Below are 115,343 nucleotides of genomic sequence, written 5' to 3'. Positions count from 1 at the left end.
AACAGAGGATCTCGGAGTAGACTTGGAAGCCTGTCCGCCTGTGTTGGAGTAAACTTCGGTATCCAGAACGAGGACGTTTACGTTTACGTTGTTCGCCAGAACGTGGTCAAGTCCGCCGTATCCGATATCGTAAGCCCATCCGTCGCCGCCGACGATCCAGTTGGACTTGTCAACCAGGTCATATCCAGCGAGGGACTTAACGTCTTCATCGTAGTCAGCTTCTGCGACGAGTTTCTTGATTTCTGGTTCAAGAGCTCTCTGTTTGTCGCGATCGTTGCCTGCAGCGATGTACGCTTCCATTTTTCCTTCAGTTCCGGAGCAACCTTATCCAGGTTGTCTTCCATGATCTTCAGGATCTTCGCCTTGTTCAGGTTGTTGGCAAGAGCCATACCGTAACCGAATTCAGCGTTGTCTTCGAACAGGAGTTTGCCCATGCAGTTCCGTTGCCGTCTTTGTCTTTTACGAACGGAGTAGACGGGTTGGCACCGCAGTAGATGGACGAGCATCCTGTAGCGTTGGCAATCTGCATGTCTTTACCGAAGAGCTGGGAAGCCAGACGGTAGTAAGGCGTTTCACCGCATCCTGGGCAGGATCCAGGTACTTCGAAGTAAGGCATCTGGAACTGGGAACCCTTGATTGTGGATTTCGGGAACAGATCGGATTTGTATTCGGTGTGCTTGAAGAGGTAGTCAGCCAGCGGATCGTACTCGAGCTGGGAGTTGACATCAACCATCTTGAGGGCTTTGTTGCCTTTTTGCCCGGGCACTCAGAAACGCACAGACCGCAGCCTACGCAGTTGCTTGGAGATACCTGAACGCGGAAACGCAGGTCGGTATCTTTCTTGCCCATCAGAGGCAGCGTAGCGAATTCCATCGGAGCGTCTTTTACTTCTTCCGGTGTCAGCGCGAAGATACGGATTGTAGCATGCGGGCAGACGAAGGAGCAGAATCCGCACTGAATGCAGTTTTCAGGATCCCATTCCGGAACTTTAACGGCGATGGCACGTTTTTCGTTGAATGCAGCGTTGTTCTGCATGGTTCCGTCAAGAACACCGTGTTTGGTGAAGGAGGAAACAGGCATGTTGTAGCCTTCGAGGCCGTTGATGCGAGCTGCATATTCATCCCAGTAAGCGTTGCCGGTCGGCTGACGGAGTTCGCTTACAGGCAGGTCAGACCAGGCTTTGTCTACTGCAACTTCAACAAGTCCGTCTTTACCCATGTCGATGGCTTTGTAGTTGAGCTGAACGATATCGTCGCCCTTCTTGCCATAGGATTTCTTCGCTGCTTTCTTCATCAGATCAACAGCTGTGTCGTATGGCAGAATCTGAGGGTTCAGCGCGAAGAATGCAGACTGCAGAATGGTGTTGGTACGACGACCCATTCCGATTTCGCCGGCAATCTTGTTGGCATCGATGATGTAGAACTTAGCATCCTTGTCAGCGAGTTCCTTTTTCAGACGGTTAGGCATGTGCTTAACGATTTCGTCCTTGTCAAAGGAAGTGTTGAGCAGGAAGGTTCCGCCTTTCTTCAGGTTGTTGGCCAGATCGTATTTGAACATGTAGGAGTCCAGAGATACGGAAATGAAGTCGGCGTTGTTGATGTAGTACGTTTTATGGATTGGTTCGCTTCCGAAACGCAGGTGGGAACGCGTTACGCCGCCGGCCTTCTTGGAGTCGTAAGCGTAGTAGCCCTGAGCGTACATGTCGGTGTTGTCACCGATGATTTTGATGGAAGACTTGTTGGCGGATACAGTACCGTCAGATCCAAGACCCCAGAAGAGGCACTCGGTTGTCTTGCCGTCATCAATTACGAAGGAATCATCGAACGGGAGGGATGTGTTGGTAACATCGTCCACGATACCGAGGGTGAATCCGTTTTTGAGTTCGTCGCCTTTGAGGTGATCGAATACAGCCTTGATGTGTTTTGGAGCTGTATCGTGGCTTCCAAGACCATAGCGTCCGCCGATGATCTGGATGTCTTTGTCCTTGAGAGCAGCTACAACATCGAGGTACAGAGGTTCGCCGAGGGCGCCGCCTTCTTTGGAACGGTCAAGAACAGCAATTTTCTTAACGGTGGAAGGAAGAACGTCAACCAGGTATTCTGTGGAGAACGGACGGAACAGATGAACTTTGATCATGCCGACTTTTTCACCGGCTTTGTTCAGTTCATCGATGGTTTCCTTAGCGGTCTCGGTTACAGAACCCATAGCGATGATGATGTTTTCTGCTTCTGGATCACCATAGTAAGTGAAAGGAGCATATTCACGGCCTGTGATCTCGCTGATTTTCTTCATGTAGTCAGCTACGATTGCAGGTACGTTTGCATAGTGTGCGTTGCGAGCTTCTACGCCCTGGAAGAAGATGTCATCGTTTTCGTTGGCACCGCGTGTAACAGGGTTCGTATGCGGCTGCATAGCGTTTTTCTTGAATTCAGCAAGAGCTTCGTAGTCGATCAGATCTTTGTATTTGTCTGTATCGAAAACTTCGATCTTGTCTACTTCGTGAGAAGTTCTGAAACCGTCGAAGAAGTGAAGGAACGGTGTATGGGCCTTGATGGCGGCAAGGTGAGCAACACCGGCAAGGTCCATGACTTCCTGTACGGAATGGCTGGCCAGCATTGGGATACCGGTCTGACGAACAGCATATACGTCAGAGTGGTCACCGAAAATGTTCAGAGAACGGCTTGCAAGGGAACGAGCCGCAACGTGAAGTACAACTGGAAGGTTTTCACCAACCCATTTGTAAATATTCGGGATCATCAGAAGAAGACCCTGAGATGCGGTAAATGTTGTTGGGAGAACACCGGCCTGTGCAGCACCGTGAACGGCACCGGATGCACCGGCTTCAGACTGCAGTTCCGCAATTTTAACGACTTCACCGAAAGTGTTCTTGCGGCCCTGGCTAGCCCAGGCATCCATGGATTCAGCCATCGGGGAAGATGGTGTGATCGGGTAAATGCAGCTCATGTCCGTCAGCGCATAGGCGTTATGGGCAGCAGCTGTGTTACCATCCATGGACTGGAAAATTTTTCTACTTTTTCTGCCATGTAGAGTATTTCCTCCTTTTGAATGTATCTACATACGTGTTTATTATGACGCAACGCAATTCTTTTGAAAGTGAATTCAATTGGCCGGCCCGTTCACGCGGTTAGTCCAACTTAACACAGGGTGTCTTTATGCGCTTTCTTCGGACTGCACAAAAGTGTAAATATCTGTAAGCCTTTACATACAGTTGTTTTTACATTTACTGTAATCTTTTCGAACAATGGTAAATCTTTATACGTTCCGGCCATTCTTCTTTACAGGATTCGAAATTCTCACGCCAGACATTGAAAAAATTGAAAGCCCATGCCCTTTTGCCCCTTCCTCAGCCGGGCTATCCATTGTACGAATCGGATGATTTACGTGCTCGATTCGGCTTAGAACCTGTCCGCAAAAATCGTCTTCCAGACCATAAAAATAAAACTCAGAAAGAAGAACGCATGCCCACTTCTGCGGAAGCAGTTTGATAAGCTCCCCGGCGAACAGACACGTGAATTATACAAACGTGTTCTTCTAGAAAGGGAGCTTTTCTTATGGGACGAAAATCCAAATTTTCTCCTGAAACCAAGCTGGAATGTGTTCAACAATATATCTCCGGTGTGGGGTCTGGTGAACTCTGCAAACAGTACGGCATTCTTGATCCGCACACGATCACCAAATGGGTTGGGATCTATATGCGTGATGCTGCCACGGGATTGATCACACCTAGCGTAAATAAAGAATATTCTTCTGAGCTGAAACAGAAAGTGATTGCGGAATATCGTTCAGGGCAAGCATCTTTGAGTCAACTCTGTCTGAAATATCATATTTCTGCTGTCTCAGTAATCCGAGACTGGATGAAAGCCGATACTATTTCTCCAAATAAAGGAGGAACTAAAGTGGCAAATCGTAAGAAGAAGCAATCCGCAAAATCATTCACCAAAGAGCAGAAAATCGAAGCGGTAAAGTGGTGTCTTGAAAATGATAAGGATTATCAGAAAACCGCTCATCATTTTGGCTGCACGTATACACAGATTTATAACTGGGTCCGGAAGGCTGCCAGCCAGGGCAACGAAGCGCTGGAAGACCATCGAGGAAAGCGAAAGCAGGAAGCGGATCTGACAAATGAGGAAATGGCTTCACGACGAATCAAACAGCTGGAGTCAGAAAATGAACTTCTGCGAAGGGAGAATCTTCTGTTAAAAAACTCGAACAAGCAGAAAGGAAGTGGTATGAGAAGTGGTATGAAGGGTACCCCAAGTCAAGGACAATTTAAAAGAGAGTAAAACTATCTGTATCTTTACCTCTGGTCAATGACTGGTCTTTTGGTTAAGCGAACTGCACTGGGTCTTCCGGGAGGGGCACCGCCGATTTTTCCCCTCAGAACTCCTTAGGAATCCAGGTGTTCTGAGGGAACGGTAACTCCGGAAATCGGATATACACCTGTTACCTGGTACTGGTAAAACTCGTTGGGAGCCAGCCTGGCCAGCTGCCACTGATAACGTCTGTTGTTGTAGTAATCGAGCCATTCTGTGATTGCGGCCTTTACCTCATCGAATGAAGACATCGCCTTGATTCTGATTTTAAGGTCATCCTTCATGTGGCCGTGAAAACTCTCGATTGGTGCGTTATCCCAGCAGTTTCCACGGCGGCTCATCGATTGGCGCAGCTTGTGGCTCCTTACCAGATCAATAAAGCTGTAGCTGGTATAGTGGCAGCCTTGATCGGAGTGAATGATGGAGTCTGTATTAAGTTCAGATCCGTGGTTCTTCATCAGATCTTTGACCGTTTCCATGACGAAATCCACTTCCAGTGAAGGGCTGAGACGCCATGCCAGAATCTGCTTGGTATACGCATCCAGAATTGTTGAGAGATAGCAGGCGGATCCGGAATACTGGATATAAGTAATGTCTGTCAGAAGGATTGAGTGGGGACCATGCAGCTCAAATTCCCGCTTTACCAGGTCAGGTGCGACATTACTGGTTTTCAGTGCTTTGGCCATACGGCGGTACGGATTTGCCTTACGTATCGGGCAGACAAGATGGAATTTCTTCATAAGACGTCTGATTTTCTTGAGGTTCATCGTAATCCCCTGGTGCTGCAAACCCATGTAAATGCCCTGTGCTCCTCTTGGATATCGGTTTGAGGTAAACACTCCAAGAATTAGCTCAAAGTCTTTGCGATCCTGCTCTTCACGGGCTCTCCGGGCTTCTTCCTGTTTCAGCCAGTTGTAATAACCAGAGCGGCTGACATTGTTCAGGGCGCAGAGCTCAGAGACAGACATATGGTTATCCGGATCACTGCAGATTGACTGAATCAGCCGAAATCTACTGCTGGGTACATTCATGACAAGTGCCTCTACTTCCTGGAATTGGCCAGTAAGATAATTTTTTTAGAGCATTCAGCTCTGCTTTTAGACTTCTGATCTCAGCAGAAAGGCTTTCAACATCCTTTGACTGGTCTGGAGAAACGGTCTGCTTAGCTTTCTTACGGGCTAACCTGTCTGCAGCGTTATAGATTCTGGAATCTCCAAGAATTTTGGGATCATACCCCTTATTCCTGAAGAAGGCTTTAGGGCTGGATCCATTTTGAAGAGCCTGCCAGAGTTCGTCTTTGAATTCCTGGGTGAAACGGATCATGGAATCGGAAACGAACTGAGTATTGGGATTGGCTTCGAGGAGTCTGATCTCCTCATCAGTAAAACGGCGACTTGTCATGTTGATTACCTCCTGCAGCGGATAGTTGATACAGGTAGTGTCTCATTTACACGGATCAGACACGAGAGCGTTTTAGAAAAGAAGAACTGTACTGTAATCGGGAACACTCTGTTTTGTCTGTCCATAGGACAGGGTTACTCTCTATTTTGTGTCCAGATTACGAGGTACAGTTTAATTGGAATTGTGCCCGAGGATAATGACGTTTTTCTGCTCAATCCAGTAATCGGGATTGAGTTTAGCCGTGACATGGCATTTCCGGGCCGGTTCGGTGACTTTCATGTACTTCTCATCCGAAGCCGAATAGAAGAAATAATGACGGCCGCCGGAGTCCATCGAACTGAGCGGAATCGCGCAGGGATGGGACGGCAGATATTCGCTGATATAGGCTGGATCATCAAACACCGTTCGCTCCTCGACCTGAAACGTAGTTCCCTGGTTGGAGAACAGTTCGGTATAGACCTTATTGAGTTCAGGCATCAGGCAGAACTGGGAGAGAATGCGGCCGAGCACTTCGTGGACGCGAATCGGTACGATATTGCATTTGCCCCGCACCTGTTTGTAATGAATGATTTTTCTACGAGCTTTTCCGTCCAGGGATCGGAAATTTCGACAATAATTTTCTGATCGTCATCCGATTCCTGACTGGATGTGATGTCCGCTACCTGCATAAGCGTCTTGATGATCTGCGGATTGCCTTTCTGCTTTTCCTGTTCCAGATCTCTCTGTTCAAACTTGCATACGCGCCCTGCTGTGTCATTGACGAGAATGACGACCGCACGGGAGTGCTTTAAGGCAATATCGTTGAGCTGCTTGGAAGAAAAGACATCGCCCTGCCGAACGATCACCGTCAGATTGTCATAAATCCGGTTGCGCCGGTAATACATATTCCCTTCCAGCCATCCCATTTTCTGGCATTTTCTGTGCAGCCTGGTATTTTCCCGGTGAATCGTATCCTGTATGCGTTCGCTGATTTCCTTTTGATCTCTTCCACCTGACCGTCGGTCAGAACGACAACTTTTGCGGAGTCGGGCAGAACAGCAGGTCGTTGATAATTTCCGAAGCCCGGTTATTCCAGTTCAGAATGACGAGATGACCGGAAATGTTCAGTGCATGATTTCCCGTACACGAGTTGTCCACAAAGTCGGAAATGTAGTTGGTAATGTAACCGATCACGGCGCCGGTAAAAATCACCATGCCGATGATGACAATCACAATGCATACGACCGCCAGAACTTTCTTGGATCCGGTCGCCATATCCACAACGGTATCCGCGTTGCCCGCATCGAGTACCATCATGACGGAATAGTAGAGCGACTCCCAGAAGCCAAGCGTTTCCGTTCCCGGCAGCGCCAGGTTGTCGATGATCAGAGCGGCGACCAGAAAGAAAATCACGTTGAACAGCAAAATGATCGCCAGTACGACCTGCGACGGATTTTTCGCCACTTTAATCGACAGCCATTCGGCAAGCGGCATTTTCCTTTTCTTCATCCTTTCTTCTCCTTTTCCTCTCTGTATTCCCGGACTGTCATTCGTGATCCTGCAGTTCACAAAAGGGCATATTCTTCGAAGTCCTCGAAGACGCCTGTTCTGCCTTACCCAAAGGAAAAATCTGCACATTTTCCGGATTGTCAAATCCATAGCCGGGCAATACGTATCCAACATATACCCGGTAAAGGAGGAAAATGGGCAGATTGTTTATTTTTCATGTCACGTTGTATTTTATGTCAAACGTATTCCATACTTTTGACGTTTTCCATTCGCTGAACCCGCGCTTAGGCCGGCTTTTTGAAAGCAGCCCTGCCGGATTTCCATTTTGCGCTTTTCTGCGTCCGGATCGAACGCATCCTTCCTGGATCCGGCTGTCTTTTAAGAAAGCGCAAAAAAATGAGCGAACTGAAGACAGTCTGCTCATCTCTGGGGAATCAAAACGGGTTTTCGAAATGGAAACGCGCTTGCCTGAACTCTCGACTATTCTTTGCCGAGCAGTTTGAACATGTTCTTCTTGTAGACTTCAACGCCTGGCTGGTTGAACGGGTTGGATCCGTTGAGCAGCGTAGTCATAGCGATGGCCTTGAAGAAGAAGGCGCACATGTTGCCGAAATCGTAAGCGGTCATGCCTGGCATAGTCATGAGAATGTTTGGAACATTTCCGGTCACTTCATGGGCCTGCAGGGTGCCTTTGGCAGCCATCTTGTTGACCCAGTCAATGCTCTTGCCGGCGAGATAGTTCATGTTGTCCAGGTTTTCGTCATCGTGCGGGAAGGTGATGTCGAGGGCTGGCTGATCGACGTACAGGTTCGTTTCAAACAGAACTTTCTTGCCGTCCTGAACGAACTGGCCAAGGGAGTGCAGATCGGTCGAGAAGACAGCGGAATCCGGGAGAATACCCAGACCGTCCTTGCCTTCGGATTCGCCGAAGAGCTGTTTCCACCATTCAGCGACTTTCTGCATCTGCGGTTCGTATTCTACGAAAAGTTCTACATCGTAGCCCATGTTCTGCAGAATGCGGCGGGCAACGGCATACTGGTAAGCCGGGTTCTTGTCGACATCGGCGTCGCCGTATTCTTTCATGCCGTCAGCGAGACCTTTCATCAGATCATCGATGCTGATGCCAGCAACGGCGATTGGAAGCAGACCGACTGGAGTAATTACAGAGAAGCGTCCGCCGATATTATCTGGGATGACAAAGGTTTCGTAGCCTTTTTGTCGGCAAGCGTTTTGAGGGTGCCGCGGGCACGGTCGGTCGTTGCGACAATGCGGTTTTTCGCTTCATCTCCGTATTTTTCGTGCATGAACTGTTCAAGAATACGGAACGCGATGGATGTTTCGGTCGTAGTTCCGGACTTGGAAATAACGTTTACCGTTACGCGTTTGTCCTTGATGTAGTTCATCACCTGAGCAATGTAGGTAGAAGAGAAAGTGTTTCCGGTGTAGATGACTTCTACTTTCTGGTCTTCGGGGTAAAGACCGTTGATCATTTCAATTGCAGCACGCGGGCCGAGATAGCTTCCGCCGATGCCGCAGACAACGAGAACGTCGCTGTTTTTCTGAATGCGCTTTGCGCAGTCTTTGATGCGGGCGAATTCATCGCGGTCATAGTCTTCGAACCAGGTCATCCAGCCGATGAAGTCGTTGCCTTTGCAGGTGCCTTCGACGAGCTGTTTGTCGTACATGGCAACCTGGTCTTTCCAGGCTGAGCAGGCCTCGTTCAGTTTTGCGTGAGACAGATCAAGTTTAATCAAAATTTTTTCCTCCTGACTGACACGGGTAGTATACCATTTTCAAAACAAAGGAAAGCGCCCTCAGCCTGTCGAAGAGCACCTGCGCAAAAAACGTCCGCATTTTTTCAGAGCGGGTACAATAAAAGCGGTTCATGATGAGCCGTGAGGAGAAATTATGCTTCCTTCATCTCTTTTCCCGCTGCTGACCGCGCTGTTTTCCGCCTTTCTCGCGCAGATTCTCAAAATTCCGGTACATTATTTCCGTACTGGTCAATGGGACTGGAGTCAGGCGATTGCGTCCGGCGGATTTCCCTCCTCGCATTCTTCAACCGTGACCGCTCTGTCGATTGCGATTGGCATGCAGGAAGGCTTCAACTCCGCGCTCTTTGCGGTTACCGCAGTATTTTCCCTGATCGTCATGTACGACGCGTGCCATGTTCGCTATTACACGGGCAAGAATATTGAACTGACTCAGGAGCTGATCAAGGATCTTCGCTCTTCAGGCACGCTCTCTTTAAACAGCCCGCTCTATACGCAGAAACTCAAGACGGTTCTTGGTCACAAAATTGTCGAAGTCGTCGGCGGCTTTATTCTCGGTCTGCTCATTCCCTTTCTTATGGCCCCAGTCTTTCTCTGGTCCATGTAGACCCGGCAATTCAGTCACACCGCCCCTTTCGCCCAAATCCATTCAAAGAGTTTTTTGAACCGGAATCCAGTTTGGGATTAAAATCTTTTTATGATCCAATGATTCAGTCTTTTAAGGAAAGGAAGGAACTGTCATGTCCGAAACAAAAGATCTTCAATCCGATGAAAAAGAAGTAAAAACGGAAGCTGCTCCCAAAGCAGCCGAATCCGTTGAAGAAAATACAGAAAACGCGAAGGCAGAAGCCAGTGAAAACGCCAGCGCAGAAGACGCTGCCGCATCGGCTGAGCATAAAGTCGTCAGCGAAGACGACGGCACCTATACAATTCATCCGCTTGCGGAAGGCGAAAAGCTGACCCGCAAACAGCGCAACGTCTGGGAAGAACGCGCCGAAGGCATTGTCGAAAAGATTCGTCCGTACATTCAGATGGACGGCGGCGACGTGCAGCTGCTGGGCATTGACGAAGACGGCATCGCCTACGTCACCTTCCTGGGTGCGTGCGCCGGATGCATGATGGCCGGTGAAGATTTCTCGACGGGAATCCGTCTGCTTCTGCTGGATGAATTCCCGGAACTTAAGGAAGTCGTACTCGTCGGCGCTTAATCGATAAACCCTTTTTCCTTGTGTTCTGCTCGATTTCCCAGTCCCTTTAAAAGTCTGGCCGGTCCATGTGACCGGCTTTTCTTTATCCTTTCCTGCTTCCCGGTTTCAAATTCAAGCGTCCTCCTCGCCAGGATCTGCTCATCGAAACTTGGCAAAACAAAAACCAGACGGTCAGTCTTCCGTCTGGTCTTGTAGTTTCGTATCCCATTGGGCAATGGTTTCGAGCAGGACGTTTGAAGCCAGCGAAGCATCCAGCAGGGCCAGCTGTTCCATCCTCTGCAGAGCACTCGATTCAGGAAAGAAGGCAGCGCGTTTATCGAGCATCTGCCCGGCCAGAACGGAATCCAGAACGATCCATTTCGAAGAAGCGGAAGGATATTCTTCCCCTTCATTTTCGGGATCCTTTCCCGTTTGGATTTCTTCGACTTTTTGCGCGGCATCGATCCAGCCTCTGGGCAGGCGATTTCCGGGATAGCCCTTGACGATCCGCTCAATTTTCGCTGCACTCATATTCGAATGCAGATTCTCGTTCATCCACTTTCCAGAAAGTCCGCCGTGGACCAGCGAAATGATTTCCTGCCTTGCAGAAGGCTTCAGCGATTTGGAAAGGAAGATCTGTGCGATTTCCGGGTTACGAATTTCTTCAACCCATTTTCGTTTTGGATACGGCAGGAGCACACGATCGGCCAGACGAAGCAGACTTCCTTGCTGCTGCAGCGTATCCTGCATTTCCAAAAGGAAACGCCCGCAAGCAGAAGTCTGGCGGTCAGTCGAAGTTCATCGAGTTCAAGCGGCAGATCGAGCAGCCGCTTTTTCTCTTTCCGACTCAGGCGATCAAAGGTTTCCGGATCCAGAAACGACACAGCAGGCCCTTCGGTCTGCATGCCTTTATCCGATAAGAACAGAAGGTTTTGCGGATCAGCTGTCCCGGCGGCGCGATCGCTGTCGTTTCCATCTTTGGTAATTGTCTGGATCTGACGAAGCTGTTTTTCCTGTTCATCCGTCAGGACCGAAAGCGGAAGGTAGGCATTTTCCAGAAGAAGATGACGGCGAATGCCTTTTAATACGGAAGGACAGGCGTAAATCCGACAGAGCGGACGTATTTTACTGATCTTTGAAATCCAGTCGCCAAGCTGATCGTATTCCATATGGATCGAACGCTCGTTTTCGATCTCTCTGAAAACATCTGGATCGCCCAGACGCATAGAAAAATTCAATGCGTCATAAAGCCAGTACCCGTACAGACCGTTTTCTTCTTCAATCAGAAGCAGACTTTTCCGCGGCGGGTTTGAAAGCGAAGCCGCGCTCCATTCGGTTAGGACCGTTCGGACACGGGTTTTCAGATCGTTTTGAAACGCGTCCTGTTCAAAATAGGAAGCCAGACATTCAGCCCGTTTGGGAAGAGCACCATCGAGAATCGTTTTCTCCAGTTTTTGAATACCTGTCAGTACCCGGCTTTCGGTTTTTCAGAGCCTGTTCATCCAGAGACTGATTTTTCCGGTCCTGCTCTTCCATCAGCTTTCCGTACTGGGCTTCGATTTTGGCGGGATTCAGCGTCGACAGACTTTCATAGGGCATCTGCTTGCCGGCAAGTTCAACGAGCGCTTCAAGTGTTCCAGGCTGCAGGCCCTTTTTCATCCAGCGCTCGAGAAGTGACCCTTTTTCCATTGCGGCTGCAACGCAAAAGCACCGCGAATTGAGCCCGAAGCGTTTTTCGTCAGCGGAATCGCTCGAAAGCGTACCTGCAGCAAGGGATTCTCCCGATCTGTCGCTTTCCTTTTGGGAGTCGCTTTCTTTTTCCCCGCCTTTTGACGGGGCGGGCTTTGGATGACTTATCCTGTGCCATATGGGAGCCGTTATTTTGTGCGAGCAGCTTCGCATACACATCTTCAACATCCAGAAGATGCCAGGACGGATCGATCTGTACGTGCAGGCGAAGCTTTTCGTTTTGCGCCTGCAAGGACTTCAGGCTCTCCTCACTCCAGCGCGAAGCAGGCTCATTCGATTCAAGTAAAGCGTCTGGATCCTCTTTCTGGACATTCGGTCTGGTTTCGAGAAAAAGGACAGAGCCGAGCAGCGCAGCCGTTTTGAGCGCTCTCGAATTTTCCTCATCCATCGAGACGGCCTGGCCATCGAGCTGGTATTTGCGCATCCACGACTGAACGTGGCTAGAGCGAATCTGCTTTTCGTCGCTGAACACTTCAAACTGCGCCTGCGGCCAGTGCGTTTTCAGTGCCTGCGCGGCTTCTTTTAACGCCTCATCCATGGCCAGCGCACCTTTTCGTCCGCACTTCGCTGCGAAGACAAACAGGGAGGGAAGGTTTCGAACCGCCTGCACATATTCCATTAAATACGGAATAGAGGCATCGTCTGCTTCCTGCAAGGAAAGCGAGTCCAGACGCTGACCGCGCACTTTTTCGCCGCAGCAGTCTGCAGACGGGCATACAGATCCTTTTTCTTCCTGCCGGCCAGGCCATCAGACAGATCGTCTGCATCTGCTCGTCTTTAACGGCGGACATCCAGACCAGAATCTTCTCTTTTGTCAGTGCCATTTTGCTCTCCCCTTTCGGCAGTCGAAAAATATACGGACTGCACGTTTTTCATTGTAAGATTTTCCTGCGCGTACAAACAAGGCCAATTGTCCGGTCGACAGTCTGATCTGTATGCATTTTTCATCCTCTATCGGGCATCGTCTTTGGCAAATCTTCCGAAATTCGCCTTTAAAAAGGGCTATACTTATGTTGTCCGGGTAACTGGACTACCTCCTTTCTTTTAATATTTATCCGCTCCTTTTATCATATCTGGCGGAGGAAAATCATCAGATTTTCCAAGTAAAAAGGCACTGAGACGTCCAGTGCCTTTTTTTCGTATCGATGTTCAGACAAGCTGCGGCAGATATTCGAGAATCTGCTTTTCCCAGCTTGGCCAGTCGTGCGGCGTATCCGTACCCCAGAAATAGCAGGACGTGCAGATGCCTTTCTGATACAGAACATCTGCCAGACGGCGCAGATCGTTGGCGGTCTGGCTTTCCCAGTCGCCCTGTCCCACGACCAGGAAGCCTTTGTTCTGGTTGTACAGATCAATATACGGATGCGAAGCTTCCATATTGGGCATATAGGCTAACGGGCTGTTCTGATAAAAGTTGCCGTCAAAGTTATTATCGTGAATATAGCAGGAAAGATCGTAGACACCGCTCATGGCGAGAAGCTTATTGAACTTCTGCGGGAAGCGGAAGAAGAGGTTGGCTGCATGCGTTCCGCCCAGCGAGCAGCCCATGACCATCATCGGCTCATCCGGATCCTTGCCGGCTTTTTCATGAACGGAAGGCAGCAGTTCGTTCACGATGTAGTTGATCCAGCTTTCCTGCATATACATGCGGTGATCGCTGGGACCGTAGTCCGACCAGGTTTCTTTATCGATCGTATCGATCGTCACAAACTGGACTCTTCCCTCGTCCATGAACGGTTTCATCAGCTCAAACATCTTGCGGTCTTCCCATTCATAGAAGCGGCCGTCCTGACACGGAATGATCAGGCAGAGAATGCCCGAATCTCCGTACATCTTAAATTCCATATCCCGATCGAGATAACGGGAGTAATCCTTAAAGTATCTTATCTCCATAAAACACCATCCTGTTTCCAGAAGCCGTCCTTCTTCCCTTTCTATCGACATTTCTCTTTTCTGTCGATATCTCTTTTATCGACCTGCCTGTCATTTTTTATTGGCGTATCCGACTTTTCCATCGACTGGTAAATCGCCCGAACCGAGCGAAAAAGACGAAGAGGCAAAATAAGCGTTATACAGACGGCTAAAATGTTATTGAACTTTTTCATTATCTCATTTTTGGCTAAGACTGCACCCTTCCCTTTTAAAAAGTGGATCCCCTTACAAAATGGAGTGAAAAAGGCTTCCGGGAGTGCGAATTGAAATCCTCTATGGCCCGGACTATAATTCTTTTGATTTTTACGGCCAATCTGACTGATCGCCGCATGAAATCATACGTTTATCCTGAAAATGGAAAGAGGACCGAATGTCAGATCAAGAAAAAATTATTAATATTGCGGTCATTGCCCACGTCGACGCCGGCAAGAGCACCCTGGTGGATGCCTTCCTTCGTCAGAGCGATGTCTTCCGCGATAATGAAGAAGTTGTAGATTGTGTCATGGATTCCAACGCTCTGGAACGGGAGCGCGGAATCACCATTTATTCAAAAACTGTTCCGTTATTCACAACGGCGTCAAAATCAATATTGTCGATACACCGGGTCACGCGGATTTCTCCAGTGAAGTGGAGCGCATCATGGGAACGGTCGATACCGTTATTCTGCTGGTTGACGCTTCGGAAGGCCCGATGCCACAGACACGGTTTGTCCTTTCCAAAGCGCTTGAAGTCGGCCTGAAGCCGATTCTTCTGATCAATAAAATTGATAAGAAAGACCAGCGCGCCGAAGAAGTTGTGGATGAAGTGTACGACCTGTTTATCGATCTCAACGCGACTGACGAACAGCTTGACTTCCCGATTCTTTACGGCGTCGCCCGTGAAGGACGCGTTTCCCGCTCTTTAACGGAGCCTTCGGAAAATATCGAACCGCTGTTTGAAACCATTCTCGAACATACGCCGGTTTATCCGGACCGCGACGAGGAACCGGCTCAGATGCAGATTTCCGCTCTGGCCTATGATGACTATATCGGCCGTCTGGGCATCGGACGCATTACCCGCGGTACCCTCAAAAAGGCGGCAGCTATATTCGCACCAACCAGAACGGTCTGGAAGAAAAGGAAACGATTTCCAATCTCTTTGTTTACAAGGGACTTTCCCGTACTCCGGTCAACGAAGCCCATTCCGGCGATATCGTCGTTGTTTCCGGCATGCCGGACGTTTCCATCGGCGATACGCTCTGCGATCCCGAATGCATCGAAGCTCTCCCCACATTCCAATCGAAGAACCGACGCTTTCGATGAACTTCCACGTTAACAAGTCCCCGTTTGCGGGCCGTTCCGGAAAATACGTAACCAGCCGTAACATTAAGGAACGTCTGGAAAAGGAACTCGAAGTCAACGTCGGTCTGGAAGTAGAACCGACCGAAAGTGCCGACTGCTTCAAAGTCAGCGGACGAGGCGAACTTCACATTTCCATCCTGATTGAAAACATGCGCCGTGAAGGCTATGAACTTGCGGTTTCCAAGCCGGAAGTCATTCTCCACCGCGATGAAAACGGCCAGAAGGTGGAACCGGTCGAAGAAGTTGTCTGCATCGCGCCGTCGGAATATTCCGGCACCATCATCTCCAAGCTCAACCTGCGCAAGGGCACGATGGTAAACATGGACGAAGAAAACGGCTATGTGCGCCTGACGTACAATGCGCCGACCCGCGGTCTGCTTGGTTTCCGCACCGAGTTCATCAACGATACGCATGGCGAAGGTACCCTGCTTCGCCGCATTTCGGGCTATATCCCGTATGCGGGCGAAATTCCGCAGCGCATGCTTGGCGCCATGATTTCTACCGATACCGGTACAGCCATGACGTATGCCCTCTGGAACCTGCAGGAACGCGGTTCCCTGTTCATCTCCCCGCAGACCGAAGTATACGAAGGCATGATCATCGGTGAATCGTCCAGAAACATCGATATGGACGTCAACCCGCTCAAAAACAAGAAGCTGACCGCCATCCGTTCTTCCGGACGCGATGAAGCCATGCTTCTGACTCCGCCCAGAGTGTTCTCCCTTGAAGAAGCGCTCGAGTGGATCAACGATGACGAGCTCGTCGAAGTGACTCCAGATGCGATCCGTCTGCGCAAAAAGGACTGACCGCACAGGATCGCCGGAACCTGTATCGCGAAAAGATGTCCGCACAGGCCAAAGAAAACGACTGATCGCAAACCGTTTTTCAATTTTGAATGATTCGCACAATCTTCACGCAGAATCCAGATTCGTCTGAATTCTGCGTTTTTCTTTGGGCGAAAGTTCCGGTATTCGATTTGGATCGAGCAGACAGGCCAAAAGAAAACGCACAGTTTCGAGACTGTGCGCTTTATTCTTTCGTATTGGGCTTACGTATTGGACTGTGCTTATTCGGGGCTGGCTTATTCAGGAACTTTGCATTCCGCAGTCATCTTGGAAAAATCCGCCGTCTTTGGGTCTGCAGGTTCGGTCAGTTCAGCTTTGGAATCTTCTTCTTCTCTGGTAAGAAGATAGTCTCTGGCATTGATCGTCTCCGGTCCCCAGATCACGTAAAAATCTGGGGAGTGCTGCTGAATGGATTCCAGAACGAGACTGATTTCCTTCCAGGCCGGATGATCGACGGGCCAGTTGAAGACTTCTGTAATCATTGTCTCTTCCATCTCAAACAGCGTGCGCTTGATCGAGGCGATCGTTTCGTCTTTCAAATGATAAAACTGCTGAAAAAACTGAACGGCGTTCAGGCCGGGTTCGATTTTGGCGGCATCAAGAACAAAAGATTTCATATCGATATTTTAACATTGCCTGGGCCGACAAAGGCGGACGATGATATTTCCTTTTGAGAGCCTGACGTTCAAATGGATCCAGCTGGATGTTCGATTGGTGAAGATCTGTCGATTTTCTCTTTCCCAGTCCGCAGAAAAACCTCCCTTTGCAGCATGAAGCAAGCGAAGAGGAGGTTTGCGTTCGTTAAACCGAACATCCAATTCACGTATGTCTCGATTTCCCCTTTTACTCAGGAAAACAGATCGAGAGAGCGTTCTGGTTTGTCGGATCAGGAAATTTTTACGAAGTCCGATTTGGCCGCGCCGCAGTACGGGCAGGACCAGTCTTCTGGAATATCTTCAAAGGCTGTGCCAGGGGCAATCCCGCTTTCCGGATCGCCGACGGTCGGATCGTAAACGTATCCGCAAAGGGTGCACTGGTAAACGTCGAGCTTCTTTTCCGGCTTTTCTTCTTCGCCCAGCTCTTTTTCGAGCAGCGGAAGAATGACGTTCATATCGCCTACGATGCCGTAATCCGCGTTTTTGAAAATCGGCGCGTTTGGATCGGTGTTGATCGCGACAACCATACCGGCTTTTTCGATGCCTTTCAAATGCTGCTTGGCACCGGAGATGCCCGCTGCGATATACAGTTTTGCCTGATTGGCCTTCTGACCGGACAGTCCAACAAAGCGATCCATGCTGGTGAAGTGATGGACTTCAGCTGCCGGGCGGCTGGAGGCAATCGCCAGGCCGAGATTTCTGGCCACATCGATGGCCGCATCCGCGTGTTCTTTCGTTTTCGCGCCCTGACCGATGGCGAGAATTTTCTGTGCATGATCGATCGGCGTATTGAGATCTTCCCGGTTTTTGAAATCGAAGGAAGATTTCAGAATGGTCGCCAGTTTGCGGGCGTTGGCGGCATCGCTCAGTTCATCGATGATGACGCCTTTACGGCCTTCCGGCTGTTTTGGCGCATCCGCTTTCGGTTTTCCAGCGTCTTTTTCTTCAGACGGCCGAGAATGCCGGAGGCAATAACAACACGCTGAATTTCGTTGGTACCTTCGTAAATCTGAGTGATCTTGGCGTCGCGATAGCGGCGTTCGACACCCATGCCTTTCATGTAGCCGCTGCCGCCGAAAATCTGCAGCGCATCATCGCACACTTTAACCGCCATATCCGAGGCGAAAAGTTTCGCCATGGCAGCTGCTGTGGAATACGGTTCGTGTTTCTGTTTCAGTTCAGCGGCCCTATAGACGAGCAGGCGGGCGGCTTCGATCTGGGTCGCCATATCCGCAAGTTTGAAGGAAATGCCCTGGTTTACCGCGATTGGCGCGCCAAACTGTTCGCGCTCTTTGGCATACGTGAGCGCGTCTTCATAGGCGCCCTGCGCAATGCCGAGAGCCTGCGCGGCGATGCCGATGCGGCCGCCATCGAGGGTAGCCATCGCAATTTTGAAGCCCTGGCCTTCAAGACCAAGCAGGTTTTCTTCCGGCACTTTGACATCCCTGAAGTTCAGTTCCGCAGTGCAGGAAGAGCGGATGCCCATCTTGTTATAGTGCGGGGAGCAGGTGAAGCCTTCCATTCCCTTTTCGACGATAAAGGCGCTGATGCCGCGCGTTCCTTTGGACGGATCGGTCGAGGCGAATACGACGTACGTATCGGCTTCCGGAGCGTTCGTGATGAAAATCTTATGTCCGTTTAACAAATAATATCCGTCTTTTTGACAGCGGTCGTTTCGGTTCCGCCGGCATCCGATCCGGCGTTTTCTTCGGTCAGACCAAACGCGCCGAGCTTCTCGCCCGAAGCCAGCGGCTTGAGGTATTTTTCTTTCTGTTCAGGCGTACCGAATTCCGCGATCGGCCAGGTGCCCAGAGACGTATGAGCGGACAGAATAACGCCGATTCCGCCATCGAGGCGGGAGAGTTCTTCCACCGCGATCGCATAGGACAGCGCGTCCAGTCCGGCGCCGCCCATTTCCTTTTCGTATGGAATGCCCATCAGGCCGGCGTCTTTCATCTGGCCGACAAAGGCTTTTGGAAATTCATTATTTTCGTCGAGCTGCATGGCGATCGACGGAATGGATTTTTCGCCAAGCGCACGAACTTTCTGGCGCATCGCTTCATGTTCTGCATCAAGCGTGTACATAGCAGTTTCCTCCTTATAGATGTGGGGACTTTCCCCAATTCGAAAGTCCCATTAAAAATGCTGAATACGCTTTCAGTATAAATTGAAAACGGCGCAGAGGAACACCCACTTTTTGGACAGGACAAGAATATATACGATTTGCGCACTTTATCATCTTCTTCAATAGATTCAGCGAAAAAAGATCTTCCCGTTCGGCCGCACCTGGGCTGGGGAAGATCTTTGATTTTTGATTTTATTTTGCGGTGCTGAAAATGAGAACCGGCAGACTACGCCGCTTTTTTGGCCTGCAGATCAGCAAGTGTTTTGCGGGCCTGTTCGAGGGAGGAGCGGTTCTTTTCGAGTTTTTCCTTTTCCTGGTCAATCTTGGCCTGCGGTGCCTTGTTGACAAATCCTGGATTGGAAAGCATCTTTTCGCCGCGCGCTACTTCTTTTCAAGACGGGCGACTTCTTTTTCCGCTTTGGCCATTTCGGCTTCGACATCGATCAGACCGGCCATCGGCGTACGGAGCAGAGCGCCGTCCACTTCGCGGACGAGCGTATCGTCGCCGGCTTCTACCGGGGTGAGGGTGACTTTCGCCATGCCTTCGAGCAGAGCCGTTCCTTCGTTGCTGAGCGGATAGCGGTCTCCATCGCTCGTTACGACATCGATAGCAATGACTTCGCGCGGTTTCATTCCGTACTGCGTCTTGATTTCACGAACGGCTTCAATCGACGACAGGATCAGATTCATGTCGCGAACCGTTTTCTCATCGGAGTAGAATTCGACTTTTTGGGCCAGGATTCTTCGTTGATGCTGTCCTTGCCAAGTTCGAGTGCCTGATAAATGTGATCGGTCACAAACGGCATCATCGGAGAAAGCAGAATCAGAATGGCGCGCAGAACGTAAACGAGAATGGCGACGGTGTTTTCACGCGTCTGCGGATTTTCGGAGTTGAGCGCTGCCTTGGAGAGTTCGATGTACCAGGAGCAGAAATCGTTCCAGACAAAGTTATAGAGCGCATTGCCGGCCAGACCCATTTCGTAGCGGTCGAGATTGCGTTCGACATTGTCGATCGTTTCGTTCAGGCGGGCCAGAATCCACTGATCGGCTTCGGAAAGCTTTTGAAATCCGGATCGGCTGCCGGTTTTCCGTCCATCTGCATCTGTACGTAGCGGGACGCGTTCCAGATTTTGTTAATGAAGTTCCAGGCCTTGTCGATCTTGGCTTCATCGAAACGGGTATCGAGACCGGGAGCGGAGTTGGTGGACAAAAAGAAGCGAAGGGCGTCGGCGCCTTTGGCGTCGATGACATCGATCGGGTCGATGCCGTTGCCTAAGGACTTGGACATCTTGCGGCCCTGCGCATCGCGGATCAGACCGTGAATGAGAACGTCCTTGAACGGACGGTTGTTCGTCATATGACGCGCCTGGAAGGCCATGCGTGCGACCCAGAAGAAGATGATGTCATAGCCGGTAACGAGCAGATCGGTCGGATAGTAGCGCTTGAAATCTTCGGTAATATCCGGCCAGCCCAGCGTGGAGAACGGCCAGAGGGCGGAAGAGAACCAGGTATCGAGAACGTCTTCGTCCTGCGTCCAGTTTTCCGGATCCGCCGGCGCTTCTTCGCCGACATAAATTTCACCGGTTTCCTTATTAAACCAGGCCGGGATGCGGTGACCCCACCAGAGCTGACGGGAAATGCACCAGTCTTCAATGTTTTCAAGCCACTGCGTAAAGGTGTGTTCAAAACGCGATGGGATGAAGCTGATTTTTCATCCGTTTTCTGTGCGTCAAGAACCGCCTGCGCCAGCGGCTTCATCTTTACGAACCACTGTTTTGACAGATACGGTTCGGCGATGACGCCAGTACGTTCGGAATGGCCGACCTGATGCGGATGGTCTTCGATATGATCGACAACACCGGCGGCTTCGAAATCCCTGAGCAGCGCTTCGCGGCATTCGAAACGGTCCATGCCTTCGTATTTATGCGCCAGTTCGTTCATCGTGCCGTCCGGATTCATGCAGATCGGCATTTTCAGACCGTATTTCTTCGCAAGAGCAAAGTCGTTGGGGTCGTGAGCCGGCGTACATTTCATGACGGCTGTACCGAAATCCATATCGATATAGTCGTCGGCCATGATCGGCAGCGCTTCGCCGTTGGCCGGGTTGATCGCGTGCAGACCTACGAGATCGGAATAGCGCTTGTCATCCGGGTGAACGAAAATCGCCTGGTCGGCAAACATCGTTTCCGGACGGGTCGTCGCGATAATGAGTTCTTTTCCGGTTTCCTGCACGGTGTACTTGAAGTAGTACATCTTGCCTGGAATTTCCTTATGGATAACTTCAATATTGGAGAGCGCGGTCATCGCCTGCGGGTCCCAGTTGATGATGCGTTCGCCCTGATAAATCAGGCCTTCGTTGTACAGCTGTACAAACACTTTGTTTACGGCTTTGTTCAGACCTTCATCGAGGGTAAAGCGTTCGCGGCTGTAGTCGAGGGAAAGACCCATCTGCGCCCACTGCTGACGAATAAAGGAAGCGTATTCTTCTTTCCACTCCCATGCGCGCTCTAAAAAGCCTTCCCGACCGAGATCATAGCGGCTGATGCCTTCGCTCTGCAGGCGGGCGTCGATTTTCGCCTGCGTGGCGATACCGGCATGGTCCATACCCGGCAGATACAGTACATCGTAGCCTTTCAGACGTTTATAGCGCGCCGCGGTATCCTGCAGCGTGTTGTCCCACGCGTGACCGAGATGCAGCTTGCCGGTTACGTTTGGGGGCGGAATCACAATCGTATACGGGATTTTGGATGCGTCACCCGCTGTGAAATACCCTTTTTCGATCCATTTCGAATAGGTTTCGGGCGTTTCTACCAGCTTGTGATCGTATTTCTTGGAAAGTTCTTTCATCGCTCAAGCTCCTTTTCTATTCCTTGCTGAATTTTTTATTTTACGGATCTCTCCAGGCGGATCACACGATCCGGCCGCGGGTTTGCGGCACTGTCTCCTGCACCGCAAATGAATCCGGAGTAAAACCGAATGCAAAAACAAAAAACGCGGGGCTTTCTTCCTGTTCAGGACGAGAAAACCCCGCGGTACCACCTTCATTGTCTTTTCGTATCGAAAGACCGCTCAGCCTAACGCGGCGAAAACGTCAGCTCCTACTGTACAGTTCAGAGCCGCTGCTCCCAGACTACCTTCCCTGCTGCTTCTGGCTTTCTTTCACCAACCGAAAGCTCTCTGCATGTCCCGCGAGCAGGTACTCCTTCTGTTCTTTGCATTTAATAAGTAGTGTAAACATTTCAATCGGAAACACAAGCCGAAATCCCCAGAGCTATACAAATCTTCTTTCAATTTTCGTCGGGTTTCGAATGCTTTCGATCCGCAGTCATTTAAAACGGACAGCCATCCAGAAAGGAGAGGCTGTCCGTTTAAGAACAAATATACTGCAGATCGTACCCGTACAAGATGGAAAAATGAACCCAGGCGAAGCCTTAAATATCGTAAAGGTGAATCAGATCTTCGAGGGTCAGGCGCGCCTTTTCTTCTCCGGAAAAGTCATGCTTAATTTTGCCGTCCTGGAAAATCAGCAGACGGTTTCCGTTTTCAAGCGCGTCGCGCAGGTTATGGGTGATCATCAGCGCGGTAATGTGATCGCGTTCGATAATGTCGTTGGTAATCTTGAGAATCTTTTTGGCGCTGACGGGGTCCAGCGCGGCGGTGTGTTCGTCGAGCAGAAGCAGCTTTGGCGGATGGGCAACGGCCATCATCAGAGAAACCGCCTGGCGCTGACCGCCGGAAAGCAGGCCGATCGGTGTTTTCAGACGATCTTCAAGACCCATGTCGAGCTGGCCGAGAAGAGACTTGAACTCGGCTTCCTGCTTTTTGCCGACCGCGATCGCAAACGGATTACGGCCTGAGGAAATGGCCAGACCCATGTTTTCTTCCACCGTCAGATGCGGTGCCGTTCCCTGCTTCGGATCCTGAAAGAGACGGCCGATGCTGCGGGAGCGAACGTATTCCGGTTCGTTCGTCAGATCTTTTCCGTCGAGCAGAATTTTTCCGGTTTTCGCCGGCGCATTGCCGCTGATCACATTGAAGAATGTCGACTTTCCGGCCCCGTTGCTGCCCAGAATCGTGACGAATTCGCCGGGATGAATGGTGACGCTCACGTGATCGAGCGCTTTCTTTTCCAGTGTAGTTCCTTCGTTAAACAGAACCGAAACGTCCTGAAGTTCAAGCATTTTTCTTCCGTCCTTTCATGTATTTCTGGATCGCTGGAATCGAGATCGTCAGAGCAACCAGAATCGAGGAAACGAGGTTCATGTCGCTGGCCGCAAAGCCAAGACGCAGCGCAATCGTGTAAAGAATTCGGTACAGAATGGCGCCGATCGCCGAAGCGATCAGACCCATAGTGACGTTTTTCGGACGGAAAATGGCTTCGCCGATGATGATGCCGGCCAGACCGAGAACGAGCATGCCGGTACCGCCGGAAATGTCTGCGAAGTTCTGGAACTGCGCGAGCACGGCGCCGGAAAGACCGACGAGTGCGTTGGACAGCCCGAGACCGAGAAATTTCATACGGGAGGTGTTGATCGAGGACGAGCGGACCATCTGTTCGTTGTCGCCGCTGGCGCGAAGCATAAGACCCAGGTTGGTTTTAAAGAAAAAGCCAGAAGGACGATGATCAGAACGACAACCGCAAGCAGAACATAAAGTCTTGTCGACGGGTTGGAAAGAGCGTCTGCGCCGGTTTGCCGCCGGAAAACAGGTTGACGGTCGGCGAGCCGTTCATAATGCGCAGGTTGATCGAATACAGCCCGGTCATTGTCAGAATGCCGGCCAGAAGGGGCTGGATTTTCATTTTGGTCATCAGAAATGCGGTGACGCATCCGCAGAGGGCGCCGGCGATCAGGGCGCCAAATAGACCGAGGACTGGATGGCCCGCGAGCGTCATCATGGCGCAGACGGCAGCTCCGGTTACAAACGAACCGTCTACCGTAAGGTCCGGGTTGTCCATGATGTTGACGGTGATGTATTCACCAAGCGAGAGAATGGCGAAGATCAGACCGAGCTGGACGGCATTGAGAATAAGATCTGCAGTCATAGGTTCCTTTCTTTACAGACTGAACCGCCCGGATTCGGGCGGTCAGCAGATTTCCTGAATTTCTATGTATTTCTATTTCTGTGTACTTCTATTAGACGTGCCTTTTGAGACAAATGATTTTCCTGTTCGAGACAGCTTACGAGCGTGTCGTCTGGAATGTTAAGACGCTTTGCCGCGAGTATGACTTCTTTTTATTCGAAGGAAGTGACCATTTTCAGATTTTCCTTGCCGGAAAGATCTTCGGGGAGGGCTACTTTGGTTTTCCGTTTTCGGAAAGCTTATTGAGGAGTTCTTCGTTAACGTAAATGTTCAGATTGTCCTTGAACACTTTGACCGGCATGTCGGCTGGAGATTTTCCGTTGAGAACATCGATCGTCATACGCGCGGTTTCTCTTCCAAGTTCTTCATAGTCGATCCCGACCGTCGCAAAGCCGCCGGTCTGTACCATGGAATCCGCGCCGACATAGTAAGGAATGCCGGCATCGGCAGCAACCTGTCCAAGAGACGCCATTCCGGTTGCAACCGTGTTGTCGTTGGGCGAGAACATGGCGTCGACAGAAGAAGCGAGTTCGACGGCTGCCTGCTGCATCGTCGTATTGTCGGTTCCAGTACGTTCAACCACTTCGAGTCCTTTTTCCTGGCGTAATCCTTGAAGCGCTTCACATTGGATACGGAGTTGGCTTCGCCGGTATTGTAGAGAACGCCGACTTTATGAATCTCCGGGGAAAGCTCAAGTATCAGATCGACGATCTGTTCAACCTGTACTTCGTCGCTTGTACCAGTAATGTTTCCGCCTGGTTTTTCGAGGGATTCGACAAGGCCTGCGCCGACGGGATCGGAGACCGCGGAGAAGACGACTGGAATTTCGGTGGAGTAGTTCTGGGCACTCATGGCCGTCGGTGTAGCGATGGCTACGATGACTTCGGAACCGTCGGCTTTGTAGCTCGACATGATGGAATCCAGACTGGATGTCTTTCCGGCCGCGTTCTGGTAGTTGATGGAGACATTTTCGCCATCGGTGTAGCCTTCGTCTTCAAGCTCATCGAGGAAGGCCTCCCGAATCGTATTGAGAGAGGGGTGATCGACCAGCTGCGCCAGTCCGATCTGATAGCTTTCGTTTGAAGCAGCGGCTGTACTGGAGCCTTTGGCACTGCTGGACGCGCTGTTTGGGGAAGAGGAGCAGCCTGCAAAAGCAGGGACGCCGCGAGGGCAGCACTCGCAAATTTCGCTGTTGTTGTTCGTTTCATCTGTATTTCCTCCTGATTGACTGGATTCGACAATCGGACTTCCCGTATTAAACAAAAGTCCTGTTCCAAAAGAGTTTTCCTCTTTCGAACCAGGACAGAATAATTTTCTGCGGTACCACCTGTATTGGCTGACGCCCTCTCATCGAATGCGAACACATTCTACTTTCTGTAACGGGAAAGGCCCGGCTTTGCTACTGAATTCACATCGCCCTTGGAAGTCCATTTGCAGAACGGTAATTCTCCGGCTTGCACCCTCCCGGATTCGCTTTAATCCCTTTTTCTGTTTGATCTCTTCCGCATCGGTTTGCTGGTTTCTTTATGGTTTGCATGGTACTCCGCCATCTTTCGCTTGTAAAGAAGATTGAGCACTTTTTATGGGAATCGCTCATTTTCGGATGCTTCGTTACATTTTTGTTACAGGATTTACATTCGTTTACATAGACCATCTTGCCTGGATTTGAAATTCCCTTTTCCTTCGCTTTTTCTTCGGCTGTTCATTGCGGTTTCATTTTTGAACATGCATGAATCCGGCGAGTATTTACTTTATATAAAGCCGATGATTATCACTGGCGCGATTCAGCGCTGTTCAGATTCCGGCTTGTAAAAGCCAGACGCCTTCCCTTTCGGCTGACGTCTGGCTTTCGATGGTCTTTAAAACGTTTTCGCAGATTCAAAACGAAATGCAGAAACTTCTCTGTCTTCGGTTTTGACCGCGTCTGTTCTTATTCCGGAAGTTTTGGCAGGGACTGGATTTTCGGATCGGTTTCGAGACCTTCGCGATACGATTTCGCGGTTTCAATGCGGTCCATGCGTCTTGCGCCTTCGTCGGCGAGTTCACGGAAGGCATCGATCTGCGTTTTGAGCTGCGGGAGTGCCTTTTCACGATAGCTTTCCACCGCATCGAGCGCTTCGTACGTATTGCGGAACGCTTCCTTGAGCGTTTCTACGGATACGTTGGCTTCCATCGCCTGCTGCTGGATATCAGCGCCCTGCTGCTTGAGCATGACAGAAGTCGAGCGGATCAGATCGTTGGTGGTCTGGTTGATCAGTTTGACTTTATCGAGAACAATTTTCTGGTTGTACAGAGCGGAAGCTACGGTTACGGCGGTACGCAGCGCGGATACCGTTACGTGCTTGGCGCGGTCGACTGCACGGATGAGTTCCTTGTTGTTGCGGCGAACGATTTCCATGGCGAAATAACCCTGCTGGTTTACCGCCTGCATCTGCTGCAGATCCATGACTTTCTGGCGCAGCGGGAACAGCACTTCGTCCTGAATGTATTTGATTTTTCCGGATCTTCGTTGTTGACCTGGGCCTGTTCAAGTTCGCGGGTAATCGCTTCATCCATCTGCATGCCCAGTTCGATCTGCTTGCCGAGTTTGACGGTCAGATCGCGCAGGGAAACCTGCTCGATTTCCAGAGTCGTATTATCGGCGACGAGCGCTTTGCGGCCTTCATCGAGCGACTTCAGGATTTCTTCGATCTGCGCGTCCGCTTTTTCATAGCGCTGGAAATAGTTGCGGACCGGGTTGAACATGCGGCCGAAAATGCCGTTGTTATTGAAATTGATGCCGGACGGATCGAGTTCCTTCATTTCCCGGTTGAGCATGGCCAGCGATTCCATGACCTTGCTGCCTTCGCTGCCGGTTTTGGCCAGATCGCCGAGCGTCGTTTCCAGAATCTTGTTTTTCTGGGCGGATTTTTCGACGACGTCTTCGCCAAACGATTCGATCGTCTGCGCGATGCTGCGGCGTTCGTCCAGAGAATCGAGGTTAATCTGCATTACTTCGCTCGCATTGGCCGCAGCCATGCTGCCAAGTGCGGTTTTCTGCTCGGGAGTCGGATCCAGCTGTTCGGTGACTTTTTCCTTATCCAGCTCATCTACATTCATGCTGAAAGCCATTCTTCATATCTCCTTTGTCCCATACGGGTGTGTCTCATCAATTATTGTGACATAAATCCAAACGGATCGGTATTGCCTGCCGATCCATACCGCCTGCGGATGCCGATTTTGACAACCGCCTGACCTGTGCATACAGCCGCTCAGTTCTGCTGGCGGTAAAGCGGCGTCTGCGCAATCAGATCGCTGAGCTCTTCCATTTCCGGAAGGGTCTTTAAGGAAGCGTCGCTGCCGGAGAGCTTATTGAGCTCGGCGAGGAGCCGGTCGATGCGCGAAAGGATTTCTTCGTTTTCGGCAATTTCCTTACGAACGGCGTCCATCTGTTCGGCATACGGTTTAATGGCGTCCGTATACTGCTCATGATTGCGATGCAGCTGTTCATAGCCGTCTTCATCAAAAATTTCCACGCGATGGATGATGTCGTTTACGTTTTGTGCATAAAGCGTATAGACGCCGTTGATGATTGAGGCAAAACGGGCTTTGGTCGTTACGGAAGAGCCAAACTGTTCGTTGAGCGTTTTGTCGAGAAGCTCCGCTTTCTGCAGCATGCGCTCGCACTGCGTCGTCAAGTCGCGCATTTCCTTTTTCATCGATTTTGGAGACGTCTTACGAACTTTTTTCGCCGCTTCTTCGATGACTTTTCGATCGACCAGCTTCGTCTCTTCCGGCTTGCCGCCTCTGGATGCGCTTTTTAACAGGAAGGAAGCCAGCAGGCCGCTGGCTACCAGACCGGCGCCGGCAACGATCAGACCGGTCGATAAAGAGAGGGTCAGCCAGAGAACGATTCCGGCGATGACCGATGCGATGCATCCGCCGATCAGGACATTCCGGGCTGCTTTTTCTTTTTGTTCATACAGTTAACTCCTGCGCAGAATTCTGCGCATTTTTCATTTTATGGACAGGGTCACGTCCCATCGGTTCAAAAACCGCTGGCGAACTGTCCCTGCTTACCAGTATACGAAAAGGCCCGTCCGGACGAATCTTACAAAATCGCCGAACGGGCTTAAAACATTCCATTTGGGTTCAGTACAATCGGCGCATTGAAGCACGCGGACCGTACAGCTTATTTGGAAACTTCTTTTTCACGTAGTCGAGAACTTCGTTGGCGGTATCGAGATTCAGGCAGTTCTGCGCCATCGTCTGCATTTCCTTATAGGAAAGGCCGTTGACGATTTTGCGGGCTTTCAGAATCTGGGTAGCCGACATGGAGAATTCATCGAGTCCGAGACCGAGCAGGATTGGAACGGCGTTGGGTTCGCCGGCCATGGCACCGCACATGCCGACCCATTTGCCGTTTTTGTGCGCACCCTGAATTGTCATGTTGACCAGACGAAGGATGGCGGGGTTGAACGGCTGATACAGGTAGGAAACCTTTTCGGACATACGGTCTGCAGCCATGGAGTACTGGATCAGGTCGTTGGTACCGATCGAGAAGAAGTCTGCGTATTTGGAGAATTCATCCGCGAGTACAGCAGCTGCCGGGATTTCGACCATCATGCCGACCTGGATGTCATCCGATACGGCTACGCCTTCCGCGAGCAGTTCGGCTTTGCATTCTTCAAAGATGGCTTTGGCATCGCGGAATTCACCGATCGTAGCGATCATCGGGAACATGATGCAGAGCTTGCCGTAAACGGAAGCACGGCAGAGCGCACGCAGCTGGGTTTTGAAGATGTCGGTGCGATCGAGGCACAGACGGATGGCACGGTAGCCCAGGAACGGGTTCATTTCTTCCGGGAATTCGAAGTAGGACAGACGCTTGTCGCCGCCGATATCGAGCGTGCGGACTACGACTTTCTTGCCCTTCATCGTTTCGAGTACCTGTTTGTATACCTGGAACTGCTCTTCTTCCGTTGGGAAGTGATCGTTGTCCATGTACAGGAACTCGGTACGGAACAGACCTACGCCTTCGCCGCCGTTGGTAATAACCTGTTCAGCGTCCTTTGCGTTTCCGATGTTTCCAGCCAGTTCAACTTCATGACCGTCGGTCGTGATCGATTTGGCGTTGATCAGAATCTGGAGTTCTTTTTCTCTTCGAGATATTCGGTTTCTTTTTCTTCAGTGCAGCGGTCGTTTCTTCATCCGGATTGACGAAGACTTCTCCATCGATGGCGTCGAGGCCAATGATGTCGCCGTTGTTAATCGCATCGAGAGCACCGGCAGTTCCGACAACAGCTGGGATTTCAAGCGAGTTGGCCATGATGGCGGAGTGGCTGGTTTTGCCGCCGATTTCGGTAACAAAGCCTTTTACGTATTCATTGAGCTGTGCAGTGTCCGACGGGGTCAGATCGTGTGCAACGATGATCGTCGGTTCGCTGATGCTGCTCAGATCCGGGATTTCCAGGCCGAGCAGGTTGCAGAGCATACGGAACGTAACGTCCTTAATGTCTGCCGCTCTTTCACGGAAGTAATCGTTATCCATGCTTTCGAACATGGCGATCATATTTTGGAAACGACATCCGCCGCGTATTCCGCATTGACTTTGTCGTTCTGGATCATCGTTTTCATCTGTCCGGAGAGTTCCGGGTCGTTTGCCATCATCAGATGGGCATCAAATACGGCCAGTTCCTCATCGGAAAGGCGTTTGGCTGCCCTTGCCTTTACGCCTTCAATATCGGATACGGTTTTGCGAAGAGCCGCATCCAGCTTTTCAATTTCAGCTGCCGGATCAGCGTCTGTGCGTTTTTCAATGACCACAACAGGCTGAACGAGTTTGTACGCTTTTGCGCAAGATACGCCTGCTGAGGCGGCGATTCCTTTTAACATGCAGAAAATCCTCCTCTGTCTACATATTTCTCATCAGAGAAATTTTATCACAAAACAAATGCAGAATTCTGACTCCTTTTGCATTATCAACAACTGCAGGCGATTCGAAGAATGCGTTTTCGTCCGTCGGCTTACGCAAAGAGACTTTTTGAGCAAGGAAGCTTGCAGGCAGATTCGCCAGAAAAAGGATCTTTTTCTTTCGGAACGGCCGCCTATTCTGTTTTCTGGCTTTCCCGGTCCGCTAATCGGTGTGCGTAAATCGACAGTCCCATGGTTACGAGCAGACTTCCGCCGATCAGAAGGGCGAACATGAGAACTTCATTGTAAGTGAACGCCGCAAAATCGTCAGCACGCCAAGCAGCGTCAGAGCATATCCGGCTGCACGGTTCGTTTTCTGCCATACGGATTTGGAAGAAAGCGTACTTTGCGTTCGAAAGCCAAAATAGCTGTTCTGTCTGGCTTTTGGCATCAGGTTTCCCAAAATCACGAGAAGAAGGCCGATCAGACCGCTGATCCAGGTTGTGATCCGAAAGGCGTCTGTGTTCATAAAGAGCAGGATGCCGATATATACGATCAGTTCAATAAACGGAATGGTCAGCAGAAGCAGGTTTTCGATGGACGGAGACTGGGCGCTGCCTTTTTGGAGAAGAACGTAGTTCCAAGACAGAAGGCGTCCGCTGCGACAAACATCCAGGGAAATCCGAAAAAGAAAAGCGAGGAAGAAATCCAGTTATCCGGCGTTCCCTGAAAGTTAAAGTGGATGGGGATCTGAGCGGGCATGGAAGAGAGACAGAAGATGCCAGCAAGCTGAGGAAGAAGACAGAGGCCGATGGAAAAGGCGATCTTGCCTCGGGTAAGCGAAGCCGGTGCATGGGGTTCAGTGGAATTTGCATTTTTCATAAAAGAAGCTCCTTTTGTTTCGTTTTGGGAATTTTGGCCTTTTCCATTTTCTCTTTCCGATTCAGATTTTCGCAGCGGAACTTTCGGAGGGAACCGAATTCGAATCCATCTGTTCTGCCGGTGCGGTATTCAGCAGCGACTGGATCCAGATCGCCGCTTCTTCCAGTACGGAGGCGTTCAGTTCATACACCAGGAACTTGCCGCTGCGCTCACAGCGGACAAGACCAGCCGTCTTTAAAGCGCTCAGATGCTGGGAAACGGCTGCTGCGGAAATGGAAAAATGACGGGCAATTTCTCCGGCGTTCATGGACTGCTCACGAAGCAGATCCAGAATCTGTCGATTAATCGGATCGGAACACGTTTTAAGCACGTTCTGTAAAGCCATAGCACTGTCTCCTTTCTGTGTTTCTTTTCTTTCTCTTCCCTTTTATGAAGCAAATCACACAGGCCCTGACTGGGGATCATCTGCCTCTGGAATTTGAATCCACTAAGAAAAGAAAGATGGATTAAACGCTTTATCTTTCTGTTATTTCATCATTTAAGCAAATGCTTATATGTTTAAAATCATCTTAAAATCCCGGTCTGGTTTCGTCAATGAAAATCAATTCACTCCCTTTCTGACCTGGCTGCCGGGAAGGAAGCGAAAAAGACGCCCTGTTTCAGGCGTCTTGAATGGGTAAATTGAATGGGTATATACGAGTGTAAATACTGGATTTGGCAAAGAGATCAGTAACAATCCAGAATCGTTTTTCTTTCCCTGTGTTCAGGAAATCTTTTTCCGCTTTGGACAGAACGCTGCGAAAGGTCCAGCTTTCGCTTTTTACGGATTTCGTTTCTGATGAACTCTTTGCTCTATTTAAATTTCAGCCGGTTTTCTATTGGTCTTTTCAGGCGTGCGAAGAAGCCGGCGAAGACATTCTCGAAGGAGAAATCGCCTTAGCCAGAGCCATGGAAACAATTCCGGCAGTGGCCATTTCCATCAGAGAATTGCTGACGATGACCATGCCCAGATACGCCAGCAGCGCCGAAGGCGCGATGCCGATCGCAGCGGAATACTGATTGCCCCAGAGCAGAGCGATCAGACCGAGAACCATCAGAGTATGACAGAAGGTGGCGATGACCGCCGCAAGAAGCGCGGACAGCGGACGGTTGATCTTCTTTGCGAAGAGTTCATACAGCCAGCCGGAGATGGCGCCAAGCAGGATACGCGGAACCAGAGCGATGATCAGGGATGTCCAGTTTCCGCTGATGCCGCCTACCGTAACAAACGGCGAGAAGACAAAGGAAGTAATCGAGGGCTGCATGGTCGCGTTCCAGATGGATGTCAGACCAAAGACAAGACCGAGCGCTGCGCCCCAGCCGGGACCCATGAGAATTCCGCAGACCACAACGGGGATATGCAGCAGGGTGATGGCCAGTCCGGGAATGCGGATATAGCCAAGCGGTGTGAGCGTCAGAATGAGCTCAATGGCCAGAAACATGGCGAAGAAAGCCATATTCCGGGTTTTCTGTTTGTTTTTCATGTAACAAATTTCCTCAACTTTCGTTTCAATGCTGAATACGATGTAAATTTGCGGCAGAATTTCTGCCTGAACCGGCTGTCGGCAAAGTGGACTCGCTGGCCGTCCGGATGATCGGCTGCGCATTTGCCTGTTCAACAATAGTCAATCCATTTTTAAATTGCAATATGCCGGGAAACACAGATTTCTTCAGAAAAGACATTTTTTCGAAAAGGCTTTCATTCATTTTTGAACGCATGATATTTGACCGCTTTTTCAGTCTAATGCCCCCTGTCTGCAATAGAGCTTTCCGAGTTTTCCAGTGATCCAAACCGGCTTTCTCATAGAAAACACTGTGAGATTTTCCGATTTCTCTGACGAACGCTGATTCTGAACTGCCTTCTCTACCATCTGGTGCATTTTCTGATCCTTATACTGTTTTCTATACTGTTTTCTGTTTTCTTAAATCCTTTTCGAGCGTGACTTCAGGGGCTTTTTTGCCCAGTCTGAAGAAGCCCCTGCCATACTATACAGATATATGAAAGTTCGTCTGGACCGTCTGAAAGGCCGAAAACCGGCTCCCCTTTCAGATCAGATTCTCGCAGCCGGTCTGAATCTCGAATTCGATCACAGCCAGGAAGCCAACTGGAATTTTATTTCGCTTCTTCAAAGAGCCGTGGATGAACAGACGCTGCTGTATGTGCCGATTCTTACCTCGCAGACCAGCGAGCTCGATGAAGTGGATCCGCTGGATCTGGAAATGTATCTTTGCCGGAAAAGGAACTGTTTCGAAAAGTCGATCTGGAACATGGCGGACAGGCGTACTGCGCCTTTCTGACGGTTCCAGAAGATCAGGAAGGGCCCGCCGCGGAATATCGACCCGTCAAGGCGGAAGAAATTTTCCGTGCCGCTCTGGAAGATCCGGATTGCGAAGGGCTGATCCTTAACCCATGGGATCTTTCCGCCATGCTGACGCATGAACTGCTGGCGCTCGTACTCAATGAGGATGGCCGTTCTGCTTCGTGTTCGTTGTACATCAACTATGGCGAAGTGTGCGATCAGGACTGCGATGTCATCGCCAATATTGCTGAGCATCCGTTTGAAGAAACGGAGCACGATCCAAAACTCATTTTTGACCGCGGGGGCGAAGCGCTGCGCAGCGTCTGTGCCAAACTGACGCCGCCCAAACCCGGTCAGATCGTGGTCACCTCTTCCGGAATCGGCCGCTCGGCATCCATTTTTCACGCCGCTCTGCCGGAGGTGATCCGGGAAGAATCGCTTCACCAGCTCATTGATGCCATTCTCGAGCGGGCGCTTCATATGGGCTATACGTCGGTTTCCCTACCCTCGATCGGCAATGAAATTGCGCCTTACCTGCCCGAAGGCCCCTTTGCGGTTCTGGCGGTCAGCGGATGGTTTTGCCGGCATCCCGACAGCGGGATGAGCGTGACGATTTCCACGCGCTCCAAAAAACGTACGACCTGTTCTGCGCCTATCTGTTCGATGATCTCGAAGACAGTGAAGATCTCGACGAAGAAAAATTTGGAAGCGATCTGGAGGAAATCGATCTGCCCATCGAAAGCGGCAAGACCAAAGACACGCCGGCTCTGCCAAAAGAAACCGGAACCGCCCCGTCTTCCGATAAATAACCGCCGTCTCTCCCCGTCTTTAAAGCCTGTACGAAACGAGCCTGATCGGCCTGCGAAGCCGAAACGATCGGCATGCTTTCGGATACTCAGGAAATCGGTTTGCCGCTTTGTTTAGAAAAGGAATTGGATCATGAAGAAAATCCTGTATTATCTCGCGCAGATCCTGCTGGTGATCAGTACGCTGTTTGTCGGCTTTGTCACCAGCACAGAAATGATGATTTTGTGCGTATCGTGTCTGATTACCGGCTGTCTGCTCATGCTGGTGTATGCGCTCTCTTCGGAAAAGAATTTCTGCGCGTTTTTCCTGTATGGAATGGCCGCCAGCGCCCACTTCTTCTATCTCTTCGCGCTGCAGTCCTTTGCACCCATCCTGCTCTGCGTTCTCGCGCTGATGATGCTTTGTACCGCAGCCTGTCTGATCTGGAAGGCGACGACATCCGGGCTGCCGCCCATTTCCACGCTCATCGATGTTCTCTTTACCAAGACGGCTCTGCTTCCGGAAATCGTGCTGAATATTTTAATGAAACGGGCGACGAGCGACTTTATGTTTGAAGCCTTTTCCTGGATTTTGTTAGGCATCACTTCCGCCTATGTCTTCGTGCTTCTTGTTCAGCTCGTCAAGGCGAAAAAGCTCGACCGTTCCAAAGCCATTGCCGCCGGCGTCGTTCAGCTCTGCTTTTTCACAGACATTCTTTCCACGGTGTGGCTGCTGATTTATCTTAAGCGTCAGAAAAACCAGGAAAAGAAAGCCGAAAAGGAGCAGGAAGCCCTTCTCGAAAAGAAGAAGGAATCGTCCATGCTCAAGCGCTCCTCTATGAAAGCTTCCGGACACGGTACCCGCCGATCGGCCCAGTCCCCTTTTGCTCCCAAAAGAAAGAACAGTAAGACGCATTCGCTGTGCAACCGATCCTGTATTTGCAGGAGAGGCGCACAGCCTTTTTCTCCGTTTTCCAAAGGACCCTGGCATGATTTTCGAGCATTCAAAAACGCCGCATCCCTGTTCTGCGAGGATACGGCGTTTCGTCGTTTCAAAATGATTTTGCGCTTAATGCGTTTCGTGCTGGCCGAACTGGCGGAAGACGTAAGACGCATACAGACCGTTTTGCGCGATCAGTTCTTCATGGGTTCCGCTTTCGCTGATGCCCTCGCCATCTACGACAAGAATGCGATCCGCGTTTTCGATCGTAGAAAGACGATGCGCGATCGTCAGCGACGTCCGGTTTTCGGTCAGCTTTTCAAGAGCCTGCTGGATGTAGTATTCGCTTTCGTTATCGAGTGCGGAAGTCGCCTCATCGAGAATGACGATTTTCGGATCTTTCAGGAAAATGCGCGCGATCGAAATACGCTGCTTCTGTCCGCCGGAAAGACGGGTTCCCTTTTCGCCGACACGCGTCTGCAGTCCATCGGGCAGCGATTCAATAAATTCCGCCAGGCTGGCTTTACGTGCCGCTTCCAGGACTTCTTCCTCGGTCGCGTCCCATTTTCCGTAACGAATATTGTCCGCAATGGTCCCGTCAAACAGGTAGACATCCTGCGTCACCACACCGATCTGCTGGCGCAGAGACTCGAGCGTCAGATCCCGGACATCCACACCGTCAATGCGAACGGCTCCGCCGGTCACATCGTAAAAGCGAAGGATAAGCGAACAGATCGTCGATTTTCCCGATCCGCTCGGACCAGCCAGCGCGTAGCGGCCGCCGGCAGGAATTTCGAAGCTGACCTGATCGAGCACCGGCGTGTCGTCATCGTAGCGGAAGGAAACGTGATCAAAGGCGATGTCGCCTTTCACATTTTCAAGCGATCTGGCATCGGGCTTTTCGGTAATCTGCGGTTTCGTTTCCATGACTTCTTCAAAGCGGCGAAAGCCCGTGAAGCCTTTCATCAGGCTGTCCGCAAATTCAAGAAGAATGTCGATCGGACCAATGAACACGTTGACGTAAAGAGCGAAGGCTGCCAGTTCTGCCGCCTGCATTTTTCCAGTCGCAATCAGATAGCCGCCGGCACCGATGACGGCCGTATAGAGCAGTCCCTGAAAAAGTAGTTCGAGCTGTAGTAAATTCCCATGACGCGGTTGTTCTGAAATTTGGAATCAAGAAATTCGCGATTGGCTTTTCTGAACTTCTTCTGTTCCTGCTTTTCGCTGCCAAAGGCTTTTACAACGCGAATGCCTTCGAGCGAATCGAGCAGCGACGCGTTGATTCCGGCGATTTTCACGCGGTTAAGCTTGAACGTTTCTTTCATGCGCCGGTTCTGCTTCCAGGCGGTAATGGCCATCAGAATCGTGATCACCAGCAAAATCGAAGACAGGGTCAGGTTCATCGAAAACATGATCACAAACGAACCGATCAGCTTCACCGAGGCGATGAGCAGGTTTTCCGGGCAGTGGTGCGCCATTTCGGAAATATCCATCAAATCCGAAACCATGCGGGAACTGAGCGTCGCCGTATTGACCTGATCGTAATAGGCGTGCGAGAACTTCATGTACTGATCAAACAGATCTCTGCGCATGTCGCTTTCCATCTGGGCACCGGTATTGTGGCCCTGACACGCGACATAAAAGCGGCAGGCCGTTCGAATGCCGTACAGCACGAGCAGTCCAAGAATGACCCACGGCATCCAGTTCAGCAGCGCGGGACCGGAGATGCCCGCAGCTTTCGCGGTAAACGCGCTCAGAATGGCCGGAAAGGCAATATCGACCAGAGACAGAATCGATGCGCAGACCAGATCCAGAATCATCGCGCCTTTGTACGGTTTATAAAAGGAAAGAAAATACTTCAGTGTCTTCATGACCGATTTCTCCTCTCTTTCTGTTTCTTTCGCTCTGTCCCAGACTCGATCGCAAACGGCTGTTTCGGGGAAAAGCAGAAGCCGTCCGAATGTCGGGACATATGAGGATCAGTATAGCGCAGAGAAAGAGGAATTTGGAAAATCCGTCCTGTCCCGGCATTTTGCGGGATTCGTTCCTAACCATTCAGAAAAATGGCCGAGAGTCAAAATGGAAACCGCTCGCTGCGCAGACAGGCGGATCCGCCTGTCTGCATCACGAATGGAAAACGGCTTTTGCGGAAGATTCTTCTGGCTTCTTACCGTCTGCAGCGCTGGCCTCCGGTTTTCCTTTCGGTTTTTCATCGTGAGAAAGCAGGCGGAAATACGTCTGATCCATACCGATGGCGCCTAGCGGTGCTGTAATCAGAATGGCAAGAACGGCTACCGAAAGCACAATCGGACCGCATGACAGACCCAGATCGAGGGCGGTCGATCCAATTGCCGCCTGCACCGTCGCTTTTGGCAGGTAGGCAATCATGCAGAACAGACGCTCCTTCTTATTGAGATGCGTGTGAAGCAGACAGAGAGAAACGCCCACGCACCGAAAGATCAGGGCTATGCCGATCATCAGTACAGCCCGTGCACCAGCCAGGGCCGCGTACTGCACATCTACCGCCGCACCGACCAACACAAACAGGAAAATTTCTGCTCCGGTCCAGAGGCTTCCAAACTGCTTCTGAAGCGTAAGCGTAATTTCTTTCTGGCTGTCTCTGGCTACCATCATGGACAGGCTCAAAACCGCAAGCAGACCGGAGAGCGACACGTATAGTTTGATCAGCGCTTCCACCGCAAGCATCAGAAAGGACAGACCAAGAACGAGAATGGCTTTGCGTTCGGCAGGAACGGCACTTCCCTTCTGGCTTTGCCACGTAAAGTATTTGGAAAGCATCCAGCCGCACGCGGCGCCTAAAAGAAGACCAAGAACAATTGAGACGGGAATGCTTAAAAGATGGACAGCTGCGCACTGCCGCCCTGGGCCATATCGCAAAACGTACTGAAGAGCACGATGACAAATACGTCATCCAGAGACGCGCCGGCCAGGATCATCTGGGGAATGCTTTTGGATGTGCCATAGCGCTTTTCCATCAGCGTCACCATGCGCGGAACGACTACAGCAGGCGATACGGCGGCGACCACCGATCCCATTAGCGCGGCTTCGACCAGCGAGATATGAAGGAGTGCTGGGGCAAAGAGCACGAAGCCGAGAATTTCAAAGGATGCCGGCAGAAAGGACATCAGAAGAGCCGGGCGTCCGACCTGTTTAAGATCGTTCAGATTCAAGGACAAGCCGGCTTTAATCAAAATGATGACCAGCGCGATGCGGCGCAAATCCGCTGAAATGGAAAGAATGGACGGATCAAGCCAGTTCAGAAAGCTGGGTCCGATACAGATTCCGGCGAGCAGATAGCCGATAATGCGCGGCAGCCGCAGCCGTTCGCAGAGTTTCGCGAAAGCGAGTCCGATCAGGATGATCAGAGCCAGAGACGTTAACATAAAATACCTCCATAAACGCAGAAAGGCTGATGCTTTCTGCGATTCAAAAAATCACAGAAGTCATCAGCCTGCATTTGTGCATGAGCGGTTCCGGTTTCCCGAGGGAGAACTTCATTCCCGTAAAGAGTATAGACACGTTTTCTTACGAATCGGTCAAAAAGCTTCTGGAAAATCCAGAAAATTCAAAACCGTTCAAAAATCCGCGGGTCCGCCGCCTCTTCCGGCGAGGACTTCCCTCAGATCCGAATGAGAGTATGCCAAAAACCGAGCAGCTGGAATTTTCGGCTGCTCGGCATGCTGTTTCGGTTAAGTTTTGGAAAGATTTGGATCAGGCCTGAAGCGGATTTAGTCCCTGGCTGCTTCAGCAATAATGCGGGAAGCGATGTTTTCCGGAACCGGATCGTAGCGGTCCATGGAAACGGTGTAGCTTCCAAGGCCCTGTGTCATGGAGCGCAGATCGATGGCGTACTTGGACAGTTCCATCATCGGAACCTGTGCGGAGATCACCTGTTCATCGCCTTCTGGATCCATGCCCAGGATGGCGCCGCGGCGCTTATTGAGATCGCCGATGATTGTGCCGGTGTATTCATCCGGAACGCGAACGCTCAGGTTCATGATCGGTTCAAGCAGAATCGGACGGCACTTGGTCATTGCGTCTTTATACGCAAGACGGGCAGCCAGTTTGAAGGCCATTTCGGAAGAATCGACGTCGTGGTATTTGCCATCGAGCAGCGTCGTCTTCAGGTTGACCATCTTGTAGCCGGCTAGCGGGCCGACCATGGCGTTTTCACGCAGACCGGTTTCAACGGCTGGGAAGTACTGTTTCGGTACGGCGCCGCCGAATACTTTTTCGTCAAAGACGAGTTCTTCTTCATCCGGGTTTGGCGCGAATTCAACGAAGACGTGACCGAACTGGCCATGACCGCCGGACTGCTTTTTATGACGGCCTTCGCCGACGGCCGTCTTGGTGATCGTTTCGCGATACGTAACTTTCGGATCGCTCAGCAGAACTTCCGCTTTGAATTTGGATTTCAGCTTGTTGACGATGACATCCAGATGCTGGTCGCCCAGACCATAGATGACGGTTTCACGCGTTTCCGGGTTGTTTTCAACGCGGAAGGTCGGATCTTCTTCGGAAATACGGTTTAGACCGGTGGAGAGCTTGTCTTCATCGTTCTTTGTCTTAGGCGTAACCGCCTGGCCGTACAGAGCTTCGGAGAAGACGATCGGCTTATTGATCAGACGGGTACCCTTTGCGCAGAGTGTATCGTTAGTTTTCGTATTCTGCAGTTTGGAGATGGCGCCGATGTCGCCGGTAAAGAGTTTTCCGGCAGCGGTCTGATAGCGGCCTTTAATGGTGAACAGCGCACCGATTTTTTCCGGTTTGCCGGTGTTGCCGTTGACAACCTGAGAATCGGAAGCGAGCGTTCCGGAAAGAACCTTGACGTAGGAAATACGGCCTACGAACGGGTCCATGATCGTCTTGAAAACCTGTGCGGTCATGGTTTCTTCTTCCGTCGTCAGCAGTTCAACGGGTTCGCCTTCCGGCGTTTCCAGGGTGATGATTCCCTTTTCGGAATAGGACGGGAAGTACGTGATGATCAGATCCATCAGACGGCCAATGCCGCGGCTTTCGACGGCGGAGCCGGAGAATACAGGAATGATTTCACCGCTGCGTACGCCAATACGAACGCCCTTGGTCAGTTCCGTGTCGGTAAATTCTTCGCCAGAGAAGAATTTTTCCATCAGATCGTCGTCGCCCATGGCAACTGCTTCAGCGATCTGGTCTTTGTACATGGCGATTTCATCGGCCATTTCTTCCGGAACAGGCTGAGCGACGGAGTCGGAAGCTTTTGGTCCATGATGATACCAGGCTTTGTTTTTCAGAATGTTGACGGTACCTACGTATTCGCCGTTTTCAATAATTGGCACTTCAAACGGGATAACGGATTTTCCGAAAGCTTCGTGCAGAGCTGCATAAGCAGAGTCGAAGGAAGTGTTTTCTTCATCGAGATGGTTGATGAAGAAGATGGTCGGTTTATGGGAAGCAACAGCTTCTTTATAGGCGAGACGGGTTCCAGCCTGGAGCGGATCTTTCGCATTGACCACGATCAGAACGTTATCGCCTGCGGCCATTCCGGCTTCTTTTTCGCCAGTGAAGTCAAGGTAGCCCGGAGTATCGATGAAGTTGATTTTGCATTCATCCCATTCGATCGGAACGATCGAAGTGTAAATGGAGATGCCTCGCTTGATTTCTTCTGCATCGAAATCGATCAGCGAAGAACCTTCGCTGGTTTTTCCAAAGCGTTCCGTTGCATCCGTGTAGTAAAGCATCGCTTCCAGAACGGATGTTTTTCCTGCGCCGGAGTGGCCGACGACACTGACGTTGCGGACTTCGCTGCTTTTATAGTCTCTCATAATTATTTTTCCTTTCAGACGTCTACATTTCCAGCATGGGTTCGAGCTGGGCTCTGCAGTGTTCACGTACATAATCAATCGCTTTGTTGCCCTGTTTATCGGCCATATCCTTGTCTGCGCCGTAAACGATCAGTTTTTCTACGAGCGAAGGATATCCGCCGTATGCCGCACGCATCAGAGCGGTGCAGCCGTTATTATCGAAAAGGTTCACATCGGCGTTGCGCTCGAGCAGCATGTTAATGGTGTCGCGCTTGAAGGCGATACAGGCTTCCATGAGTGCGCTGCGGCCGACTTCGTCCTGGGCGTTGATTTCTGCGCCGGCATCGAGCAGAACCTGAATGCAGCGATCCTGTCCGAGAAGAGCGGCACGCATGAGTGCGGTTCTGCCGTTGTCATCTTTTGCGTTCACGTCAGCACCGGCTTCGATCAGCGCCTTGCAGATTGTGCGGTTGCCTTTTTGGCTGCGCCCATCAGAGCGGTTTTTCCGTATTTGTCAGCTGCATTTACATCTGCACCGTTATCGATCAGTAACTGAACGATATCCTTGCGGTCACGTTTGGCAGCGCGCATCAGTGCGGTTCTGCCGTCTCCGTTGGCGTAGTTTACATCAGCTCCGGTGCGGATCTGGCCGACTGCCATTGCGAAGTCGCCATTTGCGCATGCATCCCAGAACACCTTATTGAATTTCTGATCCATTTTGTAAATCCTCCTATAATTCTGGTATCAAAAGCCGGGCCAGATGGCTTCAGGTCAAAAGACCCTACTGCACACTGTCCCAGCTTAATCCGGAAGAAAGCCCGGTTTTATTCCCATTAACAAGCACCGAAACAACAACATTGCTTTTCATAAAACCACTTCCTTCCTGTGAGTGACTTCATTGTAAGGGTTTCCATTTCGCCTTTCAAATTGTTTCCAAACTGGACACTTAGTCGACCGAACAGGCCGCTTTTTCGTCCGGATCAGGGTGCAGGCCGTACTTTCTGTCCGTTTAAGCCCCAAATGGCGTCCAGCAGATATCCGATCCCTTCAAAGAAACAGCACGAAAACGTAAAAAACCTGGATTCTTCCTTTTCACGAAGAAATCCAGATTCTTTTGGCACAACCGTTCAAACAGAAAAGCGGATTTTCCTGTTCCCTGCCCATTTTTAGGACTGGAGTATTTCGAGCGGGCAGCATTCATCTTTCGTCCGCACATTCATAAAGCGATCAGCACGTGCTGACGACAATTTCCAGATTTTCAAAAGGCTGCGGATGAGCACTCGTCCAGTCCGTAAACTGCATGGACCAGCTGTCGAGATAGTTCAGATAGCCGCTCAGCTCAAACGTGGGGACAGCCGGCACATGGAGCGCGAAATAGTCCATGGCTTCGATGTAAAACTCGTGGGTAATGTCCACCTTCTCGCCGATCAGGACGTGTTCTTCAAGCAGCCGGCATAGTTCAATGCTTGTCGCATAGTTGTACAGGCGTCTTTTATTGTCGGGAAGATCGTAGCTGCCTTCTACATGAAGCATATCCCCGGCTTTGAGCGCTGCTTCATAGACGATGTACCAGGAAAGATCTTCGCCAAGCTGTTCAGCGATCCAATCAAAGTGTTCGAGAATCCGTTTTGTCTCACTTGCCATGCTGGTCCTCTTTCTTTGCGGCTGCCTTCATGGCTTTTTCTTCATCACGTTTTCGTCCGGCACGGGATATGAGTGCCTTGGCCAGCGCCTGCGGATCCGCAAAGGCGCCTTCTTCGCCGTTTTTAAACCGTTCCAGAACGTCGACGGCATCCAGTTCCCCTTCCAGAAGATCGGGACCTGTTTCTTCTTTTGGGCTTGCAGCCGGTGTCTCGCTGTCGGATGCGGGAAGCAACGGAAGTTCCGTTTTCTGATTTGGATTGTTCTCCGTTTCCGTGCCCTTCTCTGCTCTCGACAGATCCGAAGCCTCGGATGTTTCTGGATCTGTATTTACAGAAACAGAGGCTGGTTCGGCAGGTATTTCTTCCGAATTCGAAGCAGATGGATCAGGATTTTCCGCAGCGGACTCGTTTTTGGCTTCGTCCTCTGCTTTTTCACTCTCTGCATCTTCCGGTTCTTCTCCGCTCAGATCCGAGGCTTCGATCGTTTCGAGCTGTTCGTTGCTTAAGGTGTCGAGTTTGACCAGACGGTTGGCCTGGCGTACGACGGCTTTTTCAAAGAGATTACGCACGGTACGGCCGTTGGCAAAATCGGCATCCCGGTTTTCGTACAGATCCCTGAACATCGACTTCGCGGTTTCCTGGGCTTTTTCGGAGAGTTTGTAGCCGTTCTTTTTACAAATGCCTAAGAGAATTTCATACAGTTCTTCCGGGGTATAGTCCGGGAAATCGATGAACTTGTTAAATCGCGATTTCAGACCCGGATTGGACTGCAGGAATTCTTCCATCGGTTCGGGATAGCCGGCGACAATAACCGCCAGATCGTCACGATGGTTTTCCATCTCGACCAGAAGCGTATCGATCGCTTCCCGGCCAAAGTCGGCTTTGTCCTTGCCGGCGGCCAGGGAATAGGCTTCGTCGATAAAGAGCACGCCGCCCAGAGCGGAGTTGACGACTTCCTGCGTCTTGATTGCGGTCTGGCCGACATAGCCGCCGACCAGTTCCGAACGGTCTACTTCCACAAGCTGACCTTTGCTTAAGGCGCCGAGCGCATGATAAATGCCGGCGAGCAGCCGGGCGACGGTCGTTTTGCCCGTTCCTGGATTGCCGGTGAACACCAGATGCATCGATACGGGCATTTCCTTCATCGAACGCTCTCGACGGATCCGGCGAATCTTCAGCAGGTTGATCAGGCTGTTGACGTCTTCCTTAACGCCTTTCAGCCCGGTCAGCGAATTGAGCTCTTCCATCAGCTCATCCAGTGTTTTTTCCGGCTGTTCCGGTTTCGCTTCGGCCGTTTCACTGGTTTTGGGGGCCTGTTTATTTTGCGTTTTGGGATCGCTCGATCCGCCCATGGTCGAAGTCTGTTCCGGAAAGAGCGACGGACCGAGTTCCCGCTCCAGACGGCCGAGCGAATCGAGGGTATCGATCAGTTCCTTGGGGGTATCGGGTGCCGGCTGGTTTTTGTGAATCCAGTTGTCGAGAAACAAAATGTAAATCTGCTGGTCAAGTTCTTCAAGGGGATCCTTGCCCGCACACTCCCAGGCGTTTTTGGAAATTTCGCTGAGAACGGAAAGAATCTGTCTTTGATACGTACTGCCTGTGCCGCTTAGCTGATCGCCATGGGCAGCGACTTTGAGTACGACAGGAATGAGCGAGCTGAAATCCGACTTGTGCAGCGAAAGCCGCTTCATCAGCGCGTTGTATTCACTCGGGGTGTAGTGAAAGGACAGCACTTCGTTGATCAGAGCAGCCCGTTTGGCCTGGACACCGCCAGCCGCTTCGGCCAGATAGAGCAGCAGCGAAAGGACTTCGATGCGATACTGTTCAGTCAGCGTATTTTCAAGGGGTTTAAGAAAAGCAGGGTCCATCTGTTCGAGTGTCTGACAAAGACGATAGCCCTGCTGCCAGGCCTGGCTGGCTTTGGAAAGGTTCGAATCCATACTTTTTTCTCCAGAATGTTCGAATATCGATTTCATCGAAGCGTTCTTCCTTCCCTGCCCGATTTAGGCAGAGAACGGGAAACGTTCGATGTTGATTGACTCATGAAAATTTATTCTCATTTTACCAAAAACCGGAGAACGAACGGCGAAGTGAAGAAAACGAAAAAGGCATGAACGCCCAGAGTAAGGATTTGGGAATTCATGCCTGTCTTTTATGAAGTTTATTTTGAATAGAAGCCAATGCCTTCATCGACCCAGCCCATCGTTACAAGACCGTCGCGTTCTGTTGCGTTAAACGTGAAATGGTGCGATCCGGCAACCGCGTTCGGGTTGTACAGACGGTATACCGGCCGATCGTTTTCACTTGCGGACGTATAGCAGGTGATGCCTTCGGCTGTCCAGCCCATTTCCACGAGTGCGGCACGCTCAGCGGTATCGAGCGTGTAGTGATGGTCGCCCGCGTTCGGGTTGTAGAGACGATACAGCGGTACGCCGTTCTTTCGGAATGCCAGGCGACGCCTTCGTCTTTCCAGCCGTAGTTTACGCAGTTGACGAGCTCGTTGTATTCCGTCGTGTACAGATGTTCACCCGAGTTCGGGTTGTACAGGCGGTACACCGGCTCATCGATGGCCGCATACGAGGCCACATACGCGTAAATGTAGGAGTCGATGGCAACGCCGCCATTGAGCTGTTCGCTCGCCTTGGCAAATGTATGAATCGCTTCAACCTGATTGTTTTCGTTGAGCAGCGGAGCACCGGACTGACCGCTCGACGAGTCAATGGTATGCAGAACGGTACGGCGTCCGGTCATCGAATGCAGGCGGCCTTTGGCTCCATACATGCCCTGCGATTCCAGGGAAATGTTTTCATTGTACGGATAGCCGGCCAGTTCATACGTCTTGTCCAGGTTGGACTGATCCAGCGTAGCCAGCTTCAGCGGTTCCACCCCTTCAATCGGCTTTCTCAGGCGAATGAGACCAAGATCGTAGTCGGTATTGCTTGCGCCCGTTTTCGTCCAGTCAGGCGGTGCCATGAGCAGTTTGGACGAATACTGGTTGTCCGGATTGGATGGATCCTTGCCGCCCGGAACCGCCACGATCGATCTCGCCCAGCCCATGTTGTTGTCATGGTCAAAGACGCAGTGGCCGGCGGTCAGAATCGTATCCGGCGCAATCAGAAATCCAGTGCCGGAGTATACCCCGCCATTGGAAAAGGTGATGGTGAGATTGCAGATGGCGTTGTACGGCGCCACATCGGTACGGGCAATCAGATAGCGATCGTCTTCACCGATTACTTTTCGAGGAACCTTAACGGCGCTCTCGGGAATATTATCAATTTCGTCAATCGAAGCCTGCGGTTTTACGGAGTAATCTTCCGGCTCATCCGTAACATGAACGGCGGTTTCGAGACCGTTCTGTCCTTCGATGGTCTGTGAATGGGATGCCTGCAGATCCGGGCTTTCCTGGGCCTGCACGGCTGAAATGGCAGGAATGTACATCGACATGGCCAGCGCGAGCGCCGCCAGTCCGGTTTTCATTTTCTTCATTTCAATCCTTCCTCCTTTCGACTTCCGTTTTTTGTAATTGGTATTCGGACTTTGCAAGGCAAGTACAGAGAAAAGCGATCGTGCAGAAGCTCTGCATCGTTTCGTTTTTCCTGAGTACAGGGTAACAGAATTTTTATCGGCAGGCACGGATACCCTTTTCTGCTTTACACAGAAACCTGGGAATTTTTCAGCGCTTTTGTTACGAGACAAAGCGAATCCACCGTAGAAAGCGATTGCTTCGCCGCTTCAGATCGCCGGCAAAAAATTTCCTGTGGTTTTTATTATCGCAGTACGATGGTCCATTTGCAAAAATCGACAGGGAAAATGGTAAAAATCACATAAGATAACATATTGCGCAGAGCACGCAGATTTCGTGACGATTTGGGAAAGAAACTTCACCGAAACCGACAATCGGAAAACGCCATGAGCTTCCTCTTCCTTTGCCTGTCCCTTTCTATTCCTTGTCTGTACTTGTCTGTCTTTCTCGGTCCTTGTCAGTTTTTCCACTAAGACGCAAAATGCAGCGCCATCCGAAGATCGCTTCGGAAGCGCTGCATTTTTCATTTCTGTTGTGCACAGAAGATCCGCTTATTTTACAGGTTCTGCAATCGGCAGTTCTGTGCTTTCCTGAGGCTCGGTCGCGGGCCGTTCACAATCGGCTGCCGGTTCAACGGCTGGCAGATCGCTGCCTTCGGATTCTACCGCCGGCAGATCGTCATCCTGCGCTTCGACGGCAGGCAGATCTTCGGCTTTTTCAGAATCCGCCTTGGCAGGCGGTTCTTTGCCGGAGTTTCCGCCTGAACTTCCGTTTCTGTAATCGTCACGTTTACATCGCGTTCTTCCGACACGATTTCCGCCTGCAGAATTTCTTCTTCCGGCTGTTCTTCCGGTTTCGGTTCAGCGGTTTCGATCACAGGCGTACTTGGACGCATCGCAGAACGGCTTGGAAGCGTTTCGAGATAGTCGAACGTAATCTGGCGCTTGGCCGTCTGTACATCGCGGACTTTAATACGTACCGGCATACCGAGGGTAAAGGTCTTTCCGGTATTTTCGCCGGTAAGCATCATCGTATCGGCATCGTAGTTGTAAAAGTCATCGATCATGTTGCGCAGCGGAACCATGCCTTCGACGGTGTTGTCGAGTTCGACAAAGAAGCCGAAGCTGGTGACGCCGACGATCAGGCCATCATATACTTCGCCGACTTTATTTTCCATGTATTTCGCAAATTCGAGATCGTTGACCGCCCGTTCGATCGTAACGGCATCCTTTTCCTTTTCGGACAGATGCATGGACGATTTTTCCATGCGCTTTTCATCCTTGAGCAGGCTCTTCTCGTCGTTTTTCTTATGAATGACATGACGGCGGAGCATGCGGTGAATCAGCAGGTCCGGATAACGGCGGATTGGCGATGTGAAGTGGCAGTATTCATCGAGCGCCAGACCATAGTGGCCGACGTTCTTTCGCTGTAGCGGGCTTTCTGCATGGAGCGAACGGTGATCGTGGAAAGAATTTCCTTCTCTTCTTCGCCTTCGATCGAAGCCAGGAAGCGGGCGACATCTTTTGGCTGGCAGTTTTCGACATCCAGGTCGCAGGGCACGTGCAAAATACTGGCCATGTTGACCAGCGTCTGCAGTTTTTCGGGATCCGGATCTTCATGGATTCGGAACATGCCCGGCAGAGATTTGGAGTGAAGCTCATGAGCGACCGCAACGTTTGCCGCAATCATGGCCTCTTCAATCATCATTTCACTCCAGCCGCGATCGCGGATGAGGATATCGACAGGAACGCCTCTTTCGTCGAGTACGAATTTGGGTTCCTTCGTTTCAAAATCGATATGGCCCCGCGCTTTTCGGTCTGTTCTCGCATCTTTTTCGCCAGATCGGAGAAGGCGGTGAGCAGATTGCCGACCGGTGCATATTCCGGAACGGACTGCGGATTTTCCAAATAGGCGTTTACTTTGGAATATGTGCAGCGTGCATCCGAATGAATGACGCTCTCGTAAATTTCGTAGTCGGTCATGACGCCGTTCGGGTTGAATTCCATGGCGCACGTCAGTGTCAGACGATCCACGCCCGGGTTCAGCGAGCAGATGCCGTTAGACAGCGCGAACGGCAGCATCGGCACAACGCGGTCGGCGACATAAATCGAAGTGCCGCGCTTGTAGGCTTCGTTATCGATGTCGCTGTCTTCCTTGACGTAATGGCTGACGTCTGCGATATGGACATACAGTTTCCAGCCGCCATTGGCCAGCGCTTCAACAGAAATTGCGTCGTCAAAGTCCTTGGTGGAGTCGCCGTCAATGGTGACGGTCATCAGATCGCGCAGATCGTGGCGATCCTTCATTTCCTTTTGTGGACGCGTTCTGGAATTTCATCGGATTCCGCGCGGACTTTCTTGCCGAAGTTCTGACGGACTTCGTTTTCCGCAAGAATGGCGCTGATGTCCACGCCCGGTTCGTCTTCCTGACCGAGCACCGCAATGATTTTTACGCGAAGCGGCGCGGAATAGTCTACGACTTTAACGACCGCCTTGGTGCCGGCCGAAAGTTTGTAAGCCTTCTGGTTGGTCACGATAAAAGAGGTGTGAAGATCCACATCGCTGCGGAATTTCAGGCCGTTGCGGGTACGGACGAAGGTTCCAGGAATGCACGTAATGCCGCGTTCATAAATGTGGACAACTTCCGGCATCAGTCCATAGTTGTGAACGAGCACTTCGTCCTTGTCCATCATCATGCGGCAGTTTTTCTTGGGGACATACAGCTTGTTCTCCTTGCAGAGAACCGCATATTCCGTTGCAGAAACGTCCTTAATCTTGCCGATCACCCATTCCTGGCCGTCAATGAAGACGTACTTTTCGTGGTCGTTATAAATGATGCGCTCATCTTCGAGCTCATTGAGCGCGATCTGAAGTTCTTTTTTCACGTTCCGTGCGGATGTGCATGGCTTTGCCCAGTCCGTATGGAGTCAGTTTTTCTTTTTCTGAAGCAGTTCAACAATTTCTTCCTTCATTCAAATCCCTCCCTTTCGAGACAGTCCAGAAGTCTTTAATACCCTCTTCATACAATATCCTGTCTGTAAAATACAAAAACTTGCCTGCAAAATAAAAAGGCCGGATGGCCTTAGACAATCTGTAAAGCGATTACAAGGGCGAAGAAAATGATGCCGCAGATGAGCGTGGCATACGAGAGAACCTTTTCGAAGCCGCGTTCTTTCTGAACCGCAAAAGGTTAAGATCTCCGCTTCCCGTGAATGCTGCGGAAAGTCCGTCGGATTTACCGCTCTGCAGCAGGACGAGAATAATCATGATACCTGAGTCGACCATTAACAAAATATTTAAGAAGTTTTCCATACAAATCACTCTTTCTTTCTTTTTCCCGTGATCATTATAACAAACTATTTTCTAAGCCATGGCGGACAGACGCAGAAAGTCTGCCTCATCCAGGCTTGCCACGGTTTCATCGGGAATAATCCCGAGCCGTTCGATATCCGACTCCTTATGCACGCCGCTCTGGACGAAAAGAGTCTGAACTTGATTATTATAACCGAGCGCGATATCGGTTTCCAGATTATCTCCAATAATTACGGCTTCTTCTTTCGAAATATGGAGCTTATTCAAAGCCGTTTCGAGAATCGGAGCACTTGGCTTGGCGATATCGGGGCTTTTCTGTCCCGTGGCGTATTCAAACAGCGTAACGACCGAGCCGTTGCCGACTTCAAAACCACCAGGCTTGGCCAGAATGCGGTCCATATTTGTTCCGATCAGCTTTGCGCCGTTGAGCAGAAATCCCAGTGCTCTGGAATATTTCGCATAGTCTGCGGATTTATCCAGACCGATGAATACAAAAGCCGGATGGTCTTCCGTAATCGCAAAGCCTTCCAGTTCGAGCGCTTCTTTCATGCCGGCCTGTCCAATCATCCAGGCCGTTCGCGGCGTTCCGGTCTTCGCACAGTATTTTGACGCCCAGGCAGCTGCGGCCATCGCCGAATTGACGAAGTCCTCAGCGCGAATGTTCGGGTAGCCCATTTTCAGCATGTGTTCCGCGTTTTCCTGCGGCGTGCGCATGGAATTGTTGGTCAGAAAAAGATAGGGAATGTCATGCGCCTGACAGAACTCAATCGCGCGGATTCCCGCTTCGATCGGAGCCGTTCCGCGATACAGCGTACCGTCCAGATCAAAAATCATTGTTTTCTTCTTCATGTCTCTTCCTCTTTTTCTCTTTCGTTTTCCCTGCCGGCTTCGGTTCAGCTGCCGGCAGGCCGATCGGATCGACTGGGTGTCCGCTCAAGCAGCCTTTTAAAAACAGACTTTCTGGTTTTCGTAATCCCAGACGATTTTGGGGAATGATATACCAGAAAGATATTCCGGAGCTATTGTATCGGTTTGGCGCACTCTCATCCACTGAAATCCAGATCGTTCCAGTTTGAAGGGGACGTCAAAGCTTTCAAACCGCTTTCCTTTTCAAGCCGTCTTCTTCTGGCAGACAGAGAAAAGCAGCCTGCAATTTGATTGCGTGCAGGCTGCTTTGCTTGTTCATAATTTTCAGTTGGACTGCCTTGCTTTGCCGTTTAAAAGCTCAGGCATGCGTTTAGCGGACTTGGATTAGAATACGCGGATGCCGCCGTAAGGACGGATCTGAAGAACGTGGCATGCGCCTTCTCCAAAGGTGCTGTCCATAGTCTTCACGTACTGATCAACGAGTTCGTTTGGAACGAAGGCCTGAATTGTGCCTGCAAATCCGCCGCCGTGGACGCGGTGAGCGCCTTTTCCGTCAAGTACCAGTTCGCTTAAAGCCAGAGCCAGAGAAACCGCCTGGTTTTTGTAGTCGGATGGAGAATAGATATTCTGGAGATATTTGAAGGAAGACGTTCCGGAAGCGAGGATCTGCTTTTCAAAGCCGGCGAGATCGCCTTCGGAGAGAGCCTTAACGGCTTTCTGTACGCGTTTGTTTTCCTCAAATACGTGAATGGCACGCAGCAGTGCACGGTCGTTTTTCACGGCTTCACGCAGTTCCGGAAGACGGGAATAAAATTCCGCTTCATCCACTTCGCGCAGAACCGGCTTTCCGAAGAACTCGTCCACTTCCTTGAGTTCGAACGGAATGTCCGCATAATCCTGCGTCAGGTCGGCATGGGATGCGTGAACGTCGGTAATGCACAGGGAGGTGTTGAAGTCGGAGAAATCGATGTCGACTTTTTCGACGATCGGGTTGTGCTTATCGGCGAAGTCGATGTGAATCAGACCGCCGACGGAGCATGCGGACTGGTCCATCAGACCGCATGGTTTGCCGAAGAATACGTTTTCGGCGTACTGGCCGATTTTGGCGAGTTCAACGGGATCCAGACTCTGATTATTGTAGAGATCGGAGAAGATGTTTCCGATCATGACTTCGAACGCAGCAGAGGAAGACAGACCGCTTCCCTGCAGCACGTCGCTGGTCATATAGCCGTCGAAGCCGCCGATGTTGCCGCCGTCTTCCTTAATCTTTGCGGCGACGCCACGGATGAGGGCCTGACTGCTTTCTTTTTCATCTTCGTGCACGTTGAGGTCCGACAGATCGATTGGAGGAATATCATAATCGTCGGAAAGTACTTTTACGACACCGTCTTCTCTTGGGCTGACGATGGCGATGATATCGAGGTTGATCGAAGTGGCGAGGACCTCACCCTGCTGATGATCGGTGTGGTTTCCGATAACCTCACTGCGTCCAGGAACGGAGATGGCCTGTACATCCTTGTCTCCATACAGTTCCATGAACTTGTCGATGGCTTTGGCGTACCGAGGTTTCTGCGACTCTGCGAGGCTGCCGTAGATCTCAGTGAGACGCGCATCCTGCGCCCCGTTTACAATTTCTTCTCTTAACTGACTAGCAAGCATTCTTTTTCTCCTTTGTTAACCGCTATCAATACACCCATTCTAACAAAAACGCACTGGTTCTTTCAATGTTTACTAAAAGTCTTGAACTAAAACTTTGTTTTTACTAAAAATTAATAGAGGAGTATCATTTTTCCTCTTTTCGTCATAAGCGATACCGTTTACTATCAGAATGGACTAAATATAAGAGGTGATTTTATGGCCACATTAAAAGACGTTGCCAACCTCGCTGGCGTATCGAGTGCCAGTGTTTCGCGTATTCTCAATAATGATCTGACCCTGAGCGTGCCGCAGTCGACTCGAGACCGCGTTCTCGAAGCCGCTGAAACGCTCGGGTACGTGAAAAAGAAGAAAAAGCTGACGTTTCGACCATGACGGTCGGCATTGTTCAGTGGGTATCCGCGGAAAATGAGGCGAGCGACCCGTATTACCTGAACATCCGCCAGGGTGTTGAAAATTATTGCTCCAACCACATGATTACCATCATCCGCTCTTTTGCTTCGGAAATGTCGATTCCGCGCCGCATGGAAAAAGTGGACGGTCTGGTGTGCATCGGTAAGTTCTCTCCGGAAGATCGCCAGAAAATGATCGCGATCTGTCCCAACATCATTTTTCTCGATATGAAACTCGATACCATTACCAACGCGTTCATCGTTCCCGACTTCAAGGGTGCGATGCGGATCGTCATGGACCACTTCATTGCCGAAGGCCACAAGAAAGTCGGCTTTTAGGCGGGATTGAAAGCGTCAGCGGCGAAGTATACCGCGATGACCGTCTGAAATATTTCCGCCGGTTTGCGACCAAAGCCGGCCTCGAATTTGAACCGTACGTCGTAATGAAGGAATTCACCCGGGAATCCGGATACGAAATGATGAAATCGCTGATCGATGCCAAAACGGTGCCGACCGCCATTTTTGCGGCCAGCGACCCGATCGCGATCGGCGCGATGCGCGCCTGCTACGAAGCCGGCCTGCGTATTCCGGATGATCTTTCGATTATCGGCTTCGACAACATCGATGAAACCAACTACACCTATCCCCCAATGACCACCATTTTCGTTCCGACCTACGAGATCGGTTCAACGGGCATGCGCATGCTGCATGACGCCTGGAAGCGAAACGAAAACATCCAGCCTATGAAAGTGGAACTTCCCTGCTACATGATCAGCCGCCAGTCCACACGAACCGCGCCGGATGCGATTGAACTCGATATGAACAAATAGCTAAAACGTCAGGCCCATTTTGCCTGGCGTTTTTCGTCGAAAATTCAGACAGCCGATCGACGCAGCGATCAGCCGAAGAAAAGGCAGGCTTTCCTTCCTGGGAAAACCTGCCTTGAATTATGCAGAGCTTGCTGCGCATGCTTTAGCCGTCCTGATCCCTGGGCAGCGAATGCTTTTGCCTTGAGATTTCAGGGTATGCGATCAGTCAGCGCTTGGTTCAATTTTCTGCAGATCGCCGTATTCGAAATCGGAGTTCTGCTCATTGCCGAACATCTGGTAGCTGGCATGGATTTTACGGTTTGCGGTATCGATGGATTCAACCGTAACAACGGTGCCTTTGATCGGGCCGTTGATGACTTCGGCCTTATCGCCGGGAACCACATCGAGAGTGACGTTTTCAACCGGACGATGAAGTCTTCTGAGTACGGCGTCCACTTCTTCCTGGGCTACAGGGAACGGTTTTGCTCCCTTTCCGCTCGATCCGATGAATCCGGTTACGCCCGGGGTGTTGCGGACAACGTACCAGGCTTCGTCGGTCATGCGCATGCGCACGAGAATATAGCCGGAGAAGAGATTGTGCGTCTTTGTAATTTCCTTGCCGTTTTTGTATTCCACTTCGGTTTCTTCCGCTACAACGACATCAAACAGGGAATCTTCCAGACCCATGGTGCTGATTCGTTTTAAAAGGTTTTCCTTAACACGATTTTCCTGACCGGCATACGTATTGACGACGTACCAGGCGACATCGTTGTCGTTAACTTTACTTGTCATATTGGTTCCTCTCCTTTTGAAAAGATCTGTATAATTTATATCACTGATCGAATGGTGCCCCTGATTTTAAGGACCGTAAATCCAGCGAAGTGCCGCCAAAATGGACGGATAATCAAAAAGGCAGCGCGAGTCTGCCTTTTTGGTTAAGCCATGTAATCCAGTTTAAAGCGAAACAATCCAGCTGACGAGACCGGAGGCCGCAATTTCACAGATGAAGAAATAGAGGCCAAAGAGTGCGGTAAACAGAATTACGAGTCCGCTGGATTTCATCAGCTCTTTGAACGAAGGCCACTGTACCTTTTTCAGTTCCGCCCAGATCGCTTTGGGCGAATAGGTCGGGTCCTTGATTTCGTTTTCAGCCATTATCAAATTCCTTTACTAGTCAGTCTTATTTTGACTCTTTATGCAAAGTGTGCTTGTTGCATTTCGGACAGTACTTTCGAACTTCAAGACGGCCTGTCTGCGTCTTTTATTTTTCTCGGTCGTATAGTTCCGGGAAAAGCATTCGGTACAAACCAAAGTAATCTTATCAGCCATAGTATGGCCTCCTTTGCAAGTTAAAAATATAGCATTCAACCCATTTTCTGTCAACAAAGCCCCGGCCTCCGGCCTCCATGCCGGTCCTTTATCGTCGGAACCTGAAATCCAAATCCAAATGCCGAAAAGAAATCGCTCAGCTCTTAAAACATCGGTTCCTTTGAAAACACTTCATGCCGTTTCCAGGCAGAGCGCGCTCTTCGCAGCGCCGTTCCGACGCGGGAGAGCGTAATGGACAGAATGGCGGATGTCTGCTTCTGGGTATAGCCCGTTCTGAGCATAGTCAGGATCTGCATGTCGAGCGCATCGAGCTCTTTGGAGAGTTCAGCGAGCACCTCATCGCAGGCGGAAGCCGCTAAATGATTTTCTTCGAGTACCATGTCGCTCTGAAAGCAGTTCTGAATATTCGGTCCGCCAAATTCACGGCGCTCAAAGCAGGCTTCCAGGGAAAGTGTATTGCGCCTTTGCAGGGAAGAAAACTGATTGGCACTGCGAATCAGGTCGGTCGCCTTGTTGCGAAGACAGGCGTAGTAGACCGTTCCGATCGAACACTTCTCATTGTCCCGATAGCGATAGATCAGCCGGTCAAACACATCGTAGGCAGCCGCGATCCAGTCTTCGTAAAGAAGAAGGGACCGAAGCATATTGTTGTAGACAAAATCGGTATAGCCGCGAAGGCTCGCAAACAGCAGCGCGTACGCTTCCTCATCGTTCATGTGAATGAGATAGAGAAGCTCGTACAGATTCCAGTCGCGCGTGCTGTTTTTGGCAGGACGGTATAAGGCATTCATCATTTTTCCCTCTTCATACCGACTGCTGCGTTGGGAATTTTATTTTTGCTTTGAATCTCGTACATCAGGATTCCTGCAGCCACCGACGCGTTCAGCGACTGCACGGCTCCATGCATGGGAATGTGCAGTTTGAAATCGCACTGTCCCTTGACGCTTTTGGACATGCCCTTACCTTCGTTTCCAATGACGAGAACGAGCGGACGATCATACAGACCTTTGCGATAGTCGAGACTGGTCTTGTCAAAGTCGCTGCCCGCTACCCAGAAGCCGTTTTCCTTGAGCTTGATCAGCGCGTTGGAAAGGCTCGAGACACCGGCTACCGGCATCGAATACGCTGCGCCCGCAGACGTCTTTACAGCGGCCGGGGTGAGCCCGGCGCCGCCATGCTTGCACAGGATAACGCCTTTGGCACCAGCCGCATCCGCAGAACGCAGAATAGCACCGACATTGTGCGGATCCTGCACTTCGTCTAAAGCCACAAGCAGCGGCAGACGATCGAGCGCGCTGTCGCTTTCCGGGTTTGGACGGGCCCGGTCGATGAGCTCATCGAGCGTGAGCAGCGGCAGGTCCCTGACTTTAGCGGCAATCCCCTGATGGACGCCATGATCCGTCATGCGGTCCAGTTCCTTTTTCGAAACCGTGCGCAGACGAACGGATCTGGGAAGCGTGTCGAGAATGCGGCGCGTTCTGGCATCGTTCTGGCCGTTCATCAAATAAATTTCCGCGATAGTCTCCGGCTCGTTTTTCAGCGTTTCAAAGACATTTTTTCCATAGACGATCATAGAGATTCACCAAGTTTCATACAGATCGAAAGCAGTTCGTTCATGCGCTCTTCATGATGGTAAAGATACAGATAGCCAAAGAGCGCCTCCAGACCGGTGGCCTTGAGATACGTTTTCAGATCCGCACTTTTCGATGGCGATTTGACGTGCGCGTTGCGTCCGCGGCGGACGATTTCCCGTTCGTCTTCGTTAAGCAGATCTTCTTCCAGAAGCCGATCGAGAACCGTGGCCTGCCCCGTGGCCGAATTGTATTTGGCCGACTGTTTCTGCAGAACATCGGCTTTGCGCAGTCCCTTGTTCAAAAGCGTTTTTCGTACTTCCAGCGAATAGATGGCATCGCCCATCCAGGCCAGAGTTACGGGATTTTCGGATACGATTTCCATTAAACCAGTCCCTGTTCCATCAGCTTCGCCCGGCACGCATCAGCGGCGGCGAAGTCTTTTCCTTTACAGCTGCTTTCCAGGCGCGATACAGATCCTTCTGTTCATCCGTTGCGTGATGCAGATCCAGATCGAGTCCCAGTACATAAAGCATACCGGCAATGGAGGCGTAAAGCGCATTCAGACGCTTGTAATCCAGTTCCCGCTTGCGCAGCGCACCGTTGAGTTCCTTGATGGCTGCCTGAAGCGCGGAAATAGCGTTCGGGGTGTTCAGATCATCGGCCATGGCGTCCATGAAGGCGTTCCAGCTGGCTTCATCTTTTTCAGCATTCGGATCAAAAGCGTCTGCCAGATCGAGCTGAAAAGAGCCTGCGCTGCAGGTTTCCGGATTTTTGCGATTTCTCTGGCGGAAGACTCCAGTGCTTCCTTCGAAATCGTCAGCGGTGCGCGGTAATGCGTGCTGATGAGCATCAGACGGCAGACCGGACCGGAATACTGATCGATCAGATCCTTGGCCAGCAGGACGTTGCCTAAAGACTTGGACATCTTGTTGATCTCATGGTTTTCATCGGCGATGTTGATCATGCCGTTATGAACCCACGTATTGGCCAGAGACGTATCCCAGCTCATGCGGGCCTGCGCCACTTCGTTTTCGTGATGCGGGAACTTCAGGTCGTTTCCGCCGCCGTGAATGTCGATCAGCGGACGGCCAAAGACATCGTTGATCATTACAACGCATTCGGTATGCCAGCCGGGACGGCCTTTTCCCCAGGGAGAATCCCACTGAATGCCTTTATCGGTCTTTTTCCAGAGCGTAAAGTCGAGCGGGTTTTCTTTTTTGTATTTTCGTCAATGCGGGCGCCGACCATCAGATCTTCTAGGCGCTGATGGGAAATTTCTCCATAGTGCGTATCGGAGCCGACACGGAAGTAGACATCGCCGTCCACCGCGTATGCTGCCCCGTTTTCGACGAGCATTTCGATAAAGGCGATAATTTTATCCATCGTCTCGGTTACGCGCGGAGTATAATCCGGCGTCTGGGCGCCAAGATCATGGCGAACGTGTTCAAATTCCTCAATATAGCGATCGGTAATCACTTTTTCCGTAGTGTTTTCTTCAATCGCCTTGGCAATGATCTTGTCATCGACATCGGTGTAGTTGCTTGCCATGGTGACGTCATAGCCAAGTGCCTTGAAGATTTTGTAAAGCGTATCAAAAACGACGACAGGTCTGGCATTTCCGATATGCGGATCGTTATAGACCGTCGGACCGCAGACATACATCGAAACCTTGCCGTCTTCCATCGGCTTGAATTCTTCGATTTTCTGCGAATAGGTGTTATAGAGCTTCATCCTTATTCCTGCTGCTTTCCATAAAGGACAGACGCCTTCCCGAGTTCGAACAGATATCCGATTCAGATCTCCGGTTCATTTGGGAAACAGGGCGCGTCTGTGCAGCTTTTCCTTTCGTCTGTTTTCAGCATTTTGCCCCATGAGGAGCCGGTTTCAATCAAAAAGACGCAAACGGATTGAATTGCTGAACAGCCAGTCCTGTTCTGCACTTTGCGTTTTTCCATTGAAAAAGGAAGCTTTCACTTCCTTCGATATTCTATCAGATTTTCAACCGCCTGTTTTTCAGGCAGCGGAGCGGCCAAGGAGTTTCAGAATTTCTTCTTCGTTTGGTGTTCCTTTTAAATTCTCCAGGGCCAGTTTTGCCCACTTCTCCGTATTGGGCTTGTCCTTGTTATAGGAGTACTGCAGAGCGATCAGATACTGGAACGTACCTGCGTTCACTTTCAGGTTTTCCGGAATGTTTCCGGAAGAATCTTCGAGCTTTTTCAGTCTCTCCTTCAGTTCATCAATATATTTCGCTTCTTTCTTGAGAAGAATCGAATACTGAATTTCCAGCGGGTGGAGCTGCTGGGGCGTACCGTACGTTTTCACCAGGTCCATCATGCGGGCAGCTTTTTTGATTTTTCCCTGCGCCAGATAAATATAGAAGCCCTGTTCGCCTAACTGGGCTTTCTGACGACGGTTCAGACGCATGTTTTCCATGAACTGAATCTGATCGTCAATTTTCGCCTTATCCTGTCGGGCTTCAATCATCGTCAGACGGATGGCTTCGCGTTCAAAGGCGGAAAAGGAAACCTTAGCCAGCAGCGAATCCAGATGCGTCTGGAATTTCGCGTAGTTCTGGGTATCGATATCGTTCATCAGCTTCTGGTAATAGTAACGCTTTACCAGAGGCGGGATCAGAACAACCAGCGCGATAAAAACCGCAAAATAAAGAAGATAAATCCATCCCTGCATAGCTAGTTATTCCCTCCGGTCTTCCCCTCAAACTGGGTGAGATATTCCTTTTCTGAAGAACGGTCCTCGCTGGGATTCTGCGCGAGGCGTTCTGCCTTTTCCCGTTTGGCGTTTTCAATAAACATGTTGATGAACATTTCATCCACACCGTCTTTTCTCATGCTTTCGACATAGGCCGCCGTCAGATCGTCGACCTCTTCTGCCAGCCGGCTGTACTCGCTGTCAACCAGGCGTTCTCGAATTGCCATATTACAAATCCTTTCTCTTAAACAATTACTTTCAATTTACCTGCTTCTGAGTGCTTACACAACAGAAACCGGATGTAGAGCGTGCTTCGAAGGCAGAAACTTCAAACGCTTTCCCGCAAATTCCCAGCTGGATCGACTGGATCTTTGATTTCTCTCTCCGTCATTTTTACGACAGAAAAGTTTCTGCAAATATTCCTGAAGAAAAATTTGAAAATTCATCCCTTTCTGGCGATTTCCTGTACTCGATTCTTTTCTTTTCTCCTTTTTTTCCCGGGCGCTTTCCAATTCTCCAGATCGGAAGTCGGCTGAATCCGCCCGTTCGGCGCCGTCCCCTTCTCTGCGTATACCGGTACAGTTTGCCCGACACGGTTAAACATCGCCACAATCTGCAGAAGAAGATCGCACCAGAAGAAAAGGGCTTCTGCCTTCCCGTTTGAAAACGAGAGCAGAAGCCCTTTGGTCGGTTTAACGAGATCCAAAGAAACCTGTCATCCTTTTAGAGAACTTTGGCTTTCTGGATTTTTGAGAGTCTTATTTGAGATCCGCCAGTTTATCTGTCGATACGCTGTAGCGAGCAACAAGCCATGCGGCGTGCAGTTCTTCAGTCATCGTATCGATGGCTTCCTGAGATTCTGCGTTGTTTACGAGCGCTTTCGCAGCAGCAAGTTTCGTATTCAGTGCAGCAGCGCCTTTGACGTCAGCAAGTTTTGCTGGAGTGATGTCATCGATCACGGTCTGCAGCAGGGTGTAGTCGTAGACAACGGTCGAGCCAGCCAGTGCGCAGATGGCCTGACTCAGTTCGCCCTTCATCGCTTCCACTTCTTTCGGTGTTGCGGTATCGGGCAGAGCTTTGGCTTTGGCCAGTACAGTCTGCATGGCGTTCCAGGAAGATTCTGGATAGCTGGCTGCCGTGAGAGCATCCGCCTGAGCGATGATTTCGTTCAGACCTTCTGTATCTGCTCCGGTAACGACTTTGTGGAAGTTGATTTCCGCGCAGGAGAAGTTATTGTTGCGGGCCGTCTTAGCCACCATGCGAATGTGCTTCGCAGTTACGGCTTCAGGGAGATTAATCGTCTTTACAGTTCCAGAGTTCGTCATTTCACCAGAGTAAACGGTCGTGTATGTCTTGCCGTCATCGCTGGTCTGGATGTCGTAAGTCAGCGGGTGACCGTTTCCGCCGCCGGTTCTTGGCGTATACAGAATCTGATCGACCGTCTGCGGAGTCGCAAATTCAATGTCGAGCCAGTGCGGCATGGTGGTATTCTCCCAGTCGGTATGGAACATCGTGGACGTATCGCCGTCGATCGCCTTGGCTGGTTCTTCCCCGCTCTGGTTGCTGGAAGCCGTAGCTTTCATGATATCCTGCGAAACGAGTTCAAACTTGCTGAGATCCTGCAGTTCCATTCCGAGAAGGATCGAAGCCAGGTTGGAGGCCATCATATCGACGTCAGCCTGCGAAGCTTTCGGCAGATCGCGAACGATATTGTCTTTCGCGCGGTTGAAGGCATCCATGGAAGAGGCTTTGTATACGCTTGGATCTTCTGGTTCAAGAGCGAGCAGAGCGTCAATGCGGCTGTAGTCTGCACGTTCGTATTCCGCTTTGGAAATTGCATCTTCAACTTTCTTCGTCACATCTGCAACTTCTGCAGCCGTCGGTGCATATTTGCCGGATACGCCGAGCGCTTCCTTGATCAGGTCTGTATTGCCAGCAAGAGCAACCTGTCCGAGCAGATCGATCTTGCGATCGAGAGCGATCGTATTGACAAATTCAGTTTCCGGGGTAGTTCCGACACGGATATCGTCGACATAGCCCTGGAATGGATGCTCTGCACTGCCGACGGTATGGAGCGGGAACATCATGGTCGCTTTCAGCGATCCGCGCCCGTCACGTCCAACGGTTTCTACGAATTCTCCGTCTACATACAGAGAGAACTTTTCGAATTCGTTGCGGAATTCAAGTTCGGTCCATACGCCGACCGGCAGTTCGTAGTCGAAGGAGTAATCGTGGTTTTCACGCGAGAAGCCGACTTTTCCGGTTTCTTTCTGAACCGCTTTGATCGTTCCGTATGGCGATTCAAACAGAATCTGCTCATCTTTGGACGCGCTCGTACGTTTTACTTTCACGCGCAGCGTGTTGGAAAGACCAGCTGTTTTCAGCGTATCAAATGTGGCTGTTTTTCCAGAAGAAAGGTCAAGAACCTTGCGGCCTGCCGCTTCTTTGAGAACGTCATTTCCAGCAGTCAGGCTGTTGGTTGGTCCGGTGGTATCCGTTGTGGATTCCATATCTACAGAAGTGATCGCTCCGTTTTCGGATTTGTTCACATTGTAGTTGAAGTTGGTTCCCGGAACTTCCGGATACTGATCGATAATCGCAGAAGCCTCTGTCTGGGTGATGGATCCCTTGCCCCAGAGGTTGGTTCCCATCATGCCGGCTGCACGAATCGTACGTTTGTAAATATCATATTCGGACATGCCGTTTTCGGCGTTGTCGATCATGTCGTTCCAGATGGCGAAGGCACCGCCGACCATCTGCTCGTCACCGACAGGCACTTTGGTGCTGCCCATGCGAGTGATATCCGTGTTAAACAGATGCGAATCGCCGAGGTAATCGTAGTAGTAGCCTGCGTTTGGAACGATATAGAAGGTTCCGTCAGAGCAGTTGATCAAGTCGAAGCCCAGATCGTACATAGCTTTTGGATTGGACCATCCAAAGTTCCAGAGGTTGATCTGGCGACGGGATTTAACGGTTCCATCTTCGTTATAGGTCGCGCCATGTACCGTATCCCCTGGCTCAGCTGAGTCAGAGAACCCCACACACGCGGGGTATAGCCTTTGTCTTCGGCGTACTTGAACATGTCGTTTACATACTTACGGTAGGCAGCAGAACCGGCTTCGTATTCGTCGGCACCAATGTGAATGACCGGCGTATCGAAGACTTTGTCATCGCCAGTTGTGTATTCGTCCCAGATGGATTTAACAAACTGCATGACATCGTCGTACTGATGGTTCAGGTCGAGATGGTCAGCCGGGGAACGGTTGCCGTTCGTGGTTACATGCGGCATATCCGAATCCGGCGTTTTAAGATCCGGACGGACTTTCGTCATGGCCAGCGCGTGAGCCGGCATGTCGAATTCAGGAACAATGGTGATACCCATCTTCTTGCATTCTTCGATGTAGTCCGCGAATTCTTCTTTCGTATAGAAGACGTCTTTTGCGGTCAGATCCGCCTGGTTCTTACCGTCATTTCCGCCTTTTTGATATCCGATTCCAGACGGAACGCCGAATACGGATCGATCAGACGACGGTCTTCGCCGTTGACGTTCTTATACTGTTCGAGCTGGATATAGTTATCGTTCAGATGAACCTGGAAGTCGTTCAGTTTATACCAGGACAGCACTTTGGCCAGCTGTTTCAGATAGTCGAGCGTAAAGGTCTTACGTCCAACGTCCTGAATCAGACCGCGCACCTTCATCGTTGGATAGTCACGCATTTCACCGGCAGCCAGAGTATTGTCTTCGCTGTTGTTGAGTCCCTGCAGAATGGTACGGGTTGCCCAATACGCTGCGGTAGAATGGTTGGCTCCAATCTGAATGGATTTTGGACCGATCGTCATGCGGTAGTCTTCTTCACCAAGTTCCGGAGTACCCGCACCGAACGTAATGGTATCGTTCACAGCTGCTGATGGAATAGCAGCTACTTTTTCTACAGCCAGCGTTTTGCCGGTCATTTCCTTATAGTCATCGGCAAGCGCCTTGGCTGCATATGCAAATTTATCATCTGCGTACTGAACTTTCGTATTCTCAGTAATCGCAAAGCTTCCGCTTTCTTCACCCTTCCATTCCTGGATTGGAGGCAGGATTTCCGGAACTGCATTATCGTTTTCATCAACCTGATGTTCACCAGGAATCGTGACTGTAATTTCCTTGAAGTCGTAAGCGCTGGTCGTTTTGTCCGTAATCTTATAGGAAACTTTGACCTGCTTATCCACCAATGGTTTCAGAATATTCTGATTGGCATCAACAACCTGTTCGAGGTCGGTACCGTTGTATTCTACGGCGAACAGATCGGCATCAAATTCTGGAAGCTTAGCTGTAACTTTCGTGGATTCTGCGGTAACTGGGTTCAGTTCGAGAGCATCCTTGATATCGGCAACGGAATTGCATTTCTGCGCCTGTGGAATACCGCCGTATACTTCCATTTCATAAATGGAAATGGTATTCCAGGTCACGCCTCCATCCGGATCTTCCGGGGTAAAGGTGTTGATTTTCAGGCGGACATAGCGTGCCTTAACTGGAGCATCCAGACTGATGGTTTCTTTCAGATCGGCTGGATGGCTAGTATTGGAATACTGCTGAGTCCAGACATCTTCTCCAGCCAGTTCTTCGGCTGTATGTTCGTCCGTTGCGGTTGAAATGGTATAGTTACTGGCTTTGCGTGTTTCCCAGTAGAGGCGTACGGTCTGTACGTCCATTTCTTTGCCAAGATCGACGTAAATCCAGTGCGGTCCGTCTGCTTCAGCGGAACTCCAGCGTGAACTTCTGGACGATGTATCTCCGTCCAGTGCCTTTGCTGCGGTGAAGTCTGCCGTTTCGGTCGAACTGGCCGTTCCGGTTTTATTCAGCGCTACGTTTTCCTGCGGATCCTGATAGTTCGCATCGATTTCGCCATACACTTCCAGCTCATAAATGGAAACCGAGTTCCATTCTGGGATCGAAGTGAGGATTGGATCATCTGGTGTATGCGATCCAATATACAGACGGATATAACGAGCATTTACCGGCGTATCAAACGCAATAACTTCTGTGATTTCCGCAGGACGGTTATTAAAGACTTTTACGTCTGTCCAGGAGGCTTCTGCTCCGGGGTTTTCTGTCGCGTACTGGATTTTATACGATGTAGCCTTGTGCGATTCCCAGAACACACGAACGGCGTTCACAACAGATGGTTTGGCCAGATCAACATAGATCCAGTCCGGACCATTGCCTACATTGGAACCCCAGCGGGAAGTGCTAGCTGAGGTATTTCCATCCACCGCATTGGAAGCTCTGACAGAATCCGCTTCTTGAGAACTTGCTGTCGCGGTTTTATTGAGTGCAAGATTGGTGCCATACTGCGTCATGTCTGTCGTTGCCGTCGGAGTTGTTTCTTCGGCATGTACAGCCATGGACGCAGCAGGAAGAACGGTTGAAACTGCAGCTGTTCCAGAAAGTGCAACAGACAGCAAGGAAGCTGTGAGTTTTCTAAATTTCATGCTGTTTCCTTTCTTATGCATCTCAGATCTGTTAACCGGAAAAAGGCCTGCCCTGGCGTTTCATCCGATCTGACCGTGAAATCGTTCTCGGTCACGCCCGAAGATCTGATAGCCCTGTTCAAAGATTGCCCTTCTTTCAACAGGAATTGATCAGCTTTTATTATCGGTTCATAAATCAGTCAAAGAAATACCAGTTCAGGCAATGCGTTTATACTAATTAGTTAATTCTTAGCGCTTTCAGATGATTAATTTGAACAGAATTACCGATTTATTTGTTGTTTCAATCTCGTTTCCTCTACGTAGCACGCTGGCCTTTTTATGTTTCGCAGGCAATCAGTGATTCTTTCAGACGATATTTCGTCTTTCTCAAATATCATTTGGTGCTCACTCCATTTTTTAATTTGCTGAAGGCAGCTTTTTCAAATATCGGGCTTCCTGCTTAAGCGGCATTAAAAAGAAGGCCCGAAGGCCTTCAGTTTTGTTGAGTGTGAATTAAGCGTTTTCCTTATCCATCTCAGCGAAGTACTTAATTGTACGAACCATCTGAGAAGTGTAGGAGTTTTCGTTGTCGTACCAGGAAACAACCTGAACGAGGGTGTTGCCATCGCCTGTAGGAGTAGCCATTGTCTGGGTAGCATCGAACAGGGAACCGTAAGTCATACCGATGATGTCGGAAGATACGATTTCTTCAGTGTTGTAGCCGAAGCTTTCGTTAGCAGCAGCTGCCATAGCGGCGTTGATCTGATCAACAGTAACTTCGCCTTCAACTTCTGCAACGAGGATCGTTGTGGAACCTGTAGGAACAGGAACACGCTGAGCAGAACCGATCAGTTTGCCGTTCAGTTCAGGGATAACCAGACCGATTGCTTTAGCAGCACCAGTGGAGTTAGGAACGATGTTAACGGCAGCAGCGCGGGAACGACGTTTGTCGCCTTTTCTCTGCGGGCCATCCAGAGTCATCTGGTCGCCAGTGTAAGCATGAACGGTAGTCATGATTCCGGATTTGATTGGAGCCAGGTCGTTCAGTGTCTTAGCCATTGGAGCGAGGCAGTTGGTTGTGCAGGATGCAGCGGAAATGATTTTGTCTTCAGGAGTAAGAACTTCCTGGTTAACGTTGTAAACAATTGTCGGCAGGTCTTTTCCAGCAGGAGCGGAAATAACGACTTTCTTAGCACCAGCATCAACGTGAGCCTGTGCTTTAGCCTTGGATGTGTAGAAGCCTGTGCACTCGAGTACTACATCAACATCGAGATCGCCCCAAGGGAGTTTGGAAGCGTCAGCTTCTTTGTAGATTTTGATTTCTTTACCGTCAACGATGATGGAATCTTCTGTGGATTCTACTTTGTCGGCGAATTTGTAGGTTCCCTGAGTCGAATCGTACTTCAGCAGGTGAGCCAGCATAGCGGGGTTGGTAAGGTCGTTGATCGCAACTACTTCGTAGTTGGGGTCATCAAACATCTGACGGAATGCCAGACGACCGATACGACCAAAACCGTTCAGTGCAACTTTTACTGTCATGATCAGTAAATCCTCCTTTAATACCGATCTAATTATAGGGGCTGCCCGAAATCCTGTCAACGAATAGGAGGTCAGGCGGATCTAGTCAAAAACTATTGAATAATAATCTCGATATTAATTACTTATCTAGTCTTATTCACATTAGATATCGCCTATACAAATTGCTTATTTCGTCTTAATGCAGACCGTTTGTCTATACGTTGTCCGCAGGCATTTCCAGGATTTTCCCATCACCTGAGGGGCTTATGATTCCTGTCTCGCTCTGCATGTTTTTTGCTGCATCGGCGCCTGATTTTCTGAAGAGAGACGGATTGATGGAAAGTCTTACAGAATGAAAGCGGTTAACTCAACAGGCCAGATTTTTGGAGGCATAGGATTTGCCTTCTGCATGTTTGCGGATTATCGCCTGCCGTCCGGCATGAGCTGGTTTTGGCTTTCCATATTTTATGGAAGGCATTCTTTACTAGATCCTGTTCGAGCCACAAAGAATCGGTCTGAGCCGTCCGTCTATGCATCCTTTCCATTTCCTGGCTGGATTTCAAATCCGAATGATATGGGTGAATTGGTCTGGAAATCCGGTGGGTTCGTTGCTCCGCTTTTTTCTTTGGGAAGTCTTCTGTTTTCCGCCTCTGCCATAAGAAAGGAATCAGAAATCACAGAAACTCTGCGCAGAAATATCACTGGATCCAGATCGGATCTGCCGGAAACTCATTCATCAAACACTGCCCATTAAATAACTGCCCATTAAATATTGGAAACGACCTGGCTTTATTCTGGATCGGCTCCGTTTACGAAAAGATGGGCGATGAAACGGCCTATGGCCCTGCCCGATGGAAACGGTCTGCGGATTTGCGAGCGGTTTTATTCTTATTTTGATTCTTTTCTTCCCTGTGTTCCGGGCTTTGCACGAATCGAAAATCAAATGCGCTTATAATAGGAACATTATTACCTGCGCGCATGAGCGCCGGAAAGGAGTTTTCCATGGATTTTCGTTCAATTTTGGAACTGCTCGAAAAAGACGCCCGTCTGAATGCCCGCGATCTGGCAGACATTCTTCATGAAGACGAGAAAGATGTCTACGATGCCGTTCGAAGCCTGGAAGAGGAAAAATCATCTGCGGCTACCATACCGTCATTAACTACAACAAAGTTCAGAAAGATCAGAAAATTCTTGCTTTCATCGAAGTCGGCGTACGCCCGATGAAAGATAAAGGATACGACTATACCGCGAATCTCATCGCCGGCTATCCGGAAGTCAATTCGATGTACCTGATTACCGGCGACAAGGACTTCATTCTTCTCGTTGAGGGAAAACGATGTTTGAAGTCTGCTCGTTTGTTTCCGACAAAATTGCCTGCATTGAAGACGTACAGTCCACAAAGACTCTGTTTGTTCTGAAGCAGTACAAGCAGTCCGGCATTCTGACCGGTGCCGGCAGGCCGGACAAAAAGAAGACCGACTGGTGGTGAGCTACTGATGAAACCGATCAATCAAGTTATCAAAACCATGAAGCCAAGCGGTATCCGAAAGTATTTCGATCTGGCCAACTCCATGGAAGGCGTCATTTCCTGGGTATCGGCGAACCAGATTTCAATACGCCCTGGCACATTTCCAACGCGGCTATTGAATCGATGCAGAGCGGCTATACCCACTACACCGCAAACCGCGGTCTGATTGAACTGCGCGAAGCGATCTGCGAATACTACCATAACCGCTTCGGCGTGGACTACGATCCGAAAAAGGAAGCACTGGTTACCGTCGGCGGATCTGAAGCTGTGGATCTGTGCTTCCGCACCCTGATCAATCCTGGCGATGAAGTCATTGTTCTCGACCCGAACTACGTGGCGTATGAACCGGCGATCATCATGGCTGGAGGCGTTCCGGTCTATATCGAACTGACGCAGGATAACGACTTCAAACTGACCCCGGAAGATCTGAAAGCCGCTTTAACGGAAAAGACCAAATGCATCATGCTCAACTTCCCTTCCAATCCGACGGGAGGAACGATGGGCCGTGAAGACTACGAAAACTCGTACCGATTTTTGAAGAATCCGGAATTTATATTGTTTCCGACGAAATTTATGCAGAACTTACGTTTGAAGGCGAATTCTGCTCGCCGGCTTCCTTTGATTCCATCAAGGATCAGGTTCTCGTCATCAACGGCTTTTCTAAAGCCTTTGCGATGACCGGATGGCGCCTCGGCTATCTGCTCTGCAACGCGGAAATCAACAGCCAGCTGACCAAGGTTCATCAGTTCATCATCATGTCCGCGCCGACGGCCGCCCAGTATGCGGCGATTGAAGCACTCGGATCCGGTCTGGAAGATACGGAAGAGATGAAAAAGGAATACGAACGGCGCCGCAATCTGCTCTGCGCCCGGCTGAACCGCATGGGACTGCGCACGAACGTTCCGCGCGGCACGTTCTACGCGTTCCCGGATATCACCTCGACCGGTCTGACTTCGGATCAGTTCTGCGTCCGTCTGCTCGAAGAGCAGAAAGTCGCTGTCGTTCCCGGCACCGCTTTTGGCGAACATGGCGAAGGCTTCGTCCGTATTTCGTATGCGACGTCCTACGAAAACCTCAAGGAAGCCTGCGATCGCATTGAAGCGTTCGTAGCCAGTCTGAAGCAGCCAGAAGAAGTTCTCATCGAAGAAGAAATCGTTATCGAATAAACCCGATTGAAATTAAGCATCTGTCGTTAAGTCAGGTGCTTTTTTGTCGAATCGTGCTGTTTATCTGCTCGTATAATGGGATCGAATTTTCAGGAATTTGAAACCGTATGTCCAGATAGCGTAAAATGGAAAGGCCGGTTCTGGAATCGAAGTCCTTATTGAGTACTCTGTTCTCCTCGCTGCCATGCAATGACAGCCCTTTCTCTTTGAGGATTTACAATTCTGACCGGTTATCTTATGATTTGAGCGATTAAGAAGGAGTATAGAAATGACAATTTCCCTGTTACAGAAAGCTCGCTACGCTTACCAGCCAAAGCTTCCGGGAATGCTTCGTCACGGCATTTCCAGCATTGCGGTTAAGGAAGGCGAACCTACCCAGTCCGTTGCGGACCAGGAAGCAATCCAGAAACTCTTCCCGAATACTTACGGAAAGAAAGAAATCACTTTCGTTAAAGGCGAAAGCACAGCACCAGAAGGCAAACAGGTTGTCGGTGTTATCCTTTCCGGCGGACAGGCGCCAGGCGGCCACAATGTAATCAGCGGTCTCTACGATGCTCTGAAAGCCGCTAACCCGGACAACGTTCTGATCGGTTTCAAAAACGGTCCAAGCGGTCTGATCGAAGATGACTTCATTGTATTCGATGACGACTATATCAACGCTTACCGCAACACAGGCGGATTCGATATCATCGGTTCCGGCCGTACAAAACTTGAAACAGAAGAACAGTTCACGGTTGCTGCAGAAGTAGCGAAAAAGCACGGCATCAACGCCATCGTAATCATCGGCGGCGATGACTCCAACACCAACGCAGCCGTTCTTGCCGAATACTTTGCTGCACACAACACTGGCGTACAGGTAATCGGCGCTCCAAAAACGATCGACGGCGACCTGAAAAACGACGACATTGAAATCTCCTTTGGTTTCGATACCGCTACAAAGACATACAGTGAACTGATCGGAAACATCGAACGCGATGCCAACTCCGCTAAGAAATACTGGCACTTCATCAAGGTTATGGGCCGTTCTGCTTCTCACGTAGCACTGGAAGCTGCTCTTGAGACACAGCCAAACATCTGCCTCATTTCCGAAGAAGTCGCTGCGAAGAAAATGTCTCTCTCCGAAATCGCCAACTACATCGCCGATTCCGTAGAAAAACGTGCTGCCAACGGCAACAACTTCGGTGTTGTTATCATTCCGGAAGGCGTAGTTGAATTCGTTCCTGAATTCTCCGCTCTGATCGCTGAAATCAACGAACTTCTTGCCGGAAGCAAAGCCGACGCGTTCAACGCTCTTCCAACATGGAAAGAAAAATATGAGTTCATCAAGAACGGTCTGAGCGAAGACGCATTCAAAGTCTTCGCAATTCTGCCGGAAAACATCCAGCAGCAGCTGTTCCTCGAAAGAGACCCGCACGGAAACGTACAGGTATCTCTGATCGAATCGGAAAACTGTTCTCCGCTCTCGTTGCCAATGAACTCAAGGCACGCGCTGCCAAAGGTACCTACACCGGCAAGTTCAACCCGCTGCACCACTTCTTCGGTTACGAAGGACGCTGCGCATTCCCTTCGAACTTTGACTCCGACTACTGCTACTCCCTTGGCTACAACGCATTCCTGCTGATCCAGAACGGATTCACTGGATACCTCTCCAAGATTTCCAACCTGTCCAAACCAGCATCCGAATGGGTAGCCGGCGGCATGCCGATCACCAAGATGATGAACATCGAACGTCGTCATGGCGAAGACAAACCGGTTATCAAGAAAGCGCTCGTCGAACTCGACGGCAAGCCGTTCAAATTCTTCGAAGCCAACCGCGACCAGTGGGCTGTAGAAACCTGCTACACCTTCCCAGGTGCAATCCAGTACTACGGACCAGAAGAAGTCTGCGATCTCACCACAAAAACACTTAAACTCGAACAGGAATAATTTATAAACTTGAACAGGATTACTGCTTTCCTTGTTCCTTTTCCTAAATTCACAGACAAAGAAGGGACTTCCCTCTGCATGATGCAGAACGGAAGTCCCGTTTTTTGTTGGATTCATTTTTAACAGATCTAGTCGGCCGGGTTCTATTTGACAATGCCAAGACGATCGAGTTCTTCGATAAAGGCATGCTGGCGACGGTGGTCTTCTCTTGTCTTATGAACAGCTTCCTTTACCTGATCCTTTAATGTTTCGCTTTGAGACGCTTTCTCAAAAGCGATGGCACTTCGGCGATACGCTTTTCTCGAATGCGCGCTTGCCGCACTCTCTTTGCATAGTTCAGCCAAAGAGCGGCGGTTCGATCCGGGTCAACACCCGACAGACGGTCTGCAAAACGCGAGAGGTGGTAATAGTTTTTCGATTTTTCCATCAGATCGAGAAGCTTTTCGTCTTCCTTCAGGAAATCGTACAGTTCAATCAGTACGTCTTCATCCACGCTCTTTTCAATCTTTTCCAGATCGTCTTTCCACTGATCGTTCGAATCCAGTTCATGAAGAAGCTGGAGATCTTCGAGCCGTCCGTTTTGTAAAACAAAGATCAGTTCGTAAAGCTCCTGGACGGCCTTTTCCGGATGGGAAAGTTTAAGCTGCGCCTGAATCATCAGCCGCATGACTTTTCTTCCTCAGAAGCGCTCATTCCCTTGCGCCGGCTCTGATTCAGAAGCTGGACGGCTTCTTTCGGATCGTTTTCATTCAGCGCATCGACCGCCTTGAGAATGAGAACTTCCGGAAGCATTCCGTACGTTTTTTCAAAAGCGGATGTGGCGCGTTCATATTCCGGATTTTCTTTTCGAGATCCAGAATGGAACGAAGCAGACGATCCCGGTAGGCATGCAGTTTGCCTTCTTTTCGCGACGTTCCGTACAGACGGACGAGAGACTGGTATCGCACTTCCTGCAAATCGGCGATATCAAAACAGTTGCGTTCCGTCAGGGTCACGAGACGGTCCTTGAAATCCGGAAGGTTATTGGCTTCCAGCTGGTATTCGATCCAGGAAAACAGCTCTTTAATTAATGCCGGTTCGGCCCGGAGCGCAATTTTCTCTAAAAGATCCAGAACAAATTCGCCGCAGGACAGAACAAACGACGCGTTCGATACGGTCGCGGTTCGTTCCAGCGTCAGGAGGATGCTTTCCAGCAGTTCTGCAGCCAGAATGGCGGAGCCATTGCGGACCAGGACATCGCACTGCTCTTCCATCCAGTTTTCAAAGCTGCGGATTTCTCGGCTTCCGCAGCGGCTTTCCGGATGATCCTGCAAAATTTCAGCAATCTTCTGCATCGCCCGACGTTCCAGAAGATCCTGTGCCTCTTCAGCATGCGATTTGGCGATGCTTGCGGTCAGGAAGTCCTGCATTTCGGGATGCATCGTTCCGTATTCCTTCACAAGACCGGCAAGATCTTCCAGTGAGAACGAATCGACCAGAGACGAAAGGCTGGAATAGTCAATCGATGCTTCAAACGAAGTCTGGCTTGTCTGGCGTGAGGTCTCCTCCTGTACATTTGGCTGCTCGGTTTCTTTTTCGGGAGCTGGCTCTTTTGCGCCTTCGGATTTGTTTGCGGCGCTGTAAGTCGTGTTTGAAGAATCTTCTGCTTCTTCCTCCGGCTGGACAGGGGCTTTGGGTTCCATCGTCTGGGCGCCGAAGTTTTCCTTTACAGAAACGTCTGAATCCGCTCCAGAGATTGCTTCTTTATCTGGTGCCAAAGAGGTTACTGCCGCACCCCGAGGCATTTGCGTTTTGGGAGGAATTGCCGATTCGACGGGATGATCCTCTCTGTTTCTTCCATATGGATTTGTCGCTTCGGACTCATCCTGCCCAAACAGACCTTGGGGACTAAGCAGCGAATCCAGAAACGGGTTTTTCCACGGAGTTTCTGGGCGTTCGAGGACCGGCTGTTCGTATTCGTCTTCGGACTGCGCAGGAGAGGCGGCTTGTTCCGGCTCAAATTCATTTGGATTGGTGAAATTCGAGTTCGAATTTTCTGTCGTATTTTCCAAATTGTACGGATAGCGTCTTAAACCTGGATTTTGCGCAAAACGACGCCTCCACTGTTCAACGGAATCTTCCGGCTCATCTGGCTCGGCGAAATACGGATCCGTGTCCTCTTGATCGGCTTCGGTATGTTCCTCCGTTTCCAGATCCTGATCTGCACGATTTGAATCGTCCGCTTCCCTGTCCATCTCTTCGAAGTCTTTTTCCTCTTCTTCTTCTGGATGGTTCCGATTTTCTGCAGCTGCAGGAGCTGACTGTCTTTGATTTTCTAATGTATTTTCCAGCGCAAAGAGAAAGGCCGCTTGGTGCGCGCAGAGTCTTCCTTCCCTGGAAGGAAGGCAGGTGCACTGCAGATCCGAGATGGTATCGTCCACCAGACGGGCACGAACTTTTCTCTTCCATCGACGATCGCAAAGCAGTAATCGCCCTGTCGATAAATCGGGCTGACTCTTCCCTGCCGAAACAGTAAATAGCCGTTAAAAAGCGTCTCCCGATCAAAATTATTTTTCCAATCCATACATTTCTTCCCTCATTTCCAGTAGTAAAGGACATCTTTTGGGGTAAAACCTGTCAGCTTCATTATAGAAGCCGCTCTTCATCCTCTCCGCTTTACCGCCCGCAAGAGATGAAAGCAGGAATCCGAATTCTGTCCCCCAGAGAGCAGGCTGGAATGCGATTTTGCTGGAGTGTCAAAAAACATGCTTCTGATTTGCGGGATCTGTGTACAGTAAAAGAAGAGTCTTACTTCAGACAGGAGAAATGTATGAAAACGAAACCTGAGCATTCGAATCCGCATGGCAAAGCCAAAGTGTACTTTACCGCTCATCCAGATGATTTTCCGATTTGGTTCGAGAGAATCACGAACGATATTCTTCGCTATTGTCCAAGCACAGTTTATTTTGATCCGGATCCGGATCACCCGGAAGATCTCGACAATTACGTGTTCGATCTGTCCTTGATGAACCTGATTGTCATTCCGATCACAGAAAATTTTCTGAAGGGGGACTGTCTCGCTTTTTCAACGGTTTTCCGGATGATTCAGGTAAAGAACATTCCCTTTCTCCCTGTACTGACGGACCTTTCTTTAACCGAAGAATTTAACGAGAAGTGCGGAACCGTCCAGGCAATCTGTCCGATTTCTTCCGATGTGACCGAAATCCCCTACGAAACGAAACTCAGGAAATTTCTGGAGTCTGCTTTTCTTGACGACAAACTGCAGAAAGAGGTCAGCGCCCTCTTCGAGCACCGGATTTTTCTGAGCTATCGCAAGAAAGATCGCCAGAAAGCGCAGGAGCTCATGCGTGTCATTCATGAAGACGAACAGCTGTATACCATCGCCATCTGGTATGACGAATTCCTGAAGCCCGGTGAAAACTTCGACCTTTCCATCCAGAACAGTCTTCAGGAAAGCGATCTGTTCGCTCTGGCGGTAACGAACAATATGGTCTACGAGCCAAACTATGTCCGGCAGATCGAGTACCCGCTGGCCGTAAAGCTGCAGAAAAAGGTTCTGCCGGTACTGATGGAAAATGAAACCGTCAATCGTAAGGCGTTAGAAGCTGTTTTTCCAGGCGTCCATACGGTTTATCCGATACATTCGAACGATCTTCGTAATCAGCTTTTCGAACTGAAGAAAAACTATACGCCGTTCACACCAAAGAACTGCTATCTGATCGGTCTCGCGTATGTGTACGGGCTGGATGTCGAAATCGACTATGAAAAAGGCATCCGTCTGATCCGTAAAGCAGCCGATCAGAACTATTTCCCTGCTGTTCAGGAACTCGTAAAGATCTATCGCGATGGAATTGGTGTTCGTATGGATTTTGATCAGGCAGCTTTATGGGCAAAAGCCGCGGCACAGCTGCAGCCTGGCATCGAAACCTGTGAAACGGCAGGCGATATTCTTGCCCAGAACAATCAGATGGAAGAAGCGATTTTCTTCTATACGCAGGGAAAAGAAATCGCAGACCAGAATCTTCTTGAGCGCATCCCTTCGCTCAACGAGGATACGAATTTGCAAGACACCTTGTATTGCATACGTGCGAAAAGCGTCTTTTACCAGAAAATTGGCGAACAGTACATCTATCTCAATCAGCTGGAACAGGCCAGAGACAGCCTGGAAGATGGAATTCGACTGAACCGCCAGATGATTCAGGCGGAAAACCATCCGGTCTACCAAGTCGATCTGGGCTTCTTTCTGATCAACCTGGGAAGACTGGAACGAAGAGAGCAGCACCTGATCCAGGCCGAATCCTTTTATCGACAGGCACGGGATATTTTCGAAAGTCTTGTTTTGCAGGATGAATCTTCTCTGCATATTCGTACTCTGGTAACCTGCGAGCTCACTTTGTCCGACCTTCTCTGCGAAAGAAACCGGTCGGAACAAGCTCGCCCGATCGTCAAAAGGCCTTAGATCAGGCGATAAAGCTTTCGGCGCAGGATCCGACTCTGCTTCATACATATTTGTGCGGATGCGCCTGGCAGTCTGTTCTCTATCTCCAAAACTCCTCATGGAATGTGGATGAGGCAGTAGAGACAGCGCGCAAACTGATCGAATACATACAGGAAAATCTGGAGGATCTGCATACTGCCGCTACGGAACATCTGTGTGCGCTCTGTTACAAAACCGGGGAAAAACATTTTACCTTCAAAAGATTTTTCCAGTGCAGAGTCCTGTTATCGAAAGGCCATTGCCCTTTATGAAAAAGCCTGCTCCCTTCATCCTTCCCCTTCAGAACAAAACTCTCTGGCGGTTACCCTGCTTGATCTCTCCGATCTGTGCTATGACGAGAACCGCTATCAAGAAGGCATGGAACTTTGCCTGCGTGCAGCATACCTGCTGGAAAACTATCCTTCCTCAAAACCTCTGCCGGATATTCTGATGTCCCTTGGCTCGGCTTATTCAAGGCTCGATATTTTCTATTCCGTTCTCGGAAATTCTTCTCAGGCAGACCAATATCGTGAAAAGTGCAGACAGATCTATACGGATCTTTCGGATCGCCATGAACTGCCTGGCGTAAGTGTCAAACAATCGACGGGTATACGCGAGACTGAATATTAGATACGCTAAACGGGATCCCTTTCGAGATCCCGCTTGGCGTATTTTTTATTCTTCATCGTTTTCTTCATACTTCGGATCCGGTCCACGGTATCCAATTCGAAGATATTCAGGTAAATCCTTTGAATACGGCAGAAGTGACTTCAATACATCTACCGCGATTTCATCGTCTTTGAACCATTTGAGTTCATCCAGAACGTACTCCATGTAGCGCTCTGGATTTAAGTCGTTCATTTCAGCCGATCGAAACAAAGTCATAAACGCTGCGACGACTTCCGCACCTTTGATACTCTTCGTAGTCTGGAAGTTTTTGCGATTGATCACGAATGGCTTTACGGCTCTTTCTGCCACATTATTGTCGATCGGATAATCACCGTCTTCCAGGTACCTTCCCAGCGAGTTCGCTCGATCCATGAAGTACTTGGCTGCTCTGTAGGCGGTGCTTCTTTCCTCGAATCCACTCTGAATCTCCATCATGACTCTTGTGAGTCTTTCAAAGCAGGGCTTTGAAAGTTCCTGCCGAACTTCGGTTCTCGCCTCGTGCGAGTAAGAAGCAACGTGGGATTCGATGTGGTAGAGCTTCCCGAACAGAGACAGGGCTGTGAGCAGAATCTGGAGACCCGGACTTGGTTCGGGTCTCTCTGTTTCGTCCAGCTGGGCTGCCGCTTCTGCGGCCTCTTCGTCGTTCTCCAGTGTGGTCTTTTCCCACTTCAGGACGTCTGCCTGATACTGCGCGAAGTCTGACCGGACTTTGATGGCTTCGAAGATCTTTCTTCTCGCATGGGCCATACAGTTGAGCTTTCTGCAGGGGCCATAGTAGTTGGCATATGCATAAAGCCCGTCTGTCATAAGGGCATGACGAAAAGAACCGCCAAGGAGGGCGATTACGAACTCCTGTTTCTTGTAAGGGAAAAACTTATAGACAGCCATCTGGTTCTCTTCATAGATTCCGCTGACGGCGACAACCATAGAAGACTGTTTTCGATCTTTAACCTCCGTGCACTTTAAAACCGTCTCATCCATATGGACGACGTTACAGTTTGGGAGATCCTCAATCATTTGTTTTACGAGGGGCTTCAGATAAAGATCGTAAGTTTTTTCCAGGATGTTGCCCATGGTCTGACGGCTGATCGGCAGTCCCGTGAGACTCAGGTGCTTTTCCTGACGATAGGCCGGGGTTCCCATTACGAACTTATCGTAGGCAATTCCCGCGACCATAGAGGAAGTTGCGACACTCTTGTCGATCAGTGCAGGCTCGTCAGGTTCGGCGGTGCGGATGATGGCTTTCCCGTTTTCATCCGTACACTTGTTTGGGCACGCGACTGTCTCACGCAGCACTTCTTCCAGCCTATAGCGAGCGGGAATCCGATGAATCCTATAGTGACGTTTCATTCCAACAGTTTTCATCTCACAGCCGCAAACTGGGCAAATGCGCTTTTCCCCTTCTACACTGAAGGTAGTGGTTTCTTTGACCGCTTCCTGCTTTCTGCACTTGGTGGAAGGTTTTTCTTGCTTCCTTCAACAGAACTGAGCTTTAAATCTTCAGCTTCTTTACGATAGCGGTCTCCCTCTTCCTGATATTTCGCAGCCCGGTTAAAACAATCATCGGCTTTCAGATCAAGCTGAGCCAGCTGTTTATTCAGAATATTGATATCTGGGCCGCCGTCCTCGTTTTCAGAGTAATCCAGTTTCAAGGGAACCATCTTTTCCGTAGAAGGACCAAAGCGGCCGCTTTTCACGGCTTTATTGATTTCTTTAGCGAAATAGAGATCCAGGTACATATCCTCAATAAATTTGTCTTTCTCTTCTTCCGTCATGGTGCTGATCTGATGATGAAGATCTTCGAGGAGCTCGTTGCGGATTGTCTGGTAAGGGCTCGGCACATCATGTATTAATTTTAACATATTTAGAGCGATAGATAAAGTAAATGGGATGATTTATCTTGATATTCCTTCAAGAAAATCATCCTTTTAAATTGGTTTAAACATACTTATAAGTTCGTGGCAGAAATGCCGGCTGGGGAACAATCGACAGACCGGAAAGCAGAGAAGCCAGCTGCGAACAGTCAATTCGCATGAAGTCGGACTGGTCAGTGCTGACAGGCCACTGAAGGGAAGATCTGGAGAGTCGCTTATAAACAAGCCAGAATCCATTTCCGTCACGAAGGATACCTTTGATCTTGTTCTTCTGTCGATTAACGAAGAGAAAGAGGGATCCATCCAGCGGATCCAGAGCGAGAGGTCCTTGAACCAGGGAGACGTAACCGTCAATTCCTTTGCGAAGGTCAGCAGGCATCTGAGCCAGATAGATGTTTTTAACTTTGGAGAAATCGATACCGAGATCGATTGCAGGGATGATTGATTCCATGAAAAAGCCTCCTTGAATAAAGGAATTATCCCAAGGAGGCGGTCGAGAAAATACCCGTCTTTTATTTGACGCTTACTGCCTGGCAATCCCATCAACTATGCGATCGCACTCATACGCGCCGGCCAGATGGCCATGACCGAAAATAATTATCCAGGCTGCCTCGACTATCTGCATCAGGCGGATGCGCTTTTGTCCTCTGTCGAAAAAGAAGCAGAAAATGAATACATCGCTTTGCAGAGAAGCATCGTCTGGTATCGAATGGCCACCTGCTATAGTATCCCGGATGAGCCCGGCTATGATTTTGATACCGCGAGAGCACTTTCTTTAAGGACGCTGCACACGCTTCAGGCAATACAGAATAAGAGCGGAGCCGATGTGATTCTCCCTTTCAAATTGACGTTCTTCTTCAGCTGGCTTCGATCTTCATCGCTCATTTTGAAGGAGAAAAAGCAATCCAGTTTCTCCAGGAGGCAGAACAGCTCTGTCATACCTTGTGGAATCAAGCTGAACCGGAAAGTACTTTGATCCTTAAGATGGCTTTGATCCAGCTTCAGTGGGGAAACATCCTTATGAATGATTCATCCCCTGAACAAAGCGTGCTTCATTATCAGAAGGCACTTTCCCTTCTGGACCGACTGTCCCAGGATACGCTGAGCACGGATACTCTTGCACTTCGCGTTACAGTTCGTTTCTCTTTGTCCATGGCGTTTCAGTGTCTTGGGCAGGTGGATGATGCCATAGAAACGCTTTATGAACTGATCCAGATGCGTACTCTCTATCCGAATTATTTCTTTACTCTCGCTTCACAGGAACCGTTTGTGCAGGCGTATGGGACTCTGGCCGATTTGTATACAGTTAAGGAAATGTATACGCGGGCTGTCGCCTGTTATCAGGAATCGATCCGAATCTATCAGTCGATCTGCTCCCAGAGTGCTATACCTACAGGTCTTTCGGATCTGGCGGATCTGTACCTCCGTTATGGAACACTGTACTGTCTCCCCTGCAAAATGCAGAATTTTGAAAAAGCGCAAGGTCTGTTTTTCCTTTCCCTGGATGCTCTGGACAAGTCAATCGAGCTTTTCCGCCGCCCAGCCGATTACTGGGAAAAAGCGCAGCTGTTTTATCTGCTCGGAGAAAGCTTCCTGGGAATTGAGGATCCGGCAGAGGGTATTGTCTGGCTGCAGAAATCGATTGTAGAAATGCAGAAACTTCGAAAAGCGAAAATTGTCTATCCAGATGATCTGAGCGATTTGGACTGGCTGTTCGACGCTTTTGAAGATCTGATCAATCTCTGTAACGATGGTGCGGACACAGCCGCTGCAGGCGATCCGGATCCAGAAGCGTTTGCGATCGATCATGTAAATGTATGTCGGCAGGTCATTGAAGAAGAGGGAGCTTCTTTTGTACCCCTTGCAGACTCTGTCGCGCTCTTCTGATCCTTTTCCGTATCGAGATGGGTAATGGAAATTATGGAAAAATAGCTCAGATTCGACCAGAACTGCTTCAGATTTCAAATGACATCCTGGCGCTTGAAGAAAATGAGATCAGTCTGGAATATCGAGCCCGTGCTCTGTGCTGCGTTGGCATGGACTATCTGGAAACTTCAAGCGATTCCCTTGCCGCGGATTATCTTTTTCAGGCGGTGGATCCGTTTTACAGGCTGACTCGCCTTACGGAGGCCCCGGAAATTCTGGATCTGTTTGCGCAGACCGCCCAGACGCTCGGAACGCTCTATATCGAGCTGGGGCAGAACGAGAACGGGCAGGCAAGCCTTCAGCTGGCTGGCCGCATTCGAAACCGTTTCAAAACCCTGTATCCCGATCTTATATAACGCAAGGATCGGATCGGCAATAAAAATCCCCGAAGAATATCGGATTTTTCCTTTTTCCTTCGGGGATTTCATTTTGTCTGGCAGCTTCCTATCTTTGCCTTGCGGCTATTGTCGGCGTTCTGCAGCTTAACTGGCCAGGTTCGATATGTTTCTGGGTGTATCCTGCAGGCTATCGCCACCATACATAGATTTTTTGAATGGGTCTTTCAAAAACAAACATCAGTCTTCCAACATAACGATCTAACGCCATCGTTGGTTTCCGTAGTGGCTTCTTGCGTATAGCTTTCTCGAATCTTAGATTAAGCTTTCGACCGATTAGTACTGGCCAACTCCACGAATCGCTTCGCTTCCATCTCCAGCCTATCGCCTTGTCGTCTTCAAGGGGTCTTATATACCGCAGATCTTATCTTGGGCTCGGCTTCGCGCTTAGATGCTTTCAGCGCTTATCCGATCCCTGCTTGGCTGCCCGGCTATGCTACTGGCGTAACAACCGGTGCACCATTGGCAGGTCCATCCCGGTCCTCTCGTACTAAGGACAGCTTCCCTCAGATCTCCTGCGCCCACAACAGATAGGGACCGAACTGTCTCACGACGTTCTGAACCCAGCTCGCGTACCGCTTTAATGGGCGGACAGCCCAACCCTTGGAACCGAATCCAGCTCCAGGATGCGATGAGCCGACATCGAGGTGCCAAACCCCGCCGTCGATGTGAACTCTTGGGCGGGATCAGCCTGTTATCCCCAGGGTAGCTTTTATCCGTTGAGCGACGGCCCTTCCATTCGGCACCGCCGGATCACTAATCCCGACTTTCGTCCCTGCTCGGCTTGTCGGCCTCGCAGTCAGGCGCGCTTATGCATTTACACTCTATATCTGGTTTCCATCCAGACTGAACGCACCTTTGGGCGCCTCCGTTACTCTTTGGGAGGCGACCGCCCCAGTCAAACTGCCCGCCTGGCACTGTCTATGAGTTTCTCTCTATGTTAGGGCTTCAAATCATCAGGGCGGTATCCCAACGTCGGCTCCAAGAATACTGGCGTACTCTTTTCTTCGCCTCCCGCCTATCCTGTACATGATCATCCAAAACCCAATACCAGGCTGCAGTAAAGCTCCATGGGGTCTTTCCGTCTAGTTGCGGGTAACCTGCATTTTCACAGGTACTAAGATTTCACCGAGTCTGCTGCCGAGACAGCGCCCAAATCGTTTCACCTTTCGTGCGGGTCAGAACTTACCTGACAAGGAATTTCGCTACCTTAGGACCGTTATAGTTACGGCCGCCGTTCACTGGGGCTTCGGACCACTGCTTCCTCCTTGCGGACTCACAGATCCCCTTAACCTTCCAGCACCGGGCAGGTGTCACCCCATATACTTCGCCTTACGGCTTTGCATAGAGCTGTGTTTTAGTTAAACAGTCGCTTGGGCCTTTTCACTGCGGCTCTCTCGAGCGCCCCTTCTTGCGAACGTACGGGGCCATTTTGCCGAGTTCCTTGGCAACAGTTCTCTCGCTCACCTTACAATTCTCTTGCCGCCCACCTGTGTCGGTTTTGGTACGGGCCAAGATAAAGTATCGCTAGAAGCTTTTCTTGAAAGCCGCTCCATGTGCTTCGCTACTTTCCAAGGATTTCGCTTACCTCTAACGCTCTGTACCTCCTGGTCCGGATTTGCCTGGACCGGTACTGCCGCGCTTCGCCCTCAATCCATTAAGAGGGTCACACTTCCCGTCTTTGTCACTCCATCGCCTTTATCTCAGGTGCAGGAATCTTCGCCTGCTTTCCATCTGCTTCGCCTGTCGGCTGCGCATTAGGTCCCGACTGACCCGGGGCGGACGAACCTTCCCCGGAATCCTTGGGCTTTCGGTGTGCAGGATTCTCACCTGCATCTCGCTACTCACACCGGCATTCTCACTTCCATGTCCTCCACATCCCCTTACGGTAATGCTTCAATGAACATGCAACGCTCCCCTACCACTAAATACTTCAGTACTTAATCCGCGCTTTCGGCAGACAGCTTAGCCCCGGTACATTTTCGGCGCAGGGCCACTCGACTAGTGAGCTGTTACGCACTCTTTCAAGGATGGCTGCTTCTGAGCCAACCTCCTAGTTGTCCGTGCGTCCCCACATCCTTTTCCACTGAGCTGTCATTTTGGGGCCTTAAACGGCGGTCTGGGCTGTTTCCCTCTTGAGCACGGACCTTATCACCCGCACTCTGACTGCCAACGACTTCCCGCTGCGGCATTCGTAAGTTTGATTCCATTCAGTACCCCGGGATGGGGCCATCATGAATTCAGCGCTCTACCTCCGCAGCCATAACATTGACGCTAGCCCTAAAGCTATTTCGGGGAGAACCAGCTATCTCCGGGTTCGATTGGAATTTCTCCGCCAGCCACAGGTCATCCGCCAGCTTTTCAACGATGGTCGGTTCGGTCCTCCACAAAGTTTCACCTCTGCTTCAACCTGCCCATGGCTAGATCACCCGGTTTCGGGTCTGCTCCTGACTACTTGCCGCCCTCTTAAGACTCGCTTTCGCTTCGGCTTCGCGTTTTCCCGCTTAACCTTGCATTCAAAAGCAACTCGCCGGTTCATTCTACAAAGGCACGCCATCACCCTTGGTCGGGCTCTGACTTCTTGCAGGCATACGGTTTCAGGTTCTCTTTCACTCCGCTTGCGCGGTTCTTTTCACCTTTCCCTCACGGTACTCTTCTCTATCGCTCACTCTTACTTATTTAGCCTTGGCGGATGGTCCCGCCTGCTTCCAACAGGATTTCACGTGTCCCGTTGTACTCAGGATTCCGCTCCTTACTCGACTCGCTTGCCGGTACAGGGATTTCACCTTCTCTGTCCGCGCTTTCCATCGCGTTCCCGTTCGCTCGTCTTTCATTTCCAGCGGTCCTACAACCCCATATCGCTATGGTTTGGGCTCTTTCCTTTCGCTCGCCGCTACTCGGAAAATCACTTTTGTTTTCTTTTCCTCCGGCTACTTAGATGTTTCAGTTCACCGGGTTTCTCTCCATTTGCATGGATGGCTGGCTATAAAACCAGCCGGGTTCCCCATTCGGATATCCGTGTGTCGTCGCTTCCCTGACAGCTCGGCACGGCTTTTCGCAGCCTGGCGCGTCCTTCATCATTCAAGAGTGGCAAGGCATCCTCCGTACGCCCTTCCTTGCTTGATCTAGTTCTCTAACTTTGGTTCTAGTTATGCTTGTTTCGAGATTTTTCTATTTCGTAAGAACTGTTCCACTAACTGTTTCCAACTTTCGGTTAAATCTTTATTACTCTTCAACTTTTCGTTAGACCTTCTGTTATGTCTTCTTACTGATGCTCGTTTTTCAAAGATCCATTCTCTGGAAGATCGCTCTTCCAAAACCTCACAGACAAATCCTCACTCATTACTCTTTGCCATCGGCTTTCACCAATGGACTTCCTTGTACTTTCTCCTTAGAAAGGAGGTGATCCATCCCCACGTTCCCGTAGGGATACCTTGTTACGACTTAACCCCAGTCGTCGGCCCCGCCTTAGACGACTCACTCCCTTTAAGGGTTATGCCGTCGGCTTCGGGCGTTGCCGGCTTCCATGGTTTGACGGGCGGTGTGTACAAGGCCCGGGAACGTATTCACCGCGGCATGCTGATCCGCGATTACTAGCGATTCCAACTTCATGAAGTCGGGTTGCAGACTTCAATCCGAACTGGGACGTCTTTTATGGGGTTCGCTTCCCTTCACAGGTTCGCTTCCCTTTGTAGACGCCATTGTAGTACGTGTGTAGCCCAGGCCATAAGGGGCATGATGATTTGACGTCATCCCCGCCTTCCTCCGGTTTGTCACCGGCAGTCTGATATGAGTTCTCAACTCAATGGTAGCAACATATCACGAGGGTTGCGCTCGTTGCCAGACTTAACTGAACATCTCACGACACGAGCTGACGACAACCATGCACCACCTGTATGGACGGTAACCTCCAACTTATCTCTAAGTCTTTGCGTCCTATGTCAAGGCCTGGTAAGGTTCTTCGCGTTGCTTCGAATTAAACCACATACTCCACCGCTTGTGCGGGCCCCGTCAATTCCTTTGAGTTTCACACTTGCGTGCATACTCCCCAGGCGGAGGAGTCACTGCGTTAGCTTCGGCACCGGGGTCCTCCCTCCGACACCTGCTCCTCATCGTTTAGGGCGTGGACTACTAGGGTATCTAATCCTATTTGCTCCCCACGCTTTCGTGCCTGAGCGTCAGCAACAGTCCAGGCGGTCGCCTTCGCAACTGGTGTTCTTCCATATATCTACGCATTTTACCGCTACACATGGAGTTCCACCGCCCTCTCCTGTCCTCTAGCGTGCCAGTTTCCAAAGCCTGTACCGGTTAAGCCCGTACCTTTCACTTCAGACTTGACGCGCAGCCTGCGCACCCTTTACGCCCAATCATTCCGGATAACGCTTGCCACCTACGTATTACCGCGGCTGCTGGCACGTAGTTAGCCGTGACTTTCTGGCGGGGTACCATCAAAAGAAAAGCATTTCCTCTTTCCTTCCTTTTTCCCCCGCAACAGAGTTTTACGATCCGAAGACCTTCTTCGCTCACGCGGCATTGCTCGTTCAGGCTTGCGCCCATTGACGAAAATTCCCTACTGCTGCCTCCCGCAGGAGTCTGGGCCGTGTCTCAGTCCCAGTGTGGCCGATCGCCCTCTCAGGCCGGCTATGCATCATCGTCTTGGTGAGCTGTTACCTCGCCAACTAACTAATGCACCGCAGATCCATCCGTCCCCAGGCAAACGCCTGTTTCAAAAGAAGAAGATGCCTTCTTCTTTCCTATGGGGTTTTAGACTTCGTTTCCAAAGCGTATCCCCGGGTATGGGCAGGTTATCTACGTGTTACTCACCCGTTCGCCACTGATATCCGAAGATATCCGTTCGACTTGCATGTATTAGGCATGCCGCCAGCGTTCATCCTGAGCCAGGATCAAACTCTCCATTTGATATTGACTCAAACGCTTATGCGTTTAATGTTTCGAAAATAAATGATTGTTCGAGTATTTTTGTGATTTTAAGAATCGACGTTGTGTATTTCAGAATTTCTTGATCTGTCTGTAAAGTTTTCAAAGAGCCATCTGTTTGCGAGAAGATCAATGTCTCTCACAAGGCTTGTTTATCCTATCATCGTCAGAAATTTCTGTCAACAGTTATTCGTGAAATTCTTCAAGATTTTCACTTAAGCTGTTTTCTTAGATATCTAAAGGTGATTTGACGACTGAGAGAAGCGATTTCCCTGAGCGCTCAACTATAATAACACGGGCATCCAGGCGATGCAAGCATTATTTGTGAATTTTTAACCAATTTCACGTATAGTCGGCTTATTTCTTTCTGCCGCTGTTTATTTTCGGCTTTCCAGAAACACAGCTTCCTAAGCTTAGGTCATTCGAAAAAGAATGTCAACTTATTGCCCTTCTTCACGGCTCGTTCGGGATCAGGGCCTGCGCAATCAGATGTTTCCATCGACCAGATCCTGGAGCGTCAGTCCGTCAAAAAGTCGTTCACCATACCGTCGAAGCGGATCCACAGCGGCAGCGTTTCACATTCCGCTTTTCGATCACAGACATAATCGGGATTTCGCAGACAGGCTACCGATTCCAGACTTCCTCAGCACTGCGAAGAATTTCGCTCAGGCGAATATCTTCTGGTTTCCTCAGAAGGCGATAGCCGCCGCCTTTTCCTCGCAGTCCCTGAACATATCCATCCGCTGCGAGCGAACGAATAATGCTTTCCAGATATTTCTTCGACATGTGCTGTGTCTGAGCAATGGAGTCTAAGGAAATCCATTGATCCGGATCGCCTTTCGCCAGTTCAAGCATAACGCGCAGGGCATAGCGTCCACGGGTAGAAATCATACAGGTCACTTCCTTTCCTGATCGCAGATTTCGAAATGAACTAATCATTCCCTTTTATTAATACATTATAGCGGCCGGCGGTTTCAGATTCATTGTGCAGGTTACATAAATTAGCCACTATGTGAAGTTTAAAAACAGACGTTGGAAATTCTTCTTTCTCTTTTTCTCATCGGGACGGACTCCGATTCCTTCGAATCGGTGTCCATACAAAAGGCTGCTGCCGGTGAACGGAATAGAATCCGTCGACAGGCAGCAGCCTTACTGCTTTTGAAAAATCTTACCGTTCCATATGGATTTGGAAACGGATTTATCTCAAGCCTTGATCCTTATTTTTGATGCCGGAAAGCTTTTCGGAATTTGATTTCAGGCGAAGAGCCAGCAGCTGATTGTTGATCTCTTTCGCTTTGGCGTTTACTTCTTCCTGTGTCGCTTCATCCGAATTCAGAAGGGCCTGATATTCGGCCTTCTTATCTTCGAGAGCTTTATATCCATCCTTGAACTGTGTGAAGTCCAGAGCATAGGCTTTGTTGAATGCAGTCTGCAGCTGAGACTTATCCACAGTTACCGGAACGTAGGCTTCCAGATCCAGACGCGCATTGGCCAGTTTCATCAGCTTGCGATCCATATCAATCGGCGTTTCGATCTGATCGATCGTATTCATCGTTTCCGTACGGATATCGGTATAGTTCTTCCAGGAAGCAGCCGTGTAGTCGGATGCATTGAGGTCATTGAAGCGGTCGATTTCCTTCTGGAGGAAGGACTTGGTGGTGAGCTGACGGGATACGTCACGCAGATCCTGCAGAGTCGCATCGATTTCGCTCTGGCTGGCGTTGTTTGCAGTGATCATGGCTTCCGCTTTTTCCAGAACGACTTTGGTGTTGTCCCAGGAAGCCTTTGTCATACCGTCTTCCATGCCCTTGACTCTGCCTACGAGATTGGACAGGGCACTGAAGTCTCCAGCCCGTGTGTCGATTCCGCCTGGCGTATTAAAGGAGAGCTCAGCGATGGTAGCCCAGAGATTGCTGCTGTAGTTGTTCTTTTCCGAGAAGCGGAAGTAACGTGCTGTGGTTTCCGGAAGAGCAACATGAATCCATTTCTGCGTATTCGGCATTGTCGAATCCAGAACTTCCGTCCAGTTTTGTCCATCTGTACTGCTTTCCAGAAGGAAGTCTTTACAGATGGCATTGGTGCTCGTCTGGCGGTTCAGGAAGTTCATCTGAACGACGGTAACTTCCTTGCCCATATCAAAGGTAATCACCTGCGGCATAACCTGTGAATTGTTGTAGTGAGAATGCCAGTACGTTTTCTCATTGCCGTCAATAATGTTTACAGCTGCACCATCGGCATTTTCCGCTGTGGAGTCAGAGAACTGTGAGGTGTATGCGACGATAGAAGCCGGATGAACAACCGTAAAGTCGATCAGATCCTGCTTTGTCATCACTGCGGCTTTACCGTATACGTTGCTCAGTTCAGCGCCTTCTTTGAGAGAATCGGCGCTCGCATACGTCCAGTCAGATGGGATATCGCCTTCAAAAACGAGAGAAGTCGAACCGCTTCCCGACTTGAGGGCAAGTTCTGCAGTTTCGTCTTCGCAGCTGACCTGCAGTTTCACATCGCCTGCCGCAAATACGGTCTGATCCGCCGAAGCTTCGACAACGAGTTTTCCATCGACCATCTTCGCAGAAGTGAAGGTCAGTTCCGGTGCCTTGTTTTCGATCGCTTCTTCGTCGGAATACAGATAATTTTCATCGAATTCCACATAGGTCATAACGATTGGATCGTTATTCAGCTCATAGAAGTTCGCAAAGCGCTTGGTTCCATCTTCTGCCGGAGCGATTTCGGTCAGGCAGGAATAAGCGTAACCCGTGGGCTCCATTAGTTTGGCTTTATCGATCTGCCAATCGATCGAACCGTCTTCCTGAACTTCGCCGACGGTGACTACGCCATGCGTACGGGCAGGTCCGGCCGGTGTAGCGATCATTACGCGTTCCTTGCCGTCTTTACCGGTATAGCTGATGGCAGAAAGCTGGCAGTATACGTTGGCGATCGGAGTATCTTCGATCGATTCCCAGCTTTCGCAGTTGTCTGTGGAACGGGCCACTTTCACTTTGCCTCCGGTAGCCCGCATGAACATCAGCACGTCGCTGTTCTTAAGCTGAACGCACTGGGCTTCGGTTAAGATGTTTCCGTTACCCTGAGAACGGTCATATCCCCATACGTCCTGTACTGGAGAATTTTTCAGCTTCCAGGTTTCGCCAAAGTCATCCGATACGATTGTGGCGGAATACTGCGAACCGCCAAAGTTATTTTTCGTTGCGGTATAGATTGGTGCTACCAGACGGCCATTCGTCAGCTGCAGACCGCGGCCGGGGCCGGTTCCGAAGAATGTCATCCAGGATTCCTTGGCCATTGGCGTAATGTTCTGCGGTTCAGACCAGGTCTTGCCGTCATCATCGGAATAGAAATGCCAGATGCTCATATGTTTCTTCATATGCAGTTCGCCCTTGTCTGGGCCGTCTTCGTTCATGAAGATATTGCCGGCGTATTCTCCGTTTTTGTACAGGTTTCCAAGCGTTGTAAACGGCTGCGGTCCATGAAGCGTTACGGTGTAGTCCGTCTTTGTACCGAGCTGAATGGAATCGCCGCTTCCGGTAGTCGTATAGACGATACCGTAGCCGTCTTCTTCAACGACTGCGTAGGGCTGTGATTCCCCGTCTTTATAAACCGCTCTGTAAGCGTTGTTTCCAATATGAAGATACTGGTCGCCGTTTTCCTGGTTTCCAGATTCCATCGCTGCGTTGGACTGGGTAAACATGTCGACCAGCAGATGGATGCGTCCTTTGTGCGGCGAATCTTCGTCGAGATCCTGCATCATCAGAGAGTCGATCATAACTGCGGATTTTCCGCCCTGCTTTTAAGCAGGTCGCTGATAATAATCGGATCATCAAATTCCGTACTGCCGCTTTCTTTACGACGAATGGCCAGGTCGATATTTCCCTGGTCGGCAAAGCCGTCGTTTCGTTTATCAATACCCGCGATCACGGTACCCTTGTCGGTCGTAATCAGCGAAGGAATACGATAAGCTGCAGATTTGTCATAGCCGACTTCAAACAGTGTTGTCTTATCGGACAGATAGCCGTCCTTAACGGTAGTCTGCCCAGAAAGGGAAAGACTTTCTGAAGCGAGCTGAGCTTCTATTGCGTTCAGAACTCCCGGATAAACCTTTATGCTTTCAATCGATCCGCCAAACGGGTTCATGATGTCTGCCTGAGATCTCTTGCAGAAACCGTACGAAATCGTATCGGGGGCAGTGATCTTATTAAACCAGCCTGCATCTGTGCTGGATGCCGTTCCCAGAGACTGTCCATCAAGATAGAATGTCCAGTTATTTCCGGAGCGAACTGCGATCAGATCGTGCCAGTGCTGATCCGTTACGTTGATTGTGTCAGGAATGACTTTATATGCGCCGATATTCTTGCCTGGTGCATCAATTCCGGCACGCCATTCATTGTTGTAGTAGTGAAGGTACAGAGAGACAAAATTATCCCGGACGCTTCCCTGAGAGAAGGAAGCCAGATAGCTCAGTCCATTCGTTTTGGATCCGTCCATGCGGAAGCGTACCGCCCAGGTGCCTTCGGTCATATCCTTAAGGGAATCAATACTTTCCGTGCTCGTATCCGTCTTTCTGGCAGCGTTCGCATCATAGACAGAACCGCCGGAATAGGCAGTAGTTGCGAGGTTTCCAAGCTGATCCTGAATGATCTGCTCTCCGGATCTTGCATCCGAGTAAACGCGGATATTTTTCAGCGTTCCGCTCATCGGATAGTTGTTTCCTCCGCTTGCGCGATTTCCCTTGCCAAATCCAACGTAGTCGACACCGCTGAGAACATCCTTAACCGCGTTCGCAGTTACATTCGCGGAATGAACCAGTTTTCCGTCGATATAAAATTTCACCGTCGATTTTGCATCGAACGAAACCGCAAGGAGATGTTCTTCACCAAAGCTTGTGTTCGTGAGTGCCACTCTTGTATCGACTGGTTTCTGACCGCTGGCTGTCAGGGTTTCGATGCCCACGGTACCGCCATTCGTCACAAAGACGTTCATATAGTGCGAGTTCTGGGAAGAATTGCCGATAAAGAACACGGTAGAAAGCGCATTGGTGCAGGTAAAGCTCGTTTCAAAGGTGAAGCTTTCGAGTGCAGCAAATTTCGCGAGTTCCGCAACATCCGTGACGGTAAGAGGATTGTCCCCGTTATTGAGTGTGACCAGATCGTCATGGCTGTACAGCAGAGTTGTATCCGCCTGCGGCGCAGTTTCGTTCTGCTCTTGCGCGAATGCCGTGAGTGTGTAGGACGGCATTACGGAAGGCATGGCGAGTGCTGCAGCCAGAAGGACGGAACAGATTCGTTTTTCATGAAGTTTCCTTTCCTTTGATATCCGGTTCTGCCCCTCCTTCAGACTTGCCCTAATCGTTGAGAAGAAACAGAACTGTCCCATTTCGGTCAGAAGTGCCCGATGATCCAGCCGAAATGATAGGTATAAAGATAGGATAAACTTTTTTGAAGGCGTTTTCATCCGCTTTTCGGTGTATAAAAATGCTTCTGTTGATATATTTTAATTTTTCCTGTTGGACCGACCATTTTTCTTCCTTCAACCCTTCCTTTACCTGTCAAACGTTTTTAAAGCGAAAGCTTCGTCCGTTTTATGTTTTATATCCCTTAAACTGGGCTTTTTTGCATTTTCTGGAATTCGCTTTCTTTCGGATTTTCTTAAGCGTTTTTTATTAAAACAAACCAGCCTTTTATAAACCTATTGATTTAGTAGGTTTATTGGATTATGCTTGCGCCATGCTCGTTTTCGATCGGATTGAAGATTTGGGCATGTCAATTCATTCCATGCACAAAATCCGTAACCATACATACAGGAACGACATACAGGAACGGTTTGAAACCTGTTCAGAAGGAGGACCCCGCTATGTCCAAGATCTATACCGCTGCCGATCAGCTGGTCGGACACACCCCGCTCGTTGAACTCACGCACATCGAAAAAGAGAACGGCCTGGATGCAAAAATTCTCGCCAAAGTGGAGTATTTTAATCCCTCGGGATCTGTCAAAGACCGAATTGCGCGCAAGATGATTGAAGATGCCGAAAAAGACGGCCGCCTCAAACCTGGCACAACCATCATTGAACCGACCTCCGGCAATACCGGAATCGGCCTGGCCGCCATCGCGGCTGCCAAAGGCTATCCGACGATTATCGTTCTTCCGGACTCGATGTCCAAAGAACGCCGTCAGCTCATGAAAGCGTTCGGCGCCCAGGTCGTTTTAACGCCCGGTGCTCAGGGTACAAAGGCGCCATTGCCAAAGCCGCAGAACTGCTCAAGGAAATTCCGAACAGCTTCATGCCGGATCAGTTTGACAATCCATCTAATCCAAAAGCGCATTACGAACACACGGGTCCGGAAATCTGGGAAGATACCGACGGCAAAGTCGACATCTTCATTTCCGGCGTAGGTACAGGCGGAACGATCTCCGGTACCGGCAAATACCTCAAGGAAAAAATCCGGATATCCAGATCATCGCTCTCGAACCTTCGGGATCGCCTGTACTGGCTGGCGGAAAGCCCGGTCCTCACAAAATTCAGGGCATCGGCGCCGGCTTTGTCCCAGAAACGCTCGACCGTGACATTTATGACGAATTGATCGAAGTCTCCAACGAGGCCGCCTATGACAGTGCACGGGAACTGGCCGCGAAAGAAGGCCTGCTGACCGGTATTTCTTCTGGTGCCGCATTATGGGCAGCCAAACAGGTAGCCAGCCGTCCGGAAAACAAAGGCAAGACAATTGTTGCTCTGCTGCCGGACAGCGGAGACCGCTACCTCTCTACCGATCTGTATCCAGACGCCTGATCCCTGTTTGAAATCTCGCATCACCAGAGTTCTAAACGAATCCAATCCATTCCTTATCCAAAACCTTATTTATCCAAATTACTTTTATCCATACTTTCAATTTTCGTCTCTGCTCCTCTGGCCCTCCAATCCGGAGGAGTTTTCTTTCTTTGGATACATATCCGCGTAAGTCATTTCCCCTTTGATCAGTTTGCGGCAGCCAGATAGACCGTGCTTGACCTGAAGCAAGCTTCAGGTCGTACGATATAGATAAGGAAAACTCTCTGCGATCGAAACCGGCTTTGTATTCCCTCTCGGGAAGATGCAGATCCGACGGATCCGGAGAAAAGATCAAAGACAAGGAGAAAGAAATGAACAAGCCCTATATCCTCTGCCATATGATGATGTCCCTCGATGGACGCATCGACTGTGCCATTACCGCCTCCATTGACGGTTCGGACGAATATTATGAAACGCTCGAGGCTCTAGACACCCCTTCACATGTGAGCGGACGGGTGACTGCCGAACTGGAAATGGCTCTGCCTGGAAAATTTGAGAGCGCAAAAGATGCACCGTCCATCGGTAAAACTGCCTTTTCCAAAAACCAGACCACAGATCATTATGAAATCGTCCTCGATACCCACGGAACGCTGCTCTGGCCGAAAGCGAAAGATCTGGAAGATCCCCTGCTGATTGTGGTCTCTGAACAGGGAGGAAAGATTATCTGGACGATCTCGATTCGAAAATATTTCCTGGATTGCCTGCGGAAAAGACCGGATCCATCTGCCGCGCGTCTGCGAAATTCTCAAAGACGAATTCCATGTAGGACGGATGGTAGTCGTTGGCGGCGGTACGATTAATGGCGCCTTTCTGGATGCGGGACTGCTTGATGAAGTAAGCATCCTTCTTGGACCGGCCATCGACGGCCACAATGGAATGCGGGCTGTATTTGACGGACTTCCCATGGATCGAAAACCTTTCAAGCTTCATCTCGATCATGTCCAGTCCTATCCAGACGGAGCCATCTGGCTGCGCTACACATTCCGGTAAGGAAAGGAACAGTTCGATCCGCTTCCTGCTGATGAAGCGGATGTTACCCATTCCAATAAAAAACGGATTTTCCATGAGGCTGCTGAAAAAGTCTCTTTAAATTCCGACATACATAAGTAAATTGTATGTCGGAATTTTTATTTGTCTGAAGTATCCGCACCGATGATCGAATTTATTAATATTTAAAATTGATTTTATTATATAATATTTATAGGATGACGAAGTTTATGTTGAATAACTCGAATACTCTGACTCTTAGCTACAGCCCTTACCTTGATCTTTACGACATTTTGATTCCCAAAACGAACTTCTGGCGAATGCTTAAGGAAAATGTCGATTTTTCCTTTATTCGGGATATCGTTGGCGAGAACTATACACAGGATTATGGAAGAACGGCGGTCGATCCTGAATTTATGCTTAAGCTTTTGCTTCTTAAAGCCGCTCACGAGCTCTCCGATCGTGATTTGATCCATAAGGCAACCTTCGACCTCGAAATGAAGTTCTTTCTTGGTCTGGATCCTGAAGAGACGAAGATTATCGATCCCTCTCTTCTTTCCAAATTTCGCTCTACTCGTCTCCCACAGGACCTTGTTCTTGATGACCTCATCAAAAGGCCGGTCGATCTGGCACTGGAAAAAGGGGTTATGAGCGCGAAAAATGTAATCATTGTAGATTCAACGCATTCAAACTCTTGTTTTAGACATATCTCTCCCAGAGAAGAGCTTCTCAAACGCTGCAAGGCTGTGCGAAAAACAGCTTATTCTTTTGATTAGAACTTTCCCAATCAGCTAAACTATACGGTCGGATTTTTGCGTGGACGACCACGTTTCCTTTTGGGCTGGTCTACTGGATCTGGTCGTGGAATCAGATCCAGTTTTTGAAGAATTTCTATCTGACCAGGATTCATCTTGATCAGTTCCCACTCATTATCATTTTTATTCTTTTGCCTCTTTGCAGGATGTGCATGATTTTTTATAGCTCATGTCCTCAAGGAGGCCTTTTTCGTCGAACAGGTTCAGAAGTCTGAACGTAATGACGGTCGACAGGAAATCAATGAATTCGCTGCCGATCACTGAGTAGTCATCATGGACTCTGGTTCCATCAAAGCCGAGGGCGTTCATGTAATACCGCATAACGATCTCGATTTGCCAGCGGTAACTATAGGGCTTCCAGGCATCTTCCGGAGCCAGATCGACATCTGATTCAAAGACCACTGTTCCAAATGTACGTTTTTCTTTTCGTATTCTTCGAAACTGTACTTATCTTTACGATGCTTATCCAGCCAGTCCGTCTCCTCCTGGGCTGCTCTTCTTGGGTCACGGAAACTGTAGAGCCACTTTTCCTTATTGGACAGCTTCACTTTCTTAAACTGAATTGGCTCCATCTGCCCTAGAAAGCCGCAGCAGCCTTCGATCACTCCCTCGAAGTTATACATCTCATGATCGAAGGCAAGCTTGGCATTCCGATGAAGCGGGTTGAAATAATGAAGCTGCGGGCAGTCTTTAAGGACTTCTTCGATCGATTTGACGGGAAACCCTTTATCACCAACCATAATTCCGCTTTGAATACCGTTCTGTTTCACAAAACTGTCATAGGATGTCAGATCGAGCATATTGCCGGGAAAGCACTGCGAACAGATGGGCTCCATTTTTTCCAGATCAAATGCATAAAGTACGGAAATATCCCGTCTTCCTTTCAGTCTGGCCTTTCTGGAAAACTCCGAGAGCGTGTTTTGTCTGGAGTCGTTCGACTTCAGTGTTCCATCGATCAGAAGATGATCATCAATCCCAACTTTGGCTGCCCGGTTTTTCATGAACTTCAGAATTCGGTTGCATGTTTTACCAAGATCTTTTGAAATGTACTGATCGTATTCTTGCTCATCGCGGTTTCTGGCATCAGCTCCGTCAGAAACGACTCATCGTAACTCTCTTTGAGTTCGCAGTCTTTGATATGCGGATAGCAGACGCGAAGAATGGCCATGCACAGAATCTTATCGGCGTCCTGACGGTTATAGACCTGAAGCAGTTCTTCCATCAATTCAGCGGACTGCCTGTAACAGAGCTCAACATTGGCCCAGTCTTTAAGAACTGTCTTAGATGTATGAACCGCTGGAGAAGTCGGTTCTTCAAGAGGTACGAATTTGCCATTAATGATGTGGCCGATAGTAGGACCATCGACTGGATAACAATGGCCATTCTTGCGAATACAGCCGACTCGCTGTTTGACAGCGTATCGATCTTTTTTCCATAAGCGTAAACAATCGTATTTTTGGGACGGGCGACGGCCCGGATATCAGCTGGGACAGACATTTTCGGCTCCTTTTTGTATAGTGTAATTCTATCATTATTATACCATTAAATGACCTATACAGGGAGGATTTTTATATTCAAAATGAAATTTCTCAGAATCGAATTGATTTATAATTTTGCTTAATAAAGCTCGTTAATCGTAGTTATGGTCATTGAGCCAGGGAAAATTAAAAGAGAGCCTCGGAAAAAGGCTCTCTGATGGGATGAAATTTCAAAAACGAGCGATTTGTATAGTTAAGCTCATTGGGAAAGTTCTATTTGATTCTTCCCTGACAGAACAGATGCCTTCGAAGAAGAAGGCAAATTCCGGACTGGTTGAAGACACCGTTTCCTATTGCGAAGAGGTGATTCAGGCTATTCAGAACAATCCGCAGCTGGCTCAGGTGCCGGCTGTCGCCGAAAGAATTCATTACCTTCAAGAAGCGATGGACGAAATTTCCGTTGAGCTTGAGTACTCGAAGGAACAGGATGCCAGAGTTGGACATAAAACTGCGGACTCCTCCTTCTTCGGCTTCAAAAGCCATTTGGCTATGACACCCGAAAGAATCATCACTGCAGCGGCGATCACTTCCGGAGAAAAACACGATGGAAAACAGCTGGAAGAACTCATCGCAAAAAGTCGTGAGAATGGAATTGAAGTCGAAGCGGTCGTCGGAGACGGTGCTTATGCAGAAAAAGACAACCTCGAATTCACCCAAGAGAACGGAATTAAACTCGCTGCCAGGCTCAATGCCACGGTGACTCATGGAACACGCAGAGAAGAAAACAAATTCGAATTCAACAAAGATGCCGGAATGTACGTTTGCCCAGCTGGACATCAGGCAATCCGTAAAGCGCGGGGAGGTCAGAAAAAGCCAAGAATGGATCGAATACGCAGGTTGAAACATATTACTTCGATGTAGAGCGCTGTAAACACTGTCCGCTCAAAGAAGGGTGCTACAAAGAAGGAGCAAAATCAAAAGCTACTCCGTCAAAATCAAAAGCGATATTCACCTTGAGCAGATGGCGTTCATGGAGACAGAAGAATACCAGGAACTGATGCATGAGCGTTATAAAATCGAAGCGAAAAATGCCGAGCTTAAACAGAACTATGGATACGGTAAGGCGAGCGGAGGCGGGCTGAATTCAATGAAACTGCAGGCGGCCGTTACGATCTTTCTGTCAAACATCCAGCGAATTTTTAAGCTTTCGGAAAATCCCTGGGATAAGTGCGCCCAAAATTCGGAAAAAACGGACTTATCCACCGAATAATGGGGATATCTCACCCCCATTACCGGCTTTTTCGAAAATTATCATGCACATATCAAGCACAAACCCAACGAGGGCGTCTTTGACGCAACTTCGCTGGGTTTAATTTTATTTCACGGATTTTATACTTCAAAAAACGGGACTTTTTCAGCAGCCTCTTTTCCATCCGTTTTTTATTTATGCATTTTTGACGGAAAGCAGCTGCCCGACAACAGGTATGCAGGCGATCCTGCTCAACCCTGTCGACGATCTCATTTCCATTCGGAACACGAAGCCGTGTTTCCTGCAGATTGCACCCTCTCATGGATCTTTCGGATTACTCTTTCGGATTACTCTTCCGATATCTCTTTGGGTTTCGCTTCGTCAGATTCATCGGGTACGTATTCGAGAAGATCGCCGGGCGTACAGTTCAGCGCTCTGCAAATCCCTTCGAGTGTGCTGAAGCGAATCGCATTGACTTTATTGTTTTTGATTTTGGATAAGTTGACGTTGGTAATGCCGACCTGGCTGGCAAGTTCATTCAGGCTCATATGCCTCTCGAGCATCACCCGGTCAAGATGAAGAATGATTTTTCCCATAGCTGTTTCTGACTCGTTTTCTCTATTCAGTCTAACAAAAATCCAGACTAAATCAGTCCGTCTACATCTTCTTCAAGCTGATGGCCTCGAACAAAGAAGCCGGCAATGAAGAAGACGATGATGCCAAGAATGATACCGTCCATGTACACCGTCATGACCGCTGTACCGGAAGTAAAGAAATGAAGGATGCGCAAAATGACGCTGAAGAGCAGACCGATAACGGGAATCAGAATCGAGAAAATCCCAATTTCGCCCATCATGCGAATGGAATCCGAATCAAACGGCGTACCGGATTCGGACCGCCGGAAGATCAGATAGAGATTGCGAAAAATCATCGCGATCATGGTCATCATCAGCATGCACGCAAACAGAAACAGAACAAGATCCTGGTTTGCCAACGCAGCCGTATCGGTATTCATTTCGAGCGAGTAGCTACCGATCACAAGATCCTGACCGGAGGATCGAAGGCCTGCAGCAAGCTCAGGCAGAGCACTTGGATTGAACAGACCGTAAAGCATGAGAAGCAGCATGCCGATCGATCCGATCCAGTAAAGAATTTCGATCACTTTCATCAGAACAATGGCGATTTTTTGAAAAGCGGGACTGGCATACAGTTTTTCCATACGGAATTCCTCCTGTTTGATGGCTAGAGTATACCATGATTTTTAACGTTTTGCATTCTATATTTATCGTTTATCGAATGTTTTTAGTCGTTTATCATAAACAACAAATCCACACTGTTTCCCATGCGCCAGGAATCGAGGGTAAAAAGCGCCTGGATCTTCTCGATGTTCGTAAAGTCCAGGCGTTCAGGGTTTATGGATTTATGAAGAAGCTTTGAATCTCTGGGTATTGTTCTTCCATTCTTCTATCGTATTCCTCTGTTCTTCTGCTGATCGGTGAAATCTGGTCTGACGTGCATACGACCTGAAGAGCTAGTCGTTTCCTTCCAGCATAACCAGAAGATACGCTTCCTGATCCGCCTCCAGTTTCTGACCGGAAAGAAGCATGTCAACGACTTCTCTGGCGCGGTCAAAACGCGTGGCGAGGACGTCGATATAAATGTCCGGAACTCTGGAAATGCAGCGGCGTGCCCGTTCGAGCATTTTTCGTCCACCGTATTGTCCGCAAAGCGCTGATCGCCGATACTGCCCAGCGCAACCAGACAGCTGTCGACTTCAAAGTCAAACAGCGATCCGGACTGCAGCAGAGCGATGAGCTTTTCCATATAAAAGTCTCGGGAAGACATGGCTACACGCTGTCCGGAACTTAAGCGCAGCGCATTGCCCAGAGCACGCGTGCTTTCGCTGATCTTGCAGGGCTTGCGAAGGAATACCGCATCCGCATCTTCTAAGAAGCAGCGGCTGATCCAGTCGATGGCGACCTGCTGCTTACCGCAAAGGTTAAGCAGAGGATTGCGATACTGCTGTTCGTAGCCCATTCCCAGAATATCCAGCGCATCCTTCGGTTTGCCGCATGCGCTGATCGTATGAATGGCTTCAATATTCGCTCCATTGCGATTGAGTGTTTTTGGGCCATACGATTGAGAACTGGTCAGGTAAACTTTGGCAATCTTCACCAGTTCGCCGGTCTGCCGTTCGGTCCAGAACGGAGCAAGCTTTCGTGCGATAATGAACAGCCGTTCACGCAGAAAACCGTTGGTCGTGTTTTTCAGAAGGGCCAAAACTGGAAATGCAGCTTCCTTCTTATTGGCGCAGGATGCAATCTGATTGCCGATCCGCGCGGCTTCTTTCACTTTTTCTCCGCGCTGTACAGGATGGGTCACTCGATCCATAGATTCCAGAGCCCGTTCCATGTTTCGAAGAAGCCGGGAAACATCCACCGTTCCTGTTCCCTGCATATTGCCCGTCGATACTTTTCTTGGGGTGTTCTGGAAAATCAGACTTGGAAGCATTTTCGGGGCCCCCTTCGGTTCCGAACGGCCTACGCCAGAGACGGAAAGCTGTGCTGAAACTTCTTCCAGCACGTCCTCGCTGTCTGAATTTTCGACAATCCAGGCACGAAGGGAAAGGATTTTTGAGCTGGAAAGATTCATCTGCAGACGCACGTGCAAATTCTGCTCATACACCGTGTTCAGATTCACGACGCCGTTGGCGATGATTCGATACGAACCATCGTAGCTTCGATGTTCAATCGGAATGGCGATCTTGTTCTGACCGGCTCGAATCATGAATCCGTTTAAAACAGCGGATTCATGCGGAAGCTTTGTCCCGGCTTCAATGATTTTTCGATGAATGTCATTCTGCCCCTGCAAATACAGACTCTCATTGAGAATGCTGGTCTGGCGAATCCGAAAACCCGCAGTCCGCTCTGACCCAGCCGAAGCGTTCAGGCTTTGACCTGTGGACGAAGAGCCAGAATTTGTCCAGGTCATATTTGAAACGTCCTGCACATTTTCAGAATCAGCAGAAGCTCCGAAGCCATTGGAACCCGATGGATCGGCTGGATTGGATCCGAGCGTTTCCTTTCGATCGAGTCCTTCTTCCTGCAGCTGTTCGACCTGGCCTTTTCCCTTCGCGATCTGATTGTGCTTCAGCAGATAATGATAAATCGCGGCACCGCGGGCGACCGACTGATCGGGATCCACTGCGGTAATCGGCTTAAAGCCGAAAAACTCTTCCAGACGGGATTCGATCAGATAAAACTTGGACATGCCGCCATTCAGCACGACTGCATCGACCGGAACCGGTCCTTCTGTATCTCTGGACGCTTTGTTTAAAACATCCAGAATGGGGTAAATTATATTTTTCGTATTTTCGATCGTATCCATATTCTGATACTGATCGATCGTCAGATCCTTTCCCATAAGCGGAGAAAGGATTTCTTCTATTTCTTCCCTGGTGAAGGAATCATCATACGCGTAGCCCAGGGTGCTGATTCGGCCGCCGACCGGATACAGATCCTCTTCCTCATCATCGCCCCAGCCGCTGCCCAGCACATCTTCCTGCGCCATGCTCACGGAAAGCTTTAAGCCTTCCGCCTTATCAAGCAGCTGCGGATAAATCTGCTCTTTCAGCTGCACAATTTTATTCTGGATTTCCGGATGCTTGTGATACTGCGTATAGAGACGCTGATACATCGCGTCCGCAATAAGACGATCAAAATCATCGCCGCCCAGGCGGGTGTAGCGGTTGGTGGCGACTTCATCCACCATCAGCGAACCGCTTTGCGCATCCTGCTCAATTTCATGCAGGGAAACATCCAGCGTGCCGCCGCCCAGATCAAAGACCAGAACGCGCTTTTCGAAGAAACATCGAGAAGCGAGGAGGGTACTTCCCCGTTTCGAATCTGGTTGATGAGATCGTAAATCACCGCGTTGGGCTCCGAGAGCAGAATCGGCATTTCACTGCCGTCTTCCTGATAAATCCGAAGTCCAGCGAGCCTTGCGGCTTCTCGTGTGGCTTCGCACATGATGGCATCAAAGCTAGCCGGAACGGTAATAATCGCTTCTTCGATCGGCGTGCGGAATTTGCGGGACATATCCGCGATCAGATGCTTGAGAATCCGGCTGGAAATTTTAGCCGGCGTCTCATCCGGAACATCCGGAGAAAGCCCGGTGACTCTGGGCTGTCCCATCTGGCTTTTGATGGAACGCGCCACCAGATGCGGACGAATCGCATACTGATGACGGGCAAAGTTGCCGACTATTGGCTGATAGCCGCTTTCCATCGAATAGTACACAACGCTGGGCAGCGTCGGTTCCAGAACGGTGGAAACCGACTGCCCGGAACCGGCCACATAATACACATCGTTGCTTCGTCTGGCCGAGAAGACCCGGCTGACGAGATCGCCGTTTGGGCGCGTATTGGTAAACGCAATTACAGAGTTGGTCGTACCCAGATCGATGCCGACACAAAGTTCATTCGCCTGATTTGTCATTTCATTTCCCTCACTTTTGGTCTTGAAATCTGAATTTCCTTATCCTGATAAATCCATCCGGGGAAAGCACCTGGACTTTCCGTAGCATCGTATTGTCGAGAAACGGATCGCCTTCGTAGTCCATTTCCTCGGCCTGAGATGCGGTAATTTCGAGCACCTGATCGAGGCGGAACATCGGATTAATGTGACTGTCCTGAACAAACTGGATCAGTTTTCGAACGAGGATCAGAACGCCGCTGATTTCGGGCGGCGTTTCGTACTTCTGCTTACGAAGACGGCTGACGCCTTTTTGCAGGGCCAGCAGTTCATCCAGCAAAAAGCCGTATTTTTCCGAATTGAGCTGCGAGAAAAACTCGACGATTTCCCGAATCTTGTTCTGTTCGAGCTGGGCGTCGAATTCATCCTGCAAATCGGAAAGAAGATAGCCGGTTCTCTCGAGCGCGCTTTCCAGCTCGCGAATTCTCTGGCTGGCTTTTTCCAGTTCGCGAACCGGTACGGTTTTCAGCGTTTTTCTTCTGCGCTTTCGACCTCTTCCTGATTTTCGATGGCCTGTCGAATGGAATCGATCAAATCCAGCAGGGTATAAAACTGCAGCGTATTGCCCATCAGGGCGACATCTTCTTCATCGCCATATTTATGAAAGGCTGGATTGTTCTGGAAGAAGGTCGTCAGCAGGATGCGAGAGAAGAACTGTCGATGAATGCCAAATTCTTTCGAACGGCTTTTCATTTCTTCTTCGAACTGATTGAGAGCGGACAAATCGTTTTTCATAGCCTGTTCAAGAAGCGATGCGCTCTGTTTTGCCTGCGTAAAAATCGCGATGCGAACTTCTGGCCGATTGATTTTCTGCACCCGGAAAAACTCCAGGACGTCATCGTAGCGAACCATCGTTCCGTAATACGTATTCACCCGTTCAACCATCTGCATCGGACTCAGTCCGGGGTTTTGCAGGCAGACCATGAGCATGCAGTTTTCGTTGCTGATCTCCTGACGGACTCTCTTTTGGTATGACGGTTTTGAATCTTTTCGTGCAGCTTATCGATCACCTGATCCTGCACCGTAGGCGAAGCGGCTGTCGCCTCAGAGCCAGGTCTAACTGCGGAAGATGCTGCGTTTCGCTTTTCTGGATTGCCCTCAGATTTCTCCTGATTTCTGGTTTCGTTTTTCGGGCAGGATTTCGTTTTCGCATTCGTCTCCGGTCTAGTCTGTCGTGAGGATCGAGCTGCCTTTTCTCCCTCCTTTTCGACGGGTTTCTTTTTGGCTTTACGTCTTCTCTTTTTCGTCCTGTCGGGACACATTTCTATGCGGGCGGCGGGATGTTTTTCTGTGGTCACTCATTTGGCTTTCCTTTCCTGAATCTCTTTTCCTGAATCTCTTTTCCTGAATTTCATTTCCTGAATTTCATTTCCTGAATTTCTTTCCATACAAACTTCTGCGTTTGGGCAATATTCCAACCGAGATACGGTCAAAGTCTGATCGAGCTGAATTGAACGGCTCTGCTCGGACGGGATATGACAAAATCAGCTCTGTTCAAATTAGATCGATCGCCTTGATCGAAACCTCCTCTCAGCTTTTCAGCAGGATGCGGGCTGAAACGGCAGAAGGAAAATCTCCTTCTTTTGCGGCATTTCGATTTGCGAGAAGCATCTGCCTTCATTGAGAAGGCGCTGATCAATCGGCCGGCCGCTCTGTCGCCGGGGATCGCAGTGAACGATAAACACCTGTACGGCATTGAGCCTCTCTAGAATTTCCTTCATCTGGAGATATGACTCATGCAGCGTGAAATCCACTATCCACGGATCGATGTATAACGGGAAACAGCGCAAATCGGAGGCAATCGTTATGGTATGCGGCGCATCGAAAACGTCATCTCCTTCCCCAGCCAGCATCCGGCATTTTTTATCCAGTATCGGAATCCCGCTCTGCTCGAGCGCATGAACGGTATCCATAACCCGTGTATCGAGATAGATGTTCTCCAGACCATCGATTTCATCGAGAATAATTTTGAGAAACTCTACCCCTTTGGAGAGCTGCCCAATCAGGCAGTTCACTGCCTCGCCGGCATCAATATGGCTTTGAATTGCGCCCAGCAGACCAGAAAGACCGGAGCGGGTACACCTGTATTCATCCAGTGCATGCAGACCGCAAAGAATCAGCGCATCCGGATGGATATCTTCGGGCAAAATGGCGGACCCAGTAAGCGGCATTTGGTTCAGACTGTAATCGCCGGTATACAGCAGAGAGCTATTCCGGCTCTGGATCCAGAACATGGCAGCTCCTGGAATATGGCCAGCCTGGAGGCACGTGATCTTCAGATCGGCAAAACTTCGTTCCTGCATGAAATCCAGAAATTCTACTCGCTCCTGTATCCGCGTCACCCATAGATTGGAAGCATGCAGATCCCGATGAAATCCCCTTTGGAGCTGGAGCTCAACCAGTTTCCATGTCGTTTCTGTCGTCCAGATTTCCGCATTTTTGCCAGATTGGTCAGCACAGGCAAACCACGGCAATGATCCAGGTGGGCATGGGAAATCAGAATCAGATTGATTTCGCTGAAGCTTTCCAGAATGCCAGCCCGAAGGAGGTATTCATAATCTGGATATTCAATCTGCCCCTCATGAACTGCAGCACCCGCATCCAGAAGGATGTTCACACCATTCATACGGACAAAATAGCAGCTGTCGCCAACAGACTGTGCCCCGCCCAGGGGTACAAATACATTTGGTTTTTCCATTTCCTTCCTTCTTCCATTTCCTCGCAAATTTCTTTGGCGCATCTTTCGTACAAAGTTTGCGTCCGATACGGAAATACGATTGTTTTGCTAAAGCAGGCGTTTCGTATTTCGGTACATAGATTTTATCCATTCGACAGAAACCGTTTTTTCAGGGGTGAACCTTCAAAACGGCTGACTATAAAGACTCACGCTCCGTTTTTGGTATGTGCTTTCTAAGACTCCCGAAAGTTCTGTTAAGAGATACGTAAAACTCCAGATTTAAAAGGTTCTTTGCGAATCCTGTAAAAATTCCAATCGTTTCGACAGAAAACAGGATCGCCTGGTGTTCGGGCAGGCATCCGACGAATCGAAAAACAAATTTTTCAATACGCAAATTTCTCGAACAAATTTCCAGACAGCAAAAAATCCCCGAAAGATATTGGATCTCTCCTTTATCCTTCGGGGATTTCATTTTGTCTGGCAGCTTCCTATCTTTGCCTTGCGGCTATTGTCGGCGTTCTGCAGCTTAACGGCCGGGTTCGATATGTTTCCGGGTGTAGCCTGCAGGCTATCGCCACCATACATTAGATTTTTCGAATGGATCTTCCAAAAACAAACATCAGTCTTCCAATATAACGATCTAACGCGATCGTTGGTTTCCGTAGTGGCTTCTTGCGTATAGCTTTCTCGAATCTTAGATTAAGCTTTCGACCGATTAGTACTGGCCAACTCCGCGAATCGCTTCGCTTCCATCTCCAGCCTATCGCCTTGTCGTCTTCAAGGGGTCTTATATACCGCAGATCTTATCTTGGGCTCGGCTTCGCGCTTAGATGCTTTCAGCGCTTATCCGATCCCTGCTTGGCTGCCCGGCTATGCTACTGGCGTAACAACCGGTGCACCATTGGCAGGTCCATCCCGGTCCTCTCGTACTAAGGACAGCTTCCCTCAGATCTCCTGCGCCCACAACAGATAGGGACCGAACTGTCTCACGACGTTCTGAACCCAGCTCGCGTACCGCTTTAATGGGCGGACAGCCCAACCCTTGGAACCGAATCCAGCTCCAGGATGCGATGAGCCGACATCGAGGTGCCAAACCCCGCCGTCGATGTGAACTCTTGGGCGGGATCAGCCTGTTATCCCCAGGGTAGCTTTTATCCGTTGAGCGACGGCCCTTCCATTCGGCACCGCCGGATCACTAATCCCGACTTTCGTCCCTGCTCGGCTTGTTAGCCTCGCAGTCAGGCGCGCTTATGCATTTACACTCTAAATCTGGTTTCCATCCAGACTGAACGCACCTTTGGGCGCCTCCGTTACTCTTTGGGAGGCGACCGCCCCAGTCAAACTGCCCGCCTGGCACTGTCTATGAGTTTCCTCTATGTTAGGGCTTCAAATCATCAGGGCGGTATCCCAACGTCGGCTCCAAGAATACTGGCGTACTCTTTTCTTCGCCTCCCGCCTATCCTGTACATGATCATCCAAAACCCAATACCAGGCTGCAGTAAAGCTCCATGGGGTCTTTCCGTCTAGTTGCGGGTAACCTGCATTTTCACAGGTACTAAGATTTCACCGAGTCTGCTGCCGAGACAGCGCCCAAATCGTTTCACCTTTCGTGCGGGTCAGAACTTACCTGACAAGGAATTTCGCTACCTTAGGACCGTTATAGTTACGGCCGCCGTTCACTGGGGCTTCGGACCACTGCTTCCTCCTTGCGGACTCACAGATCCCCTTAACCTTCCAGCACCGGGCAGGTGTCACCCCATATACTTCGCCTTACGGCTTTGCATAGAGCTGTGTTTTAGTTAAACAGTCGCTTGGGCCTTTTCACTGCGGCTCTCTCGAGCGCCCCTTCTTGCGAACGTACGGGGCCATTTTGCCGAGTTCCTTGGCAACAGTTCTCTCGCTCACCTTACAATTCTCTTGCCGCCCACCTGTGTCGGTTTTGGTACGGGCCAAGATAAAGTATCGCTAGAAGCTTTTCTTGAAAGCCGCTCCATGTGCTTCGCTACTTTCCAAGGATTTCGCTTACCTCTAACGCTCTGTACCTCCTGGTCCGGATTTGCCTGGACCGGTACTGCCGCGCTTCGCCCTCAATCCATTAAGAGGGTCACACTTCCCGTCTTTGTCACTCCATCGCCTTTATCTCAGGTGCAGGAATCTTCGCCTGCTTTCCATCTGCTTCGCCTGTCGGCTGCGCATTAGGTCCCGACTGACCCGGGGCGGACGAACCTTCCCCGGAATCCTTGGGCTTTCGGTGTGCAGGATTCTCACCTGCATCTCGCTACTCACACCGGCATTCTCACTTCCATGTCCTCCACATCCCCTTACGGTAATGCTTCCACGAACATGCAACGCTCCCCTACCACTAAATACTTCAGTACTTAATCCGCGCTTTCGGCAGACAGCTTAGCCCCGGTACATTTTCGGCGCAGGGCCACTCGACTAGTGAGCTGTTACGCACTCTTTCAAGGATGGCTGCTTCTGAGCCAACCTCCTAGTTGTCCGTGCGTCCCCACATCCTTTTCCACTGAGCTGTCATTTTGGGGCCTTAAACGGCGGTCTGGGCTGTTTCCCTCTTGAGCACGGACCTTATCACCCGCACTCTGACTGCCAACGACTTCCCGCTGCGGCATTCGTAAGTTTGATTCCATTCAGTACCCCGGGATGGGCCATCATGAATTCAGCGCTCTACCTCCGCAGCCATAACATTGACGCTAGCCCTAAAGCTATTTCGGGGAGAACCAGCTATCTCCGGGTTCGATTGGAATTTCTCCGCCAGCCACAGGTCATCCGCCAGCTTTTCAACGATGGTCGGTTCGGTCCTCCACAAAGTTTCACCTCTGCTTCAACCTGCCCATGGCTAGATCACCCGGTTTCGGGTCTGCTCCTGACTACTTGTCGCCCTCTTAAGACTCGCTTTCGCTTCGGCTTCGCGTTTTCCCGCTTAACCTTGCATTCAAAAGCAACTCGCCGGTTCATTCTACAAAGGCACGCCATCACCCTTGGTCGGGCTCTGACTTCTTGCAGGCATACGGTTTCAGGTTCTCTTTCACTCCGCTTGCGCGGTTCTTTTCACCTTTCCCTCACGGTACTCTTCTCTATCGCTCACTCTTACTTATTTAGCCTTGGCGGATGGTCCCGCCTGCTTCCAACAGGATTTCACGTGTCCCGTTGTACTCAGGATTCCGCTCCTTACTCGACTCGCTTGCCGGTACAGGGATTTCACCTTCTCTGTCCGCGCTTTCCATCGCGTTCCCGTTCGCTCGTCTTTCATTTCCAGCGGTCCTACAACCCCATATCGCTATGGTTTGGGCTCTTTCCCTTTCGCTCGCCGCTACTCGGAAAATCACTTTTGTTTTCTTTTCCTCCGGCTACTTAGATGTTTCAGTTCACCGGGTTTCTCTCCATTTGCATGGATGGCTGGCTATAAAACCAGCCGGGTTCCCCCATTCGGATATCCGTGTGTCGTCGCTTCCCTGACAGCTCGGCACGGCTTTTCGCAGCCTGGCGCGTCCTTCATCATTCAAGAGTGGCAAGGCATCCTCCGTACGCCCTTCCTTGCTTGATCTAGTTCTCTAACTTTGGTTCTAGTTATGCTTGTTTCGAGATTTTTCTATTTCGTAAGAACTGTTCCACTAACTGTTTCCAACTTTCGGTTAAATCTTTATTACTCTTCAACTTTTCGTTAGACCTTCTGTTATGTCTTCTTACTGATGCTCGTTTTTCAAAGATCCATTCTTGGAACAAAAGGAAAGATAACTATTTATCCTTCTTTCTGTCCTGGAAGATCGCTCTTCCAAAACCTCACAGACAAATCCTCACTCATTACTCTTTGCCATCGGCTTTCGCCTATGGACTTCCTTGTACTTTCTCCTTAGAAAGGAGGTGATCCATCCCCACGTTCCCGTAGGGATACCTTGTTACGACTTAACCCCAGTCGTCGGCCCCGCCTTAGACGACTCACTCCCTTTAAGGGTTATGCCGTCGGCTTCGGGCGTTGCCGGCTTCCATGGTTTGACGGGCGGTGTGTACAAGGCCCGGGAACGTATTCACCGCGGCATGCTGATCCGCGATTACTAGCGATTCCAACTTCATGAAGTCGGGTTGCAGACTTCAATCCGAACTGGGACGTCTTTTATGGGGTTCGCTTCCCTTCACAGGTTCGCTTCCCTTTGTAGACGCCATTGTAGTACGTGTGTAGCCCAGGCCATAAGGGGCATGATGATTTGACGTCATCCCCGCCTTCCTCCGGTTTGTCACCGGCAGTCTGATATGAGTTCTCAACTCAATGGTAGCAACATATCACGAGGGTTGCGCTCGTTGCCAGACTTAACTGAACATCTCACGACACGAGCTGACGACAACCATGCACCACCTGTATGGACGGTAACCTCCAACTTATCTCTAAGTCTTTGCGTCCTATGTCAAGGCCTGGTAAGGTTCTTCGCGTTGCTTCGAATTAAACCACATACTCCACCGCTTGTGCGGGCCCCCGTCAATTCCTTTGAGTTTCACACTTGCGTGCATACTCCCCAGGCGGAGGAGTCACTGCGTTAGCTTCGGCACCGGGGTCCTCCCTCCGACACCTGCTCCTCATCGTTTAGGGCGTGGACTACTAGGGTATCTAATCCTATTTGCTCCCCACGCTTTCGTGCCTGAGCGTCAGCAACAGTCCAGGCGGTCGCCTTCGCAACTGGTGTTCTTCCATATATCTACGCATTTTACCGCTACACATGGAGTTCCACCGCCCTCTCCTGTCCTCTAGCGTGCCAGTTTCCAAAGCCTGTACCGGTTAAGCCCGTACCTTTCACTTCAGACTTGACGCGCAGCCTGCGCACCCTTTACGCCCAATCATTCCGGATAACGCTTGCCACCTACGTATTACCGCGGCTGCTGGCACGTAGTTAGCCGTGACTTTCTGGCGGGGTACCATCAAAAGAAAAGCATTTCCTCTTCCCTTCCTTTTTCCCCCGCAACAGAGTTTTACGATCCGAAGACCTTCTTCGCTCACGCGGCATTGCTCGTTCAGGCTTGCGCCCATTGACGAAAATTCCCTACTGCTGCCTCCCGCAGGAGTCTGGGCCGTGTCTCAGTCCCAGTGTGGCCGATCGCCCTCTCAGGCCGGCTATGCATCATCGTCTTGGTGAGCTGTTACCTCGCCAACTAACTAATGCACCGCAGATCCATCCGTCCCCCAGGCAAACGCCTGTTTCAAAAGAAGAAGATGCCTTCTTCTTTCCTATGGGGTTTTAGACTTCGTTTCCAAAGCGTATCCCCGGGTATGGGCAGGTTATCTACGTGTTACTCACCCGTTCGCCACTGATATCCGAAGATATCCGTTCGACTTGCATGTATTAGGCATGCCGCCAGCGTTCATCCTGAGCCAGGATCAAACTCTCCATTTGATATTGACTCAAACGCTTATGCGTTTAATGTTTCGTGAATAAATGATTGTTCGAGTACTTTTTGTGATTTTAAGAATCGACGTTGTGTATTTCGAATTTCTTGATCTGTCTGTAAAGTTTTCAAAGAGCCATCTGCTTGTGAGAAACTCAGCGTCTCTCACAAGGCTTGTTTATCATATCATTGCCATTTATCTCTGTCAACACATATTGTGAAATCTTTTTGATATTTAACTTGATGCGTTTTCTTTGATAAATAACAGTGACTTGAAACGTTAAGGAAAATTTCCCTTGACGCCTGATTAGATTACCACTGCTCAAAACCAATTGCAACCACGAACTTTTCAATTTGTGAAATTTCTTTTGGTGAGTGAATTGAAATAGTAAATGCAACCATTGAACCTTTTCTGGCTGCATTTAGTCCTTCAACCACAATCGTTGCGTTTAGTCCTTCCGAGTTGCGCCTGCCCGATCGGCAGTCCGCTTCGTAAGCGTCAAATAAAAGACGGGTATTTTCTCGACCGCCTCCTTGGGATAATTCCTTTATTCAAGGAGGCTTTTTCATGGAATCAATCATCCCTGCAATCGATCTCGGTATCGATTTCTCCAAAGTTAAAAACATCTATCTGGCTCAGATGCCTGCTGACCTTCGCAAAGGAATTGACGGTTACGTCTCCCTGGTTCAAGGACCTCTCGCTCTGGATCCGCTGGATGGATCCCTCTTTCTCTTCGTTAATCGACAGAAGAACAAGATCAAAGGTATCCTTCGTGACGGAAATGGATTCTGGCTTGTTTATAAGCGACTCTCCAGATCTTCCCTTCAGTGGCCTGTCAGCACTGACCAGTCCGACTTCATGCGAATTGACTGTTCGCAGCTGGCTTCTCTGCTTTCCGGTCTGTCGATTGTTCCCCAGCCGGCATTTCTGCCACGAACTTATAAGTATGTTTAAACCAATTTAAAAGGATGATTTTCTTGAAGGAATATCAAGATAAATCATCCCATTTACTTTATCTATCGCTCTAAATATGTTAAAATTAATACATGAATGTGCCGAACCCTTACCAGACAATCCGCAACGAGCTCCTCGAAGATCTTCATCATCAGATCAGCACCATGACGGAAGAAGAGAAAGACAAATTTATTGAGGATATGTACCTGGATCTCTATTTCGCTAAAGAAATCAATAAAGCCGTGAAAAGCGGCCGCTTTGGTCCTTCTACGGAAAAGATGGTTCCCTTGAAACTGGATTACTCTGAAAACGAGGACGGCGGCCCAGATATCAATATTCTGAATAAACAGCTGGCTCAGCTTGATCTGAAAGCCGATGATTGTTTTAACCGGGCTGCGAAATATCAGGAAGAGGGAGACCGCTATCGTAAAGAAGCTGAAGATTTAAAGCTCAGTTCTGTTGAAGGAAGCAAGAAAAACCTTCCACCAAGTGCAGAAAGCAGGAAGCGGTCAAAGAAACCACTACCTTCAGTGTAGAAGGGGAAAAGCGCATTTGCCCAGTTTGCGGCTGTGAGATGAAAACTGTTGGAATGAAACGTCACTATAGGATTCATCGGATTCCCGCTCGCTATAGGCTGGAAGAAGTGCTGCGTGAGACAGTCGCGTGCCCAAACAAGTGTACGGATGAAAACGGGAAAGCCATCATCCGCACCGCCGAACCTGACGAGCCTGCACTGATCGACAAGAGTGTCGCAACTTCCTCTATGGTCGCGGGAATTGCCTACGATAAGTTCGTAATGGGAACCCCGGCCTATCGTCAGGAAAAGCACCTGAGTCTCACGGGACTGCCGATCAGCCGTCAGACCATGGGCAACATCCTGGAAAAAACTTACGATCTTTATCTGAAGCCCTCGTAAAACAAATGATTGAGGATCTCCCAAACTGTAACGTCGTCCATATGGATGAGACGGTTTTAAAGTGCACGGAGGTTAAAGATCGAAAACAGTCTTCTATGGTTGTCGCCGTCAGCGGAATCTATGAAGAGAACCAGATGGCTGTCTATAAGTTTTTCCCTTACAAGAAACAGGAGTTCGTAATCGCCCTCCTTGGCGGTTCTTTTCGTCATGCCCTTATGACAGACGGGCTTTATGCATATGCCAACTACTATGGCCCCTGCAGAAAGCTCAACTGTATGGCCCATGCGAGAAGAAAGATCTTCGAAGCCATCAAAGTCCGGTCAGACTTCGCGCAGTATCAGGCAGACGTCCTGAAGTGGGAAAAGACCACACTGGAGAACGACGAAGAGGCCGCAGAAGCGGCAGCCCAGCTGGACGAAACAGAGAGACCCGAACCAAGTCCGGGTCTCCAGATTCTGCTCACAGCCCTGTCTCTGTTCGGGAAGCTCTACCACATCGAATCCCACGTTGCTTCTTACTCGCACGAGGCGAGAACCGAAGTTCGGCAGGAACTTTCAAAGCCCTGCTTTGAAAGACTCACAAGAGTCATGATGGAGATTCAGAGTGGATTCGAGGAAAGAAGCACCGCCTACAGAGCAGCCAAGTACTTCATGGATCGAGCGAACTCGTTGGGAAGGTACCTGGAAGACGGTGATTATCCGATCGACAATAATGTGGCAGAAAGAGCCGTAAAGCCATTCGTGATCAATCGCAAAAACTTCCAGACTACGAAGAGTATCAAAGGTGCGGAAGTCGTCGCAGCGTTTATGACTTTGTTTCGATCGGCTGAAATGAACGACTTAAATCCAGAGCGCTACATGGAGTACGTTCTGGATGAACTCAAATGGTTCAAAGACGATGAAATCGCGGTAGATGTATTGAAGTCACTTCTGCCGTATTCAAAGGATTTACCTGAATATCTTCGAATTGGATACCGTGGACCGGATCCGAAGTATGAAGAAAACGATGAAGAATAAAAAATACGCCAAGCGGGATCTCGAAAGGGATCCCGTTTAGCGTATCTAATATTCAGTCTCGCGTATACCCGTCGATTGTTTGACACTTACTCCGCTTCCCTGCTCTTTCTGACTGGAATACGCAAAAATGCGGGCCGGATCGTTTCAGGAAATATCCTGCTGGATCCAGCCCGCATATAGGGTTTCAATTAATCATTCATATCGTCTGCCGATGGAGTGCAGAGTCAGTCTGAGTAAGTCAGGAAACTAAGCCGCAGTGCCAGTCAGTTCCGCCATGGCTTTCTGGTATTTCAGCGTTTTGGCGTGAGCGTCTGCGTGATCGGTTCCTTTAATGCAGTAGTAGAACTTGCATTTTGGTTCCGTTCCGGAAGGACGTACCGCAATCCAGCTACCGTCGGCCAGATAGTATTTCAGAACGTCGGATTTAACGAATCCAGTGAGTTCTCTGGTTTCGCCGTTTTCCTTAATTACGGATTCCTTGTAGTCTTCGAAGCGAACAACTGGTGTTCCCGCAATTTCTTTTGGTGCTTCGCTGCGCAGATCGGCAAGAATCTGTTTGATTCTCTTGGCGCCGGCTTCACCTTCCAGTTCAACCGCAACCTGGCTTTCTTCGTAGGTTCCGTGTTTTGCGTAGAGCTCTTCGAGAACGTCAACGAGGTCTTTGCCTTCGTTGTTCTTGTACCAGGAAGCTGCTTCCGCCAGCATCAGGCAGGCCTGTGGTGCATCTTTGTCGCGGACGAACGGTTTGATCAGCGAACCGTAGGATTCTTCGTAACCGAAGACATAGTTCTTGGCGTGTGTCTTTTCGTAGTTGGCTACTTTTTCACCGATGAACTTGAATCCAGTCAGCGTTTTTTCAGTTTCTACGTTATGAGCAGAAGCTACTTTTTCACCGAGATCGGAAGTTACGACGGTGTTGAACATAACCGGTTTTTCCGGCATTTCGCCCTTGGCATCGAGCTGGCTGAGAATGTACTCAAGCAGTACAGCACCAGACTGGTTGCCGGTCATGACAACGTATTCGCCGCTGTGCTTAACGCCTACGCCCATGCGGTCCGCATCTGGGTCGCAGACGAGGATAATATCCGCGTCGTTTTCCTTCGCGTATTTCAGAGCGAGTTCATAAGCGCCTGGCTGTTCCGGGTTTGGTGTCGGAGTATTCGAGAAATCCGGATCCGGGGTGCACTGTTCCAGAACAGGAATGCAGGTGTAGCCGGTTTCCTTATAAATCTCACGAACGGGTACATTGGCGGTACCGTGTTCTGGGGAGAATACGATCTTGACGTCTTTCTTTACATCCGGGTTCAATTGGATGCTCTTAACGGCTTCGTAGTATGGACGGTCAACGTCTTCACCAATAACGGTGATGAGCTTTTTCTGCTCATCGGCAATGTTGGTATCGATAGCAAGTTCATCTTCGATCGCGTTGACTTTTTCGATGACTTTGGCAGCCAGATCCGGGACGAGCTGGCATCCTTTTTCATCGTAGAGCTTGTAGCCGTTGTACTGACGGGGGTTGTGGCTGGCGGTGATCATGATACCGCCGAAGCAGCCGAGGTGACGGACCGCAAAGCTCAGTTCTGGTGTAGGACGAAGGCTTTCAAACACATACGCTTTGATTCCGTTTTTGGCGAGGAGATCGGCGCAGTCAAAGGCAAGTTCCTTACTCATGTGACGGTTGTCGTAGCCGATTGCAATACCCTTTTGCAGGCTTCCGGACCATTTTCCTTGATGTAGTCCGCAAATCCCTGGGTAGCTTTGCGAATGGTGTGGATATTAATACGGTTTGTTCCCGGACCAAGAAGGCCGCGCATACCGGCAGTTCCAAATTCAATAGTGGTGTAGAACGCGTCGTTCTTTTCTTCTGGAGTCATGTTTTCCAGTACTTCTTTATAACGCGCGTCCAGGTTTGGGCTGTTGACCCATTTCTGATAACGTTCTTCAACAACAGACATTTTTTAACCTCCGATTTCGCAAAAATTATAACATGAATCAATCGTCGGTCGATTATGACTTTTCTGCCCGAAAACTTGTATTCCTCAATGAAAAAGATTGATTTCAAACTGTTTATTTTCGGAATCCTTTTCTGCGTGTGAATCGACCGGACGGCAAGGCAATAAGCGGGAATTCTTTGAAAACATCTGGTTACAAACCGGCAAAACGCACAGTCCATCCGACTGGCCAGACCTGCTTGCGGTCTGTGATCTCCAGATAAAGAAAAAGGGCTCCGGAGAGCCTTTTTCTGTGTCGGATTATTCAATGACTTTCTGTGCGCGCAGTGCGTTAACGATGTTGTCGATGGCTTCGTCTTCGTCGTCACCAGTAGCGGAGATAACGATTTCGGCCTGTGTCGGGATGCCCAGGGACATAACGCCCATGATGGACTTCATGTTGGATTCGCGTCCTTTGAAGTTCAGAACGACATCGCTCTTGCATCCGCTGGCTGCGTTTACGGCCACTGTAGCAGGACGTGCGTGAAGTCCTACCGGGTCAATAACCTTAACTGTTGCTTGTTTCATGATTCATTTCCTCCTGAATCGCTTACAATCTGATTTTAAAGCAACCTGATAGTTTTAACAACCTTGAAGTGCGTGATTTCCGACAACCTGAATTCCCTCTTTTTCCAGTTTGCGCGTAAATAAACCTTTCCCAGGAATGAGTCTGGATGAAAATGTACCGTCATAAATAATGGAACTTCCGCAGGAAGGCGACCGTTCCATCAAAATAGCCAGATCCGGCTGTTTCTCCTTTACGATTTCCATAGCCTTATCGATGCCGCCTTCCATGGTCGCCGTCAGATCGTCTCCGTCTTTTGTCCGTACTCGATCTTCGAGAATTTCCATAGGCTTTCGCGGTGTAGGAAGACCGGAAAGACATTCCGGGCAGACCGGAATTAGCGTATTGCGTTTACCTAATGCGATAACCGCCTCATCCCGGCAGCTTTTCCGGTCATAGCGGCACTTCTCACCGAGCAGACAGGCGCTGACCAGAATTGTTTTTCCTTCGAGACTGGACGCTTCAACCTTCTCAGATTCGGCTAATCCGGTACAGCTGCTGGTGTCTCTTTTAGAACTTGGATTTGGACTGGAAAGGATATCTTCCGTTTTCATAAACACTCCTTTTTGCCGGACGGCGTGATCTCCGGTTTTAAAAGTGAAGAACGGCTGCATTAAACGTCTGCGGATTTTTGCAGCCACATAATGATCGCCGGTTATAAAGACAAGTCTGGAATCTGGGATGGCTTTGGCAATTGCTTTTGTATGGGAAGCCTTAATGACATCACGTGTTCCTGCAAGGACCAGCGTCGGTGCCTGAATCTTCGTCAGATCCTCTGGATTAATATTCGGATCGTTCACCATCAGTCCCAGCAGTTCCGCAGTTGTTCTGGCTTTTGGACTGAACTTTTTAAAGAAACTGGCCATTCTGTACCCGATTTCAATAGGAATCTGTGTGCCAGACCGAACACCGTCCGGGGTCAGATTTCCGCCGTCCAGAATGAGCCGGTCGATGCGATCAGGATATTTCATCGCAAAAATCATGGCGATGTTGGCCCCGTCGGAAAAGCCGAGAAGATTCGCCCGGACAATATTGTGCTGATCCATGAACGCCTTCAGAGCCTGTGCAAACTGACGAATGGTAAATGGAGCTCTGCCTCGGAGCGTCTTTCCATGTCCGCGCGTATCGATTGCGATCACGCGATAATATCTGGAGAATTCTTCGATCTGCTTTTCAAAATAGCTGCTTTCTTCCCCGTTTCCATGAAGCAGGATCAGGGTTTCCCTTTTCCCTGTTCCAGAAAGTGATTTTCAAACGATTCTTCCATAGGCTCTCTTCTCCGGACATTCTTCTCCAGACATTCCGCTCTCGAGCGGCAGTTTCGTGCATTTTTCACGGCTGTCTGCGCAGATTTTCCTGTCCTGTTCCATCCGCGCAAAATGAAAAATGCTTCCCGCTTATTATGGCAGGAAGCATTTCGTTTACATAGGGTAATTCTTACATCAGAGTGTCGTACAGTCTGTTGTACACTTCAGCGGAATTCTGCCAGGAAACATCTTTGTTCATGGCGTTCATCTGCAGAATTTTCCAGTCTTCCGGACGGTTGTAATAAACATTGATCGCGTTATTGAGCGTGTTCATCATTTCATCCGCGTTGTAGTTGGAGAAGCTGAAGCCGTTCCCAGTCTTGTCGAACTCGTTGTAAGGCGTAACGGTATCTTTCAGACCGCCGGTTTCACGAACCAGAGGCAG

97 protein-coding genes, 5 rRNA genes, 19 pseudogenes, 1 riboswitch and 1 other annotated feature (2 of these 123 cut by a window edge) are annotated in these 115,343 nt (G+C 49.8%); of the genes and pseudogenes, 31 read left to right on the top strand and 90 right to left on the bottom strand.

Going from position 1 to position 115,343, the window contains the following annotated elements; translation table 11 throughout:
• Window positions 1-3,012: pseudogene (gene nifJ, locus KWG61_RS08265) on the bottom strand (pyruvate:ferredoxin (flavodoxin) oxidoreductase); it reaches 486 nt to the left of the window's first position.
• A 560-nt stretch (window positions 3,013-3,572) separates the two neighbouring features.
• On the opposite strand from nifJ, the gene KWG61_RS08260 reads away from it, so the two are divergent.
• Window positions 3,573-4,304: a transposase gene (locus tag KWG61_RS08260; RefSeq protein WP_242743420.1), complete on the top strand. Its 732-nt coding sequence runs from the start codon at window positions 3,573-3,575 to the stop codon at window positions 4,302-4,304.
• A 104-nt stretch (window positions 4,305-4,408) separates the two neighbouring features.
• Here KWG61_RS08260 and KWG61_RS08255 read toward each other — a convergent pair whose 3' ends face one another.
• The 6 genes and pseudogenes from KWG61_RS08255 to KWG61_RS08230 all read right to left on the bottom strand — a co-directional run bounded on the left by KWG61_RS08255 (window position 4,409) and on the right by KWG61_RS08230 (window position 8,977).
• Window positions 4,409-5,302, bottom strand: coding sequence for an IS3 family transposase (locus KWG61_RS08255; protein WP_230266853.1), 894 nt, complete (start codon window positions 5,300-5,302; stop codon window positions 4,409-4,411).
• 43 nt (window positions 5,303-5,345) lie between these two features.
• Entirely contained in the window at window positions 5,346-5,735 is a 390-nt protein-coding gene (locus KWG61_RS08250) for an HTH domain-containing protein (protein WP_242743419.1), read from the bottom strand.
• A gap of 171 nt (window positions 5,736-5,906) precedes the next feature.
• Window positions 5,907-6,212, bottom strand: a complete 306-nt coding sequence (locus tag KWG61_RS08245; protein ID WP_242743418.1) for a hypothetical protein — start codon at window positions 6,210-6,212, stop codon at window positions 5,907-5,909.
• Window positions 6,212-6,619 (bottom strand): hypothetical protein, encoded by a 408-nt coding sequence (locus KWG61_RS08240; protein ID WP_242743417.1) that lies wholly within the window; start codon window positions 6,617-6,619, stop codon window positions 6,212-6,214. The genes KWG61_RS08245 and KWG61_RS08240 overlap by 1 nt, the downstream gene beginning before the upstream one ends.
• Window positions 6,620-6,737: 118 nt before the next feature.
• On the bottom strand, window positions 6,738-7,223 hold the full coding sequence (locus tag KWG61_RS08235) for a hypothetical protein (protein WP_242743416.1): 486 nt from the start codon (window positions 7,221-7,223) through the stop codon (window positions 6,738-6,740).
• A 480-nt stretch (window positions 7,224-7,703) separates the two neighbouring features.
• A pseudogene (locus KWG61_RS08230) lies at window positions 7,704-8,977 on the bottom strand (glucose-6-phosphate isomerase).
• A gap of 154 nt (window positions 8,978-9,131) precedes the next feature.
• On the opposite strand from KWG61_RS08230, the gene KWG61_RS08225 reads away from it, so the two are divergent.
• Window positions 9,132-9,602, top strand: a complete 471-nt coding sequence (locus tag KWG61_RS08225) for a divergent PAP2 family protein (RefSeq protein WP_230266849.1) — start codon at window positions 9,132-9,134, stop codon at window positions 9,600-9,602.
• A gap of 133 nt (window positions 9,603-9,735) precedes the next feature.
• Window positions 9,736-10,203: a NifU family protein gene (locus tag KWG61_RS08220; RefSeq protein ID WP_230266848.1), complete on the top strand. Its 468-nt coding sequence runs from the start codon at window positions 9,736-9,738 to the stop codon at window positions 10,201-10,203.
• Between the two features lie 171 nt (window positions 10,204-10,374).
• Here KWG61_RS08220 and KWG61_RS08215 read toward each other — a convergent pair whose 3' ends face one another.
• The 5 genes from KWG61_RS08215 to KWG61_RS08195 form a co-directional block, all read right to left on the bottom strand.
• Window positions 10,375-10,737, bottom strand: coding sequence for a hypothetical protein (locus KWG61_RS08215; RefSeq protein WP_242743415.1), 363 nt, complete (start codon window positions 10,735-10,737; stop codon window positions 10,375-10,377).
• Window positions 10,738-10,796: 59 nt separating this feature from the next.
• Window positions 10,797-11,408 (bottom strand): hypothetical protein, encoded by a 612-nt coding sequence (locus KWG61_RS08210; RefSeq protein ID WP_242743414.1) that lies wholly within the window; start codon window positions 11,406-11,408, stop codon window positions 10,797-10,799.
• A 181-nt stretch (window positions 11,409-11,589) separates the two neighbouring features.
• Complete coding sequence (locus KWG61_RS08205; protein WP_242743413.1) at window positions 11,590-11,841, bottom strand: hypothetical protein; 252 nt, start codon at window positions 11,839-11,841, stop codon at window positions 11,590-11,592.
• Between the two features lie 79 nt (window positions 11,842-11,920).
• Window positions 11,921-12,616, bottom strand: a complete 696-nt coding sequence (locus KWG61_RS08200) for a hypothetical protein (protein ID WP_242743412.1) — start codon at window positions 12,614-12,616, stop codon at window positions 11,921-11,923.
• A gap of 464 nt (window positions 12,617-13,080) precedes the next feature.
• Window positions 13,081-13,824, bottom strand: coding sequence for an esterase family protein (locus KWG61_RS08195; RefSeq protein WP_230266846.1), 744 nt, complete (start codon window positions 13,822-13,824; stop codon window positions 13,081-13,083).
• 409 nt (window positions 13,825-14,233) lie between these two features.
• On the opposite strand from KWG61_RS08195, the pseudogene KWG61_RS17350 reads away from it, so the two are divergent.
• Both KWG61_RS17350 and KWG61_RS17345 read left to right on the top strand, forming a co-directional pair.
• Window positions 14,234-15,177: pseudogene (locus KWG61_RS17350) on the top strand (GTP-binding protein).
• Window positions 15,113-16,009 (top strand): hypothetical protein, encoded by an 897-nt coding sequence (locus KWG61_RS17345; RefSeq protein WP_367614167.1) that lies wholly within the window; start codon window positions 15,113-15,115, stop codon window positions 16,007-16,009. The pseudogene KWG61_RS17350 and the gene KWG61_RS17345 overlap by 65 nt, the downstream one beginning before the upstream one ends.
• A 275-nt stretch (window positions 16,010-16,284) precedes the next feature.
• Here KWG61_RS17345 and KWG61_RS08185 read toward each other — a convergent pair whose 3' ends face one another.
• The 18 genes and pseudogenes from KWG61_RS08185 to KWG61_RS08110 form a co-directional block, all read right to left on the bottom strand.
• The gene (locus KWG61_RS08185; RefSeq protein ID WP_230266844.1) at window positions 16,285-16,665 is read right to left on the bottom strand and encodes a hypothetical protein; all 381 of its coding nucleotides are present in this window, start codon (window positions 16,663-16,665) and stop codon (window positions 16,285-16,287) included.
• 269 nt (window positions 16,666-16,934) lie between these two features.
• Window positions 16,935-17,126 (bottom strand): rubredoxin, encoded by a 192-nt coding sequence (gene rd, locus KWG61_RS08180; RefSeq protein ID WP_230266865.1) that lies wholly within the window; start codon window positions 17,124-17,126, stop codon window positions 16,935-16,937.
• Window positions 17,127-17,300: 174 nt separating this feature from the next.
• Window positions 17,301-17,459: pseudogene (locus KWG61_RS08175) on the bottom strand (FAD-binding protein); the annotation flags it as partial.
• A gap of 194 nt (window positions 17,460-17,653) precedes the next feature.
• Window positions 17,654-18,759, bottom strand: a pseudogene (locus tag KWG61_RS17340) (acyl-CoA dehydrogenase); the annotation flags it as partial.
• 296 nt (window positions 18,760-19,055) lie between these two features.
• Window positions 19,056-21,676, bottom strand: a pseudogene (locus tag KWG61_RS08165) (valine--tRNA ligase).
• A 162-nt stretch (window positions 21,677-21,838) separates the two neighbouring features.
• Window positions 21,839-22,051: a binding site (T-box leader), on the bottom strand.
• Between the two features lie 209 nt (window positions 22,052-22,260).
• Window positions 22,261-23,010 carry an ABC transporter ATP-binding protein gene (locus tag KWG61_RS08160; protein WP_230266842.1) on the bottom strand — a complete coding sequence of 250 codons (750 nt, stop codon included), beginning with the start codon at window positions 23,008-23,010 and terminating at the stop codon, window positions 22,261-22,263.
• A complete protein-coding gene (locus tag KWG61_RS17335) occupies window positions 23,003-23,410 on the bottom strand; it encodes a hypothetical protein (protein ID WP_367614166.1) in 408 nt (135 codons plus the stop codon). Before KWG61_RS17335 ends, KWG61_RS08160 begins: the two co-directional genes overlap by 8 nt.
• Window positions 23,411-23,453: 43 nt before the next feature.
• Window positions 23,454-23,873 carry a hypothetical protein gene (locus tag KWG61_RS17330; RefSeq protein WP_367614165.1) on the bottom strand — a complete coding sequence of 140 codons (420 nt, stop codon included), beginning with the start codon at window positions 23,871-23,873 and terminating at the stop codon, window positions 23,454-23,456.
• Between the two features lie 250 nt (window positions 23,874-24,123).
• A pseudogene (locus KWG61_RS08150) lies at window positions 24,124-25,175 on the bottom strand (ABC transporter substrate-binding protein).
• Window positions 25,176-25,842: 667 nt separating this feature from the next.
• Window positions 25,843-26,358, bottom strand: a complete 516-nt coding sequence (locus tag KWG61_RS16210) for a toxic anion resistance protein (protein WP_256460651.1) — start codon at window positions 26,356-26,358, stop codon at window positions 25,843-25,845.
• Window positions 26,331-27,023, bottom strand: a complete 693-nt coding sequence (locus tag KWG61_RS16205; RefSeq protein ID WP_256460650.1) for a toxic anion resistance protein — start codon at window positions 27,021-27,023, stop codon at window positions 26,331-26,333. The genes KWG61_RS16210 and KWG61_RS16205 overlap by 28 nt, the downstream gene beginning before the upstream one ends.
• Window positions 27,024-27,163: 140 nt before the next feature.
• Entirely contained in the window at window positions 27,164-27,598 is a 435-nt protein-coding gene (locus tag KWG61_RS08140; protein ID WP_242743411.1) for a hypothetical protein, read from the bottom strand.
• A gap of 445 nt (window positions 27,599-28,043) precedes the next feature.
• Window positions 28,044-29,786 (bottom strand): annotated as a pseudogene (gene ptsP / locus KWG61_RS08135) (phosphoenolpyruvate--protein phosphotransferase).
• Between the two features lie 295 nt (window positions 29,787-30,081).
• A complete protein-coding gene (locus KWG61_RS08130) occupies window positions 30,082-30,333 on the bottom strand; it encodes an SdpI family protein (RefSeq protein ID WP_242743410.1) in 252 nt (83 codons plus the stop codon).
• Between the two features lie 47 nt (window positions 30,334-30,380).
• The gene (locus tag KWG61_RS08125; RefSeq protein ID WP_242743409.1) at window positions 30,381-30,686 is read right to left on the bottom strand and encodes a DUF1648 domain-containing protein; all 306 of its coding nucleotides are present in this window, start codon (window positions 30,684-30,686) and stop codon (window positions 30,381-30,383) included.
• A gap of 61 nt (window positions 30,687-30,747) precedes the next feature.
• Window positions 30,748-31,071, bottom strand: coding sequence for an autorepressor SdpR family transcription factor (locus KWG61_RS08120; RefSeq protein WP_230266835.1), 324 nt, complete (start codon window positions 31,069-31,071; stop codon window positions 30,748-30,750).
• Between the two features lie 502 nt (window positions 31,072-31,573).
• The gene (locus KWG61_RS08115; RefSeq protein WP_230266834.1) at window positions 31,574-32,209 is read right to left on the bottom strand and encodes an ECF transporter S component; all 636 of its coding nucleotides are present in this window, start codon (window positions 32,207-32,209) and stop codon (window positions 31,574-31,576) included.
• A 25-nt stretch (window positions 32,210-32,234) separates the two neighbouring features.
• Window positions 32,235-32,444 (bottom strand): hypothetical protein, encoded by a 210-nt coding sequence (locus KWG61_RS08110; RefSeq protein ID WP_230266833.1) that lies wholly within the window; start codon window positions 32,442-32,444, stop codon window positions 32,235-32,237.
• A gap of 279 nt (window positions 32,445-32,723) precedes the next feature.
• Here KWG61_RS08110 and KWG61_RS08105 point away from each other — a divergent pair, with 279 nt between their 5' ends.
• From KWG61_RS08105 to KWG61_RS08095, 3 genes are read left to right on the top strand one after another with little or no spacing between them, the layout of a single operon-like run.
• On the top strand, window positions 32,724-33,023 hold the full coding sequence (locus KWG61_RS08105) for a hypothetical protein (RefSeq protein WP_242743408.1): 300 nt from the start codon (window positions 32,724-32,726) through the stop codon (window positions 33,021-33,023).
• Window positions 32,954-33,949: a macro domain-containing protein gene (locus KWG61_RS08100; RefSeq protein WP_242743407.1), complete on the top strand. Its 996-nt coding sequence runs from the start codon at window positions 32,954-32,956 to the stop codon at window positions 33,947-33,949. Before KWG61_RS08105 ends, KWG61_RS08100 begins: the two co-directional genes overlap by 70 nt.
• Window positions 33,907-34,386 (top strand): hypothetical protein, encoded by a 480-nt coding sequence (locus KWG61_RS08095; protein ID WP_242743406.1) that lies wholly within the window; start codon window positions 33,907-33,909, stop codon window positions 34,384-34,386. The genes KWG61_RS08100 and KWG61_RS08095 overlap by 43 nt, the downstream gene beginning before the upstream one ends.
• A 19-nt stretch (window positions 34,387-34,405) precedes the next feature.
• Here KWG61_RS08095 and KWG61_RS08090 read toward each other — a convergent pair whose 3' ends face one another.
• The 18 genes and pseudogenes from KWG61_RS08090 to KWG61_RS08015 all read right to left on the bottom strand — a co-directional run bounded on the left by KWG61_RS08090 (window position 34,406) and on the right by KWG61_RS08015 (window position 51,554).
• Window positions 34,406-34,726, bottom strand: coding sequence for a hypothetical protein (locus KWG61_RS08090; RefSeq protein WP_242743405.1), 321 nt, complete (start codon window positions 34,724-34,726; stop codon window positions 34,406-34,408).
• Window positions 34,727-34,879: 153 nt separating this feature from the next.
• Window positions 34,880-35,806: an ABC transporter ATP-binding protein gene (locus KWG61_RS08085; RefSeq protein WP_242743404.1), complete on the bottom strand. Its 927-nt coding sequence runs from the start codon at window positions 35,804-35,806 to the stop codon at window positions 34,880-34,882.
• A 14-nt stretch (window positions 35,807-35,820) separates the two neighbouring features.
• On the bottom strand, window positions 35,821-36,621 hold the full coding sequence (locus tag KWG61_RS08080; protein ID WP_242743403.1) for an ABC transporter ATP-binding protein: 801 nt from the start codon (window positions 36,619-36,621) through the stop codon (window positions 35,821-35,823).
• 253 nt (window positions 36,622-36,874) lie between these two features.
• Window positions 36,875-37,549, bottom strand: a complete 675-nt coding sequence (locus KWG61_RS16200; RefSeq protein ID WP_256460649.1) for a cation:proton antiporter — start codon at window positions 37,547-37,549, stop codon at window positions 36,875-36,877.
• A gap of 53 nt (window positions 37,550-37,602) precedes the next feature.
• Window positions 37,603-38,154, bottom strand: coding sequence for a cation:proton antiporter (locus tag KWG61_RS16195; protein ID WP_256460648.1), 552 nt, complete (start codon window positions 38,152-38,154; stop codon window positions 37,603-37,605).
• A gap of 47 nt (window positions 38,155-38,201) precedes the next feature.
• A riboswitch (Fluoride riboswitch) is annotated at window positions 38,202-38,282 on the bottom strand.
• A gap of 217 nt (window positions 38,283-38,499) precedes the next feature.
• Window positions 38,500-40,572: an elongation factor G gene (gene fusA, locus KWG61_RS08070; protein WP_230266828.1), complete on the bottom strand. Its 2,073-nt coding sequence runs from the start codon at window positions 40,570-40,572 to the stop codon at window positions 38,500-38,502.
• A 22-nt stretch (window positions 40,573-40,594) separates the two neighbouring features.
• A pseudogene (locus KWG61_RS08065) lies at window positions 40,595-41,268 on the bottom strand (ankyrin repeat domain-containing protein).
• Window positions 41,269-41,778: 510 nt separating this feature from the next.
• Complete coding sequence (locus KWG61_RS08060) at window positions 41,779-42,195, bottom strand: hypothetical protein (protein WP_230266826.1); 417 nt, start codon at window positions 42,193-42,195, stop codon at window positions 41,779-41,781.
• Window positions 42,185-44,134, bottom strand: coding sequence for an AAA family ATPase (locus tag KWG61_RS08055; RefSeq protein ID WP_230266825.1), 1,950 nt, complete (start codon window positions 44,132-44,134; stop codon window positions 42,185-42,187). The genes KWG61_RS08060 and KWG61_RS08055 overlap by 11 nt, the downstream gene beginning before the upstream one ends.
• Before the next feature lie 221 nt (window positions 44,135-44,355).
• Window positions 44,356-44,619: a hypothetical protein gene (locus KWG61_RS17325; RefSeq protein ID WP_367614354.1), complete on the bottom strand. Its 264-nt coding sequence runs from the start codon at window positions 44,617-44,619 to the stop codon at window positions 44,356-44,358.
• A gap of 32 nt (window positions 44,620-44,651) precedes the next feature.
• Window positions 44,652-45,632: pseudogene (locus KWG61_RS08050) on the bottom strand (trypsin-like peptidase domain-containing protein); the annotation flags it as partial.
• Between the two features lie 746 nt (window positions 45,633-46,378).
• The gene (locus KWG61_RS08045; RefSeq protein WP_242743401.1) at window positions 46,379-47,050 is read right to left on the bottom strand and encodes a S1 RNA-binding domain-containing protein; all 672 of its coding nucleotides are present in this window, start codon (window positions 47,048-47,050) and stop codon (window positions 46,379-46,381) included.
• Between the two features lie 42 nt (window positions 47,051-47,092).
• Window positions 47,093-47,514 (bottom strand): annotated as a pseudogene (locus KWG61_RS08040) (RNB domain-containing ribonuclease); the annotation flags it as partial.
• The gene (locus KWG61_RS08035; RefSeq protein WP_242743399.1) at window positions 47,421-48,023 is read right to left on the bottom strand and encodes an RNB domain-containing ribonuclease; all 603 of its coding nucleotides are present in this window, start codon (window positions 48,021-48,023) and stop codon (window positions 47,421-47,423) included. The pseudogene KWG61_RS08040 and the gene KWG61_RS08035, both read right to left, overlap by 94 nt.
• Entirely contained in the window at window positions 48,020-48,601 is a 582-nt protein-coding gene (locus KWG61_RS08030; RefSeq protein WP_242743398.1) for a hypothetical protein, read from the bottom strand. Before KWG61_RS08030 ends, KWG61_RS08035 begins: the two co-directional genes overlap by 4 nt.
• A 197-nt stretch (window positions 48,602-48,798) precedes the next feature.
• Window positions 48,799-49,028 (bottom strand): annotated as a pseudogene (gene secG, locus KWG61_RS08025) (preprotein translocase subunit SecG).
• A gap of 51 nt (window positions 49,029-49,079) precedes the next feature.
• Window positions 49,080-49,877: an HAD-IIA family hydrolase gene (locus KWG61_RS08020; protein WP_230266822.1), complete on the bottom strand. Its 798-nt coding sequence runs from the start codon at window positions 49,875-49,877 to the stop codon at window positions 49,080-49,082.
• A 402-nt stretch (window positions 49,878-50,279) separates the two neighbouring features.
• The gene (locus tag KWG61_RS08015) at window positions 50,280-51,554 is read right to left on the bottom strand and encodes a galactokinase family protein (RefSeq protein ID WP_230266821.1); all 1,275 of its coding nucleotides are present in this window, start codon (window positions 51,552-51,554) and stop codon (window positions 50,280-50,282) included.
• Between the two features lie 195 nt (window positions 51,555-51,749).
• On the opposite strand from KWG61_RS08015, the gene KWG61_RS08010 reads away from it, so the two are divergent.
• The 3 genes from KWG61_RS08010 to KWG61_RS08000 are packed head-to-tail and all read left to right on the top strand — an operon-like array spanning window position 51,750 to window position 52,773.
• Complete coding sequence (locus tag KWG61_RS08010) at window positions 51,750-51,926, top strand: LacI family DNA-binding transcriptional regulator (RefSeq protein WP_242743397.1); 177 nt, start codon at window positions 51,750-51,752, stop codon at window positions 51,924-51,926.
• A complete protein-coding gene (locus KWG61_RS08005) occupies window positions 51,923-52,282 on the top strand; it encodes a hypothetical protein (protein WP_242743396.1) in 360 nt (119 codons plus the stop codon). The genes KWG61_RS08010 and KWG61_RS08005 overlap by 4 nt, the downstream gene beginning before the upstream one ends.
• A 5-nt stretch (window positions 52,283-52,287) precedes the next feature.
• Window positions 52,288-52,773, top strand: coding sequence for a substrate-binding domain-containing protein (locus KWG61_RS08000; protein ID WP_367614353.1), 486 nt, complete (start codon window positions 52,288-52,290; stop codon window positions 52,771-52,773).
• Window positions 52,774-52,974: 201 nt separating this feature from the next.
• Here the strand turns inward: KWG61_RS08000 and nusG are convergent, their stop codons facing one another.
• From nusG to gap, 13 genes and pseudogenes are all read right to left on the bottom strand, one after another.
• Window positions 52,975-53,544: a transcription termination/antitermination protein NusG gene (nusG, locus tag KWG61_RS07995; RefSeq protein ID WP_230266819.1), complete on the bottom strand. Its 570-nt coding sequence runs from the start codon at window positions 53,542-53,544 to the stop codon at window positions 52,975-52,977.
• A gap of 162 nt (window positions 53,545-53,706) precedes the next feature.
• On the bottom strand, window positions 53,707-53,907 hold the full coding sequence (gene secE / locus KWG61_RS07990) for a preprotein translocase subunit SecE (protein WP_230266818.1): 201 nt from the start codon (window positions 53,905-53,907) through the stop codon (window positions 53,707-53,709).
• Between the two features lie 25 nt (window positions 53,908-53,932).
• Window positions 53,933-54,081, bottom strand: a pseudogene (gene rpmG, locus KWG61_RS07985) (50S ribosomal protein L33).
• 143 nt (window positions 54,082-54,224) lie between these two features.
• Window positions 54,225-54,875, bottom strand: coding sequence for a hypothetical protein (locus KWG61_RS07980; RefSeq protein WP_230266816.1), 651 nt, complete (start codon window positions 54,873-54,875; stop codon window positions 54,225-54,227).
• Window positions 54,872-55,654: a 23S rRNA (guanosine(2251)-2'-O)-methyltransferase RlmB gene (gene rlmB, locus KWG61_RS07975; RefSeq protein WP_242743395.1), complete on the bottom strand. Its 783-nt coding sequence runs from the start codon at window positions 55,652-55,654 to the stop codon at window positions 54,872-54,874. Before rlmB ends, KWG61_RS07980 begins: the two co-directional genes overlap by 4 nt.
• Window positions 55,651-56,037, bottom strand: coding sequence for a Mini-ribonuclease 3 (locus tag KWG61_RS07970; RefSeq protein ID WP_230266814.1), 387 nt, complete (start codon window positions 56,035-56,037; stop codon window positions 55,651-55,653). Before KWG61_RS07970 ends, rlmB begins: the two co-directional genes overlap by 4 nt.
• Window positions 56,037-57,386 (bottom strand): annotated as a pseudogene (cysS, locus tag KWG61_RS07965) (cysteine--tRNA ligase). The gene KWG61_RS07970 and the pseudogene cysS overlap by 1 nt, the downstream one beginning before the upstream one ends.
• A gap of 282 nt (window positions 57,387-57,668) precedes the next feature.
• Complete coding sequence (locus KWG61_RS07960; protein ID WP_230266812.1) at window positions 57,669-58,343, bottom strand: hypothetical protein; 675 nt, start codon at window positions 58,341-58,343, stop codon at window positions 57,669-57,671.
• 2 nt (window positions 58,344-58,345) lie between these two features.
• Complete coding sequence (locus KWG61_RS07955) at window positions 58,346-58,591, bottom strand: hypothetical protein (protein WP_230266811.1); 246 nt, start codon at window positions 58,589-58,591, stop codon at window positions 58,346-58,348.
• Between the two features lie 531 nt (window positions 58,592-59,122).
• Window positions 59,123-61,279, bottom strand: coding sequence for a discoidin domain-containing protein (locus KWG61_RS07950; protein WP_242743394.1), 2,157 nt, complete (start codon window positions 61,277-61,279; stop codon window positions 59,123-59,125).
• Complete coding sequence (locus KWG61_RS16190; RefSeq protein ID WP_367614352.1) at window positions 61,255-61,812, bottom strand: family 20 glycosylhydrolase; 558 nt, start codon at window positions 61,810-61,812, stop codon at window positions 61,255-61,257. The genes KWG61_RS07950 and KWG61_RS16190 overlap by 25 nt, the downstream gene beginning before the upstream one ends.
• Complete coding sequence (locus KWG61_RS07945; protein ID WP_256460647.1) at window positions 61,809-63,842, bottom strand: discoidin domain-containing protein; 2,034 nt, start codon at window positions 63,840-63,842, stop codon at window positions 61,809-61,811. The genes KWG61_RS16190 and KWG61_RS07945 overlap by 4 nt, the downstream gene beginning before the upstream one ends.
• 492 nt (window positions 63,843-64,334) lie before the next feature.
• Window positions 64,335-65,360: a type I glyceraldehyde-3-phosphate dehydrogenase gene (gap, locus tag KWG61_RS07940; protein ID WP_230266809.1), complete on the bottom strand. Its 1,026-nt coding sequence runs from the start codon at window positions 65,358-65,360 to the stop codon at window positions 64,335-64,337.
• A gap of 331 nt (window positions 65,361-65,691) precedes the next feature.
• Here gap and KWG61_RS07935 point away from each other — a divergent pair, with 331 nt between their 5' ends.
• The 6 genes and pseudogenes from KWG61_RS07935 (at window position 65,692) to KWG61_RS07915 (ending at window position 69,959) form a co-directional block, all read left to right on the top strand.
• Entirely contained in the window at window positions 65,692-66,093 is a 402-nt protein-coding gene (locus KWG61_RS07935; RefSeq protein ID WP_242743393.1) for a hypothetical protein, read from the top strand.
• Window positions 66,094-66,341: 248 nt separating this feature from the next.
• A complete protein-coding gene (locus KWG61_RS07930) occupies window positions 66,342-66,563 on the top strand; it encodes a hypothetical protein (RefSeq protein ID WP_242743392.1) in 222 nt (73 codons plus the stop codon).
• A gap of 112 nt (window positions 66,564-66,675) precedes the next feature.
• On the top strand, window positions 66,676-66,828 hold the full coding sequence (locus tag KWG61_RS07925) for an Lrp/AsnC ligand binding domain-containing protein (RefSeq protein ID WP_242743391.1): 153 nt from the start codon (window positions 66,676-66,678) through the stop codon (window positions 66,826-66,828).
• A 7-nt stretch (window positions 66,829-66,835) separates the two neighbouring features.
• Window positions 66,836-67,033 carry a hypothetical protein gene (locus KWG61_RS17320; RefSeq protein ID WP_367614164.1) on the top strand — a complete coding sequence of 66 codons (198 nt, stop codon included), beginning with the start codon at window positions 66,836-66,838 and terminating at the stop codon, window positions 67,031-67,033.
• Window positions 66,967-68,033 (top strand): annotated as a pseudogene (locus KWG61_RS07920) (pyridoxal phosphate-dependent aminotransferase). The gene KWG61_RS17320 and the pseudogene KWG61_RS07920 overlap by 67 nt, the downstream one beginning before the upstream one ends.
• A 268-nt stretch (window positions 68,034-68,301) precedes the next feature.
• A pseudogene (locus KWG61_RS07915) lies at window positions 68,302-69,959 on the top strand (diphosphate--fructose-6-phosphate 1-phosphotransferase).
• A gap of 241 nt (window positions 69,960-70,200) precedes the next feature.
• Here the strand turns inward: KWG61_RS07915 and KWG61_RS07905 are convergent.
• The 3 genes from KWG61_RS07905 to KWG61_RS07900 are packed head-to-tail and all read right to left on the bottom strand — an operon-like array spanning window position 70,201 to window position 72,379.
• Window positions 70,201-70,626, bottom strand: coding sequence for a hypothetical protein (locus KWG61_RS07905; protein WP_242743388.1), 426 nt, complete (start codon window positions 70,624-70,626; stop codon window positions 70,201-70,203).
• Entirely contained in the window at window positions 70,617-70,751 is a 135-nt protein-coding gene (locus tag KWG61_RS16185) for a hypothetical protein (protein ID WP_256460646.1), read from the bottom strand. Before KWG61_RS16185 ends, KWG61_RS07905 begins: the two co-directional genes overlap by 10 nt.
• Window positions 70,709-72,379, bottom strand: a complete 1,671-nt coding sequence (locus KWG61_RS07900; RefSeq protein ID WP_242743387.1) for a hypothetical protein — start codon at window positions 72,377-72,379, stop codon at window positions 70,709-70,711. The genes KWG61_RS16185 and KWG61_RS07900 overlap by 43 nt, the downstream gene beginning before the upstream one ends.
• Before the next feature lie 389 nt (window positions 72,380-72,768).
• On the opposite strand from KWG61_RS07900, the gene KWG61_RS07895 reads away from it, so the two are divergent.
• A complete protein-coding gene (locus tag KWG61_RS07895; RefSeq protein ID WP_242743386.1) occupies window positions 72,769-74,418 on the top strand; it encodes a TIR domain-containing protein in 1,650 nt (549 codons plus the stop codon).
• Window positions 74,419-74,613: 195 nt separating this feature from the next.
• The gene (locus tag KWG61_RS07890) at window positions 74,614-75,066 is read left to right on the top strand and encodes a hypothetical protein (protein ID WP_242743385.1); all 453 of its coding nucleotides are present in this window, start codon (window positions 74,614-74,616) and stop codon (window positions 75,064-75,066) included.
• Between the two features lie 45 nt (window positions 75,067-75,111).
• Here KWG61_RS07890 and KWG61_RS07885 read toward each other — a convergent pair whose 3' ends face one another.
• From KWG61_RS07885 to tnpB (KWG61_RS07875), 3 genes are all read right to left on the bottom strand, one after another.
• Complete coding sequence (locus KWG61_RS07885; protein WP_242743384.1) at window positions 75,112-76,470, bottom strand: transposase; 1,359 nt, start codon at window positions 76,468-76,470, stop codon at window positions 75,112-75,114.
• Between the two features lie 38 nt (window positions 76,471-76,508).
• Window positions 76,509-76,967 (bottom strand): hypothetical protein, encoded by a 459-nt coding sequence (locus KWG61_RS07880; RefSeq protein WP_242743383.1) that lies wholly within the window; start codon window positions 76,965-76,967, stop codon window positions 76,509-76,511.
• 76 nt (window positions 76,968-77,043) lie between these two features.
• Window positions 77,044-77,430, bottom strand: coding sequence for an IS66 family insertion sequence element accessory protein TnpB (tnpB, locus tag KWG61_RS07875; protein ID WP_230268547.1), 387 nt, complete (start codon window positions 77,428-77,430; stop codon window positions 77,044-77,046).
• Between the two features lie 126 nt (window positions 77,431-77,556).
• On the opposite strand from tnpB (KWG61_RS07875), the gene KWG61_RS07870 reads away from it, so the two are divergent.
• From KWG61_RS07870 to KWG61_RS07860, 3 genes are read left to right on the top strand one after another with little or no spacing between them, the layout of a single operon-like run.
• Window positions 77,557-77,955 carry a hypothetical protein gene (locus tag KWG61_RS07870; RefSeq protein WP_242743382.1) on the top strand — a complete coding sequence of 133 codons (399 nt, stop codon included), beginning with the start codon at window positions 77,557-77,559 and terminating at the stop codon, window positions 77,953-77,955.
• Window positions 77,956-77,999: 44 nt separating this feature from the next.
• Window positions 78,000-78,866, top strand: coding sequence for a hypothetical protein (locus KWG61_RS07865; RefSeq protein WP_242743381.1), 867 nt, complete (start codon window positions 78,000-78,002; stop codon window positions 78,864-78,866).
• Between the two features lie 17 nt (window positions 78,867-78,883).
• Window positions 78,884-79,261 (top strand): hypothetical protein, encoded by a 378-nt coding sequence (locus KWG61_RS07860; protein WP_242743380.1) that lies wholly within the window; start codon window positions 78,884-78,886, stop codon window positions 79,259-79,261.
• 295 nt (window positions 79,262-79,556) lie between these two features.
• Here the strand turns inward: KWG61_RS07860 and KWG61_RS07855 are convergent.
• The 5 genes from KWG61_RS07855 to KWG61_RS07835 all read right to left on the bottom strand — a co-directional run bounded on the left by KWG61_RS07855 (window position 79,557) and on the right by KWG61_RS07835 (window position 89,500).
• Window positions 79,557-82,426, bottom strand: a 23S ribosomal RNA gene (locus tag KWG61_RS07855).
• 269 nt (window positions 82,427-82,695) lie between these two features.
• Window positions 82,696-84,220 (bottom strand): 16S ribosomal RNA (locus tag KWG61_RS07850).
• Together the 16S and 23S rRNA genes form the textbook arrangement of a ribosomal RNA operon.
• 642 nt (window positions 84,221-84,862) lie before the next feature.
• Window positions 84,863-85,129, bottom strand: coding sequence for an Rrf2 family transcriptional regulator (locus KWG61_RS07845; RefSeq protein WP_242743379.1), 267 nt, complete (start codon window positions 85,127-85,129; stop codon window positions 84,863-84,865).
• 307 nt (window positions 85,130-85,436) lie between these two features.
• Window positions 85,437-88,019, bottom strand: a complete 2,583-nt coding sequence (locus KWG61_RS07840; protein ID WP_242743378.1) for an exo-alpha-sialidase — start codon at window positions 88,017-88,019, stop codon at window positions 85,437-85,439.
• Window positions 88,016-89,500, bottom strand: coding sequence for a sialidase family protein (locus tag KWG61_RS07835; RefSeq protein ID WP_242743377.1), 1,485 nt, complete (start codon window positions 89,498-89,500; stop codon window positions 88,016-88,018). Before KWG61_RS07835 ends, KWG61_RS07840 begins: the two co-directional genes overlap by 4 nt.
• Before the next feature lie 603 nt (window positions 89,501-90,103).
• Between KWG61_RS07835 and cysK the strand changes: the two are divergent.
• The 4 genes and pseudogenes from cysK (at window position 90,104) to KWG61_RS07815 (ending at window position 92,839) form a co-directional block, all read left to right on the top strand.
• Window positions 90,104-91,037: pseudogene (gene cysK / locus KWG61_RS07830) on the top strand (cysteine synthase A).
• Window positions 91,038-91,387: 350 nt separating this feature from the next.
• Window positions 91,388-91,876, top strand: a complete 489-nt coding sequence (locus KWG61_RS07825) for a hypothetical protein (RefSeq protein WP_242745743.1) — start codon at window positions 91,388-91,390, stop codon at window positions 91,874-91,876.
• Window positions 91,764-92,066 (top strand): dihydrofolate reductase family protein, encoded by a 303-nt coding sequence (locus KWG61_RS07820; RefSeq protein ID WP_242745614.1) that lies wholly within the window; start codon window positions 91,764-91,766, stop codon window positions 92,064-92,066. Before KWG61_RS07825 ends, KWG61_RS07820 begins: the two co-directional genes overlap by 113 nt.
• 317 nt (window positions 92,067-92,383) lie before the next feature.
• Window positions 92,384-92,839, top strand: a complete 456-nt coding sequence (locus KWG61_RS07815) for a transposase (RefSeq protein WP_242743376.1) — start codon at window positions 92,384-92,386, stop codon at window positions 92,837-92,839.
• 162 nt (window positions 92,840-93,001) lie between these two features.
• On the opposite strand, the gene KWG61_RS07810 is transcribed toward KWG61_RS07815, so the two are convergent.
• From KWG61_RS07810 to KWG61_RS07800, 3 genes are read right to left on the bottom strand one after another with little or no spacing between them, the layout of a single operon-like run.
• On the bottom strand, window positions 93,002-93,199 hold the full coding sequence (locus KWG61_RS07810) for a hypothetical protein (protein WP_242743375.1): 198 nt from the start codon (window positions 93,197-93,199) through the stop codon (window positions 93,002-93,004).
• A complete protein-coding gene (locus KWG61_RS07805) occupies window positions 93,184-93,879 on the bottom strand; it encodes a hypothetical protein (RefSeq protein ID WP_242743374.1) in 696 nt (231 codons plus the stop codon). The genes KWG61_RS07810 and KWG61_RS07805 overlap by 16 nt, the downstream gene beginning before the upstream one ends.
• Window positions 93,880-93,884: 5 nt before the next feature.
• Window positions 93,885-94,100 carry a hypothetical protein gene (locus tag KWG61_RS07800; protein WP_242743373.1) on the bottom strand — a complete coding sequence of 72 codons (216 nt, stop codon included), beginning with the start codon at window positions 94,098-94,100 and terminating at the stop codon, window positions 93,885-93,887.
• Between the two features lie 478 nt (window positions 94,101-94,578).
• On the opposite strand from KWG61_RS07800, the gene KWG61_RS07795 reads away from it, so the two are divergent.
• On the top strand, window positions 94,579-95,277 hold the full coding sequence (locus KWG61_RS07795) for a transposase (protein ID WP_242743372.1): 699 nt from the start codon (window positions 94,579-94,581) through the stop codon (window positions 95,275-95,277).
• 31 nt (window positions 95,278-95,308) lie between these two features.
• On the top strand, window positions 95,309-95,626 hold the full coding sequence (locus KWG61_RS07790; RefSeq protein WP_256460645.1) for a transposase: 318 nt from the start codon (window positions 95,309-95,311) through the stop codon (window positions 95,624-95,626).
• A 326-nt stretch (window positions 95,627-95,952) separates the two neighbouring features.
• On the opposite strand, the gene KWG61_RS07785 is transcribed toward KWG61_RS07790, so the two are convergent.
• From KWG61_RS07785 to KWG61_RS07735, 11 genes are all read right to left on the bottom strand, one after another.
• Window positions 95,953-96,201 carry a helix-turn-helix transcriptional regulator gene (locus KWG61_RS07785; protein ID WP_230268447.1) on the bottom strand — a complete coding sequence of 83 codons (249 nt, stop codon included), beginning with the start codon at window positions 96,199-96,201 and terminating at the stop codon, window positions 95,953-95,955.
• 47 nt (window positions 96,202-96,248) lie between these two features.
• A complete protein-coding gene (locus KWG61_RS07780; protein WP_230268446.1) occupies window positions 96,249-96,824 on the bottom strand; it encodes a hypothetical protein in 576 nt (191 codons plus the stop codon).
• Window positions 96,825-97,069: 245 nt separating this feature from the next.
• Entirely contained in the window at window positions 97,070-99,406 is a 2,337-nt protein-coding gene (locus tag KWG61_RS07775) for an Hsp70 family protein (RefSeq protein ID WP_256460852.1), read from the bottom strand.
• Window positions 99,376-100,101 (bottom strand): Hsp70 family protein, encoded by a 726-nt coding sequence (locus tag KWG61_RS16180; protein WP_256460644.1) that lies wholly within the window; start codon window positions 100,099-100,101, stop codon window positions 99,376-99,378. Before KWG61_RS16180 ends, KWG61_RS07775 begins: the two co-directional genes overlap by 31 nt.
• A 10-nt stretch (window positions 100,102-100,111) precedes the next feature.
• Complete coding sequence (locus tag KWG61_RS07765; RefSeq protein ID WP_242743370.1) at window positions 100,112-100,510, bottom strand: hypothetical protein; 399 nt, start codon at window positions 100,508-100,510, stop codon at window positions 100,112-100,114.
• Between the two features lie 92 nt (window positions 100,511-100,602).
• Window positions 100,603-101,061: a hypothetical protein gene (locus tag KWG61_RS07760; RefSeq protein WP_242743369.1), complete on the bottom strand. Its 459-nt coding sequence runs from the start codon at window positions 101,059-101,061 to the stop codon at window positions 100,603-100,605.
• A 614-nt stretch (window positions 101,062-101,675) separates the two neighbouring features.
• Complete coding sequence (locus KWG61_RS07755) at window positions 101,676-102,371, bottom strand: hypothetical protein (RefSeq protein WP_242743368.1); 696 nt, start codon at window positions 102,369-102,371, stop codon at window positions 101,676-101,678.
• Window positions 102,372-102,475: 104 nt separating this feature from the next.
• Complete coding sequence (locus KWG61_RS07750; RefSeq protein ID WP_242743367.1) at window positions 102,476-102,835, bottom strand: MBL fold metallo-hydrolase; 360 nt, start codon at window positions 102,833-102,835, stop codon at window positions 102,476-102,478.
• 454 nt (window positions 102,836-103,289) lie between these two features.
• A 5S ribosomal RNA gene (gene rrf / locus KWG61_RS07745) occupies window positions 103,290-103,396 on the bottom strand.
• 113 nt (window positions 103,397-103,509) lie between these two features.
• A 23S ribosomal RNA gene (locus tag KWG61_RS07740) occupies window positions 103,510-106,379 on the bottom strand.
• Between the two features lie 310 nt (window positions 106,380-106,689).
• Window positions 106,690-108,216 (bottom strand): 16S ribosomal RNA (locus KWG61_RS07735).
• Between the two features lie 560 nt (window positions 108,217-108,776).
• Between KWG61_RS07735 and tnpB (KWG61_RS07730) the strand changes: the two genes are divergently transcribed.
• The 3 genes and pseudogenes from tnpB (KWG61_RS07730) (at window position 108,777) to KWG61_RS07715 (ending at window position 111,095) form a co-directional block, all read left to right on the top strand.
• Window positions 108,777-109,163: an IS66 family insertion sequence element accessory protein TnpB gene (tnpB, locus tag KWG61_RS07730; RefSeq protein WP_230268547.1), complete on the top strand. Its 387-nt coding sequence runs from the start codon at window positions 108,777-108,779 to the stop codon at window positions 109,161-109,163.
• A 92-nt stretch (window positions 109,164-109,255) separates the two neighbouring features.
• Entirely contained in the window at window positions 109,256-109,699 is a 444-nt protein-coding gene (locus tag KWG61_RS07725; protein WP_242743366.1) for a hypothetical protein, read from the top strand.
• 38 nt (window positions 109,700-109,737) lie between these two features.
• Window positions 109,738-111,095: pseudogene (locus tag KWG61_RS07715) on the top strand (transposase).
• Between the two features lie 246 nt (window positions 111,096-111,341).
• On the opposite strand, the pseudogene KWG61_RS07710 reads toward KWG61_RS07715, so the two are convergent.
• The 4 genes and pseudogenes from KWG61_RS07710 to glgA all read right to left on the bottom strand — a co-directional run.
• Window positions 111,342-113,050, bottom strand: a pseudogene (locus KWG61_RS07710) (phospho-sugar mutase).
• Between the two features lie 297 nt (window positions 113,051-113,347).
• The gene (locus tag KWG61_RS07700) at window positions 113,348-113,614 is read right to left on the bottom strand and encodes an HPr family phosphocarrier protein (protein WP_230268196.1); all 267 of its coding nucleotides are present in this window, start codon (window positions 113,612-113,614) and stop codon (window positions 113,348-113,350) included.
• Between the two features lie 54 nt (window positions 113,615-113,668).
• Window positions 113,669-114,865 (bottom strand): alpha/beta fold hydrolase, encoded by a 1,197-nt coding sequence (locus KWG61_RS07695; RefSeq protein WP_367614351.1) that lies wholly within the window; start codon window positions 114,863-114,865, stop codon window positions 113,669-113,671.
• A 223-nt stretch (window positions 114,866-115,088) separates the two neighbouring features.
• On the bottom strand, window positions 115,089-115,343 hold the final stretch of the coding sequence (gene glgA / locus KWG61_RS07690; protein WP_230268199.1) for a glycogen synthase GlgA. It continues 1,182 nt past the right edge of the window; only the last 255 of its 1,437 coding nucleotides appear in the window; its start codon lies beyond the right edge, outside the window — the gene reads right to left on this strand; it ends in the stop codon at window positions 115,089-115,091.

Origin of the sequence: Allobaculum sp. Allo2, from assembly GCF_022701175.1 — a bacterium.
Taxonomy (GTDB): Bacteria; Bacillota_I; Bacilli_A; order Erysipelotrichales; family Erysipelotrichaceae; genus Allobaculum; species Allobaculum fili.
The sequence above is the reverse complement of the archived record's forward strand: the minus strand, read 5'-3'. Positions and strand labels throughout refer to the sequence as shown.

Excerpts from the sequence above, each read along its gene's own strand:
- KWG61_RS08140 (WP_242743411.1), bottom strand. The coding sequence starts at position 27,598 with ATGCGCGACTTGACGACGCAGTGCGAGCGCATGCTGCAGAAAGCGGAG.
- KWG61_RS16200 (WP_256460649.1), bottom strand. The coding sequence starts at position 37,549 with ATGCTTTCCAAATACTTTACGTGGCAAAGCCAGAAGGGAAGTGCCGTT.
- KWG61_RS08260 (WP_242743420.1), top strand. The coding sequence starts at position 3,573 with ATGGGACGAAAATCCAAATTTTCTCCTGAAACCAAGCTGGAATGTGTT.
- KWG61_RS08020 (WP_230266822.1), bottom strand. The coding sequence starts at position 49,877 with ATGAAGAAGAAAACAATGATTTTTGATCTGGACGGTACGCTGTATCGC.
- KWG61_RS07750 (WP_242743367.1), bottom strand. The coding sequence starts at position 102,835 with ATGGAAAAACCAAATGTATTTGTACCCCTGGGCGGGGCACAGTCTGTT.
- KWG61_RS07700 (WP_230268196.1), bottom strand. The coding sequence starts at position 113,614 with ATGAAACAAGCAACAGTTAAGGTTATTGACCCGGTAGGACTTCACGCA.
- KWG61_RS16185 (WP_256460646.1), bottom strand. The coding sequence starts at position 70,751 with ATGCTTCCGGAAGTTCTCATTCTCAAGGCGGTCGATGCGCTGAATGAA.
- KWG61_RS07960 (WP_230266812.1), bottom strand. The coding sequence starts at position 58,343 with ATGCAGGGATGGATTTATCTTCTTTATTTTGCGGTTTTTATCGCGCTG.
- KWG61_RS08160 (WP_230266842.1), bottom strand. The coding sequence starts at position 23,010 with ATGCTTGAACTTCAGGACGTTTCGGTTCTGTTTAACGAAGGAACTACA.
- KWG61_RS17320 (WP_367614164.1), top strand. The coding sequence starts at position 66,836 with ATGAAACCGATCAATCAAGTTATCAAAACCATGAAGCCAAGCGGTATC.
- KWG61_RS07865 (WP_242743381.1), top strand. The coding sequence starts at position 78,000 with ATGAATGATTCATCCCCTGAACAAAGCGTGCTTCATTATCAGAAGGCA.
- KWG61_RS07810 (WP_242743375.1), bottom strand. The coding sequence starts at position 93,199 with ATGCGGTATTACATGAACGCCCTCGGCTTTGATGGAACCAGAGTCCAT.
- tnpB (WP_230268547.1), top strand. The coding sequence starts at position 108,777 with ATGGAATCAATCATCCCTGCAATCGATCTCGGTATCGATTTCTCCAAA.
- KWG61_RS07895 (WP_242743386.1), top strand. The coding sequence starts at position 72,769 with ATGAAAACGAAACCTGAGCATTCGAATCCGCATGGCAAAGCCAAAGTG.
- secE (WP_230266818.1), bottom strand. The coding sequence starts at position 53,907 with ATGGCTGAAAACGAAATCAAGGACCCGACCTATTCGCCCAAAGCGATC.
- KWG61_RS08060 (WP_230266826.1), bottom strand. The coding sequence starts at position 42,195 with ATGGCAAGTGAGACAAAACGGATTCTCGAACACTTTGATTGGATCGCT.
- KWG61_RS08010 (WP_242743397.1), top strand. The coding sequence starts at position 51,750 with ATGGCCACATTAAAAGACGTTGCCAACCTCGCTGGCGTATCGAGTGCC.
- KWG61_RS17335 (WP_367614166.1), bottom strand. The coding sequence starts at position 23,410 with ATGCTTCGCGCCAGCGGCGACAACGAACAGATGGTCCGCTCGTCCTCG.
- KWG61_RS07980 (WP_230266816.1), bottom strand. The coding sequence starts at position 54,875 with ATGATGAATGCCTTATACCGTCCTGCCAAAAACAGCACGCGCGACTGG.
- KWG61_RS07815 (WP_242743376.1), top strand. The coding sequence starts at position 92,384 with ATGCTTAAGGAAAATGTCGATTTTTCCTTTATTCGGGATATCGTTGGC.
- KWG61_RS07945 (WP_256460647.1), bottom strand. The coding sequence starts at position 63,842 with ATGAAATTTAGAAAACTCACAGCTTCCTTGCTGTCTGTTGCACTTTCT.
- KWG61_RS08250 (WP_242743419.1), bottom strand. The coding sequence starts at position 5,735 with ATGACAAGTCGCCGTTTTACTGATGAGGAGATCAGACTCCTCGAAGCC.
- KWG61_RS08105 (WP_242743408.1), top strand. The coding sequence starts at position 32,724 with ATGAAAGTTCGTCTGGACCGTCTGAAAGGCCGAAAACCGGCTCCCCTT.
- KWG61_RS07840 (WP_242743378.1), bottom strand. The coding sequence starts at position 88,019 with ATGATCGACTCTCTGATGATGCAGGATCTCGACGAAGATTCGCCGCAC.
- KWG61_RS07970 (WP_230266814.1), bottom strand. The coding sequence starts at position 56,037 with ATGGAAATCGTATCCGAAAATCCCGTAACTCTGGCCTGGATGGGCGAT.
- KWG61_RS08090 (WP_242743405.1), bottom strand. The coding sequence starts at position 34,726 with ATGCGTCTTACTGTTCTTTCTTTTGGGAGCAAAAGGGGACTGGGCCGA.
- KWG61_RS08195 (WP_230266846.1), bottom strand. The coding sequence starts at position 13,824 with ATGGAGATAAGATACTTTAAGGATTACTCCCGTTATCTCGATCGGGAT.
- KWG61_RS07885 (WP_242743384.1), bottom strand. The coding sequence starts at position 76,470 with ATGAAAACTGTTGGAATGAAACGTCACTATAGGATTCATCGGATTCCC.
- KWG61_RS08125 (WP_242743409.1), bottom strand. The coding sequence starts at position 30,686 with ATGAAAAATGCAAATTCCACTGAACCCCATGCACCGGCTTCGCTTACC.
- KWG61_RS07845 (WP_242743379.1), bottom strand. The coding sequence starts at position 85,129 with ATGATTTCTACCCGTGGACGCTATGCCCTGCGCGTTATGCTTGAACTG.
- KWG61_RS07725 (WP_242743366.1), top strand. The coding sequence starts at position 109,256 with ATGAATGTGCCGAACCCTTACCAGACAATCCGCAACGAGCTCCTCGAA.
- rlmB (WP_242743395.1), bottom strand. The coding sequence starts at position 55,654 with ATGATCGTCTATGGAAAAAATGTCTTTGAAACGCTGAAAAACGAGCCG.
- tnpB (WP_230268547.1), bottom strand. The coding sequence starts at position 77,430 with ATGGAATCAATCATCCCTGCAATCGATCTCGGTATCGATTTCTCCAAA.
- KWG61_RS08240 (WP_242743417.1), bottom strand. The coding sequence starts at position 6,619 with ATGTATTACCGGCGCAACCGGATTTATGACAATCTGACGGTGATCGTT.
- KWG61_RS07880 (WP_242743383.1), bottom strand. The coding sequence starts at position 76,967 with ATGTTAAAATTAATACATGATGTGCCGAGCCCTTACCAGACAATCCGC.
- KWG61_RS08115 (WP_230266834.1), bottom strand. The coding sequence starts at position 32,209 with ATGAAAAACAAACAGAAAACCCGGAATATGGCTTTCTTCGCCATGTTT.
- KWG61_RS08225 (WP_230266849.1), top strand. The coding sequence starts at position 9,132 with ATGCTTCCTTCATCTCTTTTCCCGCTGCTGACCGCGCTGTTTTCCGCC.
- KWG61_RS17330 (WP_367614165.1), bottom strand. The coding sequence starts at position 23,873 with ATGACTGCAGATCTTATTCTCAATGCCGTCCAGCTCGGTCTGATCTTC.
- KWG61_RS07935 (WP_242743393.1), top strand. The coding sequence starts at position 65,692 with ATGAAAGCGGTTAACTCAACAGGCCAGATTTTTGGAGGCATAGGATTT.
- KWG61_RS07930 (WP_242743392.1), top strand. The coding sequence starts at position 66,342 with ATGGATTTTCGTTCAATTTTGGAACTGCTCGAAAAAGACGCCCGTCTG.
- KWG61_RS07760 (WP_242743369.1), bottom strand. The coding sequence starts at position 101,061 with ATGGTCTGCCTGCAAAACCCCGGACTGAGTCCGATGCAGATGGTTGAA.
- KWG61_RS07795 (WP_242743372.1), top strand. The coding sequence starts at position 94,579 with ATGAAATTTCAAAAACGAGCGATTTGTATAGTTAAGCTCATTGGGAAA.
- KWG61_RS07800 (WP_242743373.1), bottom strand. The coding sequence starts at position 94,100 with ATGGAAGAACTGCTTCAGGTCTATAACCGTCAGGACGCCGATAAGATT.
- KWG61_RS16205 (WP_256460650.1), bottom strand. The coding sequence starts at position 27,023 with ATGGCTTTCAGCATGAATGTAGATGAGCTGGATAAGGAAAAAGTCACC.
- nusG (WP_230266819.1), bottom strand. The coding sequence starts at position 53,544 with ATGACAAGTAAAGTTAACGACAACGATGTCGCCTGGTACGTCGTCAAT.
- KWG61_RS07860 (WP_242743380.1), top strand. The coding sequence starts at position 78,884 with ATGGGTAATGGAAATTATGGAAAAATAGCTCAGATTCGACCAGAACTG.
- KWG61_RS08110 (WP_230266833.1), bottom strand. The coding sequence starts at position 32,444 with ATGCGTTCAAAAATGAATGAAAGCCTTTTCGAAAAAATGTCTTTTCTG.
- KWG61_RS08015 (WP_230266821.1), bottom strand. The coding sequence starts at position 51,554 with ATGCTTGCTAGTCAGTTAAGAGAAGAAATTGTAAACGGGGCGCAGGAT.
- KWG61_RS08045 (WP_242743401.1), bottom strand. The coding sequence starts at position 47,050 with ATGCTCCGCCGTCATGTCATTCATAAGAAAAACGACGAGAAGAGCCTG.
- KWG61_RS17345 (WP_367614167.1), top strand. The coding sequence starts at position 15,113 with ATGCATCGAAGCTCTCCCCACATTCCAATCGAAGAACCGACGCTTTCG.
- KWG61_RS08220 (WP_230266848.1), top strand. The coding sequence starts at position 9,736 with ATGTCCGAAACAAAAGATCTTCAATCCGATGAAAAAGAAGTAAAAACG.
- KWG61_RS07925 (WP_242743391.1), top strand. The coding sequence starts at position 66,676 with ATGTTTGAAGTCTGCTCGTTTGTTTCCGACAAAATTGCCTGCATTGAA.
- KWG61_RS07825 (WP_242745743.1), top strand. The coding sequence starts at position 91,388 with ATGAACAAGCCCTATATCCTCTGCCATATGATGATGTCCCTCGATGGA.
- KWG61_RS08185 (WP_230266844.1), bottom strand. The coding sequence starts at position 16,665 with ATGAAATCTTTTGTTCTTGATGCCGCCAAAATCGAACCCGGCCTGAAC.
- KWG61_RS07785 (WP_230268447.1), bottom strand. The coding sequence starts at position 96,201 with ATGGGAAAAATCATTCTTCATCTTGACCGGGTGATGCTCGAGAGGCAT.
- KWG61_RS07780 (WP_230268446.1), bottom strand. The coding sequence starts at position 96,824 with ATGGAAAAACTGTATGCCAGTCCCGCTTTTCAAAAAATCGCCATTGTT.
- KWG61_RS08215 (WP_242743415.1), bottom strand. The coding sequence starts at position 10,737 with ATGAACGAGAATCTGCATTCGAATATGAGTGCAGCGAAAATTGAGCGG.
- KWG61_RS08120 (WP_230266835.1), bottom strand. The coding sequence starts at position 31,071 with ATGGCTTTACAGAACGTGCTTAAAACGTGTTCCGATCCGATTAATCGA.
- KWG61_RS08095 (WP_242743406.1), top strand. The coding sequence starts at position 33,907 with ATGCTTTCGGATACTCAGGAAATCGGTTTGCCGCTTTGTTTAGAAAAG.
- KWG61_RS08235 (WP_242743416.1), bottom strand. The coding sequence starts at position 7,223 with ATGAAGAAAAGGAAAATGCCGCTTGCCGAATGGCTGTCGATTAAAGTG.
- KWG61_RS07950 (WP_242743394.1), bottom strand. The coding sequence starts at position 61,279 with ATGTACGATCTGGGCTTCGACTTGATCAACTGCTCTGACGGAACCTTC.
- KWG61_RS16210 (WP_256460651.1), bottom strand. The coding sequence starts at position 26,358 with ATGGATCTGCAGCAGATGCAGGCGGTAAACCAGCAGGGTTATTTCGCC.
- KWG61_RS07835 (WP_242743377.1), bottom strand. The coding sequence starts at position 89,500 with ATGCCTTCCGTAATGCCGTCCTACACACTCACGGCATTCGCGCAAGAG.
- fusA (WP_230266828.1), bottom strand. The coding sequence starts at position 40,572 with ATGAGAGACTATAAAAGCAGCGAAGTCCGCAACGTCAGTGTCGTCGGC.
- KWG61_RS07905 (WP_242743388.1), bottom strand. The coding sequence starts at position 70,626 with ATGCGGCTGATGATTCAGGCGCAGCTTAAACTTTCCCATCCGGAAAAG.
- KWG61_RS16180 (WP_256460644.1), bottom strand. The coding sequence starts at position 100,101 with ATGACAAATCAGGCGAATGAACTTTGTGTCGGCATCGATCTGGGTACG.
- KWG61_RS08205 (WP_242743413.1), bottom strand. The coding sequence starts at position 11,841 with ATGAAAAAGGGCCTGCAGCCTGGAACACTTGAAGCGCTCGTTGAACTT.
- KWG61_RS08255 (WP_230266853.1), bottom strand. The coding sequence starts at position 5,302 with ATGTCTGTCTCTGAGCTCTGCGCCCTGAACAATGTCAGCCGCTCTGGT.
- KWG61_RS07870 (WP_242743382.1), top strand. The coding sequence starts at position 77,557 with ATGGCCATGACCGAAAATAATTATCCAGGCTGCCTCGACTATCTGCAT.
- KWG61_RS08210 (WP_242743414.1), bottom strand. The coding sequence starts at position 11,408 with ATGCGTCTGGGCGATCCAGATGTTTTCAGAGAGATCGAAAACGAGCGT.
- KWG61_RS08055 (WP_230266825.1), bottom strand. The coding sequence starts at position 44,134 with ATGGATTCGAACCTTTCCAAAGCCAGCCAGGCCTGGCAGCAGGGCTAT.
- gap (WP_230266809.1), bottom strand. The coding sequence starts at position 65,360 with ATGACAGTAAAAGTTGCACTGAACGGTTTTGGTCGTATCGGTCGTCTG.
- KWG61_RS08130 (WP_242743410.1), bottom strand. The coding sequence starts at position 30,333 with ATGAACACAGACGCCTTTCGGATCACAACCTGGATCAGCGGTCTGATC.
- KWG61_RS08245 (WP_242743418.1), bottom strand. The coding sequence starts at position 6,212 with ATGCCTGAACTCAATAAGGTCTATACCGAACTGTTCTCCAACCAGGGA.
- KWG61_RS07805 (WP_242743374.1), bottom strand. The coding sequence starts at position 93,879 with ATGAAAAACCGGGCAGCCAAAGTTGGGATTGATGATCATCTTCTGATC.
- KWG61_RS07955 (WP_230266811.1), bottom strand. The coding sequence starts at position 58,591 with ATGGCAATTCGAGAACGCCTGGTTGACAGCGAGTACAGCCGGCTGGCA.
- KWG61_RS08080 (WP_242743403.1), bottom strand. The coding sequence starts at position 36,621 with ATGAAGACACTGAAGTATTTTCTTTCCTTTTATAAACCGTACAAAGGC.
- KWG61_RS16195 (WP_256460648.1), bottom strand. The coding sequence starts at position 38,154 with ATGTTAACGTCTCTGGCTCTGATCATCCTGATCGGACTCGCTTTCGCG.
- KWG61_RS08005 (WP_242743396.1), top strand. The coding sequence starts at position 51,923 with ATGACGGTCGGCATTGTTCAGTGGGTATCCGCGGAAAATGAGGCGAGC.
- KWG61_RS08085 (WP_242743404.1), bottom strand. The coding sequence starts at position 35,806 with ATGCAGGCGGCAGAACTGGCAGCCTTCGCTCTTTACGTCAACGTGTTC.
- KWG61_RS08035 (WP_242743399.1), bottom strand. The coding sequence starts at position 48,023 with ATGAAGGATCGCCACGATCTGCGCGATCTGATGACCGTCACCATTGAC.
- KWG61_RS07755 (WP_242743368.1), bottom strand. The coding sequence starts at position 102,371 with ATGTTCTGGATCCAGAGCCGGAATAGCTCTCTGCTGTATACCGGCGAT.